We start from the raw sequence: 90,647 nt of genomic DNA on the forward strand, positions 1-90,647 counted from the left end.
ATCTTCAAACTGAACAGCTAGAATCCCGTCGATTTCTTTTTGTGAAATAAAGTTTTGAAGTAGTGTGAAAATCGTGGTATTCGCAAGCCTAGAGATTCCTCCTTGTAAAGGTTTGTGTGGTAACTTACATTTTACATGGAATCTCTCTTTTTTATTAGTTTTTAGTGATAAAAATTAGTTAATCAACAGACGTGATAACATATATGTATTAATTGCATATGTTATCTATAAACTTTATAAATATTTTACAATAATTCTTGTTGTTATTGTCCTAACCGAATATAACCATGATATTAAAACTATATATACCTTATACATATCTCATATGTACAACGGAAAACCATTACTGGCTCCGTTAGTGATGAATCACGATTTTCACGAAAAATGAATATTTCCAAACACGTTGTAATTTAATTTAAAAAATCTATATATAATTTGTATAAGTTTTAATGTACTCCATCAACAAGCTGATTGATTGAGTTTAACTTGGAAGAAAGCTCAATAAACCATGCTTCATCCCCCGTTGATAATGCCAAGTCTATTAGAAATAGAATTTCTTCCTTGTTTACCACCTTAGAAAGTGGCAGTTTCCTAACATTTTTACTTAAAATCGGAATTGTTTTGCCAAGCGTTTCACGATTGTCACTCGTAGCAACCGTTACTTTAACAACTCCATCCAGAATACTCTGTGATTCAATATAACCAATTATTAATTCCCCATCCTCTGATTTTCCCTTAATCCAATCACCTGTTTTCAAAACGGAATTACCATTCGTCAACATCCTTTTTCACCTTCTTAAGTTATTTTTGTATTTTATGAATGTAATCAAGATAGAACCTTTTTTTAAGCTACAGTCATCGGGGATATATCACCTAGATAAATCTGTAATGTTTTTTATTACAATTTAATAAAAAGAAGTCTACGGCCGTCAGTCACAGCCGCTATTTTGTTCTTGATTTATAAGATCGACAACTTCTTTAATTGTATAGTTCTTTAAATATTCACCCAAATGTTCTTCCGCACCTAAGAAAATTGTAAATAATACACTTTTCATATTTGCTCCCACAATACACTTTTCATTTGAATCAGTACACTTAGGCTGTAAAGCACCTTCAGAGGTTATCATATATATTTCCCAAAGATTAACTTCACTAAGCTCTAGAGTAAAAATAAATCCGCCGCCGGTTCCTTCTTTTGATTTTATAAATCCATGTTTTTTTAACAAGCTCAGCACTTTACGAATGCGTACTGGGTGGACACCAGCACTCTCTGAGATACCATCACTTGTTGACATACGGTCCGGCTGCAACGCAAGATAAGTTAAACTATGAATGGCAAGTGTAAAATCACTATTCATGTCCTGCCTCCTTATAAATCAACACAGCTAATTACCTTTTTGCTTTACATATAGCTTCTGCATCTTTTTTTAAAATCAATCAACATAGTGTAACAATATATATTACAGTTTATCTTGTCAAGTATCTAATTAGAAATGTTGTATTAACTCTTAACCATGAATAAGGAATTCCAAGCATCCTGTAAATCTTTACGAATCACCTTCACTTCCTTAAAGGTGCGTAAACATATTTGTTTGTTTAGAAATTTTTGTATAATTAAGTTTAATAACCCCATTGTTTTTTAACTTGTTCTTCTGCTAACTGTTTAATTTTTTCCCATGCCATTTCTTTATTTACAATGACATTGGTTTGATAATTTTTATCTTTATAATTAACTGTAACGAATACTTCAATCATCACTTTCTTCCTCCTTCCGAAATAATATTAATTGGCCACTTTTTGCCATTCGACGTTCGAAAATGTGCGAAGTCTACGAGGCAAAAAACTGCGGATTTCTTCCTCGTTATATCCAACCTGTAATCTTTTTTCGTCTTGGATAATTGGCCGGCGCAACATTTGAGGGTAGTTGATTATTAATTTATAAAATTCATTAAGTGGAAGAGATTCAATACTTACATTTAATTCCTGAAATGTTTTTGATTTAGTTGAAACAATGTCATTAGTCCCATCTTCAGTCAATCGAAGAATTGATTTAATCTCATCGACTGTAAGGGGATTGGATAATATGTTTCTTTCAATATACTCAATTTGATGTTCTTCAAACCAAGCTTTTGCTTTTCGGCAAGAAGTACAACTTGGTGTCGTATACAAATTAACCATACTTATACACACTCCTTCATATTATTCAGCTCATCTACTGGCTATACTGTAATTTTAATTATTACAGTTTGTAAAGTCAACTGTAAATTTATGGATTAAAATCAGAACGCATTAGAGTTTGTAATTTTTAAAATTACTGTACTTAAACTAGCCTCTTGAATGAAATGTTGGATAATAATGAAATAGATGGAAAAGACCCTCGTTGTTTTGTTCATTCTTGTTCTATTATCAGGGTATGGTGCTGACCGAATTATCGATAAAATTCAAATCATTGATACACTACCTTATGATAAGAAAGGAGACAAAATCGAAGGAATGGTGATCTATCCTCTCTTCACGGAAAAAGGGAAAACCGTATTAAAAGATTTCAAAACTTTTTCCAATACGTTTGAGGAAATCCTTCCATGATTGGATACAAAAGTCGCTTGGCCGGTTGAAATAGGAAAAAAAGGAGTCGCTGAAGCTTTAATAAGTCTCGATCGATCCTTTGTTCCCATTCATTTTATATAATATCCAAAGGTATTTTTCTTGTTGGTTTTGGAAATACCTCGTCAAGTCTGTTCAGATCTTCTATGGTCAATTGAATAGTAGCAGCTTGAGCATTGGCTAAAACATGTTCTTCCTTAACAGCTTTTGGGATAGCAATTACGTTGTTCGAACGAATGGTCCATGCAAGAGCAATTTGTAATGGCTGCACATTGTATCTTTCTGCAATCTCAATGATGGTTGGATCGCTTAGTAATTGTCTTCTTAAGCTCCCTCCCTGGGCCAGGGGACTATAGGCCATAATTGGCATGTTATGTTCATGATGCCATGGTAGGAGATCATAATCAATTCCTCTAGAACCTAGATGATATAACACTTGATTTGTCACACAATTTTTTCCGTTAGCGGTATCCCACAACTCTAACATATCATCCGTATCAAAATTAGAAACTCCCCATCTTACAATTTTACCATCCTTGCGCAGTCTCTCCATTCCTTCAATCGTTTCTGCCAATGGAACACGACCTCTCCAGTGTAAAAGATACAAATCAAGATGATCTGTTCCTAGTCGTTTTAGACTATTTTCACATGCACTTTCAATCAAATCTAACCCGGAATGATGAGGATATACTTTCGATACTAAAAAAACTTTATCTCTACGCCCCTTGATTGCCTCACCAACTAAACGTTCGGAATCGCCATTTCCGTACATTTCAGCCGTATCGATTAGCTTCATGCCTAGTTCAATTCCAAGTTGCAAAGCTTTGATTTCTTTGTTTCTCGATTCAGGATTTTCACCCATGTACCATGTTCCTTGACCAATGCTTGGAAGAAAGGTTCCATCAGGTAAAGTTACTACACGTTTTTCAAGTGAATGCTTAATTCTCAATATTTTTTCATTGTCAGGTAAACTCATTTTCATCATGCCTTTCATATCTCACCTTGTTTTTCTTGAACTGCAATTCTTCAATCATTACCGTTTATTGGAAAATCGGATCATTATTAAAAAATTAAATGTGGCTATACATGTTGTAGTATAGCCACAAAAATAACATTATAATCTCACTTATACCAAGTGAGCCCCGCCATCAATAAGAACAGTCGTCCCAGTAGTAAAACCATTTTTAGCAAGGTATACATAGGTTTCAGCTATGTCTTCCGGCTTTGCAATCCGTCCAACAGGGAGCTGTTGTGCAATGCCGTTGAACAGTGCTTGCCTCTGATCATCTGACATTCCAGCATAGATTGGAGTATCTACAATTCCAGGTGAAACCACGTTTACCCTAATAGGCGCTAGGTCTATAGAAAGTCCTCGAACCAATCCTTCAATGGCTGAATTGATTGCCGCTAACGTAGTAGCGCCTTGAGGAGGACGAACTCCATATACACCAGAGGTTAAGGTGATTGAGCTCTCATTGCTTAAATATGGAAGTGCAAAACGGACAGTGATATATTGCCCCCAGAATTTACTATCAAACGCCTCTTTTGCACTTGCCACAGGCAGTTCGCTAAAGTGCCCCATTGCGCCTTCACCTGCTGTTACCACAAGGTGGTCAAATTTTCCAACCTTACTGAAAAATTCTGCTACTTTTTCTTCGCTTCGAAAATCGATTTCAATTGCTTCTACATTGCCACCAAGAACTTGTTTTGCTTCATTTAATTTGGAAACAGAACGGCTGGCAATGATCACTTGAGCTGATTGATCGAGAAACGCTTTGGCAGTTGCTAAACCAATACCAGAAGTACCCCCTAAAACAACTACTCGTTTACCATTTAATGACATAGTAAAACCCCTTTCTTATTAAAACCTTTTTTTATTGAAATTCATTGTGAAATATTAATTTCTAAAACGATACTATTGAGTACTTACGCTATTATTCAGCTAATAATTTTAAGGATTCACGATTAAAGGCAGGAATGTCATCCGGAAAACGGCTTGTTACAATATTATTGCTTACCACAACTTCTTCATCTTTGTAGTTAGCACCTGCATTTTTGAGATCGTTCCTTATTGATTTGAAACCTGTTATGTCGACGCCTTTTAATAGGTCTGTATCAATTAATACTTGTGGGCCATGGCAAATGGCAAAAACAGGTTTACCTTCTTGTATAAATGCTTTTGCGAATTCACCAAAACGGTCGTCTTCACGTAATAAATCGGGAGAGAAGCCGCCAGGGATGAATAAAGCATCAAAGTCTTGAGGATTAACTTCCCCAATTCCTTTATCAATTTTTACTGCTTCACCTTTTTTACCAGTAATATCTTTTCCAGCCTGTATGTCGATTGTGATCACTTGATGACCAGCATCTTTAAATGCTCGTGCTGGTTCTGTGAATTCTACATCTTCAAATAAGTCTGTTATTAGTGTAGCGATTTTTTTGCTCATTATGATAAGCCCCCTTATAATTGTAAAGCATCGTTGGTATTATTCTCATTTAACACAATAAATACAAATAATCTACTGTTTTTAGTATATGTTACTGCTAGATATATGATGGTATAAAAACATTTAGTATCGCTCTGTCACGTGTTTAAGGATGGTGATGCCCTTTGGAAGAATTCGTGATGTCAAATCCTGCTTGTGACACATAGAAATACTTGATCCAAACCACATCTAAAAACGGTTCCCTTTTATCAAGTAAAACATCAATACTTTCCTTGCTGATGTCCTCCTTATTACCTTTCACTTTTTGTAATTTCTGACAGAAGCTCGTATGAATGCAGGCGAGCTTTGTGGTCGTAAACTTGTGCAATGACCATTATTTCATCTGCCTGGCTCTCCTCCAAAAATGTATATAGCTTGTCCTTTACCGTCTGCTGGCTGCCAACAATCGATGAGCCTAATTGCTGCTCGAGAGACTTTAATTGGTAGCTGCTGGCCAATTCGGAAATGTCATCTACCGGTGGTTGAAGCTGTGTAAGGTTGCCACTCATCAGATTCAAAAATTGCTGCTGCAGGGTTGTGAAAAGGCGCTTTGCCTCTTTATCCGTTTCTGCTGTAATGATATTCAATGCCACCATCGCATACGGCTTATCGAGAACATTCGAAGGCTTAAACGCCTTGCGATAGATCTGTAGAGCACCCAGAGTGTTAAGTGGCGAGAAATGGGCGGCAAACGCGAATGGCAAACCCAGTTCTCCGGCCAGCTGCGCACTGAAGCCGCTTGAACCCAGCAGCCAGATTGGAATATTCAAACCTTCACCCGGAATCGCTTTTATAGGGTTCCCTTGGGCCAGGGATGGATCAAAGTAACCGCGGAGTTCCGCTAATTGCTCAGGAAAGTCATCTCCGGTACTTCTCAAGTCGCGTCTCAATGCACGAGCGGTCAACTGATCTGTACCAGGTGCACGCCCCAGACCAAGGTCAATTCGCCCAGGATATAAGGATTCAAGAGTGCCAAACTGTTCAGCGATGACGAGCGGAGCGTGATTCGGCAGCATGATTCCTCCTGAACCAACCCGGATTTTTGATGTACCGGCTGCCACATGGGACATCACCACAGAAGTGGCGGAACTGGCGATAAACGGCATATTGTGATGTTCAGCGAGCCAAAAACGTTTGTAGTCAAGTTTTTCAGCATGCTGTGCGAGTTCCAATGTATTGCGGAAAGAGTCAGCAGGAGTACTTCCGGCTGTTATCGGTGAAAGATCAAGCACCGAGAAAGGAATTTCGTTTAGTTTATTTGCATGTTTAGACATAAGTTCATCTTCTTCCCTTATCTAATTTTTAAAACTAATCTAATACTGGAATTTCATGAGTCGAAAAGTAAGGCAACACAAACTCTCCAAGCTCCTGGATGACTTCCTCTGGAGGGCGCTTTGAAAAATACAATACAAATGCCAGGTGATTGACACCAATGGATTGAAATTGATATAGAATTTCTAATAACTGTTTGCGCCCTACACGAAATCCTAACGGAATCGGAACAGGAGACAAATCGGGATTTTCCGATAAATCGATAAATAAAGTCTGAGTGAAAGGTTTAAACACTCCTGGGGCGTAAATTTCCGACAACTCGCGATACTCGTTAATCAATTGAGTTTGTTGCGGGATAATCCTCGGGTACTGGATCCAGCCGTCCCCGTTCTGGGCGATCCATTCAATCGATTGATTGCTGAATCCTGTCACCATGGTCGGAATCGAAGAAAAAGGTTTGGGGATCATTCTCATATCCGTTCCATCGATGATGCCTAAATCGCTGTTGATAGTGGGATTGTGCTCCTTTAATAGCCGTTCAAGGAATGCATAATTCTTTTTAAACAGCCCTCCGCTTTCGAGCTTGGATATTCCCAAAGCTGTGAAATCTTTATCCCGGTCTCCTGAAGCCACTCCCATGATCAGCCGTTCGGGAAACAACCGGTCAATAGATGATGCTTCCTTTGCCACTCGGACAGGGTGGCGCAGCGGGAGGACCACACTCGCCGTCCCAAGTGCAATTTCCTTGGTATGGGCCGCAAGATAGGTCAAATAAATCCATACATCATACAATTGACCGTTATCATCAATATTCAAATTCTGAATCGTAACGTCCCGAAGCCACAATGCCGCGAAACCATGGTCTTCAATTTTGCGGGCAAGCGACAACTGATTTTCCATAATCGGATATTTGGACATCCTTGCCGTCGGAATCGTGAAACCAAGCGTCATTTTATCCTTTTGGTACAACCTGTTATATGCTCGATGCTGTAATAAACTCACTTCAATTCTCCTTAAATTTTTGTACCAATGTATTTTTCTAACTTTTTAATCGTTTCCTCATTACGGCGATAATACGTCCATTGTCCGATTCGCTTCATTTCAACCAGTCCGCTTTGCAGCAGAATCGATAAATACTGTGAAGTAGTGGATTGCGAAATCCCGGCCTTGCTTCGGATATCCCCTACGCAAACCCCACCTTCAAATCCTTCATCAGCAATAATATGGGCTTGCGGTGAAAAATGACTGTCGGGATCTTTTAACATTTGAAGAATGCTCACCCTCGTCTGGTTCGACAATGCTTTAAAAATTTCAACGGCTTGTTCATCATTTAAGCGTTCCAATTTCTGCTTCAATGTCATTTGCCTCTTTCTATATCGATTATCACTATCCCAATGGACGCTGGATAGATGATCTGAAAGCATCACGCCAAATCGGTAATTCGCGATATTAATATATTAGCCATTTGGTCTGTCCAAATCAAAAGATTTGTTTCGAAGGAGATACGGCGAAATGCTCCCTTCTTAATAAAGACCACTAAAAAAACTCTCTTCCCTTGATACCGCTTGTACCTTTTTGAGTTCTGATAATAGTTGCCCCTGCAGGCCTTCTTTTGGTTTTAATACAGCATTAATTACAATATGTTCCATTTTAATCCTCCTTAATAATGAGTAGTTTGTCTTTCTTTTATAAAGTTTTAAGGTGGCAGTGGGGTTTATGTCCCTCCCAGCATCGTGTAAAAAATATACCCTTTTAAATCTCTTATCAGCTTCAATTATGTAAGCTTTTACTGTTTACTCTTAACTTTTTTAGTATGACGAAAAAGTTGAGGTTTGATTTTCGATTGAATTTGATTGATATTCAACTAAAAGACGACCTAGTAAAACTATATAAATATCGTAACACGGTTCATATTGAATCAGAGTTAATATTTGGTGTATTTTTCTTACATTTGGATAGCCAAAAGCCTACGGAATTAATTCCGTAGGCTTTTGATTATATGAAAATTCAGCGAAGAGACTGTAGAATTAGCTTAATGCTTTTACTAAAGCTTCTCCAAATTCTTTAGCGCCATCTGGACCATCACCAGTGATAATATCATCATGAGCAACAACATGTTTTTCAACATATGTTACTTTATTCGCTTTTAATTGGTCTTTTTGTATATCTACTGGATAGCAAGTTGCTTCTCTTCCAGTAAGTAAACCCGTTTTAGCTACAGTAACCGCACCTGCACAAATCCCTGTTACAAGAACTTTATTAGTATACGCTTGTTTCAAGTAGTCTTGTAATTCTTTATTTTCCCATAAATGATCGTTCGTACCAGATCCACCAATAACAGATACAACATCATAGTCAGTCGCAGAAACGTCTGAGAAAATGACCTCAGCAATTGCTTTACCTTCATAATCCCCTATGATTTCACCTGTTTTTGTACTTGCAATTGTCACTTCAATTCCGTTGCTTTCCAATTCCGCTTTTGGTTGAAATAATTCGTCTTCATTGAAACGTTCTGGTGGTATAATTAAAAGTGCTTTTTTACTCATTAGTAGTTCCTCCTCATTAATAAAAATAATTCGCCGGTAAGACGACTATTTCATTCTACTGCTGGGTTTCTTCACTGTGAAGACTGCACTTTTTTGTAAGGAGGTTACCAACAGGTTACAATTGATACAAATAAGGAGGTAAGAATTTATGCCAGATACATTTAGAGATGAAGTTAAAGAAAAGATCATAAATGGTGATTATAATTGTGAAAAAGAACTTACCTTATCAATTATAAGTGGTAAATGGAAAATCGTTATTTTATGGCATTTAGGGGTAGAAGGACCACATCGATTCAGTGATCTCCAAAGGCTTTTTCCAAAAATATCTCATAAAATATTAACGAATCAATTAAGAGAACTGATGGAAGATGGAATAGTTCATCGCGAGGTTTATCCAGAAGTTCCACCGAAAGTGGAATATTCCATGACTGAATTGGGGATGACTTTACTTCCTATCGTTGAAATGATGTATGAATGGGGAAAAAATCGGATAGCAGAAATCATAAAAGAAATGGATATTTCGGAATTAAACAATTAAGCATAAGCTTACATTTACAATGTTGCTTTACAAAATCTATTAGAAAAGAAGCACCTTCACTTAACTGTAAGGAAGGTGCTTTTTATGCTTAATTGCGGAGTATTTGGATCATTTATGCTGTGGATTGGTTCAACTGAACAGGGATTGTGTTTTCTTTTATTTAAAATAAATTATACATAAAAGAATATATCAAAAGGCTTCCATTCCGCTAATGATGAATCAAGGGTCTTATTAAAAATTAACGAACTCATTTCCAAAACTGCATAATCCAAAAGGCTGGCTAAAAGAAATTTTTGTTTTTTAGGCAGCCTTTTTGCTTTACTAGCGTGTCAACATCCTTTCAAAGTGCTAGTCAATTTAAAAACTTGATTAGATAAATTAACTGTTTTTCAATGTTTAGAATCTTATATGCCCTCAAAAACCTCTTTTACTTATGATACGGTTCACCGAGGTTGATATTAAACTTATCTCTATAGTCATAATGAACGAAACGGCTCCCATCGCTTAACGTAGATTGCACTTGGTCATAATGGTACTATATGGGCCAACTCATGAATAGACGTTGCTAATGCTTGTGTTTCTGTGTTACGACTATTCATAACAATCTCTTTACCTTTACCATCTTTACCTTGAACAAAGGCACCTTTAGATGCTCCTAATTCTGTTACACCTAATTCCGATTGTCGCATATCTCTCATATCGATATTTAATTCTTTAGAAACAGCTTCTATCCCTTTCCTTAAATGCTCGACATTTCTGCCTTCTTCAATTTGGAAATTAAACTGTTTATTAGGGAATATTTTTGGTAAATCTTCTAATGGTGCATTCGTTTGGGATATATCGAATACATGCCCAACTTTAAAATTAGCAATTTTTCTTGTTGAGATCTGCCCCTCTTCGATAGGGATAATAAAGATGAGTAATAGGGATAACTAGTAAAAAGCCGATTCTCCTTTTATGTCAAGGAAAAATCGGCTTTTTAATTAATTATTTCGGATCAATTTGTTGGTGAATTGATTTTTATTAGATTAATGGAAAACTCTATTATAGCATTAGCCTTTTAGGCATTTGACTGTTTTTTCGGGAAAGAAAATTAATTATTAAACAACAACCACACTCAAAGTTTCACTCTTTATATCCCCATAGTATGGAAAAAGTTATAATGATGCATTTGGTTTCTCATCTTTCTTCAAAAATACTTAGAACTTGATAGTTTGATAAGGTACTGTACTAAGAAAACCATATTTACCTAAAACCGTTTATCTAGGATTAATATAGGGAGGGGAAATCGTTTTAAGATTAGTCGCTAATATCAAATGTGTTAATGTTTAGTGAATGGTCGGTATCTCTAACAGAAGCGTAAAATATATCTTTAATTTGATGATATCCCTTTGCCTTTAGTTCTTGCTTAAGCCACTCTTCATTCTTGTTGATTAATTTTAAATTACGCTTCTGAACTTTCCCTTCAATTACAACAGCTATTGGGAATCCATGGTATTCTACTTTCATATGTAAATCCTTTGGAGTAACAGGAACTAATTCTTTCCTTGGTAAAATGCTGATTTCACCTGTTGCTTCCAAAATCGCATATTCAATATCTTGAATATCTGGATATCTTGCTGTTCTTAAACCTGACAACAGCTCAGATAAAGGATATCTATTTTTCCTTAAATTTTTATATACAATTTTTCCATGTTTAACTAAAATAGTCGGTTTTCCTATAATAAAAGGGTTTAACCAATTTAATAAACTTAATTTTGATATAACTAAGTGACGCCCGTTATAACAATGATTCCAATAATCCCCTCTGTTACTCCATTTACTTTAATGGACCCCAATGCTAAATAAGATAAAAATAGAATCGCTCCAAATTCGTGAGGGGTAAGTTGTGCTAGGGCTGATTCCCTAAAATTTTTATGGATACAATAAAAACAATATATATATAAATTAATTTAACTAAAAAAATAGACACTTCTAACACCTCTTAGGAAAAATCACCTTAGTCTGAAGTCAGACTAAGGATGTTCATCTCTTTGACAATACTGCAAAAATTAACAGAGAAAGTTAACCAGTAATGTTTTAATATTTTAAGCACCCTCTAATCAATTTAAAAAAAGATATTTTTCCAAAGATTTTATTTTCAAGATTCGACTTAATGTTATTATGCAAAAAATGGTACTACTTTTTTGTTATGTGTCTTAAGATCATCCAATATAGCGAAATAAACCATTATCCTTTTAAAATAGGCATCACTTTATCAATAGCTTCTTGTAGTTTTTCACTATTTTTACTATACATTTGCTTAGCTTCTTTTGATTCGGTTCCAAGAGCAAACAACTCTAAGTCTGCTTGGCATTTTTTCATGGTCGAAAGAATTGAAGGTCTTTCTTGAGGAGATGCGACTTGTAATTGATCGTCAAACAGGTCAACTGTTAACTCTCCATAGGAATTAACTTGTCCAAGAAAAACATTTTCTACCGTTACACCAAGTTTTTCTAATTCAGTGTGTAACCAAGCACGGCTTCGTCCAATAGTCGCAAGTGGTTCATCCATGATCACACCATCCATAATGACAGTCTGAGGCTCTTTAATTGAAGCAACCGTCAAGTTTAGATCCTTTGCTGTTAATGGTTGGTTTTCTTTCTTTAACATGACGGATAAATCCCCTGTTGCCTCTAATACAGCGAATTCTACATCAGACACCTGATAAACATCCTTCTTACGAAGTAATTCTAATAATTCATCTGTCGTGTATCTTTCCTTTTTTAAATTATCTTCCATGATTTTCCCATCTTTTATAAAGACAGTTCCTGTTCCTTCTACAAAATCACGGAACTTTTTACTTTTTAAGGAAAGCAAACCAGATAAAAAGGGTATTGCTGCAAAAATGACAATTCCAATGATTCCATGAAAAATGTTCCGTTCCAGTCCCATAGCAACTTCAGCACCTATACTTCCAATGGAAATACCAGTTGCATATTCAAAGAAAGATAATTCAGAGATTTGCTTTTTCCCTAACCATTTTGTAATAAAAAATAAAACAACAACAAAGAATATTGACCTTACGGCAATATCTAACCATTCAGGCACCACTTAACACCCCCTATAAAAATTATATCTCTTAAAAACCTTTGTACTGAAATTCCTCTTGTTCTAATTCTCCAACTCGTTTTTTTAAATCCGTGACTACTTCATGTACAACCATCATGGTTTCATGTAATGAACGTTTCGAATCATCATCTAGAGTCTGTAATGCTAAACTTGAAAGACTTGCTTCTACTCCTTTTAAACTGACAAAACATTGTTTGACATCTGATCCTACTGTCATCCTAGATTCTCCTTATCCTTTTGGTTTAAAAATTAAAGCCCCTATCATGCCGAAAATAATGGCTGCTGAAATTCCTGAACTGGTCACTTCAAACATTCCTGTGAGCACACCAACTAACCCATGTTGTTCTGCCTCTTGCATGGCCCCATGTACAAGGGAATTCCCAAAGCTTGTAATAGGTACGGTAGCTCCTGCACCAGCAAAGTCAATCAAGGGTTCATATAATCCAAACCCATCTAAAATGGCCCCCACTACTACAAGGGTACTTAACGTATGTCCCGGAGTTAGTTTAAACACATCAAACATAATTTGCCCAATGACACAAATCAAACCACCTACGGTAAAAGCCCAAAAGTAGGTCATAATGATTGTTCACCTCCGTATTCAATCGATACCGCATGAGCGATACAAGGAATCGTATCATTTTGCTGGAAAGAAAGAGGTGATAATAAAGCACCAGTGGCCACTACTAACATTCTTTTAAATTCGCCTTTTTTCATGCGATTTAATAAATGACCATAGACTACTGTTGCTGAACACCCCGCCCCACTTGCCCCTGCGAGGACTGGTTGTCCTTTCCGATAAATCATAAGTCCACAATCTTGGAATTGTCCTTCACTAATGGAAGTTCCATGCTTTTTAAATAAATCAAGGGAAACTTCACGCCCTATCTTTCCAAGATCCCCAGTGACGATTAAATCATAATAAGAGGGATCAATCTTTCTTTCCGTTAAATGCGCTTCAATCGTATCAACAGCAGCTGGTGCCATAGCCCCCCCCATATTAAATGGATCGGTCAGTCCCATATCAATCACACGGCCTATCGTAGCAGAAGTGACACTCGGTCCATCCCCAGAATCACTTAAAAGGGCCGCACCAGCACCAGTAACCGTCCATTGTGCAGTAGGTGGTTTTTGTCCTCCATATTCTGTCGGATAACGAAACTGTTTTTCAACAGCTGTGTTATGACTCGAAGCCCCTGTTAATATATATTTAGCCCCCTTTGTATTAATAATATAAGCACCTAGAGCCAATCCTTCCATAGAGGTAGAACAAGCACCAAATAAACCAAAATAAGGAGCTCCAATGGTTCGACTAGCGAAACTTGTGGGAGTAATCTGATTGATCAAGTCCCCTGCGAGAAGAAACTGAACCTGTTCCTTTTGTATTTCTCCTTTTTCCATTGCCTTTTGACAAGCTTCTTCAAAAAAAACTTTATGTGCTTTTTCATAGGAATCCTGTCCGAGCCATAAATCGGCATGAAGAAGATCAAAATCTTCCGATATAGCTCCATCTGCTTCAAATGGTCCACCTACTGTTCCAGTGGAAATAATCACAGGCTTTTGTTCGAAAACCCATGTACGATGACCTGCAAGCATTATAAACCACCCCATCTGATTAAAATTGTTTTAATTAAGGCAATGATAAAAGCAGAAAACACACCAAATAAAATGACAGAACCGGCTAGTTTAAACATATTGCCGCCTACGCCCAGTACAAATCCTTCGGTTCGATGTTCAATGGCAGGTGATATGACCGCATTACCAAAACCAGTTACGGGTACAGCTGTCCCTGCTCCCCCAAATTGGGCCATTCGATCATATACTCCAAAACCGGTAAGAAGCATCGTAATAAAAATCAAAGTACCTACCGTCGGATTTCCGACCGTTTGCTCTGTAAAATCAAAATAATAGATGTAAAAGTCTTGAATAAGCTGACCAATAAGACAGATGAGACCACCTGTTAGAAAGGCTTTTATACAATTTGTTACAACCGGTCTTTTTATTTCACGTTGTTTTTGTAATTCCTGGTACTCCTGTTGGACAGGAGTTAATTGTTTCTTTTGATTATTTGACATAGCTCGATCCTTCCTCTTTACGTCTGTTCCTTTAGAATACTTTCAAGTTTTTGCAAATCTTTTTTCAAGCTTTTCTTATTCATATTGTTTTTTTGCAGTCTTTGTTCTATTTTTTCGAGTTCCCAGAACATTTTTTTATCCGTCGAAACGACGACTTTATGATTCGGATACATTTTTTCTAAGTCTGACTTTACTGTCTTCTCGATACTTTTTAATCGAAAACGATTGAAATTTTCTACCTTTATTGCTACAAAAAGCTCTTTATCTGTATTCACAGCCTTTACATCTGAAATTTCTTCTTTGGTAATAATCTTTTCTTTAGCCCTATTGGCAACAGATTGACCGATGGGTTTACTCGTATGTACTTGTGAAATACCTAAATGATTGTTATCCTCATCTAACTGATTTTGGTTATCGTTACATCCTGTTCCAAACCCGATCACGGCTAAAATGGAAAGAAAAATTTTTATTTTGGTTATTTTGTCTTTCATGAAACCATCTCCGTTTTTCCCATTATTTAAAGGAATTAAAAAAGGTTGGTTGGGAGGCCAACCTTTTTTATCTTACTCATTATTGTTGTTTGTATTGAGGTTCTTCTTGTTCAATTTGTTGAACGCGTGGTTCAAGGCTGTTAATAACAGATTGGGTTTGTTTAGCAGCATCTTGGTAAAGTTGCTTTGCCTGTTGATTATCTGTACCAAGAGCAAATGTTTCGAAACTTGCTTGTGCACTTTTTAATCCTGCTAGAGCTGTCTTAACATCATTTATTACTGTCATGATGAATCCTCCTTGAATTTTTTGACCTTTTTAGATTACCCGAATCAGAATTTTCTTATGTGGTGAATTTTTTGGGAATATAGTTATAAAATTACTTTTGGTGAATAGCACCATTTTTTCTGTAGTAACCTCGTTTCCAAATCCCCATCAGTTCTTCTATTTGGCGACGATTATAGGTTTGCGATGTATAATCTTTTTGGGTAATATGTCTCATCTCAAATTTTTTCCACCGTTCCCTTTACTGAACTTAATTAAACACAATAAATATAGAAAACCGCCTGCAACTTCATTTGATGCTTGTTTTAATGCTTCTGAAGCAAGAGTAGTATTAGCAGCAGATTGTTCAATCGCTGAAGTTATCATATCTTTTACTATAGAAGAGGCTGCCTCTGCTTGTTTTAATTTATTAGTATCAATTTGATTAGCCATGCTACTTCCTCCTGTTTGTGGTTTAGTACAAAGATAGAATGCCTCGAATAAAATGTTTTATCCTCAATTCTAAATAGCAATTATTCCTTTGGATAGACAATTATTGAGATTCCTTTCGTTTTAAAATTAAGCCAAAATATTACTAAAATAAATCTTCTGTAGCTTTGAAATAAAGTTGCAATACTAATAAAAAAGACGCGATATTTTTAAGAAAGTCGCGACGTTTATAAAAAAGATGCGATGTTCTAGCCCTTAACAAAGCACCAATTACAGATTTAAGCCTGATTTAAAATCCCTTTTCATGAATTCAGAACCGCAATATTATTACGATCCATCTCGGCAAAATAATCAGGTTGAAAATTTAGACCAAAGGATTTGGGGTATAAGGCCATTTTCTTTAGACCATTTTTTAGGCCTTTTCCCTTTAGACCATTTTTTGGATCTCCCTTCTTTTGGAGACCATATTGGTGGAGAAGCCCATTTCTAGGCGGTTTATTAGGTGGTTTGTTGGCTGGTACGTTATTGAGCCCATTTTGGTATGGTTATCCTTATTTTTATTATCCGTATTATCCGTATATCTTTTTTTTAGCATCATGACTCTGTATAAATTAAAATCATCACTAATACAACATGTATTATAAACAGGTATTTTGAAGTATAAAATTGAGAATAGGAGTTTGGAGTCCAGATTGGAGCTGACACCACTTCACGGGGTAGCGTCAGGATTTTCACAATTTACAACGTTGAGAATACAATCGTTGTTATATCAAGGGGTATGAGGTTTATATCAATATGGTCTAATCTATTGGGACTTAACCGATTTTACGTAAAATAAAGCTTACTAGTGTCTCGTAAGACTTGTCTCAAAAGTCTTATCGTTGTTAAATCCTTCGTTTTTAACAATGAAAACAGCTTAACGTTGTAAATCCGCATTTTCGGGACGCTACCCCTTCACGAGCTTAGAGCTAATGGTTTAGTTACCGGTTATAAAAACGGTTAGTTCATAAAACGAACAACAGTTTGGTTTATCTCTCCATTAAAGAGATTATTATACTTAATAATCGAGTAGGAGGGAGTGATTAACTCCCGACCTCTCATACCACCGTACGTACGGTTCCGTATACGGCGGTTCAATTAAGATGAATAACGCAAAGTTTCGTAACGAACTTGTAGACTTTTCAGCCCTTGGCTTTCCCAATAGGAATTGCCGAGGGTTCTGTGTAATATGGGGCTTTTAGAAATGCGCCAGTACCCTTTTCGGGTGTTTCCCCACTCGTATGCTTTTCCAGAAGGAACTTTCAACCGAGTAAGATTTCTGACTCTTGTTTGAGGTTTCTTCCAATTCTTCCATAGACACATTCTTAATCTTCTTTTAATCCAGCTATCTAGTGATTTGAATGTGGAACTTGTATCTGCTAATCCAAAATAACCACACCACCCCATTAGATATTGGTTTAACATCTTGATTCTGTATTCCATGGAGTATGGCATCTTTCTTGAGGTAATCTCTCGTATTTTCTTCTTCATTCGAACTAGACTTGTTTTCGCAAGACGAACCTTTGGTTCTTTGTGATTCGTGAAACTAAAACCTAAGAACTTCCGGTTCCAAGGACGGTCTACCGCTGATTTCTTTTCGTTTACTTTTAAACGAAGTTTTCCCTCAATAAATCTTTGTACACTCGCCATTACTCTTAGACCCGCACGTTCTGTTTTCACATAAATATTGCAATCATCTGCGTATCGAACGAATTTATGTCCACGTTCCTCCAACTCTTTATCGAGTTCATCTAGAACTATGTTTGAAAGTAAGGGACTTAAAGGTCCACCTTGTGGTGTTCCTTCTTCTATACTTGAAATCACTCCATTTATCATGACACCAGCTTGGAGATATTTACGAATAAGTTTTAATAAAGATTTATCTGAAATTCGTTTCGCTAATGTTGCCATTAGTCGGTCATGATTGACCTTATCGAAGAATTTCTCTAAATCCATATCAATCACCCATCGATAACCTTCCTTTAAATAACCCTTTGCTTTCCGAACAGCGTCATGGGCACTCCGATTTGGACGGAATCCATAACTGTGGTCCGAAAATATTTTGTCATATTCCTTTGATAAAATCTGCGAGATAGCTTGTTGAATCAAACGATCTGTCACGGTTGGGATACCTAGTAAACGCACACCACCATCTGGTTTCGGGATTTCGACTCGACGTACTGGTTGTGGTTCATAGGTTCCATTCAAAATCTGCGATTTAATGGTTTCCCAATTTTCGAGGATGTGCTGTCGTAAGGTTTGTACGGGCATCATGTCTACTCCATGGCTTCCTTTATTCGCTTCCACTCGCTTTAGCGCTTGTATCATATTTTGCCGTTCAAGAATTTGATTCAACATCACCATTTCGTTCCTTTCCGTGATTAGCTTATCTTATTATGCCCATCTGAACTCCACCCTCCGCAAATACCCTCGTGGGATTCACCACTACTTTCTAAGCGTGAGGTTTCTCTGTTTTCTGTGCTATTTCATTCTAGATGGAAAGCCAAGGGCTAATCTCTCTTAATTGTTCAGTCCTTCCGACTGGTTCTAGACCCAATCGTACTATGACCTCTGCTGACTTCTGATGATTCAGCTACTTGTCACCAAGTAGGTTATGAAGGGTACTTCACGTTTCCATCAGACCTCCCCGGGTAAGCACATGCACTTTTACACCATCTATCCGCCTCATTTACTAGGTATGACCTTCGACAGAAAGGACTTTGTTTTGTGTTGCAAACTCATCCAGTCGTAACTAGCCTTGTATGAGATTCGTGTTCCTCGGACCGGTGTTTTGCCTCCAGCTTCCTTCAGATTCCGCGTCACCACGGACACCCTAGCTCTTGGCTAACCTCTACTTCTGTCTTCGGGGTTCGGGACTCGCACCCTATAGTTCATGTGCATGCCGGGCGCACAACAAGGAAATGGGACCTCATTGAGAAGTCCCATTTTGTTTGGGAAAAATGCTCCTGTATAGGTAATCTTCACAGATAGACGTTAGTAATTTATTTTTAGAATAGAATATGTGTCTTTGTGATAAGAGTGCAATTCTCATTAATTTAAATAATTTAACTTGCCTATAAAGGAAATAAACATAAATGATTTTAGTTTTGCACGAATTATTTCGTCAGCTCAAGGAAACTTACCTTATTACACAATAAATAAAAAAACGGAGTGAACTAAAAAGGGATTTAGATATATGGGATCAAGGGAGTAATAGTAACTTTACTGAAGTTTAAATTATTTTTTACTTATGGGATTTCGGAGCATTAAAGTACCTAAAGAATTACTTTCTTTAGATACTTTAATGCCTTTTAAGAAAGGGGGAAAGTGGAGGCGATTATCCCCTAATAAATGAAGTATTCCCTAATATATTTAATTTTTCCTCTGCATTCTTATTCTTAACCTTAAAACCCCGACATATTATTAGATTAAAAATGAGACAAGGTGATTGTTATTTTTAAGAAATTAATAGCTACTCTTATTGGAAGTCTGTTATTAGGAGTTGGTGTGAATGGGTTTCTAGTTCCTCATCATTTAATAGATGGTGGAATCCTTGGGATCGCACTATTACTTCATTATTTTTTTAAATTTCCAACTGGTATTATAATGGTGGGGTTAAGTATCCCTATTTGTATATTTTCCTCAATAAATAAAAAAGAGTATTTTTTTAGTAGTTTGCAAGGCTTATTGGTTTCGTCCTTATTTATTGATTTACTTGTTCCTCTTCGTTCTCAATTTTTTATTCCCCAACTTGCAAGCGCACTAATTGGAGGTGCAATAATTGGAGTTGGTGTTGGTCTAATGCTGCGATATAAGACAAGCACTGGAGGAACTGACTTACTAGCTGAAATTATTTCTGAAACTTTTTCGTTAAATATTGCACTTGTAATCATACTGATAGATGGAATTATTGTGTTGGCATGTCTGGCTTTATTAAAATTAGATACCTTCATTTATTCATGTATAGCTATTACCTCTGTGGGTTTAATAACATCCTTAATTAAAGGAAAATAATTTTTTATTGAGAGTCCCAACAACAAACGTGGAAACATACGCTAAGCAATATCGACATGAAGAAAGCCGATTTTTCCTACGGTGTAGTTAATGGGATGGGAATAATAAGCCTATAAGATTAGTGTTATGATTGTTTTTTTTTAATTACATAAGTCTATTGTTGATGGGTATTTTAAAATTATTAGTTTATATTGCGGAGGAGTTTTATGAGGAAAAAAATTCGCTAATACTAATAGTGTTTTTAAGTACTTTCATTTTAACAATTACGGATCTTATTGGACCATTTAATACTATTGGCTCTGGTACAGCAGCCTTAAAGGAGAAAAATGATGAACTTTACAAAGAAATTAAAGTGTATAGAGAGGAACATAAAATTGAACCGATTGATGCAAAAGTCGATAGAGTGTGGAAGGCAATTCCTGGATACAATGGATTGGATGTAGATATTGAATCTAGTTATAAAAAAATGAAATCAGATGGTAATTTTCACAAAAACAAAGTTGTTTATAAGGAAAAACCTCCAAATGTCCATTTAGAAAATCTAGCACCCATCCCGATTTATAAAGGAAATCCAGAAAAGCCTATGGTGGCGTTATTAATAAATGTTGCTTGGGGTAATGAGTACATTCCAACGATCCTTACCACACTAAAGGAATCCAAGGTGAAGGCGACATTTTTTTTCGATGGTAGCTGGGTTAAAAAGAATCCTGACCTAGCTAAGATGATCTATCGGGAAGGCCATGAAATTGGAAATCATGCTTATAGTCATCTAGATCTTAAGAAGCGATCTAAAAGTGATACCATACAAGAGTTAGAAAAGACGAATGCTCTCATTGAAGAAACCATTGGCATAAAACCGAAGTGGTTCGCACCTCCCAGCGGTTTGACAAACCCTCTGAGGATCTTCCAGTAAGAAGATCCTTTTTTGCTGCTTACTCAATTAATGTACCTTTTTGTTAAGTTAGTATTTTACAATCTTTCTTAGGTAAATACGGTTACTAAAAAGTTTATTTTAGTTTTTATAAATATTCGAATCTTTTCCTCAACGAGGACTATAAACGCTTTCACATGTTCCAGGCGCTGGTTCATAAAAACAATGTTGTTTAAATTGACCAGTAAAAGGTTGGTCATACCATGTTGGAGGACACGGACCATATGGATTAAAGTACCAAAGAGCATATTTCGCTGGGTGATCTCTCCAATATTCCAAATTCTTTCTTGCTAATCTTCTTTCAGATTCTCTTGCTCTTTGATAAAATACATTACCTTTTTGAACAGCTTCAAAAGAGTAATTTCCTCCTTGTACGTGAAAAATGACATCTCTAATTGTTCTTAATTCCTTAAAGTCAGCACAATCTGCTACAACACGGTTAACAATGACATTTCCAACATATAGCATTCCTTGTGGTCCTTCGCCTTCAGCTTCTGCTCTCATCATCCTTGCCATTAAATCGACGTCTGCATTTTGGTAAGCTACTCTTGTCATTTTTCCACCTCCAAAATACAGTATGAAAAAAAGCATACATTCATGCCCTTTTTTACAAATATCAAATGAATACTCTATACAAAACTAGTTAACATAATTAGTAGTAGTGCCTTGCCCCCCTGTTGGAGTCTTTTTAACATCGAATATACTTAGTCAGCCGCAGCAGAATTACGGAATATATTGGGATTAATATAGAAGAAATGTAAAACGGACCTCCATTTTTGTTTTTCGATCCATTTCCAACGTTTAAATTCCTGTGACAAAATAAACTAATTACAAAATTATTTTGGGTGTCTCATAAGAAAAGGTATCTAAACAATTCCTTCGTATTCCAAACGTATACTCGCTACATAGTTTGGACATGTTAAGAGAAACAGAAGGAGGGATTCCAGTTGGAGTGGATTTTTTATCTATACCTGTTAAATATGTTCTTTATCTTATTCATAGCAATTTGGGAAGTACGTAGGCCTGCCAAGGCATTGAATTGGATAATAATCGTCCTTCTTTTGCCAGTCATTGGTTTCTTGCTTTATCTTAGCGTATCAAACCCTAAGTTTATTCATCGAAAAAGATTGAACTCTTCTAAAAATGAATCTAACAAATTACCTGAGACATTCGGTGATTCAGCATCGGTAATTGCCGATGCTTTACGGCATTTCACTGTGAATGGGCTTCGAATGGGCCAAGTCCAAGTGTTTAACAATGGAATAGCAAAATATGAACAACTCATCGAATCCCTACAAAAAGCCCAAAAAACCATTGATCTGGAATATTACATCTATCGGAATGACCAAATAGGTAATCGCATCACAGAACTGCTGATCGAAAAAGCAGTAAACGGAGTGCGGGTTCGTTTTATTAGAGATGGTTGGGGGAGTAAAAAATTTCCGCGTCAAAAAATCCTTCAGATGGTGGAAGCAGGGATAGAATGCCGGACAATATTTCCTTTACGCTTTCCCTGGATTTTATCCAATTGGAATTATCGGGATCATTGTAAGATTGTCACGATCGACGGAAAGAAAGCTTTTACTGGTGGCATGAACGTAGGATATGAATATACAGGATTGAAGCCTGACGTTGGCTTCTGGAGGGATACTCATTTACAAATAACAGGAGAAGCATCAGTCAATTTGCAGACTGTCTTTGACGTTCATTGGAATATTGCTGTGCCGGAACGGATAAAATCGAAAACAAATCTGAAAACAAAATCTGAGGTAACGAAAATCAATCCAATCGGAAGAGTAGATCTTTCCAGATGGTCAGCCGAATTGGGTTCAGAGTTGAGCACCATAGATGGTAAAGAGATGGACATATACCCAAAGACAGGGACATTGCAAAAAGCGTACATCCATACGTTGGAAGGAAACCCTGGAATTCCTACCCCAGTTATTCGTCAAGCTTACTTTATATGTATAACACAGGCGACCAAGACTATTGATATAACAACACCCTACTTTGTACCAGAAACAGATATTATCATGGCATTAAAGACAGCTGTGGCTCGTGGTGTGCACGTAAGATTGCTGGTTCCTCGCCACATTGATCAAAAAAGCGTGGGCTATGCAAGTCGTACCTATTACGGGGAACTTATAGAAGCTGGGGTCCAAATCTACCAGTACAATAAAGGAATGTTACATGCGAAACTGATGATCATTGATGAGGAAATTGCAGAAGTAGGCGCAGCAAACTATGATATGAGAAGTTTTCGCCTGAATTATGAGGTGTGTCAAGTCGTGTACAGTGCTGATGTGGCAAGAGAACTCACAGAGCAGTTCGAGGGGGATCTTACTGATTCTGTACCATTAAGAATTGAAGACTTGTTGCAACGATCCCTGACCGAGCGCATTGTTGAACAGGGTGCTCGCCTCCTTTCTCCATTATTATAAGTTGATGTATCCTGTTTTTATTGTTCTATCTTAAATCTAGATTTAAAAAATTTTTGTTATTTACGATGGAAATTCATTACTAAAAAACGGTAATACTAAAAAGGCAGCTCAAAGAGTTTGAATTCAAAAATATCTGTTACCTTTTAATTTAAATATAGGGATGATATCAATAGATAATATATTTGAAAATCTTAAGGAAATACGTTTATTAGAAGATAAGCTGTATCATTTAGAATTAAATGGTTGGCTAACAAATGAGTTTTTAACTTGGGAATGGTGGATACTAGTTGTTTTTTTAGTTGTGCCTTGGGTTATATGGGCTAAACTTGTTAAACATGACATTATTTTAGAAATTTTGTTATTTGGTACCATAATTATCTTGACAACAACCTTATTAGATGTAGTTGGTGCACAATATAGTTTTTGGGATTACCCCATTGCATTTTTACCTTTTATTCCTCGGGCCTTTCCTTTTGATTTTTCAATGGTGCCTGTAGCTTACATGTTGTTATATCAATATTTTAGAACATGGAAATCTTTTATTTTAGCCCAGATCATTATGGCACTAACATATGCCTATATAGGTGAACCCTTTTGCGAGTGGGTCAAACTTGTTAATTATTTAGAGTGGAGATACAGATATTCATTCATATATTACATCATGGTTGGAATTGTAACTCGAGCTTTAATACTAAAACTAGCCTCTTTATCTAAACCTCAAGATCTTACAACTAAGTAAAATTTAAATTGGAGGAAAAAACTTTGGAAGAAGTCAATATTGGTTTACTGACGATCAAAGTCATCGTTGGTTTTGCCACTTTATTTTTTATCATTATCATAACAGGCAGAACATCCATCTATCAGTTAACCCCGTTTCACTTAGTTTTTGTGTTAGTACTTGGAGATCTTTTAGGAAATACCATTTATGAAGATAAGGTAGGGATTTTTCATTTTTTATATGCCATCGGATTGTGGACGTTTCTTATGTTTGGAATAGAGTTTATGACTCTAAAAAATAAATCGACACGTTCTCTCTTATTAGGCAATCCTAACATCATCATTCGAGATGGTGTTATGGACAGGAAGTTACTTACAAAGAACAAATTGGATGTAAATCAAGTATTGAGTATACTCCGTCAAAATAATGTCTTTTCAGTTCGCGAAGTCAAATACGGTATATTGGAAGCTAATGGGCAAATAAGTTTATTATTAAAATCCAAGTATCAAAAACCAGACAAGCAAGATCTCAATCTTCCAGAAAGTCCAGTAGACCTCCCAACATCGTTAATTATAGATGGGGAAATTTTATGGGATAATTTACATGAACTCGGATTTGATCAACAGTGGTTAGATAACCAATTAACTACCAATGGATATGATAATGTAAAGCGTATACTTTACGCAGATTGGCGAGAGAGTGAAGGCATACATGTAAGTCCTAAATAAAATTTGTTAGGATAAGAGCATTTCTTGGTGAATATAAACTTTAGTCTTCAACAATCAGGCGCTTTAATGAAGTAACTAAAGCCTAATTTTTCACTTATAACACCGAGAAATTAGGCTTTTTATATTTTGATTTCCTTAACGTTGTAAATCCGCATTTTCCTGACGCTACCCCTATTAGAAGGTAATGGTTTACCTGTTAGTAGTTTTTCATAAGATCGCTGCTCCCAGAAAAGAAAGGTGTAACCGATTATAGCAGTTATTGTTAGAATAACAGCGAAAATAATGGATAATTGTCCAAGACTAATATTTCCTTCAGATATCAACTCGATGAGTTTATTAAGCATACTTCTTTCCTTTCTTCCATTTTTGTTTTTAATGATAAGTCTTCTGTAGTGGTAAGCAAAATAGGTATCGATAGTGCTCATTGTCTACAAATGCAACTTGTAAGAGATTGAGGCAATATTTTGCGCTACACAAGTTGGAGCTTTTCCATCTAAATCTGTAATAATTGGCTTATCTCGATATGCACCATTTAATCTTTTTTGAACATAATCAGGAGTATATACTTCTGCTCCAATATCAATAATATCTCTCATTCTCATTGGTTTTGCTTCTGGATAAGATAAATTATGGAAAGGCTTTTTAGTTCCTATAACTATTAATCTTTTACGTTCTTGAGGGAGCCACATATTTGCGTTAACAGGGCATTCTACTCTAACGTAATAATTGGGTAATCTAGTTAAGCACTCCATCACCACTTGAAATTTTCGCATACCAGGAACATTTTCAACTATATACACTTCTGGTTGTGCTAAAGCCACATGTCTAAAAAAATGTAAAAATAAATCATCGCCTGTTCTAGTTCCATGTATATCAGCAATCCGGCTATACTTCGTACAAGGGAAAGTTCCAATATAAACATCTGCATCTTGCTGATCGAGTACAGTTATTTTTGTGATATCGGTTTGGTTTATTCTGTGTTTAAAGTTTTTCCTTAAAGTCTCACAAGCAACTTTATCTATTTCAAAAGATTCCATAATTTCAATACCAGCGTCTAACATTCCTAAGTCCATTCCACCAGCACCACTAAAATAACTTTTTGCTGTTATCATCAAAATTTTGTTCTCCTTCCTACATTACTAAGCTATTTTTCTTATGGTTAATTTTCCATACTATAGCTATATCTATCTAAAACCTTGTAATTATCTCTTTTCAATTATTCTTTGTAGATTTTCACTTTTGTTATTAAGTCTAGTAAAATGAATTGCTATTCTACTTTTTTTCGAACTACTCTTCATAATCTTTATTAAATTATTTACTGCTTTTCCTCTCGCTTCATTAATAATAATGGAATCTTTCATATTCTTCATTTCCCTTTCCACAAAATAGTTATTTAATTTTCAATATCAAGGCATATTATAAGTACTATCTTTACAACACGATTTTCATTATAAAAGTTTTTCAAGTTCGTGTTGTTAAACCCTATTAAATTTAGTTATTCTACTTTTTGATTCATGTATAAACTTCTTAAATATTGTGTAATGACTATAAACCAAAAAGAAATGACTATAATTCCAACAACATTAGCGAGAAAAGGATATTGAATTAATCCTCCGACACCCCAATGGTATGAAAATAATATGACAATTATCCAAGGCAATACTTTTTTTATAATTGGAAAACGTTTATTCTTAATTAAAAATAAATTAATGATGACTAAACTCACTATTAATATATTTATTAAATTCACTTTATTTTCTCTCCTTCATATAACCTTTGTACTATTCAACTAATTGTATTAATATTTTATATCCTTCTATTGTTAGAAAGGTACTCACTTTAAAATTCACATCTTTTTGATTCGCTTCTCCAATCTTAAAATTTTTTTGTCATAATGGTTATCTAATGAACAGTTGTTTCGTACTATGCTATACGTTTTAATATGTTATTTGCTGATTTTTTTATTACTTCTATTATTTCTTTATCAGTTAGTTCGCTAAAAGCTTCTGCAACCTCGTTAGGAATACTCTCATAAACCCCTTCTAATTCAACTATAGCTGATAAAAAATCCATTCCATTGTTTAGAAACCAGTCGCATACAATTTTCTGATTCTTATTCATTGCAAAACCCCTTTCCTACCGTACAATAGTTATCAAACAATAGCCATTACTATATAATTTTCTTGCTGTGCATAATTAGTAATATAAGTAATTTCTCTTTTAACTACTTCCCCTGTATACTCTTGTGCTAAAGGGTTATATTCTTGTAAATAAAGAGTATCTCCAACTTTAAAATCTCTGTCATTTTTTCTGATTTCAAAACTTTTATTTCCATTTCGTACTTCTTCAAAATATTGCGGTTGTATTTTTAAAAAGTGTTCCATTTCCTCACTCCTTCGCAATAGTTACCAAGCGTTTATGCTGTACGTTCCATAGGTTTTACCTAATTTCTCAACGTGGTCACAATATCTATCTAACTTTTCTAATGAAATAAATCTCTTCTTTTTAACTGGCTTATCATTATGAAAAATAACTATGGTGTAAGGTTTGTTTAATTTTTCTTTCTTCACGATTAACTCTCCTTTAATGAATAATAGTTATCTACTTTGAAATCATTTTTTCCTTATATAATCTTTTGCTGTATGATTTGCAATTATAATATAAGATAAACACGTTTTTTGTTTGATTCAATTTTTGTTACTTCTACGATACTTATTCTTCTCTTCAAACTTTTTCAAGGCAACAAAAACTAATATATTCGTTAAAATCAGAAGTAACATTGAGAAAAATCCTATTAGCAACTTATCTTGTGAACTTGCATTGTATGTATATGCTACAAGCTGAATTACCATAAGGACAAAGAATAATAAGAAATTCAGAATAACCCCATCTTTAATTACTATTGATTTTTCTTTGCAGTAACTACATGTCTTATCAGCAATATTCTTCTCATTTAAACATTTCGGACATACTCTTAAATCTTTTTGCGACACTGAGAAAATCCCCTTCTTTCTACCCCATATAAATTATCTATTTTCTATTCCGTTTCTCTTCATATATGAATTAGCCATACCATTTAGAAAACATCAATAACATATATTCAATTCATATTCTTTGCTATTAGTTAAAGCAAGAAAATCAGATTCACACCTAAACATTCAAGACTTACTGTCTTAACCACTTCATTTTCCATTAACAACTCACTCCTTCACAATAGTTTCGAACTATTCATCAACTCTTTTTAGAAATTCAATAAAATCTTTTGAATTTCCAGACCCCATTTCAATTGTGTCAATCCAGCTATCGTGAACAGTATCATTTTCAAGACCTTGTTCATCAAGCTAACCCCTTACTATTTTTTCATGTTCTCTCGCTGTGTGAAACGCTTTTGCAGACTTTCTAATACTATCCTTTATTTCTTTTGGAACTTTCATATATAAACCCCTTTCTACAGCAGAATAGTTTCGAACTACGCATAAATATATTCAGGATTTTTGTTACTTTTATTCTCCACTTCACCGATTCTGATAACTGAAATATTTCCTTCCTTCCATTGGGGAACATTAGCAAAATAGAAGAGTTTGTTTTCTTTTTCGAATAACTCTGTTTTTATTCTTTCATAGTATTTATGCCCCCATTCTGGATAGTCGTATTTGAATATACCCTTATACTTGTATCCTGCTTGTTCCATCGCTTCTAATATTGTTGCTTTTGGTTCATCTAAAGTTATATCGATCAAAATTTCTTTCATTTTTCCCACTCCTTTTTAACGCACTTTAATTTTATATGGTTTGGAAGTACTTTAACTAGAATTCACTTATGAATTCTGCATTTTTAAACTCTGTATTTCTCCTTAAACATTCTTCTTCTATCATGTCTAAATCGTCCATGTCTTGAGGTAACTGACCTCCAAAACTTTCTTCCCATACTTCTTTACTAAGCCAAACTTCTCTTTCTAGTGTTACTTTTATTGCCACTCTTTTCATACTTACTACCTCCCTTTAATGAATAATAGTTATCTATTCAAATTTAATTCTTTATAACCCTCAAACTTTAGTTATCTACTAATTTTCTATGTCCTGTTTTAAGTTGAATTTATCATCACTATCTTTATTTGTATTTTTATTATCAAGAAATTTAATGCGAAGACTATCAAAAATATCCCTAACAACTAATACAAAAACCATTAAAATTGAAAATATTATCAAGAAAATTAATATTGGGGCAAATATTTTGGCATATAATAAAAATCTTTCAAAAAATTGTATCATATTCATAAGTTTACCTACCTATATAATTTTTTTTGCGAAGTGATTACTATTCGGATTTTTAAACATATGTGAAACCCTCTCCTTTAGTCTGTAATCGTTTTAGTCTCATTCTCTAATGGGAGCTGTCAATTTGCCACAATTAAAATCTTTTCTACCGCAAATAGGTTATCTACTACTTCACTCTCTTTAACTCCAGCCTTCCAGTCTCAGCATTAAAATCAACAACTTTAAATTTTTCAGTGAAACTAAATGGAGCATTAATAACATCCGTTTCAATTATTTGATTTTTTTTTAAAGGGTAATATAGCTGTGTAGTATCATCCCCCCGACTACTTACATTCATTACTCCAATTGAAATCGAATCATTAATAAAACCAGAGAAGTAAACGGAATTATCTACTATATAATCACCTATCTTATAAATTCTTTCCTCATTAACAACAATATCTTCATCTTTTTTAGGTAAAACATTAAATGTGCTTTCTAAAGATCTTGTAATAAATGAACTAAAAATATATATGATAGTTATAACTAAAAAACCGAACACAATTAAATTTCTTTTCTTATTTTTCATACTCACTAATGACCCTCTCTTTTATATTTTCATTTCAATTCCGCATTAAAGGTCTTTATTTTTCAACTTCAATTTTTAAATGGTCTTCCTAAAAGTATGCCAATAAAACCTGCTAACACAAAAATTAACACAATTATTCATTGATAAACCTCTTTTATTCCCTATTACTAATCTATCATTTCTATCAATGATTTAATCCAACCAAGTATCTTCAGAATTGCCCCCAATACATCAATATAAAACAACATACCTGATCTCCTTCTCTATTTATTTGATCTTGTTAATCAATTGCACCTTTTTTATATTTTGTTCCATAGCTAAATGATGTTTCTCTAATAAATCTTTCATCTTTTCATCTTGATAGATTTTTACTTTTTGACTAGCCTGCATTTCAATTCCATTAGCATATTCAGAAATTTCCTTAATAAAACCTATAACTCTCTCTATCTCTTTTTTTTAAATCCTGCTCAGAAAGTTTTTTAGAGAGGTCTTCCAATGACGAAATCGAATAAATAATTTCTTCATTAAAATGAATCACAAAATATTCTTCTTTAATTTTTGATAAAGGAATCAAAATTTCATTTCTGAATAAGTAATAATTGCTATTGTCCAGCTTGAAAGCAAATCTCTTTTTATTTACTTCGTAGTAACGGTTACTTACCCTAAGATTTTCTTTTCTCATGGACCAAATCAGATTCCATTTCGGATTCAGAGGGTCATATTCATTAATAGGAAAAGAAAACTCAATAACTTTCCCTATGCTCTTCCCATAAGGAATATCAATTTCATTTATAAAACTTACCTTTTTATGATTTTTTAATTGGTCCAAATATTTACGAGAATAATGAATCTTAAATAATAATGAACCAATAAGAAATACCAACAGTATTTTTTCTATCCATAATATTATTTGCATGTTATTACCTTCTCCCTTTTATAATGGCCATTTTAAGCTTCTTCCTATCTTTTAAACCATTGCTTAACATTATCGCTATTGAAATACATAAAGCACCTATAAAGACGATATGTAGCAGAATCTTTAAATCATCTAGTGATAAAAAGGGAGATTCGTTTTTGCTACTTGCCTTTTTCTCGTCATCAAAGTTAAGCTTCCACATTCCTCCCTCATATAAAGCTTTAATTTCAACCTCAGTTGTTTTCTCTATATAATCGTCAAAAAATCCAGGATATAGATGAGTTAGATTAACGGTGAAAGAATACATTTGATCATTTTCTTTTTTCTCTTTAAGTATGTCTATTGATGATAACGGGTTTTCGTTTTCACTAAATGCTTCAATCATTTCAGTTTTAATTTCTTCATCTGTCTTCCCCTTTGTAAAGCTTTGATTTTTAGAGACTAAAGTGCTTGCAGCCCCATAGTTTGCATTTATTACTTCTTTATAATATTTAGTAACTACTTCCCTTGGGGTTAAATCATGTTTATCGATCACTTGGTTAACAGCATCATCTACTAGTTCAAAAGTTAAATACCATTGATTTTCAAACTTAATAGCAACGATTCTTTCTTGATAGGTATATTTTTTGGAGTCAGTTAACGAAGCAGTAAACAAAATACTTCTTCCATCGATTTCCTTAGCATCTTCTATGCTAAAAGTAGCAACAGAATTAACTTTGCTAGTATAAAATTGGGATATTTGTTTTATTACTTGTTGAATATCAGAGGTATTTCTCTTTTCTTCAGGCACTAATTGACTTTCAATTTCCGGTTTAGATAGTAACAGCTCTTTAATTGCTGTTCCATAATTCCCTTGTCTTATTAATTCATAATAACTATTTACCTTTTTGCTCGCCTCTTCCTTTTCTTCTTCAGTAATCGGTTCAGTATCCTCAACAGCTTTTACATCTTTCAATTCTTCAACTTTAACTGGTTCGCCTGTTTCAGCAGAAACGTATATCGGATCTCCTTCATTGGTCACAGAATCTAAAATCAAATACACACCAGCAGCGGTTAATAATGTTTTGCTAAAATTATTCCCCTTATAATAAGCTTGTCCTTTATATTTATTTTTTCCTTTAGTTGCATTTGCTGCAGCATTTTTACTTTTAATATTACTAGGACTAGTTTTTGCATTGGTTTTTGTATTATTTTTTGATTTCACTGAGCTAACCTTACCGCTATTAATAGAAGAACTTTTCACACTAGAACCTCCGGTTTTCCCTAAAGATACCTTTGCAGAGGCTGTACTATATGCTGTGAAAAATAATAAAATAATACTGAGGGTCATTATTGCTATTTTTTGGTTCATTACATTTTCCTCCTTAATCAAAAGATGAAGAACTATCACTTGAAGAGTCATTACTATAATCACTAGATGAATAATCATAAGAATTATTGTTTGTATAATCAGAACTACTTGATTACTCGTTTGAATTTTCAATCATTTCCCTTAGTACATTTCCATTTTCAAAATAAAAATTATTATTGAAAAACTCATTAGAGTTTTTGTTAGTTTCATAACTGCTTTTATTAGAGTAACCTTTCAATTGCCCATTTTTCATTCCACTTCGTTCTCTTATTTCAGTACCATTCCTTACGTTTATAAATTGTTGGATTTTTCTATGTTCCAAACTGTCTCTTCGTTGTTCTTTTTTCAACTCCGTTATATTTCTTTTCAAGTAGTCAATAACAAACATTAACGATATAACACATATTAGAAGAAAAATAATCATTTAAAACTATCCTTTCCGATTGAAATAGACACTTTGTTTAAAGGCCAATAACGCATTCCAATGCAGCCTTCTACACTTTCAATAGGAATTGTTCCTATTTCTCTACTATCCGTACTAAATTGTCTATTATCCCCTAATACAAATAAATGATCAGCTGGTACTTTCCCCACTAAAGCATAATCTTCCGTATAAATATCTTTGTTTTTAGGTATAAACACCTCATCAATAGCTTCATTATTTATAAACAATTGATTGTTCTTGTATTGGACCGTTTCACCTGGCAACCCAATTACTCGCTTTACTATTTTCTCTCCTGATGGAAGACGGGCAATTATGATTGAAAATCTATCCGGTGTATTAAATTTATTTATTAGAACTAAATCACCATTCTGTAGTGTAGGCTTCATAGATTCTCCATCTACCTTTAAAGGAACAAAAATAAATGATCTTACGATGAACAATACTATAAAAAAAATAAGAATTTTCCTTACATATGTTTTCATTTTTGTTCTCTCTTCTTGACTCATCATCTTATATCTATACTCCTATCTATTTTCGAAAACAGCCTATATCAAATAACCTTCCACTTTTTGTTACACCTGTTTCTAAAGTTAATATCCAATCATAGACATCATCTAGATTAAATCCATTTATCTTCAATTCTTTTGGGAATTCTATTTCTTCCTCAAAAATTTTATATAGCTTTTCTTTGGCCGTTTCAATTGGTCCAAATCCATATATATATTGATGTTTTACCTTCTTCCCCTCTCTATAAGATTTACGAATATACAAATACACCTTTCCTTTAGAGGTTTTCTTAGTTAAGTAACCCACCCTTTTCATGTACAACCTCACCTTTTTGTTTCTCCTACAAGTTGAAATTTTCTATATGTAGGGGAAACCCGTTTCAAAAAAATATTCCATTATAGATATAAATAGCTTTATCCAACCTATCAAACAAATCCATAACGGAATGGAGAAACATCCCCCTAAAAATACCCCTTTTATTAGGTTGCCTTCTAAGGTTTCTATTACTTCTTGTCTGATCAAATTAATTCATCCTTTTTTAATGATTTCTATATATTCGTCCGATTTAATTAGTAGATTGGTAAAACTCTTATCGTTAAATGTATTTTTATGTAGGTGTCCCCAACAAAGAATGTACTTTCCGATTAATTCTTCATCCGTATAAGTGAAATATTTAAAGTATTTTTCAAAGATAACGATTGAAAAAGGGATATTATTAATTTTTTTAAAGTTCAAGTAAATAACTTTTTCTCTTCTATTTATTGCTTCTATCTCTCCATGAACTAAATAAGGAAGGTTAAGTACAGCCATATCAGACCATAACTTCTCATGAGCTACCTCTTGGGACAAAATCAAATTGGAAATAGGGATTTTGTGGCCTTTCACTTGAATTAAAATACTACTAAGAATATCTGGTTCATAAGTGGAAAACAATTTAACAATAGATTTCAGTGAGCTTATGCTGTTAGGAGGAGCGGTTTCGTTTTTTATTTTAATAGTTTCCTTATTCTTTTTTTCTTCATCTTTGTCTTCTCTTTGGATTCTTCTAGGTTCATAATCAGGGTCTAATTTATTAAAACTTAATTTAATCACTGTTTCACTTAACCCTTGATCTATAAAATCACTTTGATAGTCATTAATTTTCGAAAGGCTCTCTTCAAACGATAGAGGTCTGTAAAATCCACAGGAAGAAGTATGCTTAGATTCATTTTTACCTGTAGTTTTAAAATATGGTGTTGTTCTTTCGTTACCTTTTACATGAACCAATGGTGCCTTGCAGCTTTTATCGATACAATAAATTTGTTGACTGTGTAGATCATCATTATATTCATTAATAGAGATAATCCTTCCATCACGAAACATAGCTGATATCATTTTATGTCTTCCTTTCATAACATAAATTTAGCTTTAACATATGTGCTCCAATTAACTTGGCGGCATTTCCATTTATACTTCTTCTCTTGCTTTCTCAAATAAGATATAGTTGCTTTTCTAACATTTTTTGCAAACTCTAATGCCTCTTCCATCTCAGAAAAGGAGAATGTCGTTCCGCTCAAAATATAGTCCTCTAAACAGTCCTGATCCTTTGTTAGCAAACTATCAGAGAAAATGATTTTTGCTCCTTTATTTCTACTAAACAAATGAAAATGTTTCTTTTTAATTTCTAAATGTATGGTTACCTTTTGGTAAGCTAATTCTAATAAATACTTTTCAAATTTTTCATCTGAAAAAGAAATTTTATAAAATACGCAAATCTTACCTTTTACACCTTTAATGTCCGTAGTAATGAAGAACATTATCTTAGCTCCTTTTTATGCAGACAATCCTTCAAAATAAGCAAGTGATGATTGAATTGCTCCAGTTACTCCGCGTCCTTGATGATAAACAATTGTTTTGTTTTGCTCTTTGCAAATCTCCTTAACCATAATCATAGATTTACGATTTATTGCCCCTTTTAACACAACTACACAATCCGCCTTATTGATTAACGTTTGGTATTCTTTTTTATTTCCTGACTTTTTCGATTCTCCAGGATGATGTAGCACTTTAAGCTCAAATCTGTCGCCCATTTTTTTGAACGTTTTATCTTGATTTCCACCAACAACCAACAATGTATTTGCCATTATGATCACTCCAATTACTTAATTTAAAATAATCATAACACAAAATACCACAAATACAACTTTTTTTAAATAAAACAAAACTTTCATTACATCATTCACAACCGAATCTCTTCTTTTGTTTTTAAGACATTAACAAATCGGTTATATTTTGATAAGATATATGCACCTATATCAGGGTGAACATAGATTGTTCCATGTAACAATACGTTTTCTATCGCTTCAGTCATTTCTTTAGTAGGCATTCGTTTGGATAAAAAACCGTTAAACATATTTAATTCAAAAGGAAACCCATTATCATTTTCCTTAATCAAAATGAACTTAGTACCATACTCGTACAAAGTCTTTATCTTATCCATAGCTTTTACTTCTTTTAAAGCCTCTTGTGTGAGAATTATAAGTTTTGGCTCACCACGTAAAGTATCTTGTAGACTATCTTTTGTCGAGACTATATAATCTTTACCGAATTTCACCTCCAATAGATCTTTAAAGCCTTTGCGAAAAGTAATATTCTCATTTTCAACAATAAAAATACATTCCTTCATAGCTGGTCCTCCCTAAGAAATCAAAAAAACCCTATCTTAAGTAAGACACCATAAAAGTGTCTAACTCAGATAGGGTTTTTCCCTTTAGATATTCAATTAATTGATATTATTATATCCTTTGAATCGCTAGATATCAACGTTTACTTCAAACTTTGATGGCTTTGTTAGTTTAGAATATGTCCATTGAGTAAGGTTACATATCGCCCTATACCATTTTCATCAATATACCAAGCTATTCGTGATGCTAAACCTATTGATGCATTATGATTATGAAGTGGTACTGCCGACTTATAGACTTTTTCTCCAGGATTAGGACTAACTAATACAATTGGCTTCTTATAATCATTAACTATCCAACAACCGTATTCTTGACAAGGAGAAACATACCAATTGGCATCCGTTCTTCCAGCTGGAAAATCCGGTTTAAAAGGATAGCACGATTTTTCTAAGGTTTCAATTTGTCCTTGTATCTCAGGATAAGAGATTTCCTCTTCTTCTAATCCATCCAATTCTTTTTGATTTATTTTTATATCCAGTTCCAAACTACTTATGGGTAAATATCTACTACTGTAAACTGTCACTTTATATCCTCTCAAATACCGTTGGAATTTTCAAATTCCTTCAGAATTGTTTATATACTTCTCTGGAATAATGTGCTAAATTTTTTGCATATTAGAAGGGGGAGTTTTTTTATGATCAAATTTCATGATTTTGGTATTAGCCTAGTGGAGTATGGGGAAAGAGGAAAAAAGAATGAATTTCCATTGTTTGATCAATGCCCAAACTGCAAATGTCATTCCCATGGGAATCTTCATCGTAACGGCTATTACTGGCGTTATGGAATAACTGATGAGACAACCGTACGGATCCCAATTTGTCGCCTAAGATGTTTACAATGTGAAGTGAATATCTCTATTCTTCCGGACTTTCTCATCCCGTATTTTCAACATACTATTCATACAGTTTTAGAACGAGTGAAGAAAATTCTTCAAAGGAAAAAAGCAAAAGGCAGCCGCCAATTAGTCAGGTTTTATCTAAATCGTTTCTTAACATGTATAAATTGGATTCATAGCTTCTTTATCAGCTTGGGGAAGATAAGTGGCATGTCGGAGGATATAAATAGCGAAGCCACAAAATATATGAAAATGATCCTTGATTTTGGCGAATCACCCTTCTTACGAAGGTCACGGGGTCACTTATCAAAATACTTTATGGCAAATTAATTCTATCATATTTAGGCGACTTTAAAAATATTCTTTGTCCCACATACCTTTTTCATAGTCAGAAAATATCGAAAAAAGTAGAATAATAACCATGGATGACCGGTCGTCCTTCTATGAAAAAGGAGGAAGATTCCATGAATGAAAAAGAGCGTGAACAAGTGGCCCTATTTCGGTATGGCCTAATAGCCCCCCTATTGAATGGGCAAGTTGATTCGAAGGAATATTTAAATGGAATGGAGGGAAAGGTTCATTCTGTCCCCCATTATGGAGAAAGGAAAATTGCAGAGAAAACAATGAAAGAGTGGCTTCTTCATTATCGAAGAAATGGATTTGAAGCATTAAAGCCCAAGAAGCGCTTGGATCGAGGGAATTCTCGAAGACTATCCCCTGATGACCAAGATCTTGTCCTTGAAATACGAAAAAAATCTCCCCATATGCCGGTTAGTGTTTTCTACGAACAACTAATCGAGCGTGGAGAGATACAAAAAAACCAAATATCTTACTCTACTATAATTCGATTATTAAAAAAACACAACCTTGTAGGAAAACAAATGGTGGCGATACCAGAAAGAAAACGGTTCGCTCACGAAAAGGTGAATGTGTTGTGGCAGGCTGATTTATCCCATGGACCTTATGTACCCGTTAATGGAAAAAAGACAAAGACATTTTTAATTGCCTATATTGATGACTGTTCTCGTCTTGTGCCGTATGCACAGTTCTTCTCGTCAGAGAAGTTTGATGGATTAAGAGTAGTCACGAAAGAGGCTTTAATTCGCAGAGGGAAACCTACCATCATTTATGCGGACAACGGTAAGATCTATCGATCTGAAACGCTTCAATATGCTTGTGCCCAACTCGGAATTACTTTAGCTCACACGCAGCCGTATGATCCCCGTGCAAAAGGGAAGGTAGAAAGGTTGTTTAAAACGATTCAAACACGGTTTTATCCGTTATTACAAGCCGATCCAGCTCATTCACTAGAAGAGTTAAATGAACGATTCTGGAGCTGGTTAGAGAAAGATTATCACCGAAGAGTTCATGCCTCTTTAGAGAGGTAAAACGCCCCATGAAGTGTTTCAATCTCAACTAAAGGATATAACATTTTTGGAGGATTTGTCTATTCTTGAGACCATCTTCTTGAAACGAGAACACCGGAAAGTAAAGGCTGATGGGACGATTACGTTAAATAAAGAGCTCTACGAAGTACCTTCCCGTTTTATCGGTCATTCTATCGATGTGAGACTAGACGAAAATGGTGTCTATATCTTTGAGGATGATAAGAAAGTCGCTGAAGCAATTCCTGTATCCATGAAGGATAATGCGCATGTAAAACGGGCTCGCTCGCCATTTTCATTATCTCAAACAGCTGAAGTGAAAGGGGAACAAGACCATGTATAAATCCTTTTACTCTTTAGCTCAAGCACCATTTTCGAAAGATATACGCCCTTCGGATGCGTTTCCTTCCACTGATTATCAAGGGGCTTTAAACGCATTAAATTATTTACAGAAATCGAAGGGAATGGGTCTTCTTATTGGGGATCCTGGCGCAGGAAAAACGTTTACCTTACGGTCTTTTAAGGAGTCATTAAACCCTTCTTTATATCACGTAGTCTATTTTCCCCTTTCAACTGGTGGTGTAATGGATTTTTACCGTGGGTTAGTATATGGCTTAGGGGAGGAACCGAAGTTCCGTAAAGTCGATCTCTTTAGGCAAATTCAACAAGGCATTGAGCGAATGGCAGGGGAACGTAAGATCACACCTGTTTTCATTTTAGATGAAATGCATATGGCAAAAGATGCTTTTTTGCAGGATATAGCACTATTATTTAACTTTCATATGGACTCAACCAATCCATTTATCCTAGTTTTAGCTGGCTTACCACATTTAAAGACTCGATTAGCATTAAATCATCATCGTCCACTATCACAGAGAATGATTATGAAATATGAGATTCAGCCATTATCCAGAGAGGAAGTTTCCCATTATATTCATCATCATATGAAGTTAGCAGGAGCGAAGATGACCATCTTTACAGAAACCGCGGTAGAAGCTATCGCATCACGGTCTCAAGGTTGGCCACGGGTTATTAATACATTAACGATTAACAGTTTATTATTTGGCTCTCAACTAAAGAAAGAACTGATTGATGAGGAAATTGTCAGGTTAGCTATAGAGGATAATGGCTTATCATGAGGCGTGGAATATTAGTATTTGACCACCATCTTCAAGAATGGAGAGTATGGTTAGGACATCAGCCCCACTGGATAGACCAGGGTTATGCATTTGAGATACGGGTCCAAAACAGGTATCTCCATGCATACTTGGAGAAAGATTTTGATTGGTTCGTAACTCTGGAACACGAAGTAAGGTTTGTACTCCACACTTACGAGGTGTACAAAATTCGAATAAAAAAACAGGATTATATGCCAGTTGATGCCCCTTTTTAGGGGTTTTCTTTTCCTGAATTTAAGACGGAATAATTTGAACAAGATTTTGCACATTCCGAAATAAAGTGAAAAAAATAGCACATTATTTCAGATTTCCTCCCGGATTAATGTGGAAAAGAGTATCTGAAATATTGTGCTCGTTTACACTACTACATTTTGAAACAACGAACGGATTATCTACATCTACCTTATTCTTAATTGAACAGGATTCTGTTAAAACATCATAAAGATCACAAGAATTCCGGCATGTATAAGATATTTCTTTCGCATTTTTTGTATTATCTACTACTAAAGACAACAAGATATCACCTTCTTTATTTATGCTGCACCAAATGCATATGGGATTATAAAGCTAATAATCAATAGAAACCCCGCAGATGCCCATAGTCTCTTACTCCATCTACCAAATTCAGGGTGTTTCAAAAGTTTATAGAATAGAAACATAACTAATCCAACTAATGTCATTCCCACTACTGTATAAAAACCAGATAACTGTAATAAGTTTATTACATCAGTTGCAAACAGTGTAACATTTGTTGTGTTTATTGTAAATAATACAATTAAAAAAATACGAATTATAAAGAAAGAAATTGGAGCCCAAATTAGTACACCGGTAGCCCCTTTCATAACTTGCCCAGTTTTTGTAACAATTGAATACCCTAGCCTAACAACTCCAACCAGGAACATTATCGTAAAAAGAGATGAGAATAAACTAGAAACTATCGGTGCAGAATCATTTATGGAATTTCCCCAATTTGTAATCATATCATCCATAGATGGAGCATCACTAAAGGGATTTGCCATTGCTTTTGTAGGAATCAATAAAATTGTGATTATTATTAATGACATAATCGTTTTGACTTGGCTTCTAATCATTAAAGATCCCTCTTCGTTGATGAACTTTAAAAGTGAATTTGGACTCAAAAGTAGTGGATTGCATTCTACCATCAACAGCATAAACCTTATGTGAATAACTGAAATTATTGGCATTCTGATCCATGATATTTTCTACTGTAGCTAACCACTGAGAAATAATTTGTTTATTCACAGGTTTTGTTTTTGCCTCTTTTAAAAGAGGCGTAATTTTATTACCAGGAATTTTTAAACTTACATGGATGAGATTTGTCATGTATTTAAAACCACTTACATCAAAAAATTGGATGAAATTCCGATATTTTTCTAACACCTTAAATTGCTCATATAATGTACTCATTATTTTTGCCTTTTCTAGGCTTCCAGATAGTGGGATACTGATTGTTAAATCAATATTATGATGGTTCATTTCTCCTGAAGGTAAGACTTCTAAATGTCCTTGAAATGGACAATTTAAATCATCGCATAATGGTGAAAGCCAGCTATAATTAGCAAATATAAGATTTTCTTTTACATTTTCATAATAGTCATCTTCTTGCTTTATTTTCTCTGTACCAATTGGCCCTATTAAAACAAACTTATCTCTCGTTTTAAATTCTAATCTCGATAAGTTTAATTGTTTTTCCTTAATTGTTACCATAATCTCATTTATACTTTTTTCTCCTATACGAACCATTTCCATTTCTCCTTTTCATTTTTAAATTGTATTGGTTTTATCATTCCATTTTGGACTTTAATTTTTGTATAGAACGGTGTTTCTGGAAGATTGTCTATAAAATTATCAAAACTTGCTATCCATTGTCCTAAAACATCCGTTTTATTTTCATTTATTAAATAGGATTTTTCCTTAGGGTTAAGGTAAATTCGAATTTGATTTAACTGTTTTCTTTCTCCTTGAACCTCTATCGAATTAATTATGGGAAAAAGAGGGATGAGCTTTTTCAATTTGCTATATAATTGGGATAAAGTTGATAATTTATCAACTGCTTCTACAGGGATAATAATCTCTATATATTGCTCTTCCCGTATAAATTCACCTCTATCATTAATTTCTAAATTTACTGTAAAATCATGAACTTTAAGAGTGCTTAAAGGCAATAAGCATCTCTCGTACATACTAATTACTTCTTGAGATAGCACCTCTAAGTAATTTTTCTTGAGTGACATATTAAATGTATCTCCATATAAACAACCAATATAGAATTTATTATCTTTTATCCTATAATCTAAATTTAGTTTTTGAATATAACGATTGTCATCCTCAATCACAGACAATATAGATTCTAAACCAGCTGTGTTGATTTCAGATCTCATTCCACTGCCCCCTTTAGATGGCTTTTTATAATTTCTTTCATTTTTTTTATCATTGATGTACATTAGTATAGTATTAATATATATAGTAAAACTGTCGAAGCTTGTCGATTACAGGGATATTTTTACTAATTTTCATGAAAAATTCACCAAAAACTAGTTAAATAGACCTTGACTGGTGGATTTGTACCCGAGAGGATTCCCCCTTCACTAAATGAACAAATCCTAATTTGTTCATTTAGTGAAGGAGGTGAACTAAATTCACTTCCTCCGAATAGCAAATAACCCTTAAATTGCAGCTGCCTCATATTCGATTTTTTCATCCGGGATAATATAATCTGATGAAACAGCATGTTCTAAAATTTCTATCTTTAAAACTCTTATATTTTTTCCTTCTCTTTCAATTTCTAAAGACAAGGAATCCTTTCTATTTATTCGATACACACTTTCGCCAATATTTATCCACGCTCTTTTACCATCTGAAACATGAATATATTCCTCTTCCATACCTAGAACAGATACAAGCCAACGCTGCTTCCCTTGTAAATTATCAGCTATTTTTGTAGTGGGTATATCATCCACTTGATCCTCTATTTCTGAATTTACTTGTTTATTTCTACATTCTCGAGAAGTTGTGGTATTTAAATCTGTAAGGTTAAGTTCCTCTTCAAGAGGTCCACTTTGCTCGTCACATAGTTCCTCAAAATTAATTTCTTTAGTCAAATTCGATAAGTATTCTATTGTTCTATCATCTAATTCTGAAACAGTCGGAGTAATATGATAAATATTAGTTGGGCGCATAACTTCTTCCCAATCATCTTCCTGTATATTTAGATTTTGAGTTTCTTCTAAATAAATAATTTCATCTTTCGATTTAGATTCTGTCTCTGTTGGAATTAATCCATTCTCTAAATAATACTGTTTCATCTTTAAATCCATACAGACTGCATGGAAAAAATATTCTATTAGAAAATACATATATACAAACCAATCTAAATTTATCGTAATAGTATGCATTTTTATCCTCCTAAAATAATTCGAATGCCAGCTGACCACTGACTACTCTACGTTTATTTTTCTTTTCTGGTTTTTCCTCCACTAAATCAAACAAGGAAATTTGTGAACTATCATTATTTGTTTTAGACTCCCTCTCACTTCGAGTTAAATAGTCTACTATTTCACCATCAAGAGCTGAATCACTTCCAAAAGCAGCATATAAATCTACTTCCAATATCATTTCGTTAAAATGAAAACCAGGAATTTTACCTTTCTCTATATTGCTAGCGATAGTTTTAGATTTTCTTATAAGAACATTTCTTGAACTGTCAGTTTTAATGTACTTATTAGCCCATTCTTCGAAATATTCTTTGTTTGATTTTAATGAGAAATTCTTTGGTTTTCCAATATTAGAAAGAATTTCTCTAGCTCTATCAGACGCTTCTGCAACCCATTCTTCCGTACTTCCTTGAAGCACATTTCCTTTCTTTATCGACTGTATTAACATGGATTGTAAATCGCCAGTATCCCCTAACATAGCATTCAATCCATCACTTGAAACATCACCGTTAATAGCACCAGCAGCTTTATTCTTCATGGCTATCAATGTTGCCATTTGTTCTTGGTACATATTTTTATACGCTAAATAATACAGTCTACACTCCTCAGTTTGTTTTATTCTCCACGCTCTTCGTGCAGCTTGATTAATTGTAAATAAAGACCAACTAAATTGATAAAATATCAATGTTGGAGTACATAATAGTCGGGTAGGTCGGAGATGTTACCACCTCTTTCCCCCCTAAGAACCGTACTTGTACCTTTCAGCACATACGGCTCAAGCCATCTATCATCCTCTCAACTTAATAACGGAACTTCTTGAATGCTCTTTTCATAAGATTAATAGCCTTTTTACTATTCACGTCTTTGATACCATTGCTTTCTAGGTAGTTTACGACTTTTGGTAATTTCTTACCTTCGCCATAATTCTCTAACAATACATGGTGTGTTTTATGACATGATTTGTGTAGTAGTTCGAGGTTATCATAACTATCAACTCCGCCAATTACTACAGGCACTATATGATTGCTTTCAATTGGTTCTATTCCTTGTAAGGATTCACCACAAATTCTGCATTTGTATCTGCTCTTTTTCGCAAGTTTCCTTTTAGCATTAGTATTTTCCCTATTGAATATTTTCTCGTCACGTTTATCAAAGTAAGCTTTAAGCGATGCGTCAAATGGACTATTATATTGTTTGATCTTTACGTGTCTTTCAATCTTAGTCCAACTCATGCGAATAAGCTGTTTCGTATTATCTTTTGGACACGTTAGGAGCCACTTGTCTTTGCTTACGCCTGTATTGTCTGGTTTAAAGTACATTTTCATCAGTTTTCTAAATGAAGTTCTATGATGTCTGTGTTTAAGGTAAATTACGACTTTTTCATTAACATAAGTATCAATGTCTCTGAAAATTACTTTGGCTACTGTTGGTGACCAATAGTTTGCAATCCCTTGTAATACACGATTCAGTTTTTCAATTAGATATGCTGTTTCTCTGCCTTTTCCCCAGTCGAATACTTCCTTGATTTTCTGTTTAGCATTTTTGACACTTTCAAGTGATGGTTTAATGAATAATTTATTTCCATCCTTAGTTGGGTATTGTTTGAAGTTAAATCCGAGGAAATCGAATCCTTCACTAATATGAACAACTCTTGTTTTCTCCTTTGCTAACTTCAATCCACGTTTGTCTAGATATGGTTGTAATTTTTCGTACATCCCAACGGCTTGTTCTTTCGTAGGGCAGACGATAACGAAATCATCTGCATATCTAACAACGCCAACTGACGAGGTATACAATGTATCTCCCTGTCTTTTAGAGTGGATATATCTTACTCCAATTTCTTCTTCCATCCCATGTAATGCTATGTTCGCTAACAGTGGTGAGATGATTCCGCCTTGTGGTGTTCCCTTGTCTGTTTTATGGAATGTAGCATTGTCAACGTATCCACTTTCCAACCATTCTCTAACGATTTTGTTATTTGGGAAGTTTTTAATTCTTTCCATAATAAGGTCGTGGTTTAAGTTGTCAAAGCAGCCTTCAAAATCACCTTCGAAAATCCACCCCTTAGCGCTTCCTCTGCTTAATTTCACGAATAAATCGCTCATAGCGTCATGTGCGCCACGTTTAGGTCTGAATCCATACGATGTCATTTCAAATTTTGCTTCCCACTGTGGTTCTAGAGCAGTTTTAAATACGTTTTGGTACACTCTATCAACAATTACAGGAATGCCTAACGGACGTTTCTTTCCATTCTTTTTAGGGATATATGTTCTTCTAGCCGGTTTAACCTTAATATTTCTTATACTGTACATTTTAAGTTTGTTGTATAATTCAACTCGCTCTTGCGGAGTGTTAGAAATATATCCGTCTATACCAGCTGTCTTTTTGCCTCTATTTTCTTGCGTTACGCGCTTAATACTTAACAGTAAATTCGCTTTACTTCTAAGTAGAAGTCTTTGTAATTTCCTTACTTTTCTCGTTTGTTTAAGTTGTTCGGCACGATAGATTCGTTGTTGAAGTTTCCTTACATAGCGATTAACTTTCATCCAATTAATTGAGTGCCAGTTATCCACCAGTGGGGAAACAGCCGACGCAACGTACTCGTTGGTTTTCATAACATATCTCCCTCTCTTTAAGGATTATTCTTTTCGCTTTCTATTCGTGTTGATGACCACGTGGAAGTCTGCAATCTTTCGATTTGGGTATTGCCCTATTCGACGGCTTATACAAATGAGTTTTCACCTTAACTTTCGTTATGTCGACATTCGCTTTCTCCACGTTCCTTTACCCTCTACATATTGTGGTTTCCTTACGGTCACCCTACCTTAGATGAGAGGAATGTATAGGGCTTACCAAGTTTCACTAATAATAGATACGTTAGGTTAGGCATCCTTCTTTACTCCGGTGGATCTATGGGTCATTTCGCAGTTCCTCGACCGTAGAACTTTTCCTATCCACATCTACAAGCTTGTTCAATCACAGTACGCTTGTTGTCGGTAACGAAGACTACAAAGGTTCAGCTTACGCTTATACCTTCCTAACTTTCCCTAGCTCTTTTGGAATTCTGTGTAAATTCCTCCATTAAGCATTTAACCCTCATGCAACCCAACAATTCGATTACTCGAAAAGCAGTTTCGGGCGGGAACGTCCTCAATGACTAAGACGGTTTCTTATGGAAACACTATTATTTAGCAACTTCTTGTCGCACGGTCTAATCCTACTTTCACTAATTCTTGAGATACAATACAAACATCATAATTTTCTTTTTTTATCTTTTTTTCTAACCATTCACTTCGTCTATTTGTACTTGTTGAAGAAGTATCCAGGATACAGACCTTAGCACCAATCATTTCTAAAATATGCTTTAATCGTGGTCTAACATCCCTACCTTCAACGCTTGACCCGGTATCTCGAACATAAACAATAGATTTTCTTCCTTCAGATATCTCGCCCTTAATTATTTCCTGTAACTTCTTCTCTTTACTAAGAATTCTTTCTTGTTCAAATGGTTCTGGCTTCCAAATAAGTTCACCTTTCATATAAAATGCCGGATAAGTAAATGGATTATCTGGGTATGAAATTCCAGTCTGAGTTAACGGCATATATAATTTAAACCCATCTTCTAACTCCTCAATGGATCTTTCAAAAGTGTTGACCATTCTCAGATAATTTTGTTGAAGATCTTCATCTGGTTTCACTAGTATAGTTGGCACATTCACGAATTCAACTGGATCTGGCCAAACATCAACTAATCTAACAAGTACTGTATTTTGCACAAGAAATTTTGAAAAAACAAACGGTGAAATACCTGGTAGTATTTTCTCGTTTCTTTTTGTCCCACCTCTTGATTGCTTGTTTGTATATTCAGCATTGGAATCTTGATTATAAGTGGTAGTTTCAATTACCCCATATTCTTCGTTCCATTTTCTAACTTCAGAATATTTATAACCATTTTCCACCATCAAAGAAGGAAACAGCCTCCATAAGGTATAATAAATATCTTCCGCAACGAGATAAGAAGGCGGTGCCTTGCCATATTACTATGGTAGGTTTCCACCAACTCTCCCCCAGAACCGTACTTGCAAGTCTCCAAGCATACGGCTCACTATTATCCACCTAGTTTAATTACAATTGTCCTTTGTGTAATTTCATATGACAGTCGTTTCCTTGTCCTCTAGCACATAAAGCTAATTGTCTTCGGTTACGAGCAATCATAATCATTTCCCACTTTTGAAGATTTTTCTTCTTTTTGAGGTCTTTTAATTTCCGGACATGATGCATCTCTAAATCGACATCTATCGCTCCGCAGTATTCACATACGCGAGCTTTCATTCTGTCAATTAGGCTTGTGATACCACTGTACATCCAACCATTAGGTAGATTATCCACTTTGAAATCTTTATTTACTTTTTCTGCTCTTGTAAACTAGCTGATTAAAGTTTTAGACTTCATTCCTTTTTTCGTTTCATATTGAACAGTAAATACTCCATTAACACTGAATTTATCTATGACTTTTCTAACCGAAATTTTATATTTACTAGCAAACGTTTTATACATACTGTATTCCATGATGTATGCCATTTTATTAAGCACACTCACGTTATTTGCTATTTTGTAATATTCGTAGAATCCTCGTAATTCAGCATCATAGATGCTAATAATTTCAAGGTCGTCATTATTGATAAGTTCAGGTCTATGAATCATTTTCCAATCGTTATCGTTTATTCTTAGAATGTTCCTATCAAGAAGTTTATTTACCCATTTTTCCTTCGGGACATAAAGTTTAACCTTACCGTTATTTTGCCTTTGGAGTTTGCCATCTTTATTTCTTGTTGGTTGTGTACTGTAACTTGTTACAATATCAAAACCTAGAAATCTAGCTTTCTCCTTATGAGCATGAGTGATAAGGGTCTTCTCTACAGATAGTTCAAGTTTTAGCTTATTAGCTAAGAATGCTTTAATATCCTGTTTGATTTTTAATGCATCTCCCTTGCTACCAATTACACCGACAAGAAAATCATCAGCATAACGAACATAATTGATTCTTCGGAAGTCAGGATCAAACGGGTCAGTCACATTCATCTCATTACGTTTCTTAATGAGTGCCTTGTAAACTCTGGTGTGTTCCTTTTTCTCGGAAGTGGACATTAAAGCCCATTCTTCATCTGATTTCTTCATTTTCGTTAGTTGCCATTCTAACGCTCTGTATTCATGTGTCCGTTTTCGCTTCTTACCTTTATTGAATTCTTCAGCATATTGTTCCATATACTTATCCAATTCATGTAGATAGATATTTGCTAATAATGGACTGATAACGCCACCTTGAGGTGTGCCGCTGAAAGTCTTGTGGTAAACCCAATCCTCTAGGTATCCTGCTTTGAGGAATTTCCAGATAAGTCGGATGAACTTTTCATCTTTTATCCTTTTCCTAAGAAGATTGATTAAAGTGTGATGGTCAATGTTGTCAAAGAATCCTTTGATGTCTCCTTCAACAAACCACTTAACTCCAGTGAATGTTTTTTGTATTTTGTCTACAGCAGTTTGGCAACTAAGTTTAGGTCTAAAACCATGTGAAGAATCACGGAAGATAGGCTCGTATAACCCTTCTAAGATTCTACGTGCTACTTCTTGAACTAACTTATCATCCATTGAAGGAATTCCTAGAGGTCTTTGACCTGTTGGCTTCTTTGGGATGTATTCTCTTCTTGAAGGTCTTGGTTGATAACTTTCGTCTTTTAACTGTTCAATAATTTTACGGATTCGGTCGATGCTCATACCATCAATGGTTTTTCCGTCCGTTCCCTCTGTCATATTACCTTCCTTTTTGGCTAACTTTGCATAAGCTTCTAGGAAGAACTCTTCATTATATAGATTTCGATATATACGCTCGAAAACGTAATTCTCATCTCTCTTGGACATTTCAACTAGGTTGTCCATAACTACTTTTGGGATTCTCAAAGTGTCTCCACACCTTCCTGATTTTGTTCTGGACTAGATAACTTGGTCCCTTCGCCATGTACTAGGCTTTCCCTAGCTCTGACTACTACGGACTCTCTGTTGCCATATTGGATATTCAGACACCTAAAGTGCCATAGCCTTTACAGGCATTCCAACTTAGGCAATCCCCATTTAGTACATTTAGTAACATAGGCTTGAACCAGTGTCGGATGCGACTTTCGCCATTTACCATTTACTATGGTTGGAAGACCACTGAGGCATAACTTTATAAACGGAAAAGCTATTTATAAAGCAGTAATTATCTAACGGCAAGGCTATTAGATAATATTTGGTCAATAGACGTTAATAGAAGTCTTCCGTCTATGTCTTCGCTAGGACTCCTTTGGCTATCGTTCACGCAGTTTAGCATTCATCCTCGTCTGTTTCGGTTTCATCTTGCCATTCAGTTGCACCATGACAACTTGGTGACTTATGGCTTTTCACCTAATATGCTGTGTTCCCCGTTATTGGTTTCCCTCACGAGTAAATTAGTAGATGATAGGAGACAATCGATGCCTCTACACTCCTACGACTTGCCTAAAGTCGAATTACTAAATGCCCTTATGGGCGCACTTTTCCACCAAATAATGTTCCCGTTCCTCCAACCACTTTCTTAGCTGCAGCTGCAATACTTCCAAGTGCATTTCCTTGAGCACTTGTCGATGCTTTCAGTTCATGAATCTCATCCACAATTGCAATATCAAAAAAATTTTTCATTTTTCTTCGAATGTATTCAATACTAGCAACTCTTCGTGGTTGACCCTGCTTTTTTGGTACCTCTTTTTGGTTACTTTGAATATGCTCTAATAAGTTCTTATTTCCCTCTTTAATGGCATGAATCAATTTCTTTTCATATACATACCATTCTTTTATTGATGAATAACGAGTTGCTACCTTCTTGGTCCATAAGCTTTCTCCACATTCTGAACAAAAGGCATTTGCGGGCTTTTGTGTATTTTGGAGCCTTCTTCCAGTTCCGAATTCGTCTTTATCCATGGTTCTTGTAGAACGCACTTCTATTTCTTTAGAAGGTTCATCCGTATCAGGAATCATTTTTATATCTTCAATTACCTGGTGAGCCTTTCCACAAGAAGGACAATAATAACCATATCGATAAGGTAATCTATCTTCACTTTGCTGTTTACTAGTTTTTTTCTGACTAAATTGAACAGCCGGAACGATAGATGAATCTCCTCTCATGGTCGTAAAAGATATAACGAAAAAAACTGGTTTTTTTGGTTTCTTTCTTCCACTCATTAACCAATCACGATGATAAGTAATTAATTGACTCGTTCTTTCAATTACTCTCACTTCAGCATGAGGAATTATTTCTTTAATCTCTTCTGGCCACTTTTTAGTTAAAGAAGGTGGGCACATTAAAACACTATGATATCCTTCTTTATTTTTCATATCCGATAGTACATCAGCCACAGCAGTCATAATGGTACTTTATGTGTGGCATCCCAATCCGTAAGGATTGAGGTAGCCACTACCCATTTCGGGTGCGATAGGTAAGAATTTGAAGTAATCTCCATCTTTTCCCCCGCCTCACACCGTACGTGCGATTTTCACCGCATACGGCGTTCCATCGGGAAGCCATATTTTAAACTGTTGTCTCAGTTCTCCATAAAGCCTGTTATAGCATTGCGACTATAACTGACATCACACTAATTTGTTCAAATACGAATAAGAGTTAATTAATCCTCGAAAGCCGTACTTATTTAGCCTCTTTAAGCAACTTTCTAAGTTGCTCTATTTTCTTTCCACCTTTGGTATGGGTAACAGGATTTTCATTGTGAACCAGCTTGTGGCATGTTTTGCATAAGGAAACTAGATTTATCACCTTATTGACTTTATTGAGCGGTAGTTTAGGGTTTTTGTGATGTGTATTAAGATTCCATTCATATAGTGAAACCTTACAGCAGTTACATTTCCCCCTATCTCTGTTAAATGCGTACTCTCTATTTAGATAGAATTCGAAATTATATATCGGATAACGGTTATTGAGTTGATAGAAAGGAATATCCTCTTGGAAGAAATTCGGTCTTTCTAGTGCCTCACGTTTGCCAGTTGTCCGTTTATAAATATTTCTACCTTCTTCTGTGTAGGGAGACATTAAGAGATTCACTTTCATTGCATTACGTTTAGGAGTAAATGCAAATTTGGTTATTCTTACTTTGGCTCCATGCTCTTCAACGAAGAACACCTTGCTTTTTTGCTCTTTATGTCTATCTCTTCTATTTATAAGGGTGTCCGCTGGAGTAGTTAGTTGATGATATCGTCCTCGACGATTGTTCATAAACAACCATGTTCTCCATTGGGCATAATGAATACGTTTATCAAACCCTTGAAATATAGTAGATACGTTGGCGATTTTATAATAATTTGCTATACCGACAATCTTTGAGTTGATACTCTCGATTATGGCAACCTGTTTGGATTTAGTACCGCGATGGTCATAAAGGGTTTTAATATCTTTATTAATTTCCTTTATTTTCAATTTGGCTTTATCCATATTAGGAATAGCTTTTCCTTGTATGCTGCCTTTTCTAAGCCGATGTTCTTCTGCAAAAATCCAGAATCCTAAGAAATTGACCCTATTAGTTCTCACATCAGTAATTAAGGTCTTTTCCTTGGATAGCTCCAGTTTCAATTGGTGGTTAAAATATTTCTCCACTTTTTTGAGAATCCTTTTGGCATTTTCCTCACTTTTACAGAGTATAACCCAGTCGTCTGCGTATCTGATTAGAAATGTATCTTCGTGTCTTTGACGAACACGTTGTAACCCATTTCGAGAAACGTCTTTGACCTTATACCTAGCTGGATGCTCTTGGAACATTCTAGCAATCTCCCAATCAAAGTAATTAAGATAAATGTTAGCCAGAAGAGGTGAGATGATACCGCCTTGTGGTGAACCACTAACGCTGTCTCTGAAGTTACCTTCTTCCATAATTCCTGCTTTTATCATCTTCTTAATCATCATAAGCACTCTTTTGTCTCGGATTCCTAATGTCCACATTATTTCAATCAACTTATTATGATTGATATTATCGAAATATCCTTTAATATCGCCCTCTATTACCCAATAGGTTTTGCTTCTCCTAATACGTTCTAGTGTTTCAGCAATGGCTTGTTCAGCTGAACGCATTGGTCTGAAACCAAAGCTGTAATGGTAAAACTTAGCTTCTGCTATGGGTTCAATGACAATTTTGGCTATTTCTTGTATGATGCGGTCTATCATGTTAGGAATACCCAAGGGACGTTGCTTACCATCTGATTTGGGAATGTACTTTCTTCTTACTGGACTAGGTTGATAATTATTGATATTCCTACGAATTAGGGACATCAACTTATCTCTGTCCATTTGAAGATAGTAATCAATAGTCTTACCATCAATACCAGCAGTTTTGCTTCCTTTATTACCCTTGATATTATGAATGGCGGTCAGTATAGTCTGCTCGTTCTTCATAAGTTCAATAAGGTTATAGAAAGGTTTATTGCTTTCTTTGGCTAATCGGTACATACTATCAAGTGCTAGTTTTAGCTCTTTTTCGTTTTGTGGAAATTGTTTATTATCCTTCATTTCTATGTGGATCGCCCCCTTGATTAGAGAAAATGGACTATCCGAAATGAATTAACTCTTTTACTCTCACATGGTTCGTTTGAACATTTTCCTCAATTAGTGCAATACTTCTCGACTAACACCCTTCCCTAGAATAGTTTCTACCCTCTCTTACATTTCGTTGCAGAAGCAACTTATAGCAAGATACAAACGGCTATTCATTATTGGTACTATGGTGTCGCTGACTTCCAATAAGTTTCATAAGTTCCAATACCTCCACTTATTGGCTCTCGCACGTTCCCTTTAAACCAGCCCTTCTTTTACATTCCTTAGATGCCCTCTATACTCCGGCGCTACTTGTTCATGAGTAGACTATTCCTAACTCTCATGAATCTTATATAGGCACTGGAAAGACCTATATAAGCAATTTCTCTACTGGCAAAAGAGAAATACCTTCACGCAAATCCCAACCATATATCTCGTTATTAGGTTGGGGAATGAGTAACGGAGCGTACATACGAGGGTTCGATTTCGCTCATCATAGAATGTTTTTAAAGCCTACCGCCCTATATCCACGTTCAACGAGTTCGCTTCAAGGACGACTTCACCTAGCTTCAGACCTCTATCACATTGGAATGATAGACGCATGTAGGAGTCTCATAGACATGACTTGACTTGGAATATTAGCCATGACAGGGAAATTTCACCCTGTAAATCGTTTAAAGAGTTGTAACCAATCTTATAAAGATTCGGCCCCCGCTTTTCGTGTTTAAGCTACACTTATAGCGGAACGTGCCGCACTACCTGTCGACATTTCGCCTTGGATGATTACAGCCTTACTCTTAGCAAGTTTTTTCGCTACAGCAGTACTTACATGAGCTTGAACTGGAAACAATTCACGTTTATAAGTACTAATTTTAGGACTAATATGATCCACTAAAGGATTATGAATTGGTGATACCTCTCTGCTAACTTTATTAATCATTCCCTCAACATTTTGTTGCATATACTCTGTCAAATCTGATACCATTTCTACTTCAGTTCCAGTACCCTCTTTGCGGAATCTTAACTTTTTCTCTTTAATCATTTTAGAGATTAAATTATCAACCTCTTCTTCTGTAGCTTGTAACTTAAATAAGGAAAATCCTTTTGGAAATAATTTAGAATCAAAGTAAATATCTACAGATTGTAAAATTCCTATATTTAAAAATTCATGAAAAATAATATCTTTCCATTCGGGTAAGATATGTAGTCCAAATTTGCCTCCGCCTAAAACTGTACGTAAGTCTTCTGCTGGATCCCCAGTAAAAGATAAAATATAATCATCATTTCCCATTAATTCATCATGAACAACAACAATTGCTTTTCTATTATTAATAATAGTCATTGGAAATTTTTCGTATTTCCCTTTTTCTGTATAGAGTTCCAATTCTTTTGTATAAGTATAATCTGTTAAGCCTTTCTCTCCGTTTCCGAAAGACAAACCACTTGATCCTATATCAATAGCAGCCTTCATAGCTTGTACAGTAGAATCATTACCAGCAATAATAGTTAAAAGCAGTTTTGCTCTTTGCCAATTTTGCTTTGGTTTTTCATAGGCTAATCCATAGCAAAAAGCAGTCTGCCATGCATCATCAAGATATACTTCAATCATTTTTGGTGTTTCTATTAACTCTTCTGTTATACTTATCGTTTTAGTTTCCTTCATGCTTTCTACCTAATAAGAATAGAAAGCATCGATGCCTCTATCTAATTAGGTAGGGCACCTCCCTTTTATTATTTCATTTTTTTATCAATATACATATTAGATATATAAGACATTGCTGTATCAAAAGATGGACAAAGCTCATTAGATATAGACACTACTTCGGATCTTTTTGAATTATGAATCAAAAACCAATATTGGTTATATTGATAACCGCAATATTCTATATATCTATCTTTGTATTTGAAATACGAGAACTGAACAGTTTCTATGTTCATATTTTCACCTTTGTGTGTGGTTATAATCTCATTTCCCATTACATTGTGCTTCCTGATTGGTTTAATCTTTAACAAGCGGCACAAGGGATACGCTTCCTTCTAATCCTGCTACTATATCTAGTAGATTCTGTCGATTTTCGATATTGATATCTTTTATTTCTTTAACCTTGTTAGCTGCTACGTCATATTCTCCAATCATTAATTCTATTTCCATCCACCACCAAATTTTATGGTAAGTTTCATTCCCATGATGAATCTGCTTTAAAATGCAATATCCATCCTGTTCTACTTTCTTTTCGATTTGTTTTACTAGTTCCTTGGTGGTCCTAGAATTCTTGGTACCCTCTTTTAATTTTCTCTTTTTAGATTGCTTTTTCGTCGTCATACCTCTCTCAATCCTTTCTGTTATGAATTCATCTATACAAGTGCTTCATTAAAATAACGCAAAAAAGCCTTTGTGATTTAATGTAGATAAATAGCTTATAAGCTATTTATTTTCATCAACCACAAAGGCTGTTAACGTTATATTAAGACTGCTAATCCCTTAAGGGATTGCAAATAAAAAATAAAAGTACGAAACATTTGTATAGTGGTATTATATCCCTACTTTTCTTTTAAGACAAGTAGATAACAAAATTGGTTTTCCCTTATATAATATATCTTTTTAAAAGATTTGTTTTTATTAACTTAGTATTTATTTGCTTGCAAAAATTACAACCACCCCTTGTAAATTTCTCAACCTATAAATACCTTGAAAATTTCACAATAGGGGTTGAAAATTTTACAAAGCGAAAATTGTTAGATAATTACGCCTTGTAATTTTTACAACCCATATTATATTTCCGCTTTGTAAATTTTACATGGGGTGTTGTGAAATTTATAAAACGCTTTGAAAAAACTACAACCCCCATTACAATTTTGATAATGCGGAAATTTTAGTGGATAACTTTAACATTATTTATAGTTTTGAATTAAGAAATATTTACATCGCTTCGGCTTGGTGATAATGGTAATATTCGGTAGCACATATATGTTATAGAGTACAAACTCAACAACATGAAGAGCTTGTTTTAATATTCTTACTTCATGTGTTTTTAGTATGATTCCCCATGTCTCTAATCTGGGGCAGAACCTGTTTTTGAGCCTCATCAATAATATTTTTTTCCTTAAGAGTATTTATTTTTTCAAAAAGGTTTAAATTCTTCATCTTTGGTTCTCCACTTTTCATTACTTGAGTTTGAGTAATCCCTTTTTCCTTGCATATTGCCTCTACAAGCATACGAATCCCCATTCCACATACATTTTAGATAGTGTAGCTTTAGAATAAAGTTTGATCAAAAACACCTTACAAAACCATATTTATGGACAAAGTAAGTATCCGCCGGTAGAACCGGCGGTTTTAATTTCGCCCTATAAGGGCACTTTACCAACGAAGCCCCTAAAGGGACCTCTAAATTGACCGCCAACCGTTTACTCTCCCTACTTATCTTTAAATGGATCGACGTATTCTCGTTTGCTCATATTATCTCGCAAACGGTCCTCTGCTTCTTGCTCTCGTATATACTTTGCAATTGTTTTTTCGTTTAATCCAACCGTACTTACGTAATATCCTTTCGCCCAAAACGTTCGATTTCCATGATTATATTTTAAATTTGCATGTCTATCATGGATCATCAATGAACTTTTACCTTTTAAATATCCCATGAAATACGAAACAGACATTTTCGGTGGTATTTTTACCAGCATGTGTATATGATCTGGCATGGCATGTGCTTCCATTATTTCTACATCTTTCATTTCACATAGTTTTCTCAATATAGCACCTATATCTTTTCTTAATTTCCCATATACTACTTTCCTTCTGTATTTGGGAATAAATACGATATGATACTTACAATTCCATCTTGGTCGAGTAGATAAGGGGAGTTTCACCCCAAATCTCTCACAGAACCGTACGTGATAGTCTCCCATCATACGGCTCTTGTCATCTCACTGGCATATAGCCCACTTTCCAATGGTAGAATCTTTCCGGATTTGACATTGCTATACGATACAAAAGATGTTGTGATTTTATATAGCTTCGTCTAACCTTTTTCCTTGTTCTTACTAACCATCTTGTCAATGTTAGATTCACATAATTTATACCTTGTCTAAATGCTTCACTTGGAGTGTATTTCATAAAGTAATTCATCCATCCACGAATGATGGGATTTAGTTTTTGTGACAGCAGCACTATATCAGTTGTATTCATTTCCTTTATTACATTTCGGATTTTCTCTCTAAAGTTTTTCCCAGCTTCTTTACTGACCGCAGGTGTAAACCCCATAAAGTATATCCCCTTTTGGCTCTTAACCATTCTCTGCCTAAAGCAATATCCCAAAAAGATAAATGAATGATTATCTGATTCCAACTGCCTATTATCTCTTTGACAGAAAACGATTTTGCTTTTCTCAGGATGTATTTCCAAACCAGCATAACCCATCTGTTCTATCAATCTGTCAAGTACATACTCCGCTTGTTTTCTGCTAACACAATGTATCAGTCCATCATCTGCATATCTCTCCCATGGACAATTTGGAAAATTTCTTACCATCCAATCATCAAACATATAATGCATAAATAGGTTCGCAAGAACTGGACTGATTACTCCGCCTTGAGGGGTTCCCGATTTTCTTTCAAAAATCTCTCCGTTTGGCATTTGAATGGATGTATTTAGGCATCTTTTAATATATAAAATAATCCAATTATCTTTCACATGATACGCTATCAATCTCATCAATCGTTCATGTTCTATATTGTCAAAGAGTCCTACGATGTCAAACTCTACAACCCATTTCATACGAAAACATCGTTTTCTCGCTTGTCCCACTGCGTCCAATGCAGATTTTCTTGGACGATAACCATAGGAATCTTCATAGAATATTGGTTCCACTAATGGCTCTATCCGATTTCTCAGAACCATCTGTGCCACACGATCTTCGATCGTTGGTATTCCTAACAGTCTCATTTTCCCATTCTTCTTTGGTATTTCCACTCCACGCACCGGCTTAGGAAAATAGCTTCCCGATGACATTCTATTCCAGAGCTTATAAAGGTTGTTTTTCCAATCTTTATCAAACTCATCTATTTCTATGCCATCTACCCCACCTGCGCCTTTGTTTGCCTTGACTGCCTTATAGGCATTCAGTATTTCATTCTGTGAAATCCGAAATGATTTCCCCTCTTTCATAAAATCCTCCCATTTTTTGGTTGTAATATTCAAGAAGTTTAATGACAGAACCCCTTCGCTCCACTGACATTACATCAGCTTCCCCACTACTACGAATTCTTCCGCACCTGTACTGCTCATCCCTACTTTCATACTCGCATATTTGTAAGCTTGTATTTTTCCGTTTAACATAGCAATACAAGATTCTCCTGTTCCTCCCAAGAGCCTATGCCACACTCCTGTAACCTCAACACCGACAGCCATCTATCCAGTAAACAGGTTTCCGATAGATTTATCCCAGCGTCCACACAATACTCTGGTTTTGACTATACTTGTAAGTCTTAACGATGCTTCATCAGTTCTTCACTCTCGTTCAGCTTTGTGGCACCCAACTGACAGTTTCTTTACTGCCTTTTCCTCATACGCTCAATACCATAGCTTTTGACTACAGCACCTATGGGTGTTTTGCAATCTACACCTGTATGTCGATTGCGGAAGACCTACTTCCATCTCTTAGAAAGCATTGCTTTTGGGTTACTATAATTCTTTCAGCATCCTCTAGCATTCAGGACACACTATGTGATAAACTATTGTCGCTCGACATGAGCAGAACTCCTCTCGTTATTTGAAGTTGGTTTGACGGCCATCTTCTATTATAACGATTGGAGTTTTTTTCTAATACGACTCTACAAGTTTTATTTTCACACAGGCAGAGCCTGTGGTTTAAAAAGAGTAAAATAAAAACAATCCATTTTAAAAAAAGATTGATTAAAATGGATTGTTCCCCTGTGAATTAGTATACATTTTTTATAAGAAAGTTTGATCATTTTCTGCCTATGATCTTCAACAATCGACCCGTTTGTTGAAGTCATGTCTTAAATCTTATTTGAAAAATAAGCTGTCAATCGAAGCTATTTACTTGTTAGTTAAATACGCATTTTCCATTTTAGGTAATATTGTTTTTCATTCAATTAAGTCATCTATTACAATATCAGCCTGTGATAAGACAGGGAAAAGTAAGAAATAAAATAACAGAAAAATCATAATACAGATATAGAAAAAAAGGGTTGCCCAAAAGGTCGGTTTTAGCGTCCTCTTGGGCAACCCTTTTTATTTCTTGCAAGGTCAGAGTACAACCGTTTTTGGACTGTCTGCTTTATTAGGTATTCAACTGATGCCTAGAATTCGTAATTGGAAGAAGTTAAAATTGTTCCGTCCAAGTAAAGACGAGGTTTACGATCATATTGATGACCTTTTTACAGATGAGATTGAAACACACTATCCAGACATGTTAAGGGTGGCCATGTCCATTCAAGCCGGGAAGATCACCCCTTCTACCATTCTAAATAAATTAGGGACATACACAAAAAAGAATAAATTATTTCAAGCCTTCCGGGAACTAGGGCGAGTGATCAGGACCATGTTCTTGTTAAAATATATGGCTGCTGACGAGGTACTTAGAGCTACCATTCAGTCAGCTACCAACAAAAGTGAAGCATTTAATGGGTTTACAAAGTGGCTGTTCTTCGGTGGTGAAGGTATCATCGCTGAAAATGACCGGGAAAAGCAACGAAAAATGATTAAATATAATCACCTTGTTGCTAACTGTCTCATTTTTTACAACGTCTTCACTTTATCTCGTATCCTCCAAGACTACATGCAAGATGGAAATGGATATGATGAAGAATTGATTCCTTATTTGAGCCCTTATGTGACGGCACATGTTAACCGATTTGGGAAATATCGTATTGATCTCAATCGTAAACCTCCGTAACTTCCATTCGATGTGCCTGTAGCAAGAGAAATAAGTATATCCTTAATATAATGAAGAGGAGTAAATCGAATGTAGATGTTGAAAAGATTCAATGGATGATGAACCGATGGGATTAAAGATGGTGGGACTAGGACTCATGGGAAATTTACACCAATCTTCGTGATGATATGTATGCCACGATGGATTTTTTAGAAACCTGTACATCGCAAGAGTTAGAAATCATAGAATGGGAGTTTAATGACTTAATGGATGATTTTAGTGATAAAAACGGAGAAGGAGAATTCACCGATTTTCTTGAAGAGCTTGGAGAAAGAGAGTCAGAAAGTTTGCTAGAATCAGTTAGAGAGTTCAAAAACAATAAAAAAAAGAATTTGTGGAACAACAAAACGTATTTGTTGTTATTCAGCAAGGGCCAAATCGTATTATGTGGTTAGCCGGTTTTTTCTAGTTGACCTATTTTTTTAGGTACTATTCTTGAGGTAGCCGGGATTAAAAAACTGTTAAGTAACAATAAGTTGATCCGTTAGAGGGGTAGAATGTTGAGTAAAGCTCCTAGTCCTAAAGGTCAGTTCAATAAAGAAAAAAGGTGTCTCTTTTGAGGAAGAATACGCTTCTGTGTTGAAAGTAACAACTTTTTTCACACTTTTTTTACTATATTTGTAGTGAACAACATAAACATTCTATAGAAGAAAATTATTTCTATAGGAGGTTTCCATGGATCAAAAGGATCAAAGTCGTCAATTAGACCAAATAAAGCAAATGCAACAAATGTTTAAAGCGAACATGAAAACTCAACCTTATCCCATGTACCCTAACTATGGGAAAATTACACGTTACGAAGAAATTCCGATAAGTTTACCTGAACAGCGCCAGCTGCGCCATCCCGGAGTGGAAAAATTCATGGTACCCCTTCCAATTATCGAAAACCCGAACTATAAAGGGAGTGGAAAGTTAACAGGAAAAGTAGCACTTATTACAGGGGGTGACAGTGGTATTGGTGCAGCAGTAGCAATTGCGTTTGCTAAAGAAGGAGCAGATGTTGCTATTTCATATTTAGATGAACACGAGGATGCAAATAGAACAAAAACGAGGATTGAACAACTCGGACAACGTTGTTTTCTAATGCCTGGGGACTTGCGAGACAAACAACAGTGTATCTCCATTGTAGAACAAACAGTAAATACGTTTGGACGTCTTGATATTCTTTGTAACCACGTTGGTATCCAATTCCAACAACTAAGTCTGCTTGACATTACAGATGAGCAATTCGATGACACTTTCAAAGTTAATATATACTCTCATTTTTACACAACAAGAGCAGCGCTTCCTCATTTAAAACCAGGCAGCTCAATCATTGGCACTTCTTCAGTGGTGACGTATGTAGGTGAGCAGCAAATGATTGATTATACGGCCACAAAAGGCGCAATAGTTGGTTGGACACGTGCCTTGGCTAAAAATGTCGTGAAACAAGGGATCCGAGTCAATGCCGTCGCCCCCGGCCGAATTTGGACCCCACTTATTTCAGCAAGTTTCTCGTCAGACCAAGTCGCTGTATATGGAGCATTTAATCCAATGGAACGAGTTGCCCATCCATTTGAACTCGCACCAACCTTTGTCTATCTTGCTTCTGATGATTCTCGTTTTGTTACTGGTCAAGTTCTTCATGTTGATGGGGGAGAATCCACACATTCCTAATGGAAGGGGTTACCATTTTGAGATATGAATTTAATCCAGAAGTAAAGCTATTGCTAGTAAACCATTCAAATGAAAAAGTAAAGATGGTCTATATGGAGGATTCCTGGCCCATGCCAAAAATAGGAATGAGACCACCATATTATTGCTACCCAAGTTACGAGCTGAATTATCCAATAATCTAAATAATAACAGACAAAAAGACTTCTATACAATTTATGAAGTCTTTTTGGAAAGAGAAGAGTATTACGGTTTTAAAACGACTTTTATACATTCATCCTCACGATTATTAAAAATTCGATAACCATGACTTGCTTCTTCAAGGGACATTTTGTGTGTGATAATATCTCTTGGGTCAAATTCGTTATTTGTTATTTTTTTAAACAATTCTGGCATAAAATGAATGACTGGAGCCTGTCCCATTCTAAGATTAATATTTCTAATCCAAAATGCACCTAATGGAAATAGATTATAGTTACCTCCGTAAACACCAGTCATTTGCACTGTCCCATACTTTCGGACAGCTTTAGTAGAAATTTGAATAGGTCCAAGGGTTCCGCCCTGCAGTTTGAATTTTTGTTCCAGAAACTCTAGGGGTGATTTCTTTCCATCCATACCTACACAATCGATGACGACATCTGCCCCACCATGTGTGATTTCTTTTAAATGTTCCCCCATATCAGGGTATTTTGTGAACTCAAATACCTCAACATTGTTCATCTTTTTTGCATGATTGATTCGGTAATCCAAGTAATCAACTGCTATTACACGCTTTGCACCTTCCATCCAGGCAAATTTTTGTACCATCAACCCAACAGGTCCGCATCCAAGAACAATAACTGTATCGCCTGATTTTACACCTGCATTTTTTACACTCCAATAAGCTGTTGGCAGAACATCCGATAAAAAGAGCAGTGACTCATCCTCCAATTCGCATGACTCCGGGATAACAAAGGGAGTGAAGTTTCCAAAAGGGACTTTTAAATATTCAGCTTGACCACCTGGATGGTTACCGAACTTCTCAGTATAACCAAAGTATCCGCCAGAATCATAATGAGGGTTTGAGTTATCGCATTGGCTTTCCATTTCATGTTGGCAATAAAAGCAATGTCCACATGAAACATTAAAGGGAACGACAACACGGTCTCCCTTTTTTACTTTTGTAACTTCAGGTCCAACTTCTTCCACAATACCCATTGGTTCGTGGCCAATAATATATCCAGGGGGTAATGGCATGTTACCTTGATATAAATGCAAATCAGATCCGCAAATAGCAGTAGAAGTAATCTTAACTATAATATCGTCTTTTTTTTCTAATTTTGCATCCTCTACTTGATTAACCTGTACATGATTTGGTCCTTGATAAGTTACAGCCTTCATAAATGCATGGCCCTCCTATTTCTAATACTGTTAACACTCTTAACTATGGTTAACAAAGAAAGTAAATAATATACTTAGTCTCTCTTAGCGTAATTGTTTTATGTAAGAAACCGATCCGTCTATTTTCTTATCAATAGGGTACAGTTCAGCCTTTATTTTATCATTGGTCAAAAAGAAGTAACTAAAAAATCAATTCGAGTTGAACTAGATTAAAAAAGAGCCAAAATTGGCTCTTTTTGTTTATTGTTTCGGCATTCCTGGGGGATAGTAATATGGAGGAACTCTAATCCAACCTCTTTTTTGCATTAATGTTTTTAGAGTTGTTCCAAAGGTAACCATTTCCAAATGAAATTTTACCCACATTAGTCCAAGATCATTCCGAATCGATTGTGCTTGACCAGTAGCACACTGCATAATTGCAGTAGCAACCTTAATTCCAACACCATTTGTAATTTCATCATCAGTTGATTTTGCACCTAACGGAATATCATTTGGGTCTGATGCTGGCTTAGATGCTGGCAGTTCAGGTAGTGGGATTCCTTCCTTTTTCATAAATTCCTCTAATTGAGTCACTTGTTTCTCACACAGTTTAATTGCATCTGTCAACATTTCACGCACTTCATCATCAACTGTTGTATTCAACCCAACTTCTTCAAAACGAATAAACTCTTTTATAGAAGTATAGTAAGTCCAACAACTTGTTACTTCTCCTGTATGAAGTGGTGAATTTGATTCATCAACAACTAACGTTTTTAACGTATTAGTTACTGCTTCAAAAATATTTGGCATCTTTTTCACCTCCTGCCATCCCATTTAATATTAAACAAAAGAATAATTTAAATTCATTATAGGATACATACAACATTTCAGATTACCTTTACTACCCACCCATATGGCTAGTAAATATATCCTCGTTTTCTTGACTGTACCCCTAGTAAAAAAACGACTTAATGTCCTGCTTTCGCGCTTGAGATTTCCACAAAAAAATAAATAGATTTTCCTAAAAAACGACATAAACTTTAAATAGAATCCAGTATCGTATTCGTAAAAAGGATATGTGGATATACAATAAAAGGAAATTGCATAGGTCAATTTTCGGGGTGGTTGATAGGTTGGATAATGATACTTTAGACACAGAATGGGATTGAGCTAATTTTGCTTGCACGTCAGATGGGGCTTACACTAGATGAAATTCGTGCATTTCTACAAAAAGATATGAATTTAATACATAACGAAGTAAGTTCTTAAGTTCTTTTTTAAAGGAATTTTTTATTGAAATAAAATTAAAGTTTTCTTTTCCTTCAATCACCAGTTCCAAACGTATTTACTATCTGTATAGGTAAACTTTAATGAAGTTATCTTATTGAGTTTTAATGGAAGGCTTGAAGAAGCAATCGAGCAAACCAATTATGGATGGTTGATGTTTTATCCCTGTCTGTATTTCTTTGCATGTGGGATGCCTACAAAGACGCAGGAGGTGGACAACCTCCCTATTCTTTTCTCCCCTTTGTCTTTGCAGCCTATTGGGTGACGGTCGGATTAATATTAATTAAACTTGCTTATAACATTCATAATGGGAGAAATTTATGTCAGTGATCCAACTACCTGTTTTATTCACCCATTCTACTATATTATCTTTATATCTTTCTTCTAGCCAATCCATAGCAAATTCGTTCGGTGCATAAATAGTTAAAATATTATTTTGAACTTTTATTAGGATATCTTTAAACCAAGTATCGAAAGAGGGTTTAGAAATATTTGCTTGTGCAGATTCTAGAACAACAGCTAAAAGCAGTTTTTCATCTTGTGTCATATTCTTTTTTAAATGTACCTCTGTTTCAGAATAGGTAATAGTTGGGTCAACTTCTTCACTTTGAACTTTTTTATGAATATTTTTAAGTATATCTTTATATTGTAAGTATTTATTGTAAATCTCCTCATAATCTAATTGTTCTGGAAGGATATCCGCTTTGTTTTTTAAATGCTTCTTGGTAAAAACTTCGTGCTCTTTGCGTAATCTAGGAGGTAATCCTTCACGCTCTTTTTTTAGCATTTTCTTTACATGAGCAGGTGCGTTTTCAGGGATAATTATATTATTATCTCCCTCTATTAGCTTTTTAGATAATAAAGGAGTTTGTTTCCTGACTTTAAAAATAGGACTCTCTTCCATATTATTCCGAGACTCATTTATTACATTAAACTTATAGACAAAGCCGTAATGCTCTAGTATATCTAAATAGGTATGTAATGTTTTTCTTGATTTATCCATTTTCTCTGAAATCAATTCAAAATTGGGATACACATAGTCTTTTTCCCCATAAGCATGTCTTTTTAAATATGCATATAATCGTGTGGCGTCTCCCAGATAAAATCCCCAAAAGTCAAAAAAATAGTTATTAAAAATAGTAAGTTCACCATCAATTGCTGGAATAGACTCTCCGTGCTCGTCTAAACTAAAATTTCTAACTTGATTTTCCTCAAAGATCAATTTATCTTGCTCTGGGTAAAAATAGGTTTTATATTCTTGAGTATCCTCTATATTTATCAATTTACTTCTTTGCGTAAACATACCTGTATCTTTTAATCGAAAATACTTTAGTTTATCCTTTTTACCTTTTAAATTATAATACTCTTCTTCCACTATTGTTCCTCCTAAGTAAACCCAAGTAAACAAATTAAAGAAGGAGTTTTACTTGCTAAAACATATATTTATGTTAAAATATTTTCAAGAATATAAGTTTAGAAAACTCCCGCTTTCACTCAATTAAACTACTATCAGTTTAGCGCCTGATAGTTTAATTGTATCTAGGTGGTTTTTTTTATTTTATCATACAAGCTTTTGTTTATGGATTAAACAAAAAGGGAAAAACCCTATGACAAAATACCAAATCGAAATTTGGCCTTTTCATAGGGTTTTTCCCTTTGTATTTAATATTGAATTTATTAAAACATACTTTTTGGAATTATTCAATAGGATTAATTTCCAAAGGTATTAATTATTTCAATATGATGGAATTTATTTCTCTTATTAACTCTTTTTCTTCATTAATTTTTAATAAGTAATCGGCTTGTTCCTTAGAAATTAGCAATTTTACTTCTTGGACTTTTTTACATCTATTTTTAGGTTTTTCTTGAATTATAGAAAGTAAAACACTAGATCTTATATTTTCATTACAATTTGTAAAATTTTCCTTTAACAAAGAATATAAAATCACATAATTATCTTCAGATGTAAAACCTATCCGTTTTAATAAGTAATTTTCCATCTTAATATCCCTCATTCTTATATCATCTTCTATTTATTTTAACTTATATATACAAACATTTTATAAATTTCTATAGATATCTCTCAATAAAGTATATAATTCACCAAAAAAAAGCTAACTAAACCAACGTTTACTTAGCTGTTATTACACTTTAGATATTAAGTAATAAAGTTCCGGTATACAGTGAATTTCTTTATAAATTTCCTATTCTTTTGTAACGCTAATGACATATTACCTATATTATAACCATTTTGAGGAAGAAAACAACTTTATTTTTAAAGTCCTTTGGACACTCCATTTATTTATTCACTCTTCAATTAAATTGGCTATTAGTTATCATTTTACCATCATCATAATAAAACTATAGTATAAAGTATATATAAAGAATAAACAAAATGTTAGGGTCTAAAGTTAGAGTTATAAAGAAGTTAATAGTAATTTTTATATAAAAAAGAAACCCAAGGTATCTTGAGCTAGATATCTTGGATTTCTTATATTTTTTGATTTATAATATGTCATTGATCTTTAATGTATCAAATAATATATCAAAAGCTTTATTTATTTTTTCTCGCTCTTTTCCTTGAGGAAAAGCAATCTCATCTGATGTCCCATACACTAGATAGTCATTACGTCTATTAGTTGCTGATAGTTTATCTGCAATGTAAGCTTCAAACGCCCTTGCAGCCATTTCAATAATATTACTCCAATATTTAGATTCATTTCCATCGTCTAACTCGATTGCATTTAGGTAATATTGTGATTTATCAGTTGGATAAGGCATTCTTTCAACTCTTTCTCCAGTAATTTTTTCATGATACCAAGCCATAGCCAATGCATATTTTTTAACTTCTCTTTTTGCCCTTCTTTTGAGTTTTTCTTTTTCTTTCTTTAGTGAAATTTCTGATGCTCCATAATACTGAGAAAAATCAAGTCTTCTATTTATGCTATCTTGCTGAATAGTACATTCTTTTTTTATAGCTAATGCTATATCTCCGTTAAAACGTTCATAATCTCTTTTTAAAGCAACTCCTCTATAAGTAACATCATCTTTGTTTGTGTTTATGAAATATGCTGTTCCATTTCCTTCTCTTAAACTCTCAGATAAATATTCTAAGGCACTTTTTATTTGAGAAGGTATTTGTTCACCTAGTGTATTACATTCTGTTCCATATCCTCTACTACTTGTATTTTTATGACTTTTAATGTAAATGTAGTGATCAATGCTATGAAATAGCTCATGGGCGAGAATTCCTAAACAACCTTTATTTTTTGTCATATTAATAACTCTTGATAGAGCCTCATAAGTACCTAATGCATTTCCGCCTCTTCCTCTTGCTCCAAACGCTAGTCCAAGTGTTCCATCTAAAGATAAAGAAGTAACATCAATTTCAAGTACATCTGCTAAATCCAAAATTGCTTCTGAAGCTCGAACTAAATGCTCCATGCCTTTTTCATCATCCATATAATGGCCAAATTGCACTCCTCGAAATCCAAACAACTCCACCAAATCTTCTGGCTTTTTTACCGCGCTTGGTTTCCCACCTCTTCTATCAGGTCTTTCTGGTAATACTCTTTCCCATTTACTATTTTTCTTTTTTGTACCTTTTACGCCATTTTCCTTTTTCCCAAAGATATCGTCCCATGTATTTATTTTTGATGCTGTATTAATAGATGATTTATATCCTGCCCTCAGAAAAAATTTTAAGAAGCTTTTCCCTAAAATAAAGAAATTTGTATCTGATTCTTTATTTCTTTCTAATATAAGCGTTTTGGAAAAACCAACAATAAAGTCTGAAACATCGTCCCACTTTTTCACTTTATTAATAAGTTCTAAGAAACTTTGGATTGCTAACATAAAGTCTCTTCTTCCCTCTTTTGTTTGAACAGCGGGAACCTTATCTATTCTATTAATAATTAATTGCTTCAATTTAGCAACTCCTGGTTCTACACCATTTTCCTTCTCAAGCTTCAGAGAAAAAGATTTTGTTAATTCTCTTTTGGTTATTAATTCCTCTGAAAGAAGCGGATTAAGCTTTTCTATGTTTTCTAATTCTTCCTCAGAATGATTTTCCTGAAATCTTCTTTTTATTTTATCTAATTCTTTTCTAGAACCAGTAATAAAGTCTCCAACGTCATATGCAACATTCTTATCAATTTGCTTTTCTGTTCTTATTTCTTTAACTTTCTTAATATTAAGGTCAAAAATACTTAATTGTGAGTTCATGTTTATATCCTCCTAATAAACGGATTAGAATATTAGATCTAATCCGTTTTTTCCATTTTATATTTTTAAATAATCAACTCTAATTGCCCTTTTGTATTTGTTAGTAAATCTTCTGCAAAATCCTCTTTTAGAATAACTTTAAAAATTGCTTCTAAAATTGGGACTACTATACTATTTCCTGCTAGTTCGTAAAGAGTAGCATTTCTACAACCCTTTCTAGAAGGGAATTGTTCCAAGATTAATTCAAAATCTTTATCATCAAAACCCATTAATCTCCATACTTCTCTTTCAGTTAGATATCTATATCCCACTTTATCTTTTAATCTAATAATTCCAGCGTTAGGACATCGATCTTGTCTTTCTGTTATAGTCCAACAATAATCTTCTATTACGGATAATCTACGTTTGTACTTATCCGTTTCCTTTACTGGGTTAAATTCTTCTATTCTACTCAACATACTTGGAACATTAACCAAATACTGAGAGCCAGTTACTTTATTCTCTAAAAATTCACTAATATGACGCATTGGGGTTCTTTCTAATTTATTGAAGTCAAATGCCTCTTTTCCAAAAATGGATATACAAAACACTCTTTCTCTTTGCTGTGGAATACCAAAGTCAACAGCATTTAAAACATCGAAAGAATTTGTGTATCCTAGTTTACGCATTTGTTGAATATAAGAGTTAAACGGGCCAATTAGGTCTCTATCTAAAACGCCTTTTACATTTTCCCAAATTACAACTTTTGGTTTCCACTTCCCCATATTTTCTATAATTTTAAGCGTTTCAAACATTAATGAACTGCGAGTCTTAGTCTTTATATTTCCACCTTTTCTATATCCTGACCTTGAAAAATCTTGGCAGGGAGATCCGTGGATAAGGATATCCGGCTTCAGATTCCATCCAACAACGGATTGTGGTTTATGAGCATGGTCATATAGAGCATTATAAGCACGTACTCTATTTTCTTTTATCTCTACATAATCTATAGCTTTATGATCAACCCCCAGATTTAATAAAGCTTTTCTTGGGGCCCCAATACCTCCGAATAATTCTAAAATTTTTATCATATCAATCACCGTCACACTAATTTTTTTATCATCCCATTTGGAGTTATTATCTTTACAGATACATCCCTCTTTGTTCTGGTTTTAGTTATTACAGTCTTGCTGCCATTGTCGTGATGTTTTACCTCTTCATCCACAATTTTAGAAACGGATTCAAGACCTTGTACTAAATGATAATTTTCGCCTTCACCTAGCTCACCATTAATCGCTCCGCTTGCTAATAATAAAGACAATTGCCCTTGATTAAGCGGCAGAATAGGTTCTCCACCTATACTTAATTGGCGTGGCTTGGTTCTATTCATAAAAGCTTCGAATCCTTTACTCTCTCTAATACTTTCAACAAAATCGTCTTTATTTGCCAATTTTGTATAAAATGTAGATAAGTTTTTATAACCGCTTGGTACATTCCATTTAAATTCTCTAGTTACAATCTGATCAATCGTATTTACATTCTTTAATATAAATTCCTCGGAATCCATTCTTAATAAAAAATCATATAATTTTTCATTAATTCCTTTATATTTTCCTGCCTTTTTTCTTCCAATAAAAATACACTGTTTATAGTCTTCATAATCCTCTTTTGAAAATCGCATAATGCCAACTTCATTAAAGTTAGTTGCTAAAAACCTAGAAATTTTTTGATCTGCAAAACGATATGAAGGAATAATATATATCAATATTCCATTCTCTTTTAGATATCTATAATTCCTTTCTAATTCAACCCATTCTTTTCTTTTGGCTGAAGAATCATCCATCCCCTTTAATGCAAAATCATATGGTGGATTAAGAAATAAGAATGACACAGCTTCATTTTGTATTACCATAGATTCTATAGGGGCATTTATACAATGATTCAAAAGCTTTGAAGCGCGTTCAGCACGTCTTCTATCAAGTTCGACTCCATAAGTATTAATAATAGTCTCTTCATTATTAAAGGCAGCTGCAAGTTGATTTAGAATCTCTCCCTCTCCGCAAGTGGGATCAAACCAAACACCACTACCTTCGACATTTAGTAATTTAATGATATATTCACCTTGTGTTTCAGGTGTTGCAAAAAAACCTGCTTTTAGTTCCGATAGGTAAGTCTTTGATGTAATCTCCGACTTTTCCCCCGGTTAGCACCGTACGTGAGACTTTCACCTCATACGGCGCCCCATCTAACTGGTTATACAGTTTACTAGTCTTTAATAGGTTGTAGTTTGCAAGCTTTACGAAGCTTGTTTAATTTCTTTAGTTGATATTCGTTTATATTCAACAACCTCATATATTTTTCTATAGTTTCCTCTTTCGTAGCATGAACCAAGATATGAGCAAATTTATGAAGTACAGCCAAATTTTCGTATTCGTCAGTTCCACCTAAATATATAGGTGTAATATGGTGGCAATGATAGTTGTGAATGTCTCTAGTTAGGTCCACATCTGTAACAAAACATTTGCCTTTACTGGCACTGAACTTTGAGACACGATTATCATTGTATTGAATGCTTCTTTTCTCAATGTAAGTTTTCGCTAGTTGTTGCACAGCTTTTTGAATGTTATACATGAGATTGACTTTACTATTTAGCTCTCTACCTTTCGGACTGTAGTCATTAATATCTTGTTGAAATTGTTTCACCACGATAGATTTCACCGCTGAAACAGGAATTAAAGGTACTTCTTTGATGGAAAAGGTAGTGTAATTGTATCTTTCATATCCTTTCACTTCACATTTGCCTGATTCACTAATTTTTGAAAGATTATTCCATATAGTTCGGTAAGTTTTGTAGGCAATTTCTTTCATATCAACGCTAACGTGCGATGCAGCAGAAAAGTAGTTATGAATTCCTCTAATATAAGAGTTGTATTCATATGCTTCTTTTCGGGTGTTAGAACGATATAGTGTTCTAGCTCTTTCGCGTAAGGATTGTATAATATCTTGTTTCTTTTTATCGCTGATGAAACTATGTGCTACGATTCTTTTTCCTTTCCTAACCCCTTTAATTTTGAATCCAAGAAATTCGGATTTTCTTTTGCGGAGATTAGTTATCTTCGATTTTTCTTTCGAGATATTTAAACCTAGTCTCTTTTCAAGGAAATTTTGTACTGCAAAATACCATCTTTTCGCTTCATTATATGAAGTTGTGATGATTTTAAAGTCGTCTGCGTACCTAACAATAAAGCCTTGCTTCATGTTTGTTTTGGTCTGCAAAAAGCGGTATTTACGAGTATCTTTACTTCCTAGTTTGCTAATGTCGAAGGTTTCAAATTGGTCACTTACCCAATGGTCGAGTTCGTTTAGAACGACATTTGAGAGTAAAGGGGAAAGTATTCCACCTTGTGGAACACCTTTGTTTGGTATCCCTTCACCTTCAATATTGGCTTTTAACATCTTTTTAATAATTGCCAGGAGCTTTTTGTCCTTAATACCTAAAGAAAATAGTTGTTTAATCAATTTGTTGTGATTGACGTTATCGAAGAATCCTTCAATGTCAATATCAACAACATAATGATTTTTCCCTACGTTTATAAGGTTTAGCATCCTTGCAAGAGCGTGATGTGTTGAGCGGTTTGGTCTAAAACCGTAGGAATGTTCAAAGAATTTCGCTTCACATATTGGTTCAAGTATCTGTTTTATGGATTGTTGGATAAGTCTATCTTCCATTGTAGGTATGCCAAGCGGTCTTTCCTTTCCATTAGCTTTAGGAATGAAAACTCGACGTACACTATTAGGGTGGAAGTTGGCTAACCTTTCTCGGATATTATTGATAAAGGTAGCTTCATCCATTATTTTATAATCTTTGATACTTAATCCGTCTGTTCCAACAGTTTTACTGCCCGTATTGGATTTGATATTTCTATATGCTAAAAGTAGATTGTCTCTACTAATAATTAGTTCATAGAGATTAGAAAATGAAAAATTTTCTTTTGATTTGGCGTATAGATTATCAAAAATTGGTTGCATTAAATAATATTCGGAATATCTTACACTATCATTCATTGGTAAGTTCGCTACTCTCCTTTAAAAGGATTTTGCCTACTTGTCCTAACCGATTGCTTACCCTAGTAATTTTCTGTTTAATTCCGTTAGACTAGTGGCCTTCCCTCCACAGTTTGTTATCCCTGTTTCTTCGGTACCATGCCACCACCATCACGAGTATTAACACACGTTATAGATTTGCTCTTTTCCGTATGAACGCTTCAAAAGTCTCCGAACCTCCACGTTACTCGCTTTCCACGTTCCAATCATTCCTATCTGTTCATATATACTTAGGTGCTTTCTTTACAACTACTTGCTGGAGCAACCCTTCTTTGTTGCTAAGGATTTTCATAACAAACATTCTTACTCATCCTCACAAGTACCGCTTTATACGGCGATGATTATTCCTAATCATCTAGGTTATAGTTGTGTACATTCGAAAGTTCGTCAGTTACAAGGACATTCTCACCATATATATTTTATAGACACCCGATTTATCGTTGAACCATTACATATAACAGCATTGGGACCAACTTCAATCGACTTTACCTAGCTTCACACCTCAAATCCTTCGGAGGGAGTTGACGCATGTAGGAGTCTTAGTGACTATGCTTCGGGGTGGTTAGTTCCCTCATTTCATAGTTTGGAATGACAGTTAGATATGAATTTGCAATCCCATATCCGAGCTTTTCACGACTTTTTTTAATGTCATTTATAGCTCAACGTGTCGCACGTTTGTTACCTATATGAGACATGTTATTTCCTCCTATTTTTAATCATGAAAAAACGCCCATTCTATTAGAATGAACGTTTACTCAATATTATCTTTCCCAAGGCATTATATCCTCTTGATGATAATTCTCCTCATATGAATATTTGTGATTATTCTCTCCATCATCCTCAGTCTTCAGTCTCCTTTTACCTGAATCTAAAAAGACTATATCTTCTGCAATGATTTCAATTTCTGTTTTATTATCCTTAAATTTTGCTTGCAAACGTGCTGTAACAGCAATTAAACTACCTTTTTGTAAATTATTATGACAAGTGGTAGCTAACTTTTTCTCTTTAAATGCTTTAATTGGAATAAAGTCTGCCTCTCTTTCTCCATGCTGATTTCTATAGTTTCGATTTACAGCAAGTGTCATAAAACAGACTGGATTTTCCTCTGTACCTGCTAAATAAGGATCTCTACTCAATCGGCCTATTAGGTTACATTGGTTTTTCATGCTAATTCTCCTTTGGACTTATTCGTAATCTCTTCCGCAATAGAAACGCACATTTTTTTACCCAAAATAATATGATCAAGTACCTCAACATTCATTAGATTGGATATAGATAAAAAATAGTCGAATAAAGAATAGTCTTCATCTTTTAAAACTGCATAACCTGCAGGTTCATTACTACAGACTACTATTTTTGAAGCGTTTCTTTTAATTGCTTGTCGAAATGCCAAATGAACTAAGTCTTTATTGAGTGTTCTAGTCCCTTTAACAATATTTTGTCTGCCTATAACCACATTATTCTTATTTAAAAATAAAAGATCTAATTGTGAATCCTGCTTATAACGAATATCTCTCACATATTCAATTACATCAAATTTAGAAGATATTTTAAATTCCGATTGCCAATCAAATTTTGGTACCATATTTAAGATTCCATTTAGTGCTTTTATTCTAAATAAAGTTTCCGTAGTTATTCCTTCGAACTTCAATAGCTCCTCTTCAGATAATTGAGAAATCCCACTAAAACCTAACTCACCTAAAGTATCGATCGTTGAGTCACATACGGTTTCACCGACAATAATAGCCAGTAAATGTGGAAGACTAGTGTCATTCTCCCCAAAATACTTAATATATTCCTTTGCGTCGTTATATCTACTCATAATAAATCTACCTCTCTTAATTAAATGTAAATGTCCTCATAGCTCTTATTCAATATCAAAAAAATATCCCATTATCGCTTTCTTTAAGCGTGTAATTGTAGAAGGTTTTTCGTTGATAGTTGTACTAAAATGATAAACCTTATCGCCTTTATACCTCCACATTACTTTTGAGTTAATTCCTTGCTCTAAACACTCAATAAATACTAAGAATTCATTAAATGCATGTTCTTTTGACACTGACTTAGCTTTAAATATTCTTCGTTCCCCATCTGGCAAAATGATCTCGATACTATGACGAGAATGTAAGATTGGTTTACTAGCAATAATTTTTTCCGCTTTTCTTTTACTTTCCTCAAATACATTTCCTTGTAAAACTGGCCCCTTACTAATTGTTTCTTTCATCATTTTTCTTCATCCTCTCAATATATTATTTATATAAAACGCAAAAAAGCGCCCTGAGAGATGGTTTAATGAATTACACATAAAGTGTAATACTCAATAAATCATCCCAAAGGACGCTGCGTTTAATATCTAAACTGCTAGCCGATAAAAGGCTGCTAAAATGTTAAAAATATAAAATAGTTACATTTTCATTCTACTATTATATCTATTTCTTATCAACCCTATTATAGGAAGGAGTCCTTTTATAGTAAGTTAACTTACGCCATATCGATTCAATGGGTCCTTGCTTATGTTTTTTTAACCACCAATTACTTAATAATATTTGTATGAATATTAAAGCTATAGAAAGAAAAACTAAATGACCAGGTGAAACTTGTGCATATAACTTAAATACTTTAAACAGGAAAAAACAACATGTTGTTTGGAATAAATAATTACTCATAGATGTTTTTCCTATATTAGCAATTAATTTGAAATGCTTTCCTGTTTTTTTTAGTAATAACAGAATAGATAAACCATAAAATATGGACATGCTTATATTACCAAAAATTTCTGAAAGTCTTATTAAAAAGTAGGAGTCAGAATATATTATTGCTAATGTTTTTATTGCAATACCAATACTACCACTTATCACCCACATTAATTTGTGGATTCCCTTAATATTAGTAATCAATGCTTTATTTTTTCCTAATATCATCCCTAACAAAAACATTGGATAAATACTGCAGAACAAAGATGGAAGATTTTCTATAGAGTAAATCGTTAACCAATCAACAGTATTTTGTAATAATGCAATTCTTCCCCCTGTTTGATAATTAATAATCACATTTTGTAATAAGTTATAATCAACAGCTGCAATTTGATAATCAAATAACAGTATCTTAATTAATTCAAACAACATTGGAATCATAAATATACCAATCAGCAGCATCATAACACGACCAGGAACTTTATATACAGGAAGTAAGAACAAACCGATTACTGCGTATATCATGAGTATATCTCCATAAAAAATGAAAAAGGCATGTAAAAATCCAATTGCAAACAGTATCCATAATCTCTTTGAGAATAAATAGTAAGGATTATATCCTTTGTCTTCTGCGTTCTCCATAAAAATAATTGCGCTAAAACCAAAAAGGATAGAGAAGAGGGAATAAAAATTACCTTCAGCGAAGATAAATAAAATCGATTCTACTAGTTTATCAATAGGATCCATCCAAATACTACTTGGAGAGGATTCATATAAATGAGGACCACTTAGTGGTAATATATTTGCAAAAGCTATGCCTAAGATTGCAAATCCTCTTATAATATCAATTGAATGTATTCTTTCCTTTCTCATTATTCAGTCTCCTTCGCAAAAAAGACTACTCCAAATATTAGGTAACTTTGATTTACCTTCATATTTGGGGTAGTCCCATTGAGTTATTTTTTGTTATGTTATCTATTATATCGTTTCTGTAATTGTTCATCTTTTTTGGTTTTAATTTGATACATAATAATTGTTTTATATTTTTCCCATAATTCACTTGCAACTTTTTCACTAACGTTCATGAACTTCATGAAAAATGGAATTACTTCTTTTTCTAGAAAATAATCTGGAATTAATTCCTTACCAGGCGCATATTTTGCAACGATGTTTTGACGAGCAAGATTTAATAGAGATTCATCTATTTCATTTATATCATCTATTACTTCTTTGCTAGTATTTTCCTCTTTTCCTATATCAGGATCAACATCTTTATTTTCATACTTACTTTTTAACACTTTTGATATGTAATTCTCATAATTTTCAATGTCTCTATGCTTTATTTCTTCCAAAACTTCTAAAATTAATTCTATTCCATACTTTTTCCAGGATAGAATTTTCTTATCAGAAATAGCGATACCATGAATATATAGAGATTTCTTTACTGATTCAATAAATTCTTGTGCTTCTTTTGAAAGAGGAGTCTGTTGTTTAGGACTTTTTTTATGAATATTAAAATCTATTGCTACTGTTTTTCTACCTTGTTTGACTTCTTTAAAAGAAAAGTATAATTCTCCAGTTGCTTCTAATTCTTTTTTTGCAACATTTAATATTCGTTGTTTGAAATTCCCGTATACAGGATACTTATCCCCTACTCCAATCATCCTTTTAAGTTCATCTAGCTCTATTGTTCTTTTTCCAATTTTCTCATACTGTTTTAACAGTTCATAAACTCTCACTGTATATCCACTTTTTAATTTTTTTATATCATCAAATGAATATCCTGTAAATCTACTGTCTAAGCTAATTAAATAATCTTTAATTATTGGATTAAAAGAAACATGAACAGTACCATTATCATATATAATAGCGCTAAACCATGGAAACCATCCCATTTTATCATTAGACGAGCGAATCTTTATTCTTTTTCTTGTTAGATCATCAGCTAACTCTTTTACCTGACTATGATAATTATTTCCTTTAACATTCATGACTTCTGCAAATTCTTTAACAGTAATTGTGTAGTCTGGAAATTGGGAATCATTTTTCTTAATTTTACTAGCAACATATCGAATAAACTTATGCTCTAAAGTGGTTAATTCATTATCATAATAAGCCTCTATTAAATCATTAGACTGGATGATTAGATCATTTACTTTAAATTCAACTTGCTTTGTTTCTATCAAACTATCACCTACTAACAAGTTTGTAATCTTAAACAAATTATGACATTATTTTCAGAGAAAAGAAAGTGAAATATAACAAAAGATTATTAACTGTTATATTTCAGAATATTCTAATTGGTAATATCTTAAACTTGCCTACCCCAAATATGTCATAGTTCTGCTTTTTTCATAGATAACACTATCCCAAATATGTTATAGTTCCACTTTTTTCATAGATAACATTATCCCAAATATGTTATAGTTCCACTTTTTTCATAGATAACATTATCCCAAATATGTTATAGTTCCACTTTTTTCATAGATAACATTATCCCAAATATGTTATAGTTCCGCTTTTTTCATAGATAACACTATCCCAAATATGTTATAGTTCCGCTTTTTTCATAGATAACACTATCCCAAATATGTTATAGTTCACTTATTCCGTAGATAACACATCCCAAATATGTTATAGTTCCGCTTTTTTCATAGATAACACTATCCCAAATATGTTATAGTTCCGCTTTTTCCATAGATAACACTATCCCAAATATGTTATAGTTCCGCTTTTTTCATAGATAACACTATCCCAAATATGTTATAGTTCCGCTTTTTCCATAGATAACACTATCCCAAATATGTTATAGTTCCGCTTTTTCCATAGATAACATTATCCCAAATATGTTATAGTTTCGCTTTTTCCATAGATGACCCTACCCCAGATATGTTATAGTTCACTCATTCCATTGATAACATTATCCCAAATATGTTATAGTTTCGCTTTTTCCATAGATGACCCTACCCCAGATATGTTATAGTTCACTCATTCCATTGATAACATTCCCAAATATGTTATAGTTCACTTATCCAAAGATAACACTATCCCAAATATGTTATAGTTCCTTTTTCAAAAGACACTGCATCCCAAAAATTTTATAGTTCAATTATTAAAAGAAAAAACATCCCAAATATGTTATAATTCAAAATCTGAAAAAAGATAACATATTTGGGATGTTTTTTAGTAGTAATTTTTAAGAGCGTATTAAATATATTTTTTAATAAAAAATATATGCATATCATTATGATTTTAAAGATCCTGTGGACTCGAGTAATTTAAGAAATGCAATTTATAAAAGATGTCTTTAAATTATCAACTAAATGTAACGTGCTTAAATATCATTTGTTCATTTGATCCCAAAATTGTTATACTTTATCCCAAAAACGTTATTTTTTATCCCAAATATGATATATTTACTATCATTAAACACAGATATATCAAGGGTTCATCAGATACCTAAAATATTAAAACTATAAAACTAAGGTAACTACATATCCTAAAAATGTTATATTTTATCCCAAAAATGTTACATTTTCACCCTAAATTTGCTATATTTCGTCCCAAAATTGCTATATTTCATCCTAAAAATGTTATATTTTATCCCAATTTTGCTATAATTGTCTACTATTAACCTATTAGTACCAAGGGTTTAAAGCTACGATAAAATATTAAAACATCTAAAACTATTAAAAATAAGTTAAAATATTAAAACTAGAAAGCTAGATAATTTATATATAATAAAGAGTATAGATAAATTATATTATCCATACCCTTTGTTTAGTACTAATATTGTTTGATATAAATTATTTTAAAAGACACCTCTTTTAATTTAGCAATAATACTATCAATTTTATTTTTTGTATTCTCAAAATCCCTAGTAGGGTATTCTTTAAAAAAACCATGAGCCATTACCCATACCTTATTTTCATAACCATAAATGTCAACTTTATTAGTCCAACCATCATTATTTTCAATATCTTCTAATTCTACATGTTTTAATAACATCTTATTTCCTCCAATATAGATTTAGTGTCAAGGATGTGTTCTAGATACTCTCTAACTTACAAAATAGCTGTTATTTGCGCTTCTGTTATAAGAGAAAGGTTTCTTATCTAAAATCTATAATAATTGTTCTAAAAGGATTTTCTCCCCTCTAATGCAATCCTGCTAGTTTACCAGTTTATAATATCAAGTATGATTTTTTTAATGCCTTCTGTGTCCACTTTAGAACATATAATTTCTTGATTCTCTAAAATAAATCTAATGTTTCCTTTTTTTTCGATTATATAATCCCATCCACGTTTATTAAGTATGTCAATTAAATCTTTTTCATTAAGAAACCACTACTAGTGATAATAGTAATAGTGGTTTCTCCCTTTTCCTTATTGGATATTATTGAATAACCTAACAATGTTCACATTCTTAACATTTATATTTAAAATATGAAACATACTATAGTTTACCTTGATAATTCTCTTTGCATGGTCCTCGTTAGCAGCCAAAATATCTGTAGTTATATATCTTTCTTACTCATTAAATTTAAGTAGAACCGACACGAGAAAATGTTTCTTAATTGTTTTTTGGCCATGATAAATTTCTGATGAATTATCAACGAATAATACATCTTCTGTTTTTATTATTTTTGGTATATTGCCTTTTTGAGATATTTTAATAAAAGCGGGTTCATCTTTTATAAGATGATATACAGAAATATTGCCCTTTTCTTCTATTTTTCCGTCAATCAATAATATATTTTCACGAATTTGATAGAAATGTTTACTAGTATAAAAATCAACCATTATGCTAATTCCTCCTCAAATGAAAAAAGATCGTAAGTGGTTGGAATAATATATTCAACCAATTCTTCGATCCTTTTTAACCCGCTTATTAATTTTAAGCTTGTATTCTTTTTACTTCTCAATTGGAACACTACAGTATTATTAGTAACAATTATATTTATACTGTTTTTTTGATAGAAACCCCTTGTGTCAATAGTAATTATAGATGGATTATTATCTAAAAGTGATAGCCAATCATTAGAGTTTTTCCCTTCCTCACTTAACATATACTCAATACAGGTAATTGTAGTATTTAAAGTTCCTAATGAAAGGTCAAACATATAAGCAAAGCTCATAGTATTATTACCATTAAAATACACTCTATATCCCTTTTCTCTTTGATTAGAATGTCCTTTAAATGGTTCAATACGAAAAACTATATCTTCAAAATACCATTCCAATCCATCTTTTTTTACTTGAAAATCCTATACCCTTTAATAAGCTTTCTAACTTTGTAGGTTCTAGAGGACAAAAGCATGTGATTTTATACATATGTAATCCTCCTACAGACATTAGAATCAAATAATTTAGTCGTCGTCAAAACCTTTCCCTCCTAGTGAGTATTTTGTTTCATTTCTATTAATTTTCTTTTTTGTCGTTTACTTTTTTCATAAAAAAAAGCCTTCAGGACAGTTAATAGCACAGCTGCTATTAAAACTGAACCCAAAGGCTCTACATTTACTAAGTAAAAGAAAAATCCAAAATAGAAAAATAATCTGATTTAATTTTAACTTTTTATCCTATTATTTTCAATAGTTTCAAAAGATATCGTCAGTTATTCGAGCAGGACAGTCTGTTTACAAAAAAAAATGAAATATACTTTTATACTTGAAGATACATCACAGTCATAGATTTCTATAATTTCCAGATACATAATTCATAACTAACTTTCCAGCAGCATCTATTTTAAAATTCGACTCTAGAATCGTTTTATTCGAATTAGATTTAAACTTGAACACAAATTCACTGTCGTCAATAAATGCTTTCACACAACACTATAAGTATTTGTTGTTTTTTAACAAATTTGCTGAATTAAGTTAGGTGAATTGTTTTTTGGAGAATTAACATCATTTGAAACTTCAAAAGCATCCATTTGTTCAAAGTCAAAGGGAACAAGTAATTTACTTAACGAGTTAGTATCGGTATTTGTTGGATTTAGCCAGAATTGTTCATCTTCAGGTTTTAATATGACTGGCATTCTATCATGTATTTCAGTCATTAGCTTATTTGGTTGAGTGGTAATTACAGAACATGAGTATACCATTTCTCCTTCTGGGGATTTCCAAGATTCCCAGAAGCCAGCCATACCAAATGGTTGATTATTTTTAAGTTTTATACGCATAGGAATTTTACGTTCATTTGTACGTTTCCATTCATAGAAAGAATCAGCAAGGATCAAACAGCGTTTCTTTTTATAGGCATTACGAAAACTTGGCTTTTCGGCAATTGTTTCTGAACGAGCGTTAATCATTTTATAACCGATTTTCATATCTTTAGACCAGGGAGGAATTAATCCCCAACGTAAATATCCAAGACGATTCTTTTCACCATCATTGATCACAGAAAGTACGGATTGAGAGGGAGCTACATTATAGTTTGGGTTATAATGGGATTCTTCAATTGCTGAGTCGATATTAAAGCGGTCAATAATTGTTCCAAAGTCGGTAAATAAAGTAAAGCGACCACACATGCTATCACCTGCTTTTTAGGTTAAGTGTAGCAAAGTAGAATACGGAAAACAAACGAGTAGTAACTTATCGTCAAGTACGATAACTACTACTTATTATTATATTATTAATAATACGAAATCAGCCTTTAAAAAAATAACGCGCTACCTTCAGGCTGCGCGTTTATAAATATAACTACTATCCCTACTATTTTTCTCTTTATATTTTTTTCTTGTTCCCTTTTTATAACTAAACGCAATTAAAAATTTCTACCCGACTTTTTTGAAATAACTTTAAATTTTTCTTTCAGTCTTCTATTTGATAACCTATGAGATATTTTTTGATAACGGCAGTTCTTTTATATTTGACCATAAAACTTCAATTGTTTTTTTTCCATTAGCAGCATTAAAGGTGATTTTATTTATATAAGTGAGTTTAACTAGATGCTTCTCAGTATAAAAGGTAGATGTTTTGTAAACAAGAGAGTGTTTATTATTTTTAGATTTTTTTATTAGCAAAATTATCATCCTTTATTTTTTTCTTAATTTTATTAAGAAAAGTGAGGTTGAAATGATAATTTTGACAATGAATTTTTCATTTGCTTTTTCTCCAATTGTATAGAGATAATAAATACGTTTTTTTTTGAACATAAAAACAAGAACCTTCCTACGATATATTGTAGGAAGGATTATTTAAAGTGGTTAATTTTGTATCAATATAATTATTCTTATCTTCGAATCTGATAATAAAGTTGTTCGATTCTTAATTAACTAAATTTGGACTGCGAATACGGCTCGGAACAATGATAGTATGGTAATAATCTGCAAATTCACGATAGGCTTCATTCAGAATAGGCTCTTCTCGATGTGCTTTCGTAACACCTGTTTTTAAATTATCGGGAACCAGTGTTTCAGGAACTCCCTCAAAATACTCCAATGCATGGATGTAACAGTAAGCAAATTAGCTGACTTCATATCTAAAAATGCCTCAACATAGCGAATTGACTATAAGGCAAGGTCGCAATAAAAACATATGCTGGAATCATTTCTCCTGTTGAACGCTCTATCATTTGTAGCGTATATCCAGCCCAATCTACCTCCATGACTTCACCTGGCTATCTTCGAATAGGCATTGTTAACTTATATTTCTTCGCATATTTTCCATAGTTTTCACAAAAAGTAAGATAGGCATATGGAATTTTTCCACCATCACGTGCTTCTGTCGCATACTCATGATGCAATAAAGTCAAGGTGACATTCTTTTTTTGTAACTCCTTATTAACCTTTTCCCAATCAACTGGAAAGTATCCTTTCTCCATAGCTTGTTTCTCTGGAAAAAGAAAAGCTTCTAACCATGGATTAGTCATTGTATCGTTCAAACTTTCCACACCGAGTTTCTTGGCACGTTGAACGACATCAGAAACGGTATTCCTTGAATGTCCAGTACTAGAACTAATGGTCCTCTGACTGATTCCTTTAAAATGAAGTTACAGAATCTTACGACAATTAACCTTAATAAAAACCTCCCGTATATTAGTGTCATGCTTAATTGCATGCAACATAATTATACAAGAGGCTTTCGTGATTCTAATTATAATGGCTCTCCATTCCGCAATGACTGGCTCAAAGCTCCGCATAAGTGGCTCATTTCATCTGCAATAATCACTGGTTCAGGTAAATCTTATTTACCTAGTGCATTCGGAGTATCTGCTTGTCGTCAATTCTATAAAATTAAATACATCCGTTTGCCAGAGTTACTAGATGAACTGTCACTAGCAAAATTAGTTGCGGACGGAAGTTATCGTAAATTAATCAAAAAATACACGAAGGTCGATTTACTTATTTTGGATGGATGGTTACTGACAGATTTATCAACGGATGAAGCAGCAATCTTACTAGAAATCGCAGAATCTCGCCATAAAGTAGCTTCAACTATCTTCTGTTCGCAAATTGATCCTAGAGGATGCATATGAGATTAGGGAATGAAACGATAGCAGAAGCTATTTTAGATCGAATTATCCATGCGTGAGCGCCATGGACTAGGTAGAGCACTCTAATATGGCAGTAATGACTAAAAAAGAACTACGGAAGTTAGAGGAATACTTCTACTATGTCGGATACAAAAACTGGTACCCATTTCCCCAGGAACTAAAAGCAGTTGGATATCTATGGAAAGGAACCTTTTCCACAGGAATGGAATGAACAGGACATATTTGAGGGGCAAAAAAATGATTAGAGAGTATTTTAAAAATAATTCTAATTAGCAACAGTCAGTAAAAGAAAAGCCCTACAGTTTATTAAGCTAGTAATCTGTAGGGTTTTTCTATGCTTGGTAAACGAATTGGCATTGTGTGGTACATTTATTGGTGAAGACTGGTAAAAAACATGGCAAGGGTGGTAAAATCACCCGGCTGTAATCAATTTTAGATTGAGGCAATTGTTCATCATCCCCATACTTCTTAGCTGTTCTCCAGTTAATACCAAGTATTTTTTGGATCTTAGATATAGATAAACCCTTGTTGTTTCTCAAGTTTTTGATACAATGAAGCTAGTATCCTTTCATATTCCTCCACTCTGTAAATGATTCGACACCATTACAGTAGAGGGATTTGGGGTGACAGGAAAGTCTTATTTTATGCACTTATAAAATAAAGTGCAGGACCCTGCATTGCAAAAGCTCTGCACTTTTATTTTGCAATAAACAATTATTTTTAATTACTTCTTCCAGCTAATTTTATTTCCTTTCATTTTATATTATTTTGTATTTAAGTAGATTAATTTAAAATAATTTTTTTATCCTGATGTGAAATATCCTCAATTCTGTGTGTTATTAGTATTGTTATTTTATTCAATCTTAAATTTCTAATTTGATTTATAATATGTCTCTCAGAAGTAAAATCGATAGCTGATGTTGCTTCATCCAGTATTAATACATCTGTATTTCTTATTAATGCTCTGGCTATTGCTATCTTTTGTTTTTGTCCACCCGAAAGATTTGAGCCGCGGCTCTTAATTATTGTATTAATTCCTTCTGACATATTAACTATATCTTCATAAAAGTCTACAGCTTTTAAAACTTCAATAATACTATCATCTTTAACATCTGCATTTTCACCCATTAATATATTATCTTTAATGGTTGCCGTATAAATTATGGGATGTTGGAAGACAACACTTATTTTTTTTATTATTAGCTTCTGTGATATGGTTTGCAAATCAATTTCATTTAAGAAAATTTGCCCATGTTTGGGCTGGATAAATTTGCACATTAGATTAATTAATGTTGTTTTACCAGAGCCGCTACGGCCAATAAGATAATACAGATTTTTTCCACTTTTAATATTAAATGTAATTCCTTCAATCACTTTATGAGTTTGATTTTCATAACTATAAACAATATTATTAAATTCAATGGATTTTATAGAAAATGATTCTTTGTTTTTTAAATCTTCAAATTCTTGAGAGTTTTTCACTTCTAATTTCGAATAAATTTTAGCTACATTTTCAACAATTCCAAGTTTGGACTTGAGCTGTAAAAAATATTTAAAAGTGTTTTGATATGATTCATTCAGCTCTAATATAAGTTGATATAAAATAACAATACCACCTATTGTAATTTTATTTTCAAAAGCCAAATATCCACCAAACATTACTATAATAAATATCATTATTAGAGATATACTTTCTTGAATACCTATCTGTTTTGCTATTATACTACCTTCTTTAAATGAAATACGCATATAATCTTTATAGTAATTTTGGAATTTTTTGTTTACCCATTCTTTATTATTCATTATGATTATTTCTTTAAGAGAATAAATAGAATCCTTCAAAAAAACATTTAATTTTTTCTTTTCCTTAAATACAGTAGAGAATATTTTTTTTCTTTTAGCAGAAAAACTTTTATTTAAAAAAGCACTATATACAGCAAAGAAGAATATAAAAATAAATAAATAAATATTTATACTCAGGACAAAAATGCTAATCATTAATGCCGTAACAATGGACTTGAAGAAATCGGGAATATCACCTGAAACCCAATTAACTACTAATGTGACTTCGTCATTCAAAAAATGAATATATTCTCCTGAATGTTTACTAGTAAAATCCATGCTAATTTCATTATCGTCGCAAAAATTCTTAAAATATTTTTCAATTACACTACTCTTAATTAAACTACTTGTTTTAGATTGTAACCATGGGTTTATCACGCTTAGAATTGCATGAAAAACATAAAAAATGCCTAATAGTAAAAGGATAGCAATTGAATGATTGAGGTTATCATTCAGAATATGATCAATTATAAGTTTTTGAAATTGCATTGATAGAATTAAGATAGAGACTTCAATAAGGATAAAGAAAAGCAGTAAAAAGAAATAGAATCTCCCTTTTTTACTATTGAGTAATAAAACTCGTAAATAACTAATCATGTACTTCACCTACTAATGATCTTAATTCTATAATTTTTTTTTCCTTTATTTCGAACACTCTATCGAATTGAACTTTAGGTAATTTATCGTGAGAAACAACTAATATTGTTTTTCCTTCAAATTCCTTAAATATTGTTTTAAATATTTTATCTGTATTCACCTTATCTAAAGACGAAGTAGGTTCATCTAACAAAATTATTTTTGGATTTTTCAATAGATTCCTAGCTATAGATAGGCGCTGGCGTTGTCCTCCAGATAAAAACTTTCCTCCATCACCAATTACAAAATGGTAATTTTTCTCTTTTTGCATAATTTCATTATGTAATTCGGCTTTTCTAGCAGCTAATTTTACGCTATCTAAATTGTTTTCCTTATTGGTACCTATAACAATATTCTCAATAAAAGACTCATTAAATAGAAGAACATCTTGAGACATAAATGTAATGTTTTCTCTTAAATTATTCCAGGAAATTTCGTCAATATTATAATTTCCAACCTTAATTATGCCTTTATTAATTGGGTATAATCCTGCAATAATCTTCAATAAAGTGGATTTTCCTGTTCCACTTTTCCCTACTATTAATATTTTTTCTCCGGATTCTATATTCAAATGAATTTCCTTAAGAACTTCTTTATTACTGTATGAAAAATTCAAATCACTAATTAAAATACTGCCAGATGTTACATCCTTATCCCCATATTTATCACGTTTAATTGGTACACTTTTCTTCATCATTACATAAAGCTCATCTACCTGTCTCATTAACAATATTACTTCATTCCAAATAGTAATTATTCTAGTAATTCTCCACATTGAACTAAAATATATAAGAAGGAATGAGACAAACTCACCTGGTGTTAAAGATTCATTTCTAACTAAGTAGATACCAATAGCTAATATAAAAATTGATCCAATTCTGAATATAGTTCTTCTTATACTACTTCTTAAGAATCCGTAAAAATATCTCTTTTCATTCCACTTATTATTTACTTCTAATTCATTTAATAGAAATTTTTGTATCCATCCGAATCCACCATACATTTTAATATTACTAATAGATGAAACAGTTTCTTCTAATGCATTTATGTAACTACCTTCTGAGGATGAAAAGTTCTTTGAAGATATATCTGCTTTAATTTCAATAGAAGGACCAATTATTAAATATAGTAAAAGAAATGGAAGTGTACATAATGTTAAAATCCAATTAGTATAAAGCATTAAAGTAATAGCTATTAAAGAAAAAATTGAAGTTTGAACTATTGTCGGAAAATAATAACGATAAACTTTTTGAATATAATTAATATCATTAATACATTTTTTATAAAGATCGCCACTTTTCATATTATCAAGTTCTTTAAAATTTAAAGAACTTAAATAGCTTAAGAAGTCACTTCGAAGATCTTTTATAGCTAATTCTTGAATTTGACGTTTATATATTTCTGTTTTACATTTTGAAACCAATGAAACTATTGAAAAAACCACAAATGCACATCCAAAATAAACAAAAGAAGCCTTTCTTTGTGAAGGTATAATATGATCTATTAAATATTGAATTGACTTTGGTATAATAAGTTCAATTGATAAAGAAAATAGCCCAAGCAAAATAAATAAGATTACCTTATTCTTGTACGGTCTTAAATACTCAAGTATCCAAAATAATACTTTAATATTTCTGAAAAAGTTTTTATTCATTTCCAATTCCTTCAATCCATAAGTTTATAGAAGTTTAATTTTGCCAAGGTGCTTATACTATCTCTAAGATTTTTTTCATCTATTTGAGGATTAATTAAGTGGCTTTTTCGACCTTTAAACTCTATATAATTATTCAATATGTTAATTTTATTTTTTAAACTTAGACTTTGGGGATTCTTATAGTCTAATAAGGGACTTAAAGATATAAAATTTAACTTTTCTTTATTTATATAGTTATTATTAGGATTCAAATTAAACCTATAATGTCTTTTTGTATTAAAAATACTTTTTTTCAAATTTCTTCGATGTTCATAGTTTTCAATTTTATTTCTTTCTATAGTAAATAGCTCTGGTAACCTTTTAAACATTACTGTATTATCATATTTTTTTATAGCAGTAAATCTACTCGAAAGAATACATATTTCCCCAGAAAGGTGATACTCCAATAAATTTTTCTTAATTTTATTGTTTACTTTGCCTAATAACAATATATTTTCATTTAGTTTATTTTTAAAAGCCAAAGAACTTATTAAATACCAATGATTAGCGAGTTCTTTACTATATAGAATATGTTCTTTGATATACATCCTAGAAAAAGGAAAAATAAAATCGTAGGGTCCTATAATAAAAAGTTCATTTGTCCTATTATCTTCATGGAATATAATTAAAGTTTTCGAATCAATATAGATTTTTTTTTTATTTATTTCAATAATAGAAAAATCCAAACTATTAATTTTTTTACTACCTTTTCTTTTACCATCCTTCTCTAACAATTTGATTAAATTAATTAATTCAAAATCATTTTTATATAATATATGACATTTAAACCTATTTTCATTAAGTGTATTGTTATAACTTATGTTATAAACATAGTTAAAATAATGCGAGAAATGCATAAATAAATTCGGTAAATTGGTTTGTACTTCAATATTATTATCTACAAAAAAGACTCTTTTTGGTCCATAATATAATTGAGTTAGATTCAAAATATTTATAGAATTCATTTAGTTTATGCTCATTTCACTATTCGAATCTTTTAACTTTTCAATTAATAATTTTGATATTTCTGTTAAATGGTATTTCTGATCCCCTTTTAAATTTGTATTTTTAATTTCTAAAATTAAGTTATAACTTGAAGCTTTTATTTGTGATTCACTAAGTTTTTGTAACATAAATCCGTTCCAAGATTTCCAACCTATTTGATTTGGTTTAAAAAGAAATAGATACAACCAGTCAAACCAATAGCGACCTATTATATTAACAGTCGAATGTAAATTTGGATTATGATGAATAAAATCTCCTTTAAGTTTATGACAAAATTCGTTATAATTTTTAGTAAATAGAATCGATTCGTGCCATAAATTATCTATTGATGGACTATACATTTCAAGACTTGGTACTAATGCTTTTAGTAAAAGAAATCTCTTTAATTCTAATATTTGTTGATTAATTAAACATATATTTTGTTTTTCCTTTTTTAAATACAAAATCCGTTGAGATAATTTAGTAAATAATTCATCTTCAAAAATACCGTTCAAGTATTCATTAGTCCTTTTTGATATTCTGTCTCTATTAAACCCAATATCCATCATTTTATTTCCTCCCCATATCTATATCTCTAGTTAAAAATCCATGACTTTCTAGAAAATCTATCGATTTGCCGTAATCTTTAGTTAAATCTGGATAATCTTGTAATAGTCTTTCAATGTTATCTTTTAAGTCTTCATCTATTAATATATATTTACTGTTTAAAGGAGTTTGTGCAGTAATTAAATAATAAAATGTCTTTTTATGCTTTTTTATTTTTATTTCTTTATCCTTTATACTACTAAATAAGTATTTTAGATCGATATTAGTACTTAAAATTACTGGTTTAGAGCAAATTCGTATAACGGTATTTTCAATTGAAAAATTAATTCTTCTATTTGAATAAGAGGATATTTGTCTCTTAAAACTCTTCAACGCTATAATTTTACTATATTCTATTTTTAAAAGCTCAGATGCAATTGGGTCTTTTATCCTTTTTATTATTTTACAAATTCTATTGTAACCACTTTTTATAACATTGGAATATTCAGAATGGTAATCACTTATTAATAAATAATCAAATGTTTCGTATTTATCTAAAATATAGGAGATCGTATAAGGAAAATACGAACAAATGATTACTATATTTTCAAATAATATATTTCTATTATTAATTTTAGAAACATTCTGTCCTAAATATTCAATATTTCTAATATAATCATCTATAGAATTATTTAAATTAAAATCAAAATTATTATCATTCGTAAAATTTGGAGGGTTATCTATAAATTTTTCAATTGCCTTATATAAGTTTTGGGAGAAGTTATTGTCCTTAATTAATAGATAATTATTTTCGCTGTACTTCTCCCTATCTTGTAACTTAAGAAAAAATTCCTCTGAAATTAATGCCAACTTACCCGCACTCATTGCTTCATAAAATGTGATTGGTGTATGAATTGATACCTTGAAATTCCTTTCTAACAAGGAAATTAGATCACAGTCATTAAGAAATTGGTTAATTTCCCAAGGTTTAAACGGGGAAACATTTGCTAAATAACCTTTACTCTCCATAAAATTCAGTAATTTCTTTGTTTCATCGTCAATATCATCATTATAAGTAAAGCTAGCCTTTAAACAAACATTCTTACCATTTTTATTTAAGTCAATAATGACATTTGATAATTCCCTTAATGATTTATAATTGTTTAATTTTCCGAAAATCCCAATAGTTAGCGATTTGTTTTTTAATATATATCTATTTTCTTTTTTCCTTTCCTTCTCATAAAGCATTATTGGTGGCGGAGTTAAAGTTAACTTTTGCAAGGGAATACTTAAGCTTAAAAATTTAGAAAAATTTTCCCAGGATGTACCTACTAAGTCTGCGTTTTGAAATATATATTCATAGCGGATTGCTAGTTCTGGAGAAGTTGTTAATCTTTCCAAATCACTCCCTGCACTATATTGATAAATAGGTACTCCAGTTAAATTACTTACTTCGCTAGCAGCTGCACCATAAGGTTCTAAGTATCCACTTAATATAACTGAACTTTTATACTTATCAATTACATAAAGAGAGAGCCCAACTAATTTGGATTGAGACATTTTGTCTTCAGGAAAATGTTTATGCCTCGTATGGTCATAGGATTCAGTATAATAAAACTTTAGAAAGCCACCAGATATTGGGTTTTTATAATCGAGCAATTCTAAATCAGATATACTATAATTGACTGCACGAGGATTCCCGATTTCTTCATTAGTATTTGTAACCACTCTCACCTTATATCCTCTATTTGCTAACTCTCTAATCCGCCAATACTCCTGAGTGGATACTCCCCCAATAGTGGGAGGAACTTTTGTTATAAACAAAAGTTCTTTATTCCATTCTCTAATTACTGGTTTTTTAGGTTGTATCAAATTGTAATGCGTTAATAGGATTTTTTTAAATGAATTAAAATTGTATCTAATAATATTCATAGCTTTTTCACTCTTTCATAACCAAGTATATCGATTATCTCTCGTATATCTGAAATTCTTCTAATATTTTCGAATCCCTCACTAGATAAATTTACTCCGAGAATTTCTTCGATTTCACATAATAAACCTAATCTAGCTAAACTATCTAAGCCTAATAATTCAAAATCATCAATATTTATAGCTTGACTTATGGGGAGATTTGAATAAAATTCTATAACTGAAATAAGTTTATTTTTATCTATTTTAATTCACTCCACTAACAATTTTATTTTACTTTTATTTAGTTTGCCATTTTCCATCCTTGGTAA

Annotated in this window: 102 protein-coding genes and 6 pseudogenes; 19 read left to right on the top strand and 89 right to left on the bottom strand. The window is 33.4% G+C overall.

Annotation, left to right across the window (positions count from 1 at the left end; translation table 11 throughout):
* Positions 1-446 precede the first annotated feature (446 nt).
* From NiCM35_RS20150 to spxA, 4 genes are all read right to left on the bottom strand, one after another.
* Positions 447-782: an IDEAL domain-containing protein gene (locus NiCM35_RS20150; RefSeq protein WP_031537014.1), complete on the bottom strand. Its 336-nt coding sequence runs from the start codon at positions 780-782 to the stop codon at positions 447-449.
* Positions 783-929: 147 nt separating this feature from the next.
* Positions 930-1,358, bottom strand: a complete 429-nt coding sequence (locus NiCM35_RS20155; RefSeq protein WP_031537015.1) for an RrF2 family transcriptional regulator — start codon at positions 1,356-1,358, stop codon at positions 930-932.
* Between the two features lie 262 nt (positions 1,359-1,620).
* The gene (locus NiCM35_RS20160; protein ID WP_031537016.1) at positions 1,621-1,755 is read right to left on the bottom strand and encodes a BA3454 family stress response protein; all 135 of its coding nucleotides are present in this window, start codon (positions 1,753-1,755) and stop codon (positions 1,621-1,623) included.
* Positions 1,756-1,782: 27 nt separating this feature from the next.
* Positions 1,783-2,178, bottom strand: coding sequence for a transcriptional regulator SpxA (gene spxA / locus NiCM35_RS20165; protein WP_031537017.1), 396 nt, complete (start codon positions 2,176-2,178; stop codon positions 1,783-1,785).
* A gap of 186 nt (positions 2,179-2,364) precedes the next feature.
* Here spxA and NiCM35_RS20170 point away from each other — a divergent pair, with 186 nt between their 5' ends.
* Positions 2,365-2,586, top strand: coding sequence for a hypothetical protein (locus tag NiCM35_RS20170; RefSeq protein ID WP_031537018.1), 222 nt, complete (start codon positions 2,365-2,367; stop codon positions 2,584-2,586).
* Between the two features lie 94 nt (positions 2,587-2,680).
* On the opposite strand, the gene NiCM35_RS20175 is transcribed toward NiCM35_RS20170, so the two are convergent.
* The 8 genes from NiCM35_RS20175 to NiCM35_RS20210 all read right to left on the bottom strand — a co-directional run bounded on the left by NiCM35_RS20175 (position 2,681) and on the right by NiCM35_RS20210 (position 8,908).
* A complete protein-coding gene (locus NiCM35_RS20175) occupies positions 2,681-3,580 on the bottom strand; it encodes an aldo/keto reductase (protein WP_031537019.1) in 900 nt (299 codons plus the stop codon).
* A gap of 150 nt (positions 3,581-3,730) precedes the next feature.
* Positions 3,731-4,447, bottom strand: coding sequence for an SDR family oxidoreductase (locus NiCM35_RS20180; protein WP_031537021.1), 717 nt, complete (start codon positions 4,445-4,447; stop codon positions 3,731-3,733).
* A 91-nt stretch (positions 4,448-4,538) separates the two neighbouring features.
* Positions 4,539-5,051 (bottom strand): cysteine protease YraA, encoded by a 513-nt coding sequence (gene yraA / locus NiCM35_RS20185; RefSeq protein WP_031537022.1) that lies wholly within the window; start codon positions 5,049-5,051, stop codon positions 4,539-4,541.
* 290 nt (positions 5,052-5,341) lie between these two features.
* Positions 5,342-6,364, bottom strand: a complete 1,023-nt coding sequence (locus NiCM35_RS20190; protein ID WP_031537023.1) for an LLM class flavin-dependent oxidoreductase — start codon at positions 6,362-6,364, stop codon at positions 5,342-5,344.
* Between the two features lie 34 nt (positions 6,365-6,398).
* On the bottom strand, positions 6,399-7,364 hold the full coding sequence (locus tag NiCM35_RS20195) for a TIGR03571 family LLM class oxidoreductase (protein ID WP_031537024.1): 966 nt from the start codon (positions 7,362-7,364) through the stop codon (positions 6,399-6,401).
* Positions 7,365-7,375: 11 nt separating this feature from the next.
* Positions 7,376-7,627: an ArsR/SmtB family transcription factor gene (locus NiCM35_RS20200; RefSeq protein WP_371472758.1), complete on the bottom strand. Its 252-nt coding sequence runs from the start codon at positions 7,625-7,627 to the stop codon at positions 7,376-7,378.
* 258 nt (positions 7,628-7,885) lie between these two features.
* Positions 7,886-8,011 carry a hypothetical protein gene (locus tag NiCM35_RS20205; RefSeq protein WP_264298268.1) on the bottom strand — a complete coding sequence of 42 codons (126 nt, stop codon included), beginning with the start codon at positions 8,009-8,011 and terminating at the stop codon, positions 7,886-7,888.
* 378 nt (positions 8,012-8,389) lie between these two features.
* Complete coding sequence (locus NiCM35_RS20210; protein ID WP_031537026.1) at positions 8,390-8,908, bottom strand: DJ-1/PfpI family protein; 519 nt, start codon at positions 8,906-8,908, stop codon at positions 8,390-8,392.
* Positions 8,909-9,056: 148 nt separating this feature from the next.
* Here NiCM35_RS20210 and NiCM35_RS20215 point away from each other — a divergent pair, with 148 nt between their 5' ends.
* Positions 9,057-9,446, top strand: coding sequence for a winged helix-turn-helix transcriptional regulator (locus NiCM35_RS20215; protein WP_031537027.1), 390 nt, complete (start codon positions 9,057-9,059; stop codon positions 9,444-9,446).
* Between the two features lie 524 nt (positions 9,447-9,970).
* On the opposite strand, the gene NiCM35_RS20220 is transcribed toward NiCM35_RS20215, so the two are convergent.
* The 11 genes and pseudogenes from NiCM35_RS20220 to NiCM35_RS20270 all read right to left on the bottom strand — a co-directional run bounded on the left by NiCM35_RS20220 (position 9,971) and on the right by NiCM35_RS20270 (position 15,838).
* The gene (locus NiCM35_RS20220) at positions 9,971-10,144 is read right to left on the bottom strand and encodes a hypothetical protein (RefSeq protein ID WP_155986741.1); all 174 of its coding nucleotides are present in this window, start codon (positions 10,142-10,144) and stop codon (positions 9,971-9,973) included.
* Positions 10,145-10,745: 601 nt separating this feature from the next.
* Positions 10,746-11,418 (bottom strand): annotated as a pseudogene (locus NiCM35_RS20225) (DUF421 domain-containing protein).
* A 257-nt stretch (positions 11,419-11,675) separates the two neighbouring features.
* Entirely contained in the window at positions 11,676-12,536 is an 861-nt protein-coding gene (locus NiCM35_RS20230) for a DUF421 domain-containing protein (RefSeq protein WP_031537030.1), read from the bottom strand.
* A gap of 31 nt (positions 12,537-12,567) precedes the next feature.
* Positions 12,568-12,774: a DUF1657 domain-containing protein gene (locus NiCM35_RS20235; RefSeq protein ID WP_031537031.1), complete on the bottom strand. Its 207-nt coding sequence runs from the start codon at positions 12,772-12,774 to the stop codon at positions 12,568-12,570.
* A 12-nt stretch (positions 12,775-12,786) separates the two neighbouring features.
* A complete protein-coding gene (spoVAE, locus tag NiCM35_RS20240) occupies positions 12,787-13,137 on the bottom strand; it encodes a stage V sporulation protein AE (protein WP_031537032.1) in 351 nt (116 codons plus the stop codon).
* Positions 13,134-14,153 carry a stage V sporulation protein AD gene (gene spoVAD / locus NiCM35_RS20245; protein WP_031537033.1) on the bottom strand — a complete coding sequence of 340 codons (1,020 nt, stop codon included), beginning with the start codon at positions 14,151-14,153 and terminating at the stop codon, positions 13,134-13,136. The genes spoVAE and spoVAD overlap by 4 nt, the downstream gene beginning before the upstream one ends.
* On the bottom strand, positions 14,153-14,632 hold the full coding sequence (gene spoVAC / locus NiCM35_RS20250) for a stage V sporulation protein AC (RefSeq protein WP_031537034.1): 480 nt from the start codon (positions 14,630-14,632) through the stop codon (positions 14,153-14,155). Before spoVAC ends, spoVAD begins: the two co-directional genes overlap by 1 nt.
* Positions 14,633-14,649: 17 nt before the next feature.
* Entirely contained in the window at positions 14,650-15,123 is a 474-nt protein-coding gene (locus NiCM35_RS20255; RefSeq protein WP_031537035.1) for a YhcN/YlaJ family sporulation lipoprotein, read from the bottom strand.
* Positions 15,124-15,202: 79 nt separating this feature from the next.
* Complete coding sequence (locus NiCM35_RS20260) at positions 15,203-15,409, bottom strand: DUF1657 domain-containing protein (RefSeq protein WP_031537037.1); 207 nt, start codon at positions 15,407-15,409, stop codon at positions 15,203-15,205.
* A 91-nt stretch (positions 15,410-15,500) separates the two neighbouring features.
* Entirely contained in the window at positions 15,501-15,623 is a 123-nt protein-coding gene (locus NiCM35_RS20265) for a hypothetical protein (protein WP_264298269.1), read from the bottom strand.
* Positions 15,620-15,838: a hypothetical protein gene (locus tag NiCM35_RS20270; RefSeq protein ID WP_035416354.1), complete on the bottom strand. Its 219-nt coding sequence runs from the start codon at positions 15,836-15,838 to the stop codon at positions 15,620-15,622. Before NiCM35_RS20270 ends, NiCM35_RS20265 begins: the two co-directional genes overlap by 4 nt.
* Before the next feature lie 375 nt (positions 15,839-16,213).
* Between NiCM35_RS20270 and NiCM35_RS26765 the strand changes: the two genes are divergently transcribed.
* Positions 16,214-16,435: an inner spore coat protein YmaG gene (locus NiCM35_RS26765; protein ID WP_081836612.1), complete on the top strand. Its 222-nt coding sequence runs from the start codon at positions 16,214-16,216 to the stop codon at positions 16,433-16,435.
* 537 nt (positions 16,436-16,972) lie between these two features.
* On the opposite strand, the gene ltrA (NiCM35_RS20275) is transcribed toward NiCM35_RS26765, so the two are convergent.
* The gene (ltrA, locus tag NiCM35_RS20275; RefSeq protein WP_031537038.1) at positions 16,973-18,235 is read right to left on the bottom strand and encodes a group II intron reverse transcriptase/maturase; all 1,263 of its coding nucleotides are present in this window, start codon (positions 18,233-18,235) and stop codon (positions 16,973-16,975) included.
* A 1,083-nt stretch (positions 18,236-19,318) separates the two neighbouring features.
* Between ltrA (NiCM35_RS20275) and NiCM35_RS20280 the strand changes: the two genes are divergently transcribed.
* Together NiCM35_RS20280 and NiCM35_RS20285 are read left to right on the top strand one after the other, a co-directional pair.
* Positions 19,319-19,888, top strand: a complete 570-nt coding sequence (locus NiCM35_RS20280) for a YitT family protein (RefSeq protein WP_031537039.1) — start codon at positions 19,319-19,321, stop codon at positions 19,886-19,888.
* A 163-nt stretch (positions 19,889-20,051) separates the two neighbouring features.
* Entirely contained in the window at positions 20,052-20,801 is a 750-nt protein-coding gene (locus NiCM35_RS20285; RefSeq protein ID WP_081836613.1) for a polysaccharide deacetylase family protein, read from the top strand.
* Positions 20,802-20,930: 129 nt separating this feature from the next.
* Here NiCM35_RS20285 and NiCM35_RS20290 read toward each other — a convergent pair whose 3' ends face one another.
* Positions 20,931-21,374, bottom strand: a complete 444-nt coding sequence (locus NiCM35_RS20290) for a cell wall hydrolase (RefSeq protein WP_031537041.1) — start codon at positions 21,372-21,374, stop codon at positions 20,931-20,933.
* Positions 21,375-21,766: 392 nt separating this feature from the next.
* Here NiCM35_RS20290 and NiCM35_RS20295 point away from each other — a divergent pair, with 392 nt between their 5' ends.
* The 3 genes from NiCM35_RS20295 (at position 21,767) to NiCM35_RS20305 (ending at position 24,706) form a co-directional block, all read left to right on the top strand.
* Complete coding sequence (locus NiCM35_RS20295) at positions 21,767-23,260, top strand: phospholipase D-like domain-containing protein (RefSeq protein WP_047945075.1); 1,494 nt, start codon at positions 21,767-21,769, stop codon at positions 23,258-23,260.
* A gap of 160 nt (positions 23,261-23,420) precedes the next feature.
* Entirely contained in the window at positions 23,421-23,999 is a 579-nt protein-coding gene (locus NiCM35_RS20300; RefSeq protein ID WP_152116729.1) for a CBO0543 family protein, read from the top strand.
* A 23-nt stretch (positions 24,000-24,022) separates the two neighbouring features.
* On the top strand, positions 24,023-24,706 hold the full coding sequence (locus NiCM35_RS20305) for a DUF421 domain-containing protein (RefSeq protein WP_047945101.1): 684 nt from the start codon (positions 24,023-24,025) through the stop codon (positions 24,704-24,706).
* A 119-nt stretch (positions 24,707-24,825) separates the two neighbouring features.
* Here NiCM35_RS20305 and NiCM35_RS20310 read toward each other — a convergent pair whose 3' ends face one another.
* The 22 genes from NiCM35_RS20310 to NiCM35_RS20415 all read right to left on the bottom strand — a co-directional run bounded on the left by NiCM35_RS20310 (position 24,826) and on the right by NiCM35_RS20415 (position 36,016).
* Positions 24,826-25,131, bottom strand: a complete 306-nt coding sequence (locus NiCM35_RS20310; RefSeq protein ID WP_193224649.1) for a hypothetical protein — start codon at positions 25,129-25,131, stop codon at positions 24,826-24,828.
* A 3-nt stretch (positions 25,132-25,134) separates the two neighbouring features.
* Entirely contained in the window at positions 25,135-25,818 is a 684-nt protein-coding gene (locus NiCM35_RS20315) for a DNA cytosine methyltransferase (RefSeq protein ID WP_226793783.1), read from the bottom strand.
* A 90-nt stretch (positions 25,819-25,908) separates the two neighbouring features.
* Positions 25,909-26,076 carry a hypothetical protein gene (locus NiCM35_RS20320; RefSeq protein ID WP_156827845.1) on the bottom strand — a complete coding sequence of 56 codons (168 nt, stop codon included), beginning with the start codon at positions 26,074-26,076 and terminating at the stop codon, positions 25,909-25,911.
* Positions 26,077-26,201: 125 nt separating this feature from the next.
* Positions 26,202-26,456, bottom strand: coding sequence for a hypothetical protein (locus tag NiCM35_RS20325; RefSeq protein WP_047944114.1), 255 nt, complete (start codon positions 26,454-26,456; stop codon positions 26,202-26,204).
* 173 nt (positions 26,457-26,629) lie between these two features.
* Positions 26,630-26,827, bottom strand: coding sequence for a hypothetical protein (locus NiCM35_RS20330; protein ID WP_047944115.1), 198 nt, complete (start codon positions 26,825-26,827; stop codon positions 26,630-26,632).
* 32 nt (positions 26,828-26,859) lie between these two features.
* Positions 26,860-27,090 (bottom strand): DUF3850 domain-containing protein, encoded by a 231-nt coding sequence (locus tag NiCM35_RS20335; RefSeq protein WP_016204189.1) that lies wholly within the window; start codon positions 27,088-27,090, stop codon positions 26,860-26,862.
* Between the two features lie 21 nt (positions 27,091-27,111).
* A complete protein-coding gene (locus NiCM35_RS20340; protein WP_161798411.1) occupies positions 27,112-27,276 on the bottom strand; it encodes a hypothetical protein in 165 nt (54 codons plus the stop codon).
* 117 nt (positions 27,277-27,393) lie between these two features.
* On the bottom strand, positions 27,394-27,699 hold the full coding sequence (locus NiCM35_RS20345; protein ID WP_016204188.1) for a hypothetical protein: 306 nt from the start codon (positions 27,697-27,699) through the stop codon (positions 27,394-27,396).
* Between the two features lie 476 nt (positions 27,700-28,175).
* Entirely contained in the window at positions 28,176-28,457 is a 282-nt protein-coding gene (locus NiCM35_RS20350) for a hypothetical protein (RefSeq protein ID WP_047944116.1), read from the bottom strand.
* Between the two features lie 55 nt (positions 28,458-28,512).
* Positions 28,513-28,692, bottom strand: a complete 180-nt coding sequence (locus NiCM35_RS20355; RefSeq protein WP_047944117.1) for a hypothetical protein — start codon at positions 28,690-28,692, stop codon at positions 28,513-28,515.
* 457 nt (positions 28,693-29,149) lie between these two features.
* Positions 29,150-29,557, bottom strand: coding sequence for a hypothetical protein (locus tag NiCM35_RS20360; RefSeq protein ID WP_047944119.1), 408 nt, complete (start codon positions 29,555-29,557; stop codon positions 29,150-29,152).
* Positions 29,558-29,818: 261 nt separating this feature from the next.
* Positions 29,819-29,941 (bottom strand): hypothetical protein, encoded by a 123-nt coding sequence (locus NiCM35_RS20365; RefSeq protein ID WP_264298272.1) that lies wholly within the window; start codon positions 29,939-29,941, stop codon positions 29,819-29,821.
* Positions 29,942-29,972: 31 nt separating this feature from the next.
* Entirely contained in the window at positions 29,973-30,467 is a 495-nt protein-coding gene (locus tag NiCM35_RS20370; RefSeq protein ID WP_047944120.1) for a hypothetical protein, read from the bottom strand.
* A 4-nt stretch (positions 30,468-30,471) separates the two neighbouring features.
* The gene (locus NiCM35_RS20375; protein ID WP_047944121.1) at positions 30,472-31,818 is read right to left on the bottom strand and encodes a hypothetical protein; all 1,347 of its coding nucleotides are present in this window, start codon (positions 31,816-31,818) and stop codon (positions 30,472-30,474) included.
* Between the two features lie 112 nt (positions 31,819-31,930).
* Entirely contained in the window at positions 31,931-32,242 is a 312-nt protein-coding gene (locus NiCM35_RS20380; RefSeq protein ID WP_047944122.1) for a hypothetical protein, read from the bottom strand.
* A complete protein-coding gene (lepB, locus tag NiCM35_RS20385) occupies positions 32,239-32,772 on the bottom strand; it encodes a signal peptidase I (RefSeq protein ID WP_053215780.1) in 534 nt (177 codons plus the stop codon). The genes NiCM35_RS20380 and lepB overlap by 4 nt, the downstream gene beginning before the upstream one ends.
* 19 nt (positions 32,773-32,791) lie before the next feature.
* Entirely contained in the window at positions 32,792-33,085 is a 294-nt protein-coding gene (locus NiCM35_RS20390; RefSeq protein WP_047944123.1) for an IS1634 family transposase N-terminal domain-related protein, read from the bottom strand.
* Positions 33,086-33,298: 213 nt separating this feature from the next.
* Positions 33,299-34,144, bottom strand: a complete 846-nt coding sequence (locus NiCM35_RS20395; protein WP_047944124.1) for a hypothetical protein — start codon at positions 34,142-34,144, stop codon at positions 33,299-33,301.
* Positions 34,145-34,158: 14 nt separating this feature from the next.
* Entirely contained in the window at positions 34,159-34,566 is a 408-nt protein-coding gene (locus NiCM35_RS20400) for a hypothetical protein (protein ID WP_047944125.1), read from the bottom strand.
* Between the two features lie 15 nt (positions 34,567-34,581).
* Positions 34,582-34,893 (bottom strand): DUF2325 domain-containing protein, encoded by a 312-nt coding sequence (locus NiCM35_RS20405; protein ID WP_047944126.1) that lies wholly within the window; start codon positions 34,891-34,893, stop codon positions 34,582-34,584.
* 95 nt (positions 34,894-34,988) lie between these two features.
* Positions 34,989-35,435, bottom strand: coding sequence for a response regulator transcription factor (locus tag NiCM35_RS20410; RefSeq protein WP_047944127.1), 447 nt, complete (start codon positions 35,433-35,435; stop codon positions 34,989-34,991).
* A gap of 164 nt (positions 35,436-35,599) precedes the next feature.
* Entirely contained in the window at positions 35,600-36,016 is a 417-nt protein-coding gene (locus tag NiCM35_RS20415) for a hypothetical protein (protein WP_053215781.1), read from the bottom strand.
* A 111-nt stretch (positions 36,017-36,127) separates the two neighbouring features.
* On the opposite strand from NiCM35_RS20415, the gene NiCM35_RS20420 reads away from it, so the two are divergent.
* From NiCM35_RS20420 to NiCM35_RS26770, 4 genes and pseudogenes are all read left to right on the top strand, one after another.
* A complete protein-coding gene (locus NiCM35_RS20420; RefSeq protein ID WP_035416525.1) occupies positions 36,128-36,658 on the top strand; it encodes a DUF6431 domain-containing protein in 531 nt (176 codons plus the stop codon).
* A 134-nt stretch (positions 36,659-36,792) separates the two neighbouring features.
* Positions 36,793-38,056, top strand: a pseudogene (locus NiCM35_RS20425) (TnsB C-terminal domain-containing protein).
* Positions 38,049-38,852, top strand: a complete 804-nt coding sequence (locus tag NiCM35_RS20430; RefSeq protein WP_047944128.1) for an ExeA family protein — start codon at positions 38,049-38,051, stop codon at positions 38,850-38,852. The pseudogene NiCM35_RS20425 and the gene NiCM35_RS20430 overlap by 8 nt, the downstream one beginning before the upstream one ends.
* Positions 38,849-39,106: a DUF5348 domain-containing protein gene (locus tag NiCM35_RS26770; RefSeq protein WP_031538281.1), complete on the top strand. Its 258-nt coding sequence runs from the start codon at positions 38,849-38,851 to the stop codon at positions 39,104-39,106. Before NiCM35_RS20430 ends, NiCM35_RS26770 begins: the two co-directional genes overlap by 4 nt.
* A gap of 318 nt (positions 39,107-39,424) precedes the next feature.
* Here NiCM35_RS26770 and NiCM35_RS20435 read toward each other — a convergent pair whose 3' ends face one another.
* The 16 genes and pseudogenes from NiCM35_RS20435 to NiCM35_RS20510 all read right to left on the bottom strand — a co-directional run bounded on the left by NiCM35_RS20435 (position 39,425) and on the right by NiCM35_RS20510 (position 57,360).
* The gene (locus NiCM35_RS20435; protein WP_047944130.1) at positions 39,425-39,982 is read right to left on the bottom strand and encodes a hypothetical protein; all 558 of its coding nucleotides are present in this window, start codon (positions 39,980-39,982) and stop codon (positions 39,425-39,427) included.
* Entirely contained in the window at positions 39,975-40,655 is a 681-nt protein-coding gene (locus NiCM35_RS20440; RefSeq protein ID WP_047944131.1) for a hypothetical protein, read from the bottom strand. Before NiCM35_RS20440 ends, NiCM35_RS20435 begins: the two co-directional genes overlap by 8 nt.
* On the bottom strand, positions 40,643-41,293 hold the full coding sequence (locus tag NiCM35_RS20445) for a hypothetical protein (RefSeq protein ID WP_152116066.1): 651 nt from the start codon (positions 41,291-41,293) through the stop codon (positions 40,643-40,645). Before NiCM35_RS20445 ends, NiCM35_RS20440 begins: the two co-directional genes overlap by 13 nt.
* A 285-nt stretch (positions 41,294-41,578) precedes the next feature.
* The gene (locus NiCM35_RS20450; RefSeq protein WP_047944133.1) at positions 41,579-42,307 is read right to left on the bottom strand and encodes a hypothetical protein; all 729 of its coding nucleotides are present in this window, start codon (positions 42,305-42,307) and stop codon (positions 41,579-41,581) included.
* 10 nt (positions 42,308-42,317) lie between these two features.
* A complete protein-coding gene (locus tag NiCM35_RS20455; protein ID WP_047944134.1) occupies positions 42,318-42,917 on the bottom strand; it encodes a hypothetical protein in 600 nt (199 codons plus the stop codon).
* Between the two features lie 229 nt (positions 42,918-43,146).
* Positions 43,147-44,961, bottom strand: a complete 1,815-nt coding sequence (ltrA, locus tag NiCM35_RS20460) for a group II intron reverse transcriptase/maturase (protein ID WP_144545618.1) — start codon at positions 44,959-44,961, stop codon at positions 43,147-43,149.
* A 573-nt stretch (positions 44,962-45,534) separates the two neighbouring features.
* Positions 45,535-46,311 (bottom strand): hypothetical protein, encoded by a 777-nt coding sequence (locus NiCM35_RS20465; protein WP_226752565.1) that lies wholly within the window; start codon positions 46,309-46,311, stop codon positions 45,535-45,537.
* 160 nt (positions 46,312-46,471) lie between these two features.
* Positions 46,472-48,304: pseudogene (locus NiCM35_RS20470) on the bottom strand (reverse transcriptase/maturase family protein).
* 600 nt (positions 48,305-48,904) lie between these two features.
* Complete coding sequence (locus tag NiCM35_RS20475) at positions 48,905-49,783, bottom strand: hypothetical protein (protein ID WP_226793773.1); 879 nt, start codon at positions 49,781-49,783, stop codon at positions 48,905-48,907.
* Between the two features lie 277 nt (positions 49,784-50,060).
* Positions 50,061-51,926, bottom strand: a complete 1,866-nt coding sequence (gene ltrA, locus NiCM35_RS20480) for a group II intron reverse transcriptase/maturase (RefSeq protein WP_152116067.1) — start codon at positions 51,924-51,926, stop codon at positions 50,061-50,063.
* 748 nt (positions 51,927-52,674) lie between these two features.
* On the bottom strand, positions 52,675-53,613 hold the full coding sequence (locus NiCM35_RS20485) for a hypothetical protein (protein WP_193224651.1): 939 nt from the start codon (positions 53,611-53,613) through the stop codon (positions 52,675-52,677).
* Positions 53,614-53,949: 336 nt separating this feature from the next.
* Positions 53,950-54,273, bottom strand: coding sequence for a hypothetical protein (locus tag NiCM35_RS20490; protein WP_152116068.1), 324 nt, complete (start codon positions 54,271-54,273; stop codon positions 53,950-53,952).
* 699 nt (positions 54,274-54,972) lie between these two features.
* Positions 54,973-55,167 carry a DUF4145 domain-containing protein gene (locus tag NiCM35_RS20495; protein ID WP_193224652.1) on the bottom strand — a complete coding sequence of 65 codons (195 nt, stop codon included), beginning with the start codon at positions 55,165-55,167 and terminating at the stop codon, positions 54,973-54,975.
* A 200-nt stretch (positions 55,168-55,367) separates the two neighbouring features.
* Positions 55,368-55,859: an IS200/IS605 family transposase gene (gene tnpA / locus NiCM35_RS20500; RefSeq protein ID WP_371474081.1), complete on the bottom strand. Its 492-nt coding sequence runs from the start codon at positions 55,857-55,859 to the stop codon at positions 55,368-55,370.
* Positions 55,860-55,872: 13 nt separating this feature from the next.
* Positions 55,873-57,117, bottom strand: coding sequence for a group II intron reverse transcriptase/maturase (gene ltrA / locus NiCM35_RS20505; protein ID WP_152116071.1), 1,245 nt, complete (start codon positions 57,115-57,117; stop codon positions 55,873-55,875).
* Between the two features lie 69 nt (positions 57,118-57,186).
* Complete coding sequence (locus NiCM35_RS20510; RefSeq protein ID WP_193224653.1) at positions 57,187-57,360, bottom strand: hypothetical protein; 174 nt, start codon at positions 57,358-57,360, stop codon at positions 57,187-57,189.
* A gap of 856 nt (positions 57,361-58,216) precedes the next feature.
* Between NiCM35_RS20510 and NiCM35_RS20515 the strand changes: the two are divergent.
* The 4 genes and pseudogenes from NiCM35_RS20515 to NiCM35_RS20530 all read left to right on the top strand — a co-directional run.
* A pseudogene (locus NiCM35_RS20515) lies at positions 58,217-58,870 on the top strand (Tn3 family transposase); the annotation flags it as partial.
* Positions 58,871-59,049: 179 nt separating this feature from the next.
* Positions 59,050-59,304 (top strand): hypothetical protein, encoded by a 255-nt coding sequence (locus NiCM35_RS20520; protein ID WP_193224654.1) that lies wholly within the window; start codon positions 59,050-59,052, stop codon positions 59,302-59,304.
* A 280-nt stretch (positions 59,305-59,584) separates the two neighbouring features.
* Positions 59,585-60,565, top strand: coding sequence for an SDR family oxidoreductase (locus NiCM35_RS20525; protein WP_048687630.1), 981 nt, complete (start codon positions 59,585-59,587; stop codon positions 60,563-60,565).
* A 17-nt stretch (positions 60,566-60,582) separates the two neighbouring features.
* Entirely contained in the window at positions 60,583-60,747 is a 165-nt protein-coding gene (locus tag NiCM35_RS20530; protein ID WP_212118277.1) for a hypothetical protein, read from the top strand.
* Between the two features lie 61 nt (positions 60,748-60,808).
* On the opposite strand, the gene NiCM35_RS20535 is transcribed toward NiCM35_RS20530, so the two are convergent.
* Both NiCM35_RS20535 and NiCM35_RS20540 read right to left on the bottom strand, forming a co-directional pair.
* The gene (locus NiCM35_RS20535; RefSeq protein ID WP_065180902.1) at positions 60,809-61,942 is read right to left on the bottom strand and encodes a zinc-dependent alcohol dehydrogenase; all 1,134 of its coding nucleotides are present in this window, start codon (positions 61,940-61,942) and stop codon (positions 60,809-60,811) included.
* Positions 61,943-62,182: 240 nt separating this feature from the next.
* Complete coding sequence (locus NiCM35_RS20540; RefSeq protein WP_152116073.1) at positions 62,183-62,731, bottom strand: DUF3231 family protein; 549 nt, start codon at positions 62,729-62,731, stop codon at positions 62,183-62,185.
* A 354-nt stretch (positions 62,732-63,085) separates the two neighbouring features.
* On the opposite strand from NiCM35_RS20540, the gene sinI reads away from it, so the two are divergent.
* Positions 63,086-63,190 (top strand): DNA-binding anti-repressor SinI, encoded by a 105-nt coding sequence (sinI, locus tag NiCM35_RS20545; RefSeq protein ID WP_152116079.1) that lies wholly within the window; start codon positions 63,086-63,088, stop codon positions 63,188-63,190.
* Positions 63,191-63,284: 94 nt separating this feature from the next.
* Positions 63,285-63,487, top strand: a pseudogene (locus NiCM35_RS20550) (hypothetical protein); the annotation flags it as partial.
* 4 nt (positions 63,488-63,491) lie between these two features.
* Here the strand turns inward: NiCM35_RS20550 and NiCM35_RS20555 are convergent.
* From NiCM35_RS20555 to NiCM35_RS20640, 18 genes are all read right to left on the bottom strand, one after another.
* A complete protein-coding gene (locus NiCM35_RS20555) occupies positions 63,492-64,583 on the bottom strand; it encodes a DnaA N-terminal domain-containing protein (protein ID WP_152116074.1) in 1,092 nt (363 codons plus the stop codon).
* Positions 64,584-64,938: 355 nt separating this feature from the next.
* Positions 64,939-65,208 (bottom strand): hypothetical protein, encoded by a 270-nt coding sequence (locus tag NiCM35_RS20560; RefSeq protein WP_016205235.1) that lies wholly within the window; start codon positions 65,206-65,208, stop codon positions 64,939-64,941.
* Between the two features lie 505 nt (positions 65,209-65,713).
* Positions 65,714-67,432 (bottom strand): LPD1 domain-containing protein, encoded by a 1,719-nt coding sequence (locus tag NiCM35_RS20565; protein ID WP_152116075.1) that lies wholly within the window; start codon positions 67,430-67,432, stop codon positions 65,714-65,716.
* 65 nt (positions 67,433-67,497) lie between these two features.
* On the bottom strand, positions 67,498-68,502 hold the full coding sequence (locus tag NiCM35_RS20570; RefSeq protein ID WP_152116076.1) for a DNA cytosine methyltransferase: 1,005 nt from the start codon (positions 68,500-68,502) through the stop codon (positions 67,498-67,500).
* Positions 68,503-68,513: 11 nt separating this feature from the next.
* Positions 68,514-69,596, bottom strand: a complete 1,083-nt coding sequence (locus NiCM35_RS20575) for a DUF6094 domain-containing protein (RefSeq protein ID WP_222125405.1) — start codon at positions 69,594-69,596, stop codon at positions 68,514-68,516.
* A gap of 80 nt (positions 69,597-69,676) precedes the next feature.
* Complete coding sequence (ltrA, locus tag NiCM35_RS20580; RefSeq protein WP_016205239.1) at positions 69,677-71,476, bottom strand: group II intron reverse transcriptase/maturase; 1,800 nt, start codon at positions 71,474-71,476, stop codon at positions 69,677-69,679.
* 800 nt (positions 71,477-72,276) lie between these two features.
* Complete coding sequence (locus NiCM35_RS20585) at positions 72,277-72,681, bottom strand: single-stranded DNA-binding protein (RefSeq protein WP_016205240.1); 405 nt, start codon at positions 72,679-72,681, stop codon at positions 72,277-72,279.
* Positions 72,678-73,337 carry a JAB domain-containing protein gene (locus tag NiCM35_RS20590; RefSeq protein ID WP_152116077.1) on the bottom strand — a complete coding sequence of 220 codons (660 nt, stop codon included), beginning with the start codon at positions 73,335-73,337 and terminating at the stop codon, positions 72,678-72,680. Before NiCM35_RS20590 ends, NiCM35_RS20585 begins: the two co-directional genes overlap by 4 nt.
* A gap of 45 nt (positions 73,338-73,382) precedes the next feature.
* Complete coding sequence (locus NiCM35_RS20595) at positions 73,383-73,742, bottom strand: DUF6018 family natural product bioysynthesis protein (RefSeq protein ID WP_016205242.1); 360 nt, start codon at positions 73,740-73,742, stop codon at positions 73,383-73,385.
* 202 nt (positions 73,743-73,944) lie between these two features.
* Positions 73,945-75,081: a DUF418 domain-containing protein gene (locus tag NiCM35_RS20600; protein ID WP_152116078.1), complete on the bottom strand. Its 1,137-nt coding sequence runs from the start codon at positions 75,079-75,081 to the stop codon at positions 73,945-73,947.
* Positions 75,082-75,179: 98 nt separating this feature from the next.
* A complete protein-coding gene (locus NiCM35_RS20605) occupies positions 75,180-76,430 on the bottom strand; it encodes a replication initiation protein (protein ID WP_084668800.1) in 1,251 nt (416 codons plus the stop codon).
* 1,564 nt (positions 76,431-77,994) lie between these two features.
* Complete coding sequence (locus tag NiCM35_RS20610) at positions 77,995-78,216, bottom strand: hypothetical protein (RefSeq protein WP_016205245.1); 222 nt, start codon at positions 78,214-78,216, stop codon at positions 77,995-77,997.
* 521 nt (positions 78,217-78,737) lie between these two features.
* Positions 78,738-79,010 carry a hypothetical protein gene (locus NiCM35_RS20615; RefSeq protein WP_016205246.1) on the bottom strand — a complete coding sequence of 91 codons (273 nt, stop codon included), beginning with the start codon at positions 79,008-79,010 and terminating at the stop codon, positions 78,738-78,740.
* Complete coding sequence (locus NiCM35_RS20620) at positions 79,010-79,450, bottom strand: hypothetical protein (RefSeq protein WP_016205247.1); 441 nt, start codon at positions 79,448-79,450, stop codon at positions 79,010-79,012. Before NiCM35_RS20620 ends, NiCM35_RS20615 begins: the two co-directional genes overlap by 1 nt.
* Positions 79,451-80,064: 614 nt before the next feature.
* Positions 80,065-80,739 (bottom strand): SOS response-associated peptidase, encoded by a 675-nt coding sequence (locus NiCM35_RS20625; protein WP_152116568.1) that lies wholly within the window; start codon positions 80,737-80,739, stop codon positions 80,065-80,067.
* Positions 80,740-81,478: 739 nt separating this feature from the next.
* Positions 81,479-81,652 carry a hypothetical protein gene (locus tag NiCM35_RS20630; RefSeq protein ID WP_193224693.1) on the bottom strand — a complete coding sequence of 58 codons (174 nt, stop codon included), beginning with the start codon at positions 81,650-81,652 and terminating at the stop codon, positions 81,479-81,481.
* Positions 81,653-81,692: 40 nt separating this feature from the next.
* A complete protein-coding gene (locus tag NiCM35_RS20635; protein ID WP_264298280.1) occupies positions 81,693-81,818 on the bottom strand; it encodes a hypothetical protein in 126 nt (41 codons plus the stop codon).
* 12 nt (positions 81,819-81,830) lie between these two features.
* Positions 81,831-82,094 carry a hypothetical protein gene (locus NiCM35_RS20640; RefSeq protein ID WP_226793873.1) on the bottom strand — a complete coding sequence of 88 codons (264 nt, stop codon included), beginning with the start codon at positions 82,092-82,094 and terminating at the stop codon, positions 81,831-81,833.
* A gap of 285 nt (positions 82,095-82,379) precedes the next feature.
* Between NiCM35_RS20640 and NiCM35_RS20645 the strand changes: the two are divergent.
* Positions 82,380-82,772, top strand: a pseudogene (locus tag NiCM35_RS20645) (ATP-binding protein); the annotation flags it as partial.
* Positions 82,773-83,489: 717 nt separating this feature from the next.
* Here NiCM35_RS20645 and NiCM35_RS20650 read toward each other — a convergent pair.
* Genes NiCM35_RS20650 through NiCM35_RS20675 form a run of 6 tightly spaced genes read right to left on the bottom strand, consistent with a single transcriptional unit; the run spans position 83,490 to position 90,587 of the window.
* A complete protein-coding gene (locus NiCM35_RS20650) occupies positions 83,490-85,145 on the bottom strand; it encodes an ABC transporter ATP-binding protein (protein WP_152116567.1) in 1,656 nt (551 codons plus the stop codon).
* A complete protein-coding gene (locus NiCM35_RS20655) occupies positions 85,138-86,838 on the bottom strand; it encodes an ABC transporter ATP-binding protein (RefSeq protein WP_152116566.1) in 1,701 nt (566 codons plus the stop codon). The genes NiCM35_RS20650 and NiCM35_RS20655 overlap by 8 nt, the downstream gene beginning before the upstream one ends.
* An 11-nt stretch (positions 86,839-86,849) precedes the next feature.
* The gene (locus NiCM35_RS20660; RefSeq protein WP_152116565.1) at positions 86,850-87,842 is read right to left on the bottom strand and encodes a hypothetical protein; all 993 of its coding nucleotides are present in this window, start codon (positions 87,840-87,842) and stop codon (positions 86,850-86,852) included.
* Positions 87,843-88,430 carry a UCP032817 domain-containing protein gene (locus tag NiCM35_RS20665; RefSeq protein WP_152116564.1) on the bottom strand — a complete coding sequence of 196 codons (588 nt, stop codon included), beginning with the start codon at positions 88,428-88,430 and terminating at the stop codon, positions 87,843-87,845.
* 1 nt (position 88,431) lies between these two features.
* Positions 88,432-90,339, bottom strand: a complete 1,908-nt coding sequence (locus NiCM35_RS20670) for a glycosyltransferase family protein (protein ID WP_152116563.1) — start codon at positions 90,337-90,339, stop codon at positions 88,432-88,434.
* A complete protein-coding gene (locus NiCM35_RS20675; RefSeq protein WP_152116569.1) occupies positions 90,336-90,587 on the bottom strand; it encodes an acyl carrier protein in 252 nt (83 codons plus the stop codon). Before NiCM35_RS20675 ends, NiCM35_RS20670 begins: the two co-directional genes overlap by 4 nt.
* Positions 90,588-90,647: the final 60 nt, after the last annotated feature.

The organism is Niallia sp. M35 (assembly GCF_050971705.1).
GTDB classification, from domain to species: domain Bacteria; phylum Bacillota; class Bacilli; order Bacillales; family Cytobacillaceae; genus Niallia; species Niallia circulans_A.

Excerpts from the sequence above, each read along its gene's own strand:
- NiCM35_RS20190 (WP_031537023.1), bottom strand. The coding sequence starts at position 6,364 with ATGTCTAAACATGCAAATAAACTAAACGAAATTCCTTTCTCGGTGCTT.
- NiCM35_RS20150 (WP_031537014.1), bottom strand. The coding sequence starts at position 782 with ATGTTGACGAATGGTAATTCCGTTTTGAAAACAGGTGATTGGATTAAG.
- NiCM35_RS20235 (WP_031537031.1), bottom strand. The coding sequence starts at position 12,774 with ATGACAGTAGGATCAGATGTCAAACAATGTTTTGTCAGTTTAAAAGGA.
- NiCM35_RS20455 (WP_047944134.1), bottom strand. The coding sequence starts at position 42,917 with ATGTACCAAGAACAAATGGCAACATTGATAGCCATGAAGAATAAAGCT.
- NiCM35_RS20565 (WP_152116075.1), bottom strand. The coding sequence starts at position 67,432 with ATGAACTCACAATTAAGTATTTTTGACCTTAATATTAAGAAAGTTAAA.
- NiCM35_RS20300 (WP_152116729.1), top strand. The coding sequence starts at position 23,421 with ATGATATCAATAGATAATATATTTGAAAATCTTAAGGAAATACGTTTA.
- NiCM35_RS20540 (WP_152116073.1), bottom strand. The coding sequence starts at position 62,731 with ATGCCAAATATTTTTGAAGCAGTAACTAATACGTTAAAAACGTTAGTT.
- NiCM35_RS20265 (WP_264298269.1), bottom strand. The coding sequence starts at position 15,623 with ATGAGACATATTACCCAAAAAGATTATACATCGCAAACCTATAATCGT.
- NiCM35_RS20660 (WP_152116565.1), bottom strand. The coding sequence starts at position 87,842 with ATGAATTCTATAAATATTTTGAATCTAACTCAATTATATTATGGACCA.
- NiCM35_RS20650 (WP_152116567.1), bottom strand. The coding sequence starts at position 85,145 with ATGATTAGTTATTTACGAGTTTTATTACTCAATAGTAAAAAAGGGAGA.
- NiCM35_RS20600 (WP_152116078.1), bottom strand. The coding sequence starts at position 75,081 with ATGAGAAAGGAAAGAATACATTCAATTGATATTATAAGAGGATTTGCA.
- NiCM35_RS20410 (WP_047944127.1), bottom strand. The coding sequence starts at position 35,435 with ATGAAGGAATGTATTTTTATTGTTGAAAATGAGAATATTACTTTTCGC.
- NiCM35_RS20485 (WP_193224651.1), bottom strand. The coding sequence starts at position 53,613 with ATGAAGGAAACTAAAACGATAAGTATAACAGAAGAGTTAATAGAAACA.
- NiCM35_RS20595 (WP_016205242.1), bottom strand. The coding sequence starts at position 73,742 with ATGATGAAAGAAACAATTAGTAAGGGGCCAGTTTTACAAGGAAATGTA.
- NiCM35_RS20440 (WP_047944131.1), bottom strand. The coding sequence starts at position 40,655 with ATGGTTCGTATAGGAGAAAAAAGTATAAATGAGATTATGGTAACAATT.
- NiCM35_RS20520 (WP_193224654.1), top strand. The coding sequence starts at position 59,050 with ATGGATTTTTTAGAAACCTGTACATCGCAAGAGTTAGAAATCATAGAA.
- NiCM35_RS20285 (WP_081836613.1), top strand. The coding sequence starts at position 20,052 with ATGGGTATTTTAAAATTATTAGTTTATATTGCGGAGGAGTTTTATGAG.
- NiCM35_RS20380 (WP_047944122.1), bottom strand. The coding sequence starts at position 32,242 with ATGATTATTTTTCTTCTAATATGTGTTATATCGTTAATGTTTGTTATT.
- NiCM35_RS20260 (WP_031537037.1), bottom strand. The coding sequence starts at position 15,409 with ATGACAGTAATAAATGATGTTAAGACAGCTCTAGCAGGATTAAAAAGT.
- NiCM35_RS20170 (WP_031537018.1), top strand. The coding sequence starts at position 2,365 with ATGGAAAAGACCCTCGTTGTTTTGTTCATTCTTGTTCTATTATCAGGG.
- NiCM35_RS20355 (WP_047944117.1), bottom strand. The coding sequence starts at position 28,692 with ATGAAAAGAGTGGCAATAAAAGTAACACTAGAAAGAGAAGTTTGGCTT.
- ltrA (WP_152116071.1), bottom strand. The coding sequence starts at position 57,117 with ATGAAAGAGGGGAAATCATTTCGGATTTCACAGAATGAAATACTGAAT.
- NiCM35_RS20585 (WP_016205240.1), bottom strand. The coding sequence starts at position 72,681 with ATGAAAAACCAATGTAACCTAATAGGCCGATTGAGTAGAGATCCTTAT.
- NiCM35_RS20320 (WP_156827845.1), bottom strand. The coding sequence starts at position 26,076 with ATGAAGAATATGAAAGATTCCATTATTATTAATGAAGCGAGAGGAAAA.
- NiCM35_RS20365 (WP_264298272.1), bottom strand. The coding sequence starts at position 29,941 with ATGCAGGCTAGTCAAAAAGTAAAAATCTATCAAGATGAAAAGATGAAA.
- NiCM35_RS20160 (WP_031537016.1), bottom strand. The coding sequence starts at position 1,755 with ATGATTGAAGTATTCGTTACAGTTAATTATAAAGATAAAAATTATCAA.
- NiCM35_RS20255 (WP_031537035.1), bottom strand. The coding sequence starts at position 15,123 with ATGAAAGACAAAATAACCAAAATAAAAATTTTTCTTTCCATTTTAGCC.
- NiCM35_RS20315 (WP_226793783.1), bottom strand. The coding sequence starts at position 25,818 with ATGATAACAGCAAAAAGTTATTTTAGTGGTGCTGGTGGAATGGACTTA.
- ltrA (WP_144545618.1), bottom strand. The coding sequence starts at position 44,961 with ATGAAAACCAACGAGTACGTTGCGTCGGCTGTTTCCCCACTGGTGGAT.
- NiCM35_RS20590 (WP_152116077.1), bottom strand. The coding sequence starts at position 73,337 with ATGAGTAGATATAACGACGCAAAGGAATATATTAAGTATTTTGGGGAG.
- NiCM35_RS26770 (WP_031538281.1), top strand. The coding sequence starts at position 38,849 with ATGAGGCGTGGAATATTAGTATTTGACCACCATCTTCAAGAATGGAGA.
- NiCM35_RS20430 (WP_047944128.1), top strand. The coding sequence starts at position 38,049 with ATGTATAAATCCTTTTACTCTTTAGCTCAAGCACCATTTTCGAAAGAT.
- NiCM35_RS20670 (WP_152116563.1), bottom strand. The coding sequence starts at position 90,339 with ATGAATATTATTAGATACAATTTTAATTCATTTAAAAAAATCCTATTA.
- spxA (WP_031537017.1), bottom strand. The coding sequence starts at position 2,178 with ATGGTTAATTTGTATACGACACCAAGTTGTACTTCTTGCCGAAAAGCA.
- NiCM35_RS20535 (WP_065180902.1), bottom strand. The coding sequence starts at position 61,942 with ATGAAGGCTGTAACTTATCAAGGACCAAATCATGTACAGGTTAATCAA.
- spoVAE (WP_031537032.1), bottom strand. The coding sequence starts at position 13,137 with ATGACCTACTTTTGGGCTTTTACCGTAGGTGGTTTGATTTGTGTCATT.
- NiCM35_RS20210 (WP_031537026.1), bottom strand. The coding sequence starts at position 8,908 with ATGAGTAAAAAAGCACTTTTAATTATACCACCAGAACGTTTCAATGAA.
- NiCM35_RS20175 (WP_031537019.1), bottom strand. The coding sequence starts at position 3,580 with ATGAGTTTACCTGACAATGAAAAAATATTGAGAATTAAGCATTCACTT.
- NiCM35_RS20475 (WP_226793773.1), bottom strand. The coding sequence starts at position 49,783 with ATGACTGCTGTGGCTGATGTACTATCGGATATGAAAAATAAAGAAGGA.
- NiCM35_RS20665 (WP_152116564.1), bottom strand. The coding sequence starts at position 88,430 with ATGATGGATATTGGGTTTAATAGAGACAGAATATCAAAAAGGACTAAT.
- NiCM35_RS20290 (WP_031537041.1), bottom strand. The coding sequence starts at position 21,374 with ATGACAAGAGTAGCTTACCAAAATGCAGACGTCGATTTAATGGCAAGG.
- NiCM35_RS20375 (WP_047944121.1), bottom strand. The coding sequence starts at position 31,818 with ATGAACCAAAAAATAGCAATAATGACCCTCAGTATTATTTTATTATTT.
- NiCM35_RS20220 (WP_155986741.1), bottom strand. The coding sequence starts at position 10,144 with ATGAGAGATATGCGACAATCGGAATTAGGTGTAACAGAATTAGGAGCA.
- NiCM35_RS20570 (WP_152116076.1), bottom strand. The coding sequence starts at position 68,502 with ATGATAAAAATTTTAGAATTATTCGGAGGTATTGGGGCCCCAAGAAAA.
- NiCM35_RS20180 (WP_031537021.1), bottom strand. The coding sequence starts at position 4,447 with ATGTCATTAAATGGTAAACGAGTAGTTGTTTTAGGGGGTACTTCTGGT.
- NiCM35_RS20655 (WP_152116566.1), bottom strand. The coding sequence starts at position 86,838 with ATGAATAAAAACTTTTTCAGAAATATTAAAGTATTATTTTGGATACTT.
- ltrA (WP_152116067.1), bottom strand. The coding sequence starts at position 51,926 with ATGAAGGATAATAAACAATTTCCACAAAACGAAAAAGAGCTAAAACTA.
- spoVAD (WP_031537033.1), bottom strand. The coding sequence starts at position 14,153 with ATGCTTGCAGGTCATCGTACATGGGTTTTCGAACAAAAGCCTGTGATT.
- NiCM35_RS20330 (WP_047944115.1), bottom strand. The coding sequence starts at position 26,827 with ATGAATAAGAATCAGAAAATTGTATGCGACTGGTTTCTAAACAATGGA.
- NiCM35_RS20335 (WP_016204189.1), bottom strand. The coding sequence starts at position 27,090 with ATGGAACACTTTTTAAAAATACAACCGCAATATTTTGAAGAAGTACGA.
- NiCM35_RS20445 (WP_152116066.1), bottom strand. The coding sequence starts at position 41,293 with ATGAGATCTGAAATCAACACAGCTGGTTTAGAATCTATATTGTCTGTG.
- NiCM35_RS20495 (WP_193224652.1), bottom strand. The coding sequence starts at position 55,167 with ATGCTTGTAGAGGCAATATGCAAGGAAAAAGGGATTACTCAAACTCAA.
- yraA (WP_031537022.1), bottom strand. The coding sequence starts at position 5,051 with ATGAGCAAAAAAATCGCTACACTAATAACAGACTTATTTGAAGATGTA.
- ltrA (WP_016205239.1), bottom strand. The coding sequence starts at position 71,476 with ATGAATGATAGTGTAAGATATTCCGAATATTATTTAATGCAACCAATT.
- NiCM35_RS20400 (WP_047944125.1), bottom strand. The coding sequence starts at position 34,566 with ATGTTCTTCATTACTACGGACATTAAAGGTGTAAAAGGTAAGATTTGC.
- NiCM35_RS20405 (WP_047944126.1), bottom strand. The coding sequence starts at position 34,893 with ATGGCAAATACATTGTTGGTTGTTGGTGGAAATCAAGATAAAACGTTC.
- NiCM35_RS20200 (WP_371472758.1), bottom strand. The coding sequence starts at position 7,627 with ATGTTAAAAGATCCCGACAGTCATTTTTCACCGCAAGCCCATATTATT.
- NiCM35_RS20310 (WP_193224649.1), bottom strand. The coding sequence starts at position 25,131 with ATGAGCACTATCGATACCTATTTTGCTTACCACTACAGAAGACTTATC.
- NiCM35_RS20560 (WP_016205235.1), bottom strand. The coding sequence starts at position 65,208 with ATGGAAAATTACTTATTAAAACGGATAGGTTTTACATCTGAAGATAAT.
- NiCM35_RS20635 (WP_264298280.1), bottom strand. The coding sequence starts at position 81,818 with ATGGAGGTAGATTGGGCTGGATATACGCTACAAATGATAGAGCGTTCA.
- NiCM35_RS20215 (WP_031537027.1), top strand. The coding sequence starts at position 9,057 with ATGCCAGATACATTTAGAGATGAAGTTAAAGAAAAGATCATAAATGGT.
- NiCM35_RS20625 (WP_152116568.1), bottom strand. The coding sequence starts at position 80,739 with ATGTGTGGTCGCTTTACTTTATTTACCGACTTTGGAACAATTATTGAC.
- NiCM35_RS20270 (WP_035416354.1), bottom strand. The coding sequence starts at position 15,838 with ATGGCTAATCAAATTGATACTAATAAATTAAAACAAGCAGAGGCAGCC.
- spoVAC (WP_031537034.1), bottom strand. The coding sequence starts at position 14,632 with ATGTCAAATAATCAAAAGAAACAATTAACTCCTGTCCAACAGGAGTAC.
- NiCM35_RS20370 (WP_047944120.1), bottom strand. The coding sequence starts at position 30,467 with ATGCAAATAATATTATGGATAGAAAAAATACTGTTGGTATTTCTTATT.
- NiCM35_RS20610 (WP_016205245.1), bottom strand. The coding sequence starts at position 78,216 with ATGTTATTAAAACATGTAGAATTAGAAGATATTGAAAATAATGATGGT.
- NiCM35_RS20615 (WP_016205246.1), bottom strand. The coding sequence starts at position 79,010 with ATGGTTGATTTTTATACTAGTAAACATTTCTATCAAATTCGTGAAAAT.
- NiCM35_RS20350 (WP_047944116.1), bottom strand. The coding sequence starts at position 28,457 with ATGAAAGAAATTTTGATCGATATAACTTTAGATGAACCAAAAGCAACA.
- NiCM35_RS20435 (WP_047944130.1), bottom strand. The coding sequence starts at position 39,982 with ATGATTAGAAGCCAAGTCAAAACGATTATGTCATTAATAATAATCACA.
- NiCM35_RS20525 (WP_048687630.1), top strand. The coding sequence starts at position 59,585 with ATGGATCAAAAGGATCAAAGTCGTCAATTAGACCAAATAAAGCAAATG.
- NiCM35_RS20395 (WP_047944124.1), bottom strand. The coding sequence starts at position 34,144 with ATGATATCAGCTATGTTTCGTGATGGAAGGATTATCTCTATTAATGAA.
- NiCM35_RS20450 (WP_047944133.1), bottom strand. The coding sequence starts at position 42,307 with ATGCATACTATTACGATAAATTTAGATTGGTTTGTATATATGTATTTT.
- NiCM35_RS20510 (WP_193224653.1), bottom strand. The coding sequence starts at position 57,360 with ATGGCTGTCGGTGTTGAGGTTACAGGAGTGTGGCATAGGCTCTTGGGA.
- tnpA (WP_371474081.1), bottom strand. The coding sequence starts at position 55,859 with ATGGGAGACTATCACGTACGGTTCTGTGAGAGATTTGGGGTGAAACTC.
- lepB (WP_053215780.1), bottom strand. The coding sequence starts at position 32,772 with ATGATGAGTCAAGAAGAGAGAACAAAAATGAAAACATATGTAAGGAAA.
- NiCM35_RS20490 (WP_152116068.1), bottom strand. The coding sequence starts at position 54,273 with ATGACGACGAAAAAGCAATCTAAAAAGAGAAAATTAAAAGAGGGTACC.
- NiCM35_RS20390 (WP_047944123.1), bottom strand. The coding sequence starts at position 33,085 with ATGAAAAGGGTGGGTTACTTAACTAAGAAAACCTCTAAAGGAAAGGTG.
- NiCM35_RS20155 (WP_031537015.1), bottom strand. The coding sequence starts at position 1,358 with ATGAATAGTGATTTTACACTTGCCATTCATAGTTTAACTTATCTTGCG.
- NiCM35_RS20420 (WP_035416525.1), top strand. The coding sequence starts at position 36,128 with ATGATCAAATTTCATGATTTTGGTATTAGCCTAGTGGAGTATGGGGAA.
- NiCM35_RS20205 (WP_264298268.1), bottom strand. The coding sequence starts at position 8,011 with ATGGAACATATTGTAATTAATGCTGTATTAAAACCAAAAGAAGGCCTG.